We start from the raw sequence: 115343 nt of genomic DNA, 5'->3' as shown, positions 1-115343 counted from the left end.
GAGCAAAGGCTCCAAGAGCACCCCTTATCGCAGTATTATACGAAACGTTACTATTCGGATATTTTATTTGAAGGCGTCACCATAAAAGAAAGTGAGGGATAAGATGGAAAGTCTGGACGCAATTATCCAATCGATTGCTCCACTGTCTCTTTTAAAGCAAGCACAAGGGCAGGAAAAATGTGATCAATTAGCCAAGCCTTTGGGGGCACTTGGCAAACTCGAAACCCTTTATGCACGGCTCTATGCCATGTTTGATGGGACGATTGATTTGGAAAAAAAGGTGGTGATGGTTTATGTCGCAGATAATGGGATTACCGAGGAAAACATTTCCTTTAATCCCGTAGAAACCACCGCCATTGTGGCTAGAAATATGCTGGAGGGCAAAACAGGTCTGTGGGCTATTTCTCGTCATGCCGGATCAGATGTCTGCGTGGTGGATATTGGCTGTCTGGAGGATCTTGGGGCTATTTCTTCTGACAAGATTAGAAATGGCACGAGAAATAGTGCCAAAGAGCCTGCTTTGACCAAAGAAGAAGCAGTAGCTGCCATTCTCCTTGGCTATCAAAAGACAGTAGATTTGATTGAAAAAGGCTACACTCTTTTTGGGACAGGAGAGATGGGCATTGGCAATACCACGACCTCGGCTATGGTGATTAGTGCTGCCCTTGGCTGTTCGGCAAAGGAAGTGACAGGCTACGGCGCAGGCTTAACCGATGAGATGAAGGCACATAAAGCACAGGTGGTCGAGATTTGTGTGAACAAGCACGCTCCCTACGAAGGGATACTAGACATCGCTGCCAAGGTCGGAGGGTTAGATATGCTGGGGATGGCAGGAACCCACTTGGCTTGTGCTAGCTATCAACTGCCTTGTGTGGTGGATGGGCTGATTTCGATGACAGGGCTTCTCATTGCAAGTAGGCTCTGCCCTGCGGTGTTAGATTATAGCTTTGCTTCTCATGCGTCAACTGAACCCGGTTATCACATCTTGCAAGAAGAGTTGGGTCTATCCCCCTTATTGAGCTTAGATATGCGCTTGGGAGAAGGCTCGGGCTGTCCTTTGGCTTTCTTTTTACTGGAAAATGCCACCTATACCATAGAACACATGCCGACCTTTAGAGAAGGCCAGCTCAGTCAGGACAATTATATCGATATTAGACCCTTAAAAACACAAAGAGAAAAATGAGAGGAGAAAAAATGCAGCTTTATACGAAAACAGGTGACAAAGGTTTGACAAAATTAGTCGGTGGACAAAGTGTGGCTAAGGATGCAGATCGGGTCAATGCTTATGGCACTATTGATGAGCTCAATTCATGGCTAGGTTATACTATCAGCCGCATGGAAGAAGGCGATGAACTGATTTCAGAGTTGCTTCAGTTGCAACATTATCTTTTTGACTGTGGTTCAGATCTATCCACGCCGCACGGGGTCTATCCTTATAAGGTGGATGACAAGCTAGTGAAGTGGATTGAGGAGCGGATTGACACGTATGCGGATATTCCGCCTGCTCTTGAGACCTTTATTCTACCGGGGGGCGATGAGATTGCTTCGATGCTTCATGTGGCAAGAACCATTGCTAGACGTGCTGAGCGTCACATTGTAGCGACCATGTGGACGGCTGAAATCAATAATGACGTCTTGATTTTTGTGAACCGTTTATCCGATTACTTTTTTGCACTAGCACGGGTTATGAATTACCGAAAAAAGAGAACAGACGTGGCTTACGAACGTGGCTCAAAGGTCTTTCACAACAACATCACCAAAGCAGATGTGGAGCGCTGGGCGCGTGAACGTGAGGAAAAAGAGAAAGGCTAATTTTTCAAACAATAGCAAAGAGGCTGGGACATAAGTACCCAACCTCTATTTTTTTCTAACTGCTTTTGTTTATCCAACAAAGGCATTGATTTCTGCTTCAATATTGGCGATTTTTTCTTTCGCTTCTGCTAGGGTGTTGCCTGTCGTTGCGATGTAGAATTTGATTTTTGGTTCTGTTCCAGAAGGACGAACGGCAAACCAAGATCCATCGGTGAGGGTGTATTTGAGAACATCGCTTGGTGGTGTGGTGAGGTCGTAGCTGTCGCCGTCTTGTTTGACAGCCTTTTGTTCTGCAAAGTCTTCAAAGAGGGCGATAGGAGTGTGGTTAAATGCACGAGGTGCATTGTCACGGAATTTTGCCATGATGGCTTTGATTTGTGCACTACCATCGATACCTGAAAGCTCTAGAGAGATGGTTTTTTCTGCGAAGTAGCCGTACTCTTTGTAGATGTCATCGATACCATCTGCCAAAGTCATACCCTTAGAGCGGTAGTAGGCAGCGATTTCTGCAAGGAGGAGAACCGCTTGGATAGCATCTTTATCACGGACAAATGGCTTGATGAGGTAGCCAAAGCTTTCTTCAAATCCAAAGAGATAGGTGTGGTTGCCCGTTTCTTCAAATTCCTGAATCTTCTCAGCGATGAATTTAAAGCCAGTGAGGACGTTAAACATGGTTGCGCCGTAGCTTTCTGCAATCTTGGTTACTAACTCTGTTGACACGATAGATTTGCAGAGGGCAGCGTTTTCTGGGAGGGTGCCTGCTTGCTTGTGGGCTTCTAGGATGTATTTGGCAAGGAGGGCACCGATTTGGTTTCCAGATAAGTTGAGGTAAGAGCCATCTTCTTGGCGAATTTCTACCCCAACACGGTCTGCATCTGGGTCAGTAGCAAGAAGCACGTCTGCACCACGTTCTTTACCTAGTTCTTCTGCAAGAGCAAAGGCAGCTTGGCTTTCTGGATTTGGTGATTTGACGGTCGTGAAGTCTGGATCAGGTGTGGCTTGGCTTTCGACCACCTGTACAGCTTCAAAGCCTGCTTGGGCAAGGGCACGTCTAGTGAGCATTTCGCCAGTTCCGTGTAGTGGGGTATAAACGATGGTCATGTCTTTACCAAACTCAGCGATCAAGTCAGGATTGATATTGACCGATTTGACTTCTTTGAGATACTCTTTATCGATATTTTCACCCAAAATCTCAATCAAGCCTGATTTTTTAGCCTCTTCAAAATCAGCCAAAGAAAGGCTAAATGGATCAGAAATGGCACGGATATAATCGGTCAAAGCAGCAGCATCTTGTGGTGGCATTTGTCCCCCATCTTCGCCGTAGACCTTGTAACCGTTAAATGGTGCAGGATTGTGGCTAGCGGTGATCATAATTCCAGCAATAGCGTGGAGATGACGCACAGCAAAAGAAAGTTCTGGAGTTGGACGAAGGGCTTCAAAGAGATAAGCCTTGATCCCGTGGTGTGCTAGAACACGCGCAGCATCTTGGGCAAATTCTGGAGAGAAGTGACGCGAATCATAAGCGATAGCGACACCACGTTTTTTAGCTTCTTCTCCCTTTTGTTCGATGAGTTTAGCTAGTCCTTCTGTCGCTTGTCTGACCACATAGATGTTAATACGGTTGGTCCCAGCGCCGATGTAGCCACGCATCCCAGCCGTTCCAAACTCAAGATTGGTGTAAAAGGCATCTTCCTTGGTCTTTTCATCCATCGCGAGCAGTTCTTCGCGAAGATAATCCGGTAAATCAGAGACAGCTAACCAGTTTTGGTAGGTTTCTTGATAAGTCATAAGCAACAACTCCTTGTCTGAAAAAAATATCTTGAAAGTTCGGATTTGAGAAATCTTGAACTTTCTTAACCGCTTTCATTATATCATATTTTGAAAAAATAATCATGGAAAACCATGATTATTCTGTCAATTATTTTTACGAACGGATTTTCCTTAACCGTGGCACCATGATGGCAGTCACGAGAGCCGCGATGACCATCTCGGTGGTCGAGTTGAGTGTGAGGACAGCTGCCAGTAATTTCTGGATGTCGCCTGCATAGACCTTAGCAAAAAAGATGAAGATCCCTGTCAGAACAAATATCGTATTGGTCAAAGAGCCAATAGCACCTGCAAGCAAAAGTCCGAAGCGATTACTCACAAGACGATGAATAAAATAAGGAAAGACCCCAATCAAAATTCGTGGCAAGAGGGCAATCAAAAGGGAATAAACGTTCCCCCCAGGAGCAAAAGGCGAAAAGAGGTAGCTGGCAGGACCGATGACAATGGAGTTGGTCATCAGACTAAGGATGCCCATCCATCCTCCTAAGATAGCTCCAATGCGAGGCCCATAGAGGATAGAGGCGATGATGACAGGGATGTGAACCAAGGTGGGTCTAATCGGTAGAGGGTATAGTGTAAAAATCGTCGTGGTCAAGACTTGAATGACCACCATGATGGCAAGGAAAATAGCGAGTAGAGAGACAGTTGTTGCTTTTTTTCTAGGCATGAAGGATCTCCTCAATGGTTTCTAAAATCGTATCAATATCTGCTAAAGCCCCTCTTCCCTTGATACCACAGGCGAGCAGGCTGTTTTTAGGTGAAATCTCAGTAAAGCCAGCCTCTTTGAGCCGTTTGATATTGTCTTGGGTAATGGGATTGTTGAGCATTTCAGTGTTCATGGCTGGGGCAAAGAGTTTTGGCGTATGGCTAGGAAGAGCCAGAGCTGTTGCGGTTAGCATATTGTTTGAAAAGCCGTGAGCCAAGTGGGCGATAGTATTGGCAGAAGCAGGGGCTAGGACGAAGAGATCGGCTTCTTGTGCCAATTGGATATGGTTAATCTGATCCGCCAACTTTTCTTCCATCACGTCTAGGCTGACTGGATTTTTAGACAGGACTTGTAGGGTCAAGGGCGTGATGAAGCGAGTGGCAGCCTCGGTCATGATGACATGAACAGTGTAGCCACGTTTTTTGAGCTGACTGGTCAGATCGGCTGCCTTGTAGGCAGAGATACTGCCAGAAACACCGAGTAGGATGGTTTTGGTCATGAGTTTTTTACCCTTTCATAGATGGCTTTTGCGATATTCCTTTTTCCAGAAGCACTGGTCACGGTCGTCTGATCCACCAGATAAGCCAAGTGCGCCTCACCCGAGATGGTTGTGAGGTCATTGGCGACGATGAGGTCAGCCTGTGTATCGTCAAGGCTCTTTCTGGCTGTTTGGATGAGGTCTTGTTTTGATACATCAACCAGGAGTTTAAAGCCAATCAGCTGAATAGCTGGGTTCCATTCTTTGACATGACGGATGAGCTTGGGCGTTTTCTCAAGGATGAGGACCTGATAGTCTGCTTTAGAGGAGATTTTTCCTTGAACATTGGTCTTTGCGAGCAGTTGCTCAGGCTGGCTGTTTTTTATCTCCTCAAAATCCGTCATGTAAACAGGCCGATAATCTGAGACTGCCATGCTGTGGATGAGGACATCGTGTTTTGGAACTTCCTCTTTTAAGGCGGCTTCTAGGTCAGCCACACTCGTCACCTCTTTTATCCGAAGAAGGGGATGAGCGTTAGGACGTTTGCTGTTTGGACTGGTGATGAGCGTCACCTCATCTTTTCCCTCTAAAAAAAGTTGGGCAATAGCTGCCCCTAGCTGTCCTGTTGCATGGTTGGTGATGGAGCGCACGCGGTCAATGGTTTCGCTGGTGCCTCCAGATGTGATTAGTATTTTCATGATAACATTATACCATATGGGATGGGGTTTCCGAGTAAAAAAGCCAAATTTTTCAGTCAAAGAATGGCGAAAAGGAGGCAATGAAAAGGGTTTAAATCTTCTATTAGAATTTTTTTCTTTTCTGTGCTAGAATAGAGTAGGCAGTCTTTGACGAAAAGATTGAACAAGAGATTTGAAAGGATACCTCGTGGCGCAGTTTCTTGAGCCTTTAGCACAATACCCGATTTCTTTATTTGATAGCAGGGAGCTTTCAGACGAGATCCGACAGGATCCTTTTACTTGGACGGATGTTTTTTTAGCACGGATTAATCAGTCTCCCGATCAGATTTTTCTGCATATTTGGCCGATGGAAAAGACGGTTATCCTCGGTATGTTGGATCGTCAAGTGCCTGATTTAAAGGCAGGGATGCAGGCTATTTTGGAGCGTGGCTATAAGCCTCTTGTGCGCAATATCGGTGGTCTTGCGGTCGTAGCAGATAGTGGGGTGCTGAATTTTTCCTTTATCCTCCCAGATAAGGAAAAACGCTTGAGCATCAAAGCTGTCTATATGCTGATGGTGGACTTTATCCGGCTACTATTTGCTGAAACAGGCTTAAGCATAGAGGCTTTTGAGATTGAGCGGTCTTACTGCCCTGGGACCTATGATTTGAGCATTGCTGGTAAAAAATTTGCAGGGATTGCCCAAAGGCGGGTCAAATACGGAATTGCAGTGTCCATTTATCTCAGTGTGTCTGGCGATCAAGCCCTTAGAGGAGAGATGATTCGTGATTTTTACGTCAAGGGAAAGGCGAATCAGCAAGACACTATTCACTATCCAGACGTGGATCCAGCTTGTATGGCCAACTTATCAGACTTGCTTGGACTTCAGCTATCTGTCGAGGATGTGGTGGAACAAATCCAATTTTGTCTCAGTGAGTGGCTATCTAATCCCCCTCAAATCTTTGCTGTCGATGAAACCTTATTAGAGACCTTTGATCGCTATGATCATGCAACGCAACAGCGTCATAGCCATTTACATCCTTAGTTAAAGAAGGTGATTTTGATGAAACCAGCTTACCGTCCTTTATTTGACCCCCTAACCTTGCCAAATGGGGCACGGTTATCCAATCGCTTTGTCCTATCTCCCATGGTGACCAATTCCTCAACCAGAGAAGGCTTGGTGACACAGGCAGATATCGCTTATGCCAAAAGGAGGTCTATGAGTGCGCCCTTACAAATCACTGGGGCAGCTTATGTGGATGATTTTGGTCAGTTGTTTGAATTTGGCTTTAGTGTGACCAGTGATGCGACCATAGATGGCTTAAAACAGCTAGCTAGCGCCATGAAAGCCAGTGGTCAAAAGGCTGTTTTACAGCTAACCCATGCTGGTCGTTTTTCCACCCATAGCCTCATGCGGCACGGCTATACCTATGGTCCTAGTCCTATGCGACTCAATACGCCTATTCCCCACGAGGTCAAGGAACTCTCAGTTGAACAGATCAAGGCAATCGTAGAGGCCTATAAGGCTGCCACAAGGCGAGCGATTCAAGCAGGCTTTGATGGGGTAGAAGTGTCCTCTGCTCAAAGACTGCTCATCCAAACCTTCTTTTCCACTTTTTCCAATCAACGTGAAGATCAGTATGGCATAGCCAGTCTGGAAAATCGCTCTAGGATTGGTTTAGAAGTCTTAAAGGCAGTGCAAGAAGTCATCGATGAAGAAGCCCCGAGCGACTTTATCTTTGGATTTCGTGGCACGCCCGAAGAAACGAGAGGCAATCAAATTGGTTACCAGATTGAAGAATTTAACCAATTTATGGATTGGGCCTTAGAAATCGCTCGCTTGGACTATTTAGCCATTGCCAGCTGGGGACTGGATGTCTTTCGCAATACCGTGCGTGCCGAAGGGCCTTTCCATGGTCTTTTGGTCAATCAGGTGGTTTACGACCATTTCAAAGGACGTTTGCCCATCATGGCAACTGGTGGGATAAATTCGGCTGAAAAAGCCATGGAAGCCTTAGTCCATGCGGATTTTGTTGGTCTTTCCACGCCTTTTGTGGTCGATCCCGAATTGGTGACGAAGATTGAAAACGATCAAGAAGACAGCATTCAGCTCAAGATTCAGCCCCAAGATTTGGAGGGTTTGGCCATTCCTCATGCGGCCTTTAAGGATTTGGTGCCTCTGATGGATCTGGGCAAGGTCCTACCTGATGAAGTGCGGGAGCTGTTTAAACGCTTAGAAGTCAACTATAAGGAGTAAGCATGAAGAACAGTCTATTGGATTATGGCTTAAAGGATGAAGGCAAGGATGCGAGAGCGGCCCTATCAGATACTCTGCGACTAGCCCAGCAGGCTGAAAACCTCGGTTTTCACCGTTTTTGGGTGGCAGAACACCATCATGTGCATGCGCTGACCATCAGTAGTCCAGAGCTGGTCATGATGTATTTGCTGGGGCAGACCGAGCGTATTCGCATTGGTTCGGGTGGCATTATGGCGCTTCATTACAGCAGTTACAAGATCGCTGAATGGCTGAAAACCCTAGAACTTCTCTATCCTAACCGCTTAGATTTGGGGATTGGCAATTCCTTGGGGACCAAGGAGGTTCATGCAGCGCTAAAGAGCATCCATCAAGAAGACCAGTATAAACAAGTGTTGAGCGAGATTAAGGCTTACTTGAGCGACCAAGCAGACCTTCCTGCCTATCCGCAGGTGGCAACGCTTCCCAGCATGTGGACCTTGAGCATTAGCGAGGAGACAGCAAAACTCGCTGGACGACTAGGACTGGGCTATACCTTTGGAATCTTTCCTTATGTCAATAAAGACCATCTGGCTGTGGGCACAAGGGCTGCCAAAGCCTATTATGACGCTTTCCTACCTAGCCCTCTGATGAAAGAACCAAGCCTGATGCTAGCTGTCTTTGTGGTCGTCGCAGAAACTGATGCCATGGCACAGGAGTTAGCCACAACGTTGGATTTATGGTCCCTAGGCAATCAAGCCTTCAATGAATTTGAGGCTTTTCCAAGTCTTGAAACAGCCAAGCACTATCCTTTGACCACGGAGCAAAAAGACACCATAAAGAGCAACCGCACGCGGATATTAGTGGGAAGTCCCGACACCATCAAGGCAAAGCTAGATCCGATGATAGCGAGCTTTGAGGCAAAAGAAGTCCTCTTTATCCCCTTAGTAGCAGGGATTGAGAACCGCTTGAGAGCTGTCCAGCTTTTGTCAGACCTCTATCCGAATGAAGAAGCATAAAACAAACTAGAAAAGAGAAGAAAACAGATGAAAAAAATCGCAAATTTCCTATTGATTGAAAAAAATGAAGAGGTTTACACCCTCAGCATGACACCAGAGTTGCAAGACGACATTGGAACCGTGGGCTATGCCGAGTTTACGACCCAAGAGGTGGTTGCAGTTGATGATGCGCTTTTAAATGTCGAAGCTTCAAAAACCGTTATGGGAATCCTATCTCCCCTTGCTGGTCGTATCTTGGAAAAAAATGAAGCGGTTGAGATGACACCAAGCCTTCTCAACTCTGAAAAGGCAGCTGAAAACTGGATTGTCAAATTGGTTGATGTGGACCACTCAGCTTTCCTTGCCCTCGAAGATGCCTAAGGACAAAGACCAACTCCTAGAGGAGATGATTGCTCTCTTAAAAGAAGAAGGGGGAAGCATGGATGAAAAGGGGCTATCGCTAGAAGAGATATGGCGAGGCTTGATTAATCAGCGTCCAGCAGCGGACGTTTCCTTAGCCTATTTGGAAAGGGAAGATGCGTTTTTGCAACTTCATCACAGGGAGCAAGGCCAAGCTGGTTTGGAGCTTTGCCAACCGACACGGTTTTCGCATGTCTTTCTTTATGAAGGAGACATCTGCCGTCTCAAGGTGGATGGGATTGTCAATGCGGCCAATAGTGGCATGCTTGGCTGTTTTACGCCCAACCACGCTTGTATTGATAATCAAATCCATACCTATGCAGGAGTGCGGCTGCGTTTCGCCTGCCAGGAGCAAATGCTGGCTCAAGGGCGAAAAGAAGCAGTCGGTCAGGCTAAAATCACGCCTGCCTATCACCTGCCAGCTGCTTATGTCCTGCACACGGTAGGCCCCTTTATCCCAGAAGGACAACCTCCCTCCCCCTTGCGCCAAGATTTGCTCAAGCGGTCCTACCTGTCGTGTTTGAATTTGGCGAGAGAAAAGGGGTTATCGACTCTAGCCTTTTGCGCGATTTCGACCGGACAGTTTGGCTTTCCCAAAGATTTGGCGGCGAGGATTGCAGTGGAGACCGTGACGACGTGGCTTCAGCAAGAAGAATATCCTCTAACCGTCATCTTCACCCTTTTTTCAGAAGAGGATACACGTTATTACACAGAACGTTTAACCTAAAGCCAATACGTCGCTATTTCCCATCGAAAATTTTGCTAACGCAAATCGCGACTTTGTATCTTATGAAAGGAGGTAGCTATGTGGCGTACCTTATCAACTTCTGAAAGCTCTCAAGCTAGAACATTGGCGGGCTTGGTCAAAGAAGCCGATGCGATTGTTGTTGGCATCGGTGCTGGCATGTCGTCAGCTGACGGTTTTACCTATATCGGACCACGATTTGAAGAGGCTTTTCCTGACTTTATCGAAAAGTACAGGCTTCTTGACATGCTTCAAGCCAGTCTTTATGATTTTGAGGATTGGGAGGAGTACTGGGCTTTTCAAAGCCGCTTTGTTGCTCTCAACTATCTGGATCAGCCAGTAGGGCAGTCTTATCTCAATCTGTTGACTCTTCTGGGTGACAAGCCCTACCATATCATCACCACCAATGCTGATAACGCCTTTTGGGTAGCAGACTACAATCCAGACAAGGTCTTTCACATTCAAGGTGAATATGGTCTCTTTCAGTGTAGCCAGCATTGCCACCAACAGACCTATCAAGATCATGAGCTACTAAGACAGATGATCCGTGAACAAAAGGACATGAAAATCCCTAGCGACCTCATCCCTTATTGCCCAAAATGCGGAGAGCCTCTTGAGATCAATAAACGCACGGTAGAAAAAGGGATGGTGGAAGATAGTGATTTTTGGGCGCAAGAGAACCGCTATCAGGCTTTTTTGAAAACCCATGAAACAGGCAAGGTCATCTATCTGGAGATTGGTGTCGGACACACCACGCCTCAACTGATTAAACATCCGTTTTGGAAGAGGGTCCAAGAAAATGAGAACAGCCTTTTTGTCACCCTCAATCATAAACACTACCGCATCCCACCAGCTATTCGGGAGCGCAGCATTACCCTCACCCAAGACATCCAAAGCCTCATCAAAGAGGCCAGCCACATGGTATAAAGGAGCCGCTTATGTACCTTATCGAACCCATTCGTGATGGCAAATACATCAAAGATGGTGCTGTCACCCTAGCCCTTCAAGTTTATGTGCAAAATCATTTGTTTTTAGACGATGACATCCTCTTTCCTTATATCTGTGATCCGACAGTGCAGATTGGAAAATTCCAAAATGCTGTCGTTGAGATGAATCAGGATTATGTCAAGGAACACGATATCCTCTTGGTCAGACGCGATACAGGAGGGGGTGCCATTTATATTGATAATGGTGCGGCCAATATCTGTTACCTCATGAAAGATACAGGTCTGTTTGGCGATTATAAACGTGCTTATGAGCCTGCTATCAAGGCCTTAAAAGAGCTAGGTGTCACTCAAGTGGAACAAGCTGGGCGCAATGACTTGGTCATCGAAGGAAGAAAAGTTTCTGGGGCAGCCCAAACCATTAGCAATGGTCGAGTTTATGGCGGCTACTCCCTCCTTTTGGATGTGGATTATGACCGGATGGAGAAGATTTTAAAACCCAATCGCAAGAAAATTGAATCCAAGGGCATCCAGTCTGTGAGAAGTCGGGTGGGAACTATCCGTGAGTATCTGGATCCTGAGTACCAAGACCTCACCGTAGAGGAATTTAAGGATCTGATGCTCTGTAAGTTGCTAGGTGTCGAGGACTTGTCAGAGGCCAAGCGCTATCAGTTGACGGAGGAAGACTGGGCAGCCATTGATGATTTGGTGGCTAAAAAATACAAGAACTGGGAGTGGAATTATGGGAATGCTCCCCAGTATGCTTATCACAGGGATGGTAGGTTTAAGGCAGGTACCATTGATATTCACCTAGACGTGGTTAAAAGCCGAATCGCCAAGTGCCGCATCTACGGGGATTTCTTCGGTAAGGGCGATATCAAAGATGTGGAAGAAGCCCTCATCGGCACCCGCATGGAAGAAGAGGATATCAAAGCTGTGTTAGAAGCGCTTGATTTGACCACTTATTTTGGTCCAGTGACAGCAGATGAATTAGTGGTCCTCATCTTTAGTTAACGTGTTCAAGTAACGAGTATCTTAGGATACTCGATTTTTTTATGACCAAATAAGAACTACTTTCATAAATGTAAGCGTTCCAACAGAAACCAAAGCCCTTGTTAAAAACTACTTTCTCTATTTAAAAATCTATTGAAAATAAATTCTTACCGTGTTAGAATAAGCATTGTAAAGGCTTACATTGTAGAAAGGAGAGCTTATGGAATCTTTATATAGACGTTTAGTGGTATCTTGTCAGGCTTTACCGCACGAACCCCTTCACAGTTCTTATATCATGTCTCGTATGGCGGTTGCAGCACAAGAAGGTGGTGCGGCTGGGATCAGAGCCAATTCCGTTGAGGACATCAAAGCCATCAAGGAAGCGGTTGATCTTCCGATCATTGGGATCATCAAAAAGGATTATGATGATTCAGATGTTTACATCACCTCTACCATGGCTGAAGTGGATGCTTTGATGAGCGTCAAACCAGACATCATCGCCATGGACGCAACCAGCTCACTTCGTCCCGGAGGCTTGACCTTAGACGAGTTTTTCCGTCAAGTGAAGGAAAAATATCCTGAGCAATTGTTTATGGCAGATTGTTCGACGGTGGAGGAGTGTCTGCATGCAGATAGGTTAGGCTTTGACTACATCGGAACGACCTTGGTTGGCTACACCAAACAAAGTCAAGGTCTCAAGATTGAAGCGGATGATTTTGCCTTTATCCGAGAGGTCTTGGAAAAGATTAGCCATCCCATGATTGCAGAAGGCAATATTGACACTCCAGAAAAGGTCAAGCGTGTGCTTGAGCTAGGTGCTTACAGCGTGGTGGTGGGCTCCATCATCACCAGACCACAGGTCATCACAAAAAGATTTGTTGATGCTATTACAGATATGACGCAGTAAAAGGAGTCGATGATGACAAGAGACTTGAGTAAATACGAAGGCATTATTCCTGCTTTTTATGCCTGTTATGATGAGGCAGGTGAGATTAGCCCAGAAGCGGTGCGAAACTTAACCCAATACTTTATGGATAAAGGGGTTAAGGGTTTGTATGTCAATGGGTCATCTGGTGAGTGTATCTATTTGAGTGTCGCAGATAGAAAGCTGGTCCTAGAAGAGGTCATGAAAGTGGCTAAGGGCAAACTCACCATCATTGCCCATGTGGCTTGTAACAATACCAAAGAGAGTGTGGAGCTGGCTAAACATGCAGAAGAACTGGGTGTGGATGCTATTGCAGCCATTCCTCCCATCTATTTCCGCTTACCAGAATATGCCATTGCCAACTACTGGAATGCCATGAGTGAGGCAGCGCCAAACACAGATTTTGTAATTTACAACATTCCACAGCTATCTGGGACCACTCTTACCCTTCCCCTCTATGCCAAGATGCGGGAGAATCCTAGAGTGATTGGTGTGAAAAACTCTTCTATGCCTGTTCAAGATATTCAGCAGTTCGTTGCAGAAGGTGGCGAGGACTACATCGTCTTTAACGGTCCAGATGAGCAGTTCATCAGTGGCCGTGTCATGGGGGCAAAAGCTGGTATTGGTGGGACTTACGGCGCGATGCCGGATCTCTTCCTAAAGCTGGATGAATTGGTGAAAGAAGATAAGCTAAAAGAAGCCAAAGACCTTCAGTATGCTGTGAATAGCATCATCTACAAATTGGTCAGTGGACACGGCAACATGTATGGCATGATCAAAGAAGTGCTTCGCTTAAACGAAGATTTGGATATCGGTTCTGTTCGTTTGCCACTTGAACCCCTTGCAGCAGAAGATTTGGCCATTGCCAAAGAAGCGGCTGAGATGATTCAAGCAGCCCGTGCAAAATTTTTAGGATAAGGTAGGACCAGACGATGATTGTTGCACACATTAAAGATTTAACACGCTACAAACACTTATCTGACCCTTTAAAACAAGCCATTGATTTTTTGCAAAATCTTGATTTTAGTCAGGTCGAGGCAGGTCCGCTTGATATTCCTGCCAAAGATGTCAGTGGCTCTTGCATGAACTATGAGCCAAAAGGCAAACTAGGTGATTTTTTTGAAAATCACGAGCGTTTTATTGACATTCATCTGACCCTTAGCGGTCGTGAAAAAATGGCCACCACGAGCTTAGAAAAAGCCACGATCACAAAACCTTATCAAGTGGACGATGACATCACCCTTTATACAGGAGAAGTCGAAGAAGTGGTGACCCTTTTTCCGGGGAATTGCTTGATTGTTTTCCCAGAAGATTTGCATCAACCCGGTGTAACGGATAAAGACCAGTGGGTGAAAAAAGTGGTTTTAAAAGTTGCTGTGGATGAGCAAGCAACCAATTAAAAAGAGAAGGACCGACATTATGGATACGACAACAAAAAAACTTCCTTGGTACAAGGAACTCACTCGAGATGAGTGGAAATCGTTTTTTGCTGCCTTTATGGGCTATTTCTTGGACGGGTTTGACTTTAATATGGCAAACCTCCTCCTCATTCCCATCGCCAAAGAATTTGGGATTCCGCTCTTATTAGCTTCCACCATGGTATCGGCTGCTTACCTGTCGAGATGGTTTGGAGGAATGCTTTTTGGAGCGATTGGTGACCGGTTTGGTCGCCGTGTCTCTATGACTGCCTCTATCCTTTGTTATGCTGGAGGGACTGTGATATGTGCTTTTGCTCCAGCGTTTGGGGTACTCTTTGCAGCCCGTCTCTTTATCGGACTTGGGATGGCAGGAGAGTATAGCTCTTCAACCACCTACATCATGGAAACTTGGCCAAAACACATGAGAAACAAGGCTGTGGGTTTCGTTGTAGCTGGTTTCTCTCTAGGAGGTGCGGTGACTGCCCAAGTCTATAAACTCGTGACTTATTTGGTACACGGCACACCTTATGAAGCACATGCTTGGCGGATTTTCTTCTTCATTGGGATTATTCCAATCTTCTTTGCGCTTTGGATGAGACGCTCTATCTCAGAAGCTTCCGACTATGAGGAAATGAGACGTCAACAAGAAAAATTGGCCAAAGAACAATCTGGCTATGAGCCACCAAAAGACATGTTTAGCGTTCTCTTTAGAAGAAGCGCAACTGCCACCATCCTTAATACCATTAGCTCTATTTTGACGGTGGCACTTCTTGTTTGTGTCTTTATCTGGGCACCTAAGTTGAACTTCTGGCAATTAGCTATTTCTTGGATTTTGATTTTTGCCAATATCCTTTCCTTTACCCGCCAATTCATGAAAAAACGTTGGCCGATTGGCTTAGGCATTCTTGTCATGCTTCTTATTGCCAACCTCAACAGTGGACCGATGCAAGCGCTCTTTCCGACTTATGTCCAAGGTGTCCTTGGTTTTAGCACCGCTCAAACAGCCAACATCACATCTGTTTTCTGGTTTGGGCAAGTTATTGGCTGTGTGGCGGTTGGATTTGTCGGTGATAAGCTTGGAATGAGAAAAGCTGCTTGGGTGGGACTTTGCTTCTCACTTCTTGCTATGGCGCCTGTCTTTATGATTGATAAAGACATGATGGCCAATAAAATGTGGTATTTGACCTTTGTGTTGTTCCTCCTTGCTTATGAGTGCTTCTACGCTTTTGTGGCGCTTATTCCACGTATCGTTGGGAACTATTTCCCAACCTCAGCGCGTAATGCAGGAATTGGTTTTCTCGTTAATGCGGGTAGCTTGGGACAAGCCCTTTCTCCAGTCTTGGCTCTTAGCTTATCTGAGAAAGTCTTTAAACCGCTAGGCTTGGGACTTGGTTGGACCATGTTTTCCATTATGTGTTTGATGACCATTCTCCTTATCCTTTCATTTGCGACCAACTTACCTGCACAGTTGCAAAAATTGATTCATCCAGAAGAGCTCCGTGAGCAAGATATGTTGGATGAAGACAGGACCAGCGTAGCTGATCAGGTCAAATTGGAAGCCTAAATCATAAACAAAATAGATTATCCTAGAATGTGGGCTCTATAATATCTGTAGTGGATAAAATCCAGCACAGATGTTATGGGGCTTTTTGAGTACAAAAACATGTGCTCCCTTCTAATGAGTAGTTTCGTCACTTTTCATTAGAAAGGATCACAGTCAGGGAAGTGAACTGCACCTTATCAGAACAGTTTAGTATGACAAAATCCAATCTCAAATAGATGATTCGTCTGATGGATAGGTATGTGATAGCTATTGTTCAAAAGGGTAAAAACAGCTATTATCCTCCAGAACTGAAGCAAGAGATAATAGATAAGGTCCTGATCGATGGTCAATTTCAGAAACAAACAGCCTTAAATTATGCTATAGCGACTAGCTCAAGGCGATAAGGAGATAGAATTAAAGATGCAGATTCAAGAGATTTATGATGAACACAAGGGAAACTATGGCTATCGTCTGTGACAGAGTTTGCTTTAGCAGGAGGAAAACTCTACTTATCCTCTGTGTTAAATGATTTTATATAGTAAGATGATTGACTTCACCTTATCTCGTTCATCCATTTGGGGGTCAGTACAATTTTTTAGTAAGGTTTTTAAGTTACTAGACAGAATAAGTCTCTAGCCAATCTCTTTCTTTCATGTTATAATGAGGGGATAACAAACAAAGGGGAATTTCACTTATGACCATGACGCTTTACTATGCACCAGGTACATGTGCTCTTGCTTGCTGGATTTCACTAGAGTGGGCAAAGGCAGATTACACGGTGGAAAAAGTCGATATGCACTCTGAGAGCTACCGCAAGATCAATCCACTAGGCTTGGTCCCTGCGATCGAAATTGGGGCTAAACGCCCTATGACACAGGCTAACGCCATTTTGCAATACATCGTGGCACGTTTTCCTGAAAGCGACCTTGGCGCAGGTAGCGATCTCTTAGATGATTTTGAGTTCAATGAAACCATGTCCTTCCTCACAGGTGATTTCCACCCTGCCTTTTGGCCTTTCTTTGTCCCAGCACGCTACACAACGTCTAAGAAGCAATCTGACTTAGAAGCGGTGAAAACAGCGGCTTATGAACGCATTGATCGGGTCATGCTGCATCTGGATAGCTTGATTGGTGAGACCAACCATGTTTTTAAGGACAAGCGCACCGTTGCAGACGCCTATGCCTTTGTCATGGCGACTTGGACCAACTACACACCAAAGAAATGGACAGAGTACCCAAATGTCGCTCGCTTTATGGCTGCCATGCAGGAAGATCCAGCCGTCAAAAAAGTCCTAGAAGCCTCAAAAGCCTAGAGAAAAAGCAGGAGATCCTGCTTTTTTTGTTGGAAATTTTGTTATAATAGAGTAAGGTAAGGAGGGAAGATGAAACCACCGTTTACGATTACAAATAGGATGCTGAATCAAGTCGTTGAGATTTCTAAAATAGTGGGACAGCTCGAATTACAGGTCGAACGTCAGTTAACGTTAAGAAAAGAAAATCGGATTCGCTCGATTCAGTCTTCGCTAGCTATTGAAAAAAATAGTCTATCTATCGAACAAGTGACCGCTATCATTGATGGGAAAAGAGTCCTAGGACCTCTAAGAGAGATTCAAGAAGTGAAAAATGCCTATGCGGTTTATGAAGAGATTTTATCCTTTCATCCTTATTCTCAAAAGGATTTTCTAAAAGCACATGCTTTGCTCACCAAGGACATCGTGTCTTATTCTGGTCAGTATCGACCGAAAGATGTTGGCATTTATGATGAGAGAGGGAATTTAGTTCACATGGGAGCTAGACCGCCATTCATTCACCAGCTGATGTCTGAGCTCTTTGACTGGGGACAAAAAGATGATACACCAGAACTGATTAAAAGTTGTGTTTTTCATTATGAGATTGAGACCATTCATCCTTTTGAGGATGGCAATGGTCGTATAGGGCGATTATGGCAAACTGTTATTTTAGCCCATTGGCATCCGATTTTTGCTTGGATTCCTGTCGAAACCCTTATTCACGAACATCAGCAAGGTTATTATGATAGTTTAGCGATAGCAGATCGGCAAAATAATTCATCCGTCTTTATCGAGTTTATGTTAGACCTCATCTTAAAAACTCTTATCGCTTATCAAGCGAGCGATAAATATAGCGATAAATTGATTGATAAATGGCAAGATAATCGTTCCCCTTTAAGTCAAGCAGAACAGCATTTATATGACCTGTTACATCAATACTTTAAAGACCATAATAGTGTTACAACAGCGATTGCAGCTCAGTTGTCGGGCAAATCCGTATCAACTGTCAGAAAATATTTGGCGAAAATGGTTGATTTGGATTTCCTAGAAGCTCGAGGAAGCAATAAAAATAGAGTGTTTGTCTTAAAGGAAGAAAATAGACGTGACTAGAGGTCGCTGAGCCCTCAAGTCTGTTTGATCTATTTTGGAGACAAGTTAATGTAAAAATGATTGGGAACAAAGACTAAACTGATGAACACACTTGATAAAATCTACATCATCGAAGACGACGAGACCATCGTGTCTTTGCTACGCAAGCATTTTCACGATCGGTATGAGGTGTTTTCGGTACAAAATTTTAGGGCCATCAAACAAGAGGTGGAAGAAATCGCTCCAGATGTTATCCTCATGGACATCAATCTCCCTTATTTTAATGGCTTTTACTGGACGACCGAGATTAGAAAGAGCCTGACCACCCCCATTCTTTTTATCTCCAGCAATAATGACGACATGTCCACCATCATGGCGCTGGATATGGGAGGGGATGATTTGGTCACCAAGCCTTTTTCCATCCATGTACTAGAGGCCAAAATTACTGCACTGCTCAGACGCAGCAAGAGTTTTTCTGCCCCAGCTGGACAAACCTTTCAAGATTATTCGCTGAGTCTGGATGGGGTCTTGACACATGGTGAGGATAAGCTCCATCTGACACCGACCGAATCACGGCTATTGAGCCAGCTCATGCAGTCTGCCCCACAAGTGGTGACCAAGGAACAACTGCTTGACCTCTTGTGGGAGGGAGGCGACTTTATCGACCAAAACACGCTCCACGTCTATATCACAAGGCTGCGGAAAAAACTGGCCCAGATTGGCTTTTCTCACCTGCACACGGTGCGGGGCGTGGGGTATGTGCTCAAATGAAATGGCTAGGACTATATGTACGTCAGTATGGGCTTTGGTACGCCTTATATCTGGGAGTGACGGGCTTGTTTTACCTGACTTTCTTTCTAGAGCGTTTGCCCCTATCTGCTTTTGGACCCTCTCTTGTCTTTGTCTTGACCCTTGTTCTTATGGTTTTTTGTGGGCATTTTTTCCTCTTTTATCGAAAAATGAAGCGCATCACCGCCCATCAACTGGAGCTTATCGAGGATTTCAATGCCCCAATCGATCAGGCTTATCGAACCTTCCTAGAAACCTTGATTCAGCAACAAAAAGATGCTCAATATCAGCTCAACCACGAGAGCTATCGGATGAATCAACTCATCAAAATCTGGTCACATCAGATGAAGGTTCCCCTTGCGACCCTGTCCTTGATGGAGGAAACTCAGCAAATCACCACCAAAGACATGCGCGAGCAGTTGCTAAGGATGGAGCATTATCTGGATAACCTCCTCAACTACCTCAAGTTCAGCCAGCAAGCCAAGGATTTTCGCTTTGTACCCGTGGATGTCAGACAGATTTTACTGGATCTGATTAAAAAATACCGCCTGCTCTGTGTGTATAAGGATTTGTCAGTGGATATGAGGGGGGAAGCTGTCTTCCTGTCGGACAAGAAATGGCTGACCTTTGCTTTGACCCAGATTTTGGACAATGCTATTAAGTACAACAAAACAGGCGGCAAGATTACCATTACCCTAGAGGACAATCAGCTCCATATCGCTGATACTGGGATTGGGATTTTACCTGAGGATATTCCTCGCCTCTTTGATGAAGGTTTTACCGGTTACAACGGCAGAGAGCATCAAAAAGCCACTGGACTGGGGCTCTACTTGAGTAAGCATATTTTGGATGAGCTGGGACTGGTGATTACGGTTCAAAGTCAAGTTGAAAAAGGCACCTGTGTCACCATAAAGGAGACCAAACATAATTGGCCAATGGATTGAAGCAGCAGTAGAAGAGTATGTGGCAATCTTACAGGTCAAGATCGTCCAAGAGGGGCGCTATGCTATTTATGATGCTTTACCAAGCCATGGGCTTTATCTTTCCAGAACTCTGGGATGCGCACAAATCCCTCTCTTAAACTGAGAGGGATTTGTGGTATGGTTTATTTAACATAAATTTATTTCTGTAAACAAAATCAAATAAGCAAAGAAAATGCCTATAACTGATCCAGAGCATTTTTTTGCTCATCATCAACGATATGGGTATAAAGGTCAGTGACTTGGGTGCTAGCATGTCCTAGCTGATGGCTGACGAGGACTTGGGACTTGGTGGCATCATAAAGTCTAGTCGCCAATGTATGGCGCAGTTTATGAGGAGTGACTCGGATTTTAAAAGACTCGGAATACTTGGCGACCATCTTTTCAACACTGGAGGCCTCCATGCGATTGGCTTTGCCCCGATAGAGCGTTAAAAAGAGGGCGAGCTGGGTCTTATCGACCTGATACCGCTGGTCACGGATAGCCAGATATTGATGGAGATAGGGCTTAGCAAAGCTAGCAATAGGAACCACATCACGTTTGCCCCCTTTACGGATAACCTCAACGACCATCATATTGAGATTGAGATCGCGCACATCAAGATGAATGGCTTCGGACAAGCGAATACCAGATGCCAAGAGAAGGGCTACGAGAGCCAAATCACGCTCCTTGTTTTTATTGAAGGAGGAGAGGGCACGATTAGATAGCTGGGTCGGATAGACGTGATCAATATGGTCTAAAAAACCTTGGGTTTCTTCTCCTAAAAAGAGCTTCTGCTTGATATTTTCAGCTCTGGCAGCTAAGGTTTCACGTTTCTTTTTGGTTGCTACCTTTTTCATGACATTGCGGTAGAAGTAGGGTTCACCTGTTTCATTCTCCACCTCCTCGGTCAGATAAGCGTAAAGACTAGAAAGGGCAGACAAGGTACGGTTGATGGTGGTTTGTGAGACCCCTTGTTTGGTCGTATTACTGTTCAAGAGCGGACGTTCGCGCAGATAAAGGATAAAGGCCTCCAAATCTTTTTTGGAGAGTTGCTCCAAAATCTCCAAAGGAAGATCAGCCAAGGTTTGCCCTTGGTAAAGCCCAGTGTCTTGTAACCAAGTGAAAAACCGTTGGTACTCTTTGAGGTATTCGTAAAGCGTGATTAGGCTATAAGGAACAGATAATTTGGATTGATAGTAGTCTAAGACATACCATGGCATGATTTGTTTGAGTTGATCGATTTTTTCTAGTAATAATTCCCGTCTCATGACAATTTCCTTTCTAAAGAGTAGTCTATCATATCTCAAAACATTTTTCAAGAAAATTACAGTTTTTCGGAAAGATGTATGTGCGAAAAATAAGAAGAGGCTTTCTCCTCTTATTTTGTTAGTCTTAGTCTTATCGTCTGGATGATGATTATTTCCGTTTCTTCTTGGCCTTTTTCATTTTATTGGCCATGCGTTTCATGGATTGCTTCATGGCGAATTCACCGATTTTACCTTTGAGGCCGCCACCAAACATCTGGCTCATATCTGGCATACCAGCCCCACCTAGACTAGAGAGATCTGGCATGCCATTAGCTCCCATCATGCCTTCGAGGGCTGACATGTCCATATTTTTAGGCATTTGATTAGGATTTAGCCCCATTTGTTTCATCATCTTGTTCATATCGCCTGACATCACGCCCTGCATCATGCTCTTTGCTTGATTGAAATCCTTGATAAATTTATTAACTTCGATAAAGGTATTTCCAGAACCTGCTGCAATCCGTCGTCTGCGACTTGGGGTCAGAAGATCTGGATTTTCGCGTTCTTCAGGAGTCATAGAATAGACAATAGCGCGTTTTTTGGCAATATCTTTCTCATCAACCTTGAAATTAGCGAGGGCTGGATTGCTAGCCATACCCGGGAGCATTTTGAGCAGGTCTTCCATAGGCCCCATGTTTTGCACCTGGTCTAGTTGTTCGAGGAAGTCGTTGAAATCAAAGGTATTTTCTCGCATCTTTTCAGCCATTTCAAGGGAACGCTTCTCATCGTACTCTTGGCTGGCTTTTTCAATCAAGGTTAGGAGATCCCCCATTCCCAAAATACGGCTGGCCATTCGGTCTGGGTGGAAAGTCTCAATATCGGTGATTTTCTCCCCTGTTCCAGTGAATTTGATGGGTTTTCCAGTCATCTCACGAATAGAGAGTGCCGCACCACCGCGGGTATCTCCATCAATTTTGGTGAGCACCACTCCTGTGATGTCCAGTTGCTGATTGAAGGAATCTGCGACATTAGCAGCTTCTTGACCAATCATGCTATCCACCACGAGAAGAATTTCATTTGGTTTTGCAAAGGCCTTGATGTCTTTTAGTTCCTGCATCAAGGTTTCATCGATTTGCAAACGTCCTGCTGTATCAATGATGACGTAGTCATTGCGATTAGCTTTAGCTTGCTCTAACCCTTGCTTGACGATGTCAAGCGCAGGAACTTGTGTTCCCAACTCAAAGACGGGTACATCGATTTGCTGACCAATGGTCTTTAACTGGTCGATAGCGGCTGGACGGTAGATGTCAGCGGCGATCAAGAGAGGGCGAGCCTGCTCTTCCTTGATGAGTTTATTGGCCAACTTCCCTGCAAAGGTGGTCTTTCCCGCCCCTTGAAGACCGACCATCATGATAATGGTTGGAATCTTAGGAGATTTCTCAATCTCAGCAGTTTCTGAACCCAAGATTTGGGTCAATTCCTCATTGACAATCTTAATGATCTGTTGCGAAGCATCCAAGGTCTCGATAATCTCGTGTCCGATTGCCTGCTCTCTGATGCGTTTGATAAAGGTCTTGACCACAGGAAGAGCCACGTCTGCTTCAAGTAAGGCAAGTCGAATCTCTTTGGTCACCTCTTGGACATCACTCTCGGTGAGTTTGCCTTTTCGTCTGAGATTTTTAAAAACGGTTTGCAAACGCTGGGTTAAATTTTCAAATGCCATAAGTTCTCCTCTATTCTCGGTTATCGATCCCACTTAGGATTGTAATCTGTTCTTGTAAATAGTCATCATCAGGATAACGCTTTAGCAAATCCTCAAAAATCTGGGAACGAACGATATAATCTGAATACATGTGTAGTTTGCGTTCATAATCTTCTAAGATTTTTTCTGTACGCTTGATGTTGTCATAGACAGCTTGTCGGCTGACTTGGTATTCTTCAGCAATCTCAGCCAGACTATAATCATCTGCATAGTAGAGTTCGATATAGTTCATCTGCTTATCGGTCAAAAGAGCCGCATAGAACTCAAACAAGGCGTTCATCCGATTGGTTTTTTCAATTTCCATTCCTTTATTCTACCATAAAATTAAAAAAAACGATACAAGCAGGTCACTGTACCCCAACTAATGGGACACAAGAAAAACAACGTCATTATGCTAGTACTAAAATTCGCCAGTTCTTTTCAGTTCCATGTCTTTGACTATTTCGCATTAGACGAACTTCACGTCTCACCTAGGAGTTTTCGAGATAAAACTCAAAACGCTCTCCCGCATACTCACTTCTCACATACTCAAAACAAGTACCGTCCTCCAAAAAAGAGGTCTGACTAAGAGACAAAATCGCAGCCTTTGGGGCTAGTTTGAGGTAGCCTGCCACCTCATCGCTAGCTAGCTTCGCCGAGATGGTCTGCTGACTCTTGCTGATGGTATAGCCTTTATCTGTCAAAGCCTTAAAAAAATGTTCAGTGATTTCATTTTGATCAAGACTTTTGGCAATTTTTTCAGGAATACTAGCAATCTCAAAAACTAAGGGCAAGTCATCCGCATAGCGAACCCGCTCCATGCGAATAATATAAGATTGGGGAGAAATACCTAGATGTTTGACCTCTTGTTCGTTGGGGAGACTCCTCTTGTAGGAAATCAAGCGACTGGAAGGGGTTTTTCCTTGTGCTTTGACAATTTCGGTGAAACTCGTCGTCCCTTTCATCCGCTCACGCACACGGTGGCTCGTCACATAAGTGCCGCTACCGACCCGTCTTTCCAAAATCCCCTCATCTACCAAAACACTGATAGCCTGACGTAGGGTCATCCGACTGACTTGAAATTCTTCTGATAAATCTCGCTCACTCGGCAAACGCTGACCAATCTTCCAGATGCCTTGGTCGATCTCTGCCTTAATCTGATCGCGAATTTTGATATAAGCTGGTAGCATGCTTTCTCCTTAAAGCCTTTTCTTTTATGGTAGCAAATTTAAAGCGATATTGCAAAATTTACTAAGCCTTTTGCTGTTTAATTTTGCAAAATATGATAGAATAGAGAGTATGACGACTAATGCTTTATGGAAAAAGGAGATTGATATGTCTGAGACGACACCTCAAGTAGCTGAACACCAAAAGATTATCGTACTCGACTACGGTAGCCAGTACAACCAACTGATTACCCGTCGGATTCGTGAGTTTGGTGTTTTTTCAGAATTGATGGATCACACCATTTCGGCTGACCAAGTTAGGAAAATCAACCCCATCGGGATTATCTTATCTGGTGGTCCTAATTCGGTTTATGAAGATGGGGCATTTAACATTGACCCTGAGATTTTAGAGATGGGGATTCCAGTGCTAGGAATCTGCTACGGGATGCAGCTCATCACCCAAACACTGGGCGGCGAGGTTGTTCCAGCTAGTGACGCTGGAAACCGTGAATACGGTCAGTCCATGCTTCACCAAACAGGGACTTCTGATTTGTTCAAGGAAACACCAAAAGATCAGCTGGTCTTGATGAGCCACGGTGATGCTGTGACCAAGATTCCAGACCACTTCATCCGCACGGGTGAATCGCTTGATTGCCCTTATGCAGCGATCGAAAATCCTGAGAAGAAAATCTACGGCATCCAGTTCCACCCAGAGGTGCGCCATTCGGTGTATGGTAATGATATTCTTCATAACTTTGCCTTTGACATCTGTGGTGCCAAAGGCGACTGGTCTATGGATAATTTCATTGAAATGGAAATCCAAAAAATCCGTGAAACCGTTGGGAATAAAAAGGTTCTCCTCGGTCTTTCAGGTGGGGTGGATTCGTCTGTTGTTGGCGTTCTCTTGCAGCGGGCTATCGGCGATCAGCTCATCTGTATCTTTGTTGACCATGGGCTTCTTCGCAAAGGCGAAGCCGATCAAGTCATGGAGATGCTAGGTGGCAAGTTTGGCCTCCATATCATTAAAGTCGATGCCAGCAAGCGCTTCCTCGATAAACTAGAGGGCGTGACGGACCCTGAGCAAAAACGAAAGATTATCGGTAACGAATTTGTCTACGTCTTTGATGATGAAGCTAGCAAGCTCACTGATGTTGCCTTTCTCGCTCAAGGAACCCTCTACACCGACATTATCGAATCTGGAACCAAAACAGCCCAAACTATCAAGTCTCACCACAACGTCGGTGGACTTCCAGAGGACATGCAGTTTGAACTCATTGAGCCACTCAACACCCTCTTTAAAGATGAGGTGCGCGCTCTTGGTACTGCTCTTGGCATGCCTGATGACATCGTTTGGCGCCAACCCTTCCCAGGACCAGGACTTGGTATCCGTGTGATGGGTGAAATCACCGAAGAAAAGCTCAAAACCGTCCGCGAATCGGATGCGATTTTGCGTGAAGAAATCAAAAAAGCAGGACTTGAACGTGACGTGTGGCAATATTTCACCGTTAACACCGGCGTGCGTTCCGTTGGGGTCATGGGGGATGGCAGAACCTATGACTACACCATCGCCATTCGTGCCATCACATCTATTGACGGCATGACCGCTGACTTTGCCAAACTCCCTTGGGAAGTCCTCCAAAAGATTTCAACCCGCATCGTTAACGAAGTCGATCACGTCAACCGCATCGTCTATGACATCACCAGCAAACCACCTGCAACAGTAGAGTGGGAGTAAAATAGTCCACTGGACTGTTTTAGCTGAAACATCACTGAAAAACCGCATGAAATCAAGTGTTTCAGCGGTTTTCTTTTATTAACTGCGTTGAGGACTCCTTTTTTCGTTCAACAGACTACGCTAGTCAAACTTCAAAAAGAAGTGCTAATAATAAGGTCGTTTTCATAGCCACATGCCTCAATCGATTTTAGCCGATACTCGTCTAATAGAGATATAAACAATCAACACTGATCATGACAAAAACGACAACTTGTGACAAAAAGAACTTGGGGGATAACAGTTTGATGACCTTTAAACAAAAAGCCACCAAAAGAAAAAAGTTATGGTATAATAGGATTTCCTACGAGATAGAGATTAAAAAAATAGAAAGAAGAACATCATGAAAAAATTAACCACTATCGCCTTGACTGGTCTAGCTTCCTTAGCGCTCTTAAGTGCTTGTGGCTCAACTAGTCAGTCCACTCCAAAAGAAACACAGACAAGCAGTTCTACGACTGCTACTTCCAAGGAGGAGACGACAAGTGTTGACAAGACCAAGTATGAAACAGTGATGAACGACATCAATACCAAGCTCAATCCTGACGGGGATCAAGGATTTAAAACTTCAATTATCCATGTGGACGACAAAGATGATGCCAAGGGGCACGATGAAATCCGCCTCACTCTAACAGGAGAGGCTAAAACCAAGATGGCTGAGCTCGTCAAAGCGGTTGAGGATGGAACAGCTAATGACGATCAAAAAAATACCTTAACCCTGCTTCGTCTCTCTATTTCAGAAATCGCTAAGGATTTACCCGATGAAACAACGGTCATTAATTTGGGCTACGAGGAAAACAACAAGACCTTTAAATCTCTTGCCAAGTCATCCAAGACCAAAGACATCATCCCAACAGGAGAAATGATCCTAGATGGTGAAGACGAATAAATTTAAAAATCGACAAAGGCGAATAGCTTTTGTCGGTTTTTTTAGATACAATAAGCAGCTTGATTACAACTCTCTAGCAATCACCTCTGACAAGCGTTCATAGCCTGCTGGGCTAAGGTGTAGCCCATCGGTCGTATAGTTGCTCGCTAACTGACCACTGCTATCCGTTAGTGCGGTGTAGGCATCAATAAACTCTGTGCCACAAAGGACCTGCAAGGCTTGATTGAGCTCTTGAATGGTTTGATTGTTACGGATTTTAACCTTAGCACGGTGTTCCTCACGTTCACTGACAGGGAGAACAGATAAGATAAAAATGGGAATAAAGGGAAATTCTGACTTGATTTTCTCTATAATATTGGACAATCGCTCAATAATGGACGCATTGCTATATCCTCTACCGATATCGTTGGTTCCTATTAAAATAAATAGTTTACTCGGTTCTAATGACAAGATGTGATCCGTAAGATGTTGGAGCAGCCAGACACTGTCTGTTCCTGCAATCCCACGATTAACCAAGGGCAATTGTCTGCCGAGATATTTTTTAAGCGGATAAAAATCCGTAATCGAATCTCCAACAAAGAGGAGACAGTCTTTTGGTTCCTTATGATTTTTCTCTTTAAATTCCGCTAAACGCTTTTGTTGATAAGCCTCCAACTCCGGACTTCCCGTTTCAATCATAACAACTTCCTTTCATAAGATATGAGAGCGTTAAACGAACAAAAGGAAATTAGGAAAGCTGACGAAGAACCTAAAAATTCTAGGAAGCTTTATCTATTTCCTGCAGTTCGTAGCTCGAGTTCAATTTCATAAGATACAAAGGGCGTTAAAAAATCCGTAAGAAAATAGGGAATCTTCCTAGAAGCATTAGCTTCTAGGAAGATGAGTCTTTTTCCTTAGGATTTTAGCCCGTGTTCAGTTTCATAAGCTACAAAGTACATTCAAACTTTTTCAGTTCGTTGTTTGTCTGCACTTGTTATCTTTTCTTTTCGATAGGGGCTAGGGCTGCGGAGAGTTTTTTGACACCGACGCTTTCAAAGGAAATGGTCACTTCTTGCTGGTCACCACTGCCATTCACGGCAATCACTTGTCCCTCTCCCCATTTGCGGTGAAGGGCGGTATCTCCTACCTGCCAACTGGCCGTAGCTGTTTTTCCTGTTGCGGGATTTTGACCACTTAGGCGCTGTTTGCGTAGGCGAAGCGCTTCTTGTAGGCTGACTCCCTGTTTAAATCCAGATGACTGGGAGCTAGAGGACGCAAAGCTCACATTAACGGGTCTGGCAAGCCCTTCGTAATCAAGGAGGGTTTCTGAGATTTCTCTAATAAAGCGAGAGGGGCGATTGTAGTCCGTGCGACCAAACAAGGTTCTGCGGTTGGCGTTGGTCAGATAGAGCTTTTGCTCGGCACGAGTAATCCCTACATAAGCCAAGCGTCGCTCTTCTTCCAATTCTTCTGGGACTTCACTGGCTCTTGAAAGAGGAAAAATACCTTCTTCCAGACCAATGACAAAGACAATCGGAAACTCCAATCCTTTGGCAGCGTGAAGGGTCATGAGAGTGACCTCAGATGCTTCTGACGTGGTATCGTCTGTATCTGCAATCAGTGCCAAATCATTCAAGAAACGGCTCAAACGCTCACTTCCTACTTCTTCCTCGCTAGGGCTATTTTGCCGATCAAAATTCTTGGTCACGGAGAGAAATTCTTCGATATTTTCGATGCGGTTTTGACTCTCAAGGGTGTTTTGCAATTCCAGAGCACTCAGGTAGCCCGTTTCTTTGAGGAGGCGTTCTACTATTTCTGTAATGGTCAAATCATCGAGCTGCTCTCTGAGGTTGAGCAAAAAATTCCCCAAATCAAATACAGCTTGGGCAGCCTTACCTTTGATGGGAGATAGGATAATATTGGCAGAAGCCTCCAAAAGACTCATCTCTCGTTCGTTAGCAAAAGTACGAATTTTCTCCAAGGTACCTGGCCCCACGCCACGCTTAGGCTCGTTAATGATGCGCTCATAACTGATATTATCACTGGTGTTTGCCACCACATTCAAGTAAGCGATGACATCACGGATTTCCTTACGGTTGTAGAATTTGGTTCCGCCGACCATGGTGTAGGGAATGGTCGCCTTTAAAAAGGCTTCTTCAATGGTCCGAGACTGGGCATTGGTGCGGTAGAGAACGGCAAAATCTTGGTAGCGATATTTGGTTTCATGCGTCAGGGCTTGGATCTGATTGGCTACATAAAAGGCTTCGTCTTGCTCATCATTGCCTTGATAATAGACAATTTTCGCCCCTTCTTCGTTTTGTGTCCAGAGATTTTTAGGACGGCGTTCTTGATTGTTTTGGATAACTTCGTTAGCAGCTTGAAGGATGGTCTTGGTCGAGCGATAATTTTCCTCCAGCAAGACGACTTTGGCTTCTGGATAGTCTGCTTCAAAATTGAGGATATTTTGCATATCTGCCCCACGCCAGCCATAGATGGACTGATCGGCATCTCCGACTACACAGATGTTTTTAAAGCGTTTGGCAAGAAGCTTAACCAACTGATACTGGGCTTGATTGGTGTCTTGGTACTCATCTACATGAATATACTGGTAACGTTGCTGATAGTAGGATAAAACCTCGGGTTTTTGGTCAAATAAACGCAGTGTCACCATGATGAGGTCATCAAAATCAAGGGATTCACTGTTTCTGAGCTCTGTCTGATAGGCCTTGTAACACTTGGCAACGACCTGACGATAGACATCACTTGCCTGTGCTTCATAGGTGTCCTCATCGATGAGGTCATTTTTGGCATTGGAGATGGTTGCTAAAATGCCTCGTTCACTCCAATTCTTGGGATCGAGATTGAGCGTTTTTAAAATCCGCTTCATAAGGGTGCGCTGTTCCCCGGGATCGATAATGGTGAAATTGCGATTATAGCCAATCTGATCACCATCTTTTCGCAAAATGCGCACACACATACTGTGAAAGGTGGCAATCAAGCTGTCTTGGGTTGCCGGATTGAGCGCAAAAGCTCTTTCTTTCATCTCTCTTGCCGCCTTATTGGTAAAGGTGATAGCAAGGATATTCCACGGGTTAACGCCTTTTTCATCAATGAGATAAGCGATTCGATGGGTCAAAACACGGGTCTTACCAGATCCTGCTCCTGCCATGATGAGAAGAGGACCTTGCGTGGTTTTGACTGCCTCTTTTTGCTTATCATTCATACCGGTTAATAAAGGATTCATGCTGTCCTTTCTTTTCTTGTTTTAGCTTAGACTTGAAAAAGAGCTTGGGACAAAAGGAGTTCCAAACTCTTTTTTCAGAAGGATTTTCCCTCTTTTATTTAATCAATTCATAAATGGCTTCTGCATAGATAGCAGCGGCGCGGTAAAGATCATCTAGCGCCATAAATTCATTGGCTTGGTGCATAGTATTGATAGAGTCTGGGAACATAGCACCAAAGGCAACGCCACGCTCTAGGAGACGACCAAAGGTTCCACCACCGATGACTTGTTCATGACCTTTTAGACCTGTTTGTTTTTCATAGACAGATAAGAGGGTCTCAACCAATTCATCATCCATTGGCACGTAGTGTGGTGTGTGGTGAGAGTCGGAAATAGTGATGGCTTTTGGTCCAGCAATCTTGCTGAGTTCTTCCTTGATTTTTAGCTCATCAGTTCCTTTTGGATAGCGGAAGTTCAGGGCGATGGTGTTGTCACTAGAGTTTTCATCAAAACGAAAGACACCAGCGTTCATGCTAAGAGGTCCCATCTTGTCATCAGTGTAAGCAACACCGAGTTTTTCTCCTGCAAAATCATTGTGGAGGCTAGCTGTCACCTCAATATAAGCCTTAGCAGGTCCATAGAAATCAAATTGGCTGAGGAAAAGACCAAGAAGCGTTGCCCCATTAACCCCTTCTTCTGGTGTAGAACCATGGGCAGATTTTCCGTAGATAGTCACTTCTAATTTGCCATCATTTTCCACAACTTGACCAGTCACCTTGTGGCTCGCCACAAAGTTAGCAAGGAGGTCAGAGACTTCTTGGGCAGATACAGAGCCTGAAATAACGGCTGTGGCAGACTCAGGTACCATGTTTTCACGCAGACCACCATTGAAACTGTGAAGAACAACTAAACCTTCATTTTTTCCGTCAAAATGGAGGTACTCAGTGATGTTTCCTTTTTCACCATTGATGATAGGGAAATCCGCATCTGGTGAGAAACCAAAATCAGGATTTTTCAAGCCATTGTGGGCAAAATAGTAGTCCATATCACCCCAGCCGGACTCTTCGTCCGTTCCGACCACGAAACGCACCTTGCGAGAGACTGGAAGTCCTAATTCTTTGATAATCTTAAGCCCGTAGTAGCAAGCCATAGTTGGTCCCTTGTCATCAGATGAGCCACGCGCATAGAGGCGACCATCTTTGATGACAGGTTTATAAGGGTCAGTCTCCCAACCACTACCAGCTGGCACCACATCCAAATGAGCAAAGATACCAAGCACTTCATCGCCCTCACCGTATTCAAAATCGCCAGCATAGTTGTCGATGTTGCGAGTCTTATAACCATCACGCTCAGCCATCGCTAGGAAATGATGAAGCGCCTTAACCGGTCCAGGTCCAAAAGGATGTTCCTTGTCGGCTTTGCTGTCATCACGTTCTGAATTAATCTCCAAAAGGCTGATCAAGTCCGCCATAAAATCGTCTTTGCGTTTTTCAAATTCCGCCTTAAAATCTACTGTCATCTCTGATGCCTCCTCTAAAATAATCTTTTGCAGGGCTTTCACCTGTTTACAATTCCTCTTTATTGTACCATATTCATCCAAAAAATGCTGAAAAAAAGAGAAGACAGAAGCATTTATCCTCTGCTCTCTTCTCTTTCTTGATCTATTTGCTTGAGTTTTTCTTGTGTGGCTTCTGCGACTTTTTTTGGTAAGCCAAGAGCGGTCAATTCCTCGAGACTGGCGGCTCTTATCTTAGCTAAACTCTTAAAGTGTTTCATCAATTTTTGTTTACGCTTTGGTCCTAAGCCTTCAATATCATCAAGCTGGGAGGAGAAGGAATTTTTCGAGCGCACTTGACGGTGGAAGGTAATGGCAAATCGATGCACCTCGTCTTGAATCCGGTGAAGGAGGAAAAACTCCTGTGACTGGCGCTTGAGAGGAACGACCGATAAAGGATCCCCGTAAAGGAGATCGTGGGTTTCATGGCGGTCATTTTTTTGCAGACCAGCAACAGGAATGCTCAAGCCCAAGTCCTTTAAGACTTCTTTGGCGCTATTGACCTGTCCTTGTCCCCCATCAATGATGATCAAATCTGGGAGAGGGAGCCCTTCTTTTTTCACCCGACTATAACGCCGCTTGATGACTTCGCGCATGCTGGCGTAATCATCTGGTCCCTCTACAGTCTTAATCTTGTACTTGCGGTATTCTTTTTTCTGTGGTTTTCCGTCAATAAAGACCACCATAGCAGAGACAGGACTGGTTCCCATGATATTAGAGTTGTCAAAAGCCTCGATCCGGTGAAGAGCTGGGAGCCCCATGATTTGACCGAGCTGCTCAATAGCCCCCTTAGTCTTTTGAAAATCACGTTCCAAAAGAGCAAATTTTTGCTCCAAACTAACCCGAGCGTTTTTAGTAGCTAGACTGACTAGTTGCTTCTTCTCTCCACGTTTGGGAACGATGACCTTACTGCCTTTGACCAGAGCGCTGACAGCTGTTTCATCGATTCCTTTTGGAATAAAGATTTCTTGTGGTTTGAAATGGGCTTCTTCTTGATAAAATTGTCCGATATAGGTCAAGAAATCTTCTTCGGGATCATTGTAGTAGGGAAAGAGATTGACATCACGCTGAATGAGTTTTCCTTGTCTGATGAAAAAGACCTGCACACACATCCAGCCCTTTTCAACCGCAAAGCCAAAAATATCACGGTCCATCATGTCTTGGTGCATGACCCGTTGTTTGGTTCTAAGGGTCTGGATATTAGTGAGCAAATCGCGGTATTCTGCCGCACGCTCAAATGCCATATCCGCTGCGGCTTCTTCCATCTTCTTTTTCAAATCATGGACAATCTGGTCATCCTGACCATTGAGGAAATGCTTGACATCCTCAATCATCTCTTCATAAAAACCAGGTGGATTGTGACAAATAGTATGGGCACAGCACTGCCCCATGTGGTAGTAAAAACAAACCTTGTTGGCTGGATTGGTGCATTTTTTGAAAGGAAAAATCCGGTCCAGCAGGCGCTTGATCTCGGTCGCTGCCCCGCTATCAGGATAGGGACCAAAATAAATGCCATCATGTTTTTTGACTTGACGGGTAATCAAGAGCCGCGGATAGGTTTCCTTAGTAATCTTGATAAAAGGATAGGACTTGTCGTCTTTGAGTCGGATATTATACTTAGGTTGGTGTTCTTGGATAAGATTAATTTCAAGAAGCAGCGCTTCGATGTTAGATTCGGTCACGATATACTCAAAATCCACAATCTCAGACACCAAGGCTTCGGTCTTGGTATCGTGGCTCCCTCTAAAGTAACTCCGCACCCGATTTTTCAAATTTTTTGCCTTGCCGACATAGATGATGGTGCCGTGTTTATCCTTATGAAGATAACATCCAGGCTGCGTGGGTAATAAGGCCAATTTATCTTTAATCAGTTGGTTCATGCTAATATTTTAACAAAAAAACAAACCATCCAACAAGCAAAAAGTTTCTGTTGTCAGATGGTTGTTTTTGGAGGTAAAGGGTTAGAGGGCGAGGAGTTTTAAGATGGCCTCTCGGTAAGTGAGGAGCTTGTTTTTATCTGCCTTATCCTCGCTGGTGAGCTGAATTTCGCCCACAATTTGGGCTGGACGGTGGTTGAGGATATAAATCTTGTCACTGAGAGCCAAAGCCTCCTCAATACTGTGGGTAATGAGAAGGGTGGTCAATCCCAGCTGTTTGTGAACGTCTAGATACCAGTCATGGAGTTCTAACTTGGTCAGCTCATCAAGGGCGCTAAAAGCCTCATCTAAGAGAAAGAGCGAATGTCCAAAGAGATACGTGCGAAGTAAGGCCACGCGCTGCCTCATTCCACCGCTTAACTCATGCGGATATTTGTCTGCGATACTTTCAAGCTGAAAGGTCTTTAAGATATCATGCGCCTCTTGGCTAGCTTTTTCTTTATGAACTCGTCTTATCAAGAGGGGTAACATGACATTTCCAATCACGGTTTTGTGTTCTAAAAGCAGGTCTTTTTGTAGCATATAGCTGACCTCGCCTTTTGGATTTTGCTTTTGGTCAATCCAGATACTGCCGTCTTGTCCCTCTAAAATCCCTGCAATCAGGTTAAAGAGGGTGCTTTTGCCAATTCCGCTTGGACCAAGGAGGGAGACGATCTCTCCTTTTTCAACCTCCAGGGTCAAATCCTTTAAAATCGCTTCTGTGCCGTAAGCGTAGCTTACATGATCTAATCGTAATGCTATCATTTATCTGTCAAAAAATCGTTGGTAAATCCTTTATCGGTCAAGTCTGTTTTCAAAACGCCGTGCTCCTTATCCCACTTGTAAAAAGCGTTCCAGCGTTTGGCATCGATGTAGCCCCACTTGTCCTTGTCGCTAGCGTATGCTTTTGAGAGGTAGTGCTGAGACTCGTGGACGAAATCTTTTTTCTTCTCCAACTCTGGAGCATTTTTAATCAAGATGTCCGCTGCCTCATCGGGATGGTCCATAGCGTACTGGTAGCCTTTTTTAATCGCCTTGACCACTTTTTTAGCTTGTTCTTTATTGTTTTTGAGGTAATCGTTATTGGCAATGATCACAGGCGAGTAATAGTCAAAATCTTTCACAAAGTCTCTCATGTAGAAGAAATTGGTATCCACCCCTTCAGACTTAGCCAAAAGCCCGTCCCAACCATAGTAAATCCAAGCCGCATCAAAAACCTTGTTAGCGATAGGCGTGATGGAGTTGGAGTCATTGTTTGGCACTTTTTCGACCTTGTTAAAGTCGCCACCATCTGAATCCACTAGGGTCTTTAGCATAGCGAGTTCTGTTGGGTCATTCCAAGTACCGTATTTATGACCATCTAGGGCTTTGGGGCTTTTGATGTCATCTTCTTTTCTTGAGATGATTCCAGACGTGTTGTGTTCCACAATGGCTGCTACGGCTGTGATGCCTGCGCCTTTTTCTAATTTTTTAGCCATATAGTCTTGAAAATAGACCGCAAAAGGGGCTTTTCCATTAATCACCAAGTCTGATGAGCTATCCTCTGGTGGGAGCTTGATGTCCACATCTACTCCTGCGTCTTTAAAGTAGCCCTTGTCCTTAGCGACATATAGGCCTGTATGATTGGTATTTGGAGTCCAGTCAAGGATAATCTCCACCTTTTTATTGTCTGCTTTTTTCTGGCTAGATTGACTAGCAGAATGGCTACAAGCCGCAAGTCCGATGAAACTGGCAGCTAAAAGTCCGATTCCTAGCATTTTGGTGCGCTTTTTCATATTTCACTCTCCTTTTTCTTTTTGGCTAAGGCTTGAGCAAGCTGTTGCTAAAGCTCTTGTTCTATCTACCGAGGATTATGCGTCCGACCTAACACCTCTTATCTGTTTTTAATGGGTGGCATCTGCATTCCTTTTTCTAAAATGTTTAATGTTTCCACTTGATGACATATCTTTCACTGATGTCCACCAGTTTCATTCCCAAGAGACTAATCAGGGAAATGAGGATAATAATGGCAAACATGGTATCGTACTCAAAGAGCTTTTTTGACTGGATCATATAGACCCCAAGCCCTTCAAAACCACCGAGCCACTCCGATACCACCGTTGTAATAAAGGCATAAGAGACACTGACACGCAGACCAGCGTAAAAGTAAGGGAGGCTTGAAGGAATCTTCAAATGCCAGAGGATTTGAAAACGACTGGCCTTCATCAACTCAAAGAGCGTCAGCATATCCTTGTCACAATGCCGAAAGCCATCTAGAATACTGACCAAAATGGGAAAGGTCACCGTTAGGATAATCAACACAATCTTTGGCAGCATCCCATATCCCAGCCACAAGACCAGGATAGGGGCGATGGCAATGGTGGGGATGGTCTGGATAACCACCATGGCAGGGTAAATCATATCATAGAGCCATGAAAAACGATCCATCACCGCAGCCAGCACAATGGCAAGAAGAACGCCCAAACCAAGCCCCAAGAGCGCCACCTTGATGGTCGCAAGCCCGTGATAGAAGAGCATATCCCTATCTCTGACAAAAGCTTCTAAAATCTCAAAGGGAGAGGGCAGGATAAACTTAGGTAGCGCGTGCAAAAAGCCCATCCCCTGCCAAAAACCAAGAAATAAAACAAATCCAATCAAGCCGATATGCCGTCTGATGCCTTGTCTCCATCCATTCATTTGCTTCTCCTTTCTCTTTAAAATCTAGGACGAGCGAACTAAAAAAAGACACTCCTCCCATGGAAGAGTGTCTTCATTCTTTGAATGAAACGAATTCCCTACGCTGGCATTACCCAGATCAGGTGCGGTCGAAGCTTACGCTTCCTCTCAGACTGTACACAGACTCCCATTACATTTTCAATGATAGCGCAATCATTCTGAAAAGTCAACTGATTGATTTACCAATTAAGAATTTGTTCTTCGCTCAATCAAACGGTAATAGGTTCTGCTCGTCAGACGATAGATGATAAAGTAAATCAGAGAAATCACGATAACCGTGATACCAGACACCCAATATACGAGGGCAGTATCCGTCACGCCAAAACCTTTTAGCATAGAACTAAGGATAGGGAGTGCCACCATAAAGTGAATAACGGCTAACACCAAAGGCATAAAGAAGAGCATGAGTACTTGCGAATTGATGGAGGACTTGATGTCTGATAGGCTCATTCCTACCTGCTGTAAGATATGATAGGATTTTTTATCCTCTTGTCCTTCGGAGAGTTGCTTATAGTAGATGATCATGGCTGCACCAAGGATAAAATTGATTCCTAGAATCACCCCAATAAAGAGAAGCTCTCCAAAGAAACCAAAGGCATCATCGAGATAATCTTCTCTCGTCTCGATGCTTAGCGTTTCATCCTTGACGCTAGCTTTTAGTTTATTTTGATCGGTTTTGGAAAGGTCAGCCATGGTAGTGTAGGTTGTGTTTAAAAGAGGCTGCTTGGTACTGGTTTGATAACGCTCTTTCATGGCTTGAAAGACGTGGTCGTCTTTAACCACGATGAGGGCGCTATCGATAAAGGCAACCAGATTGTTCACATTTTTCACTTGAGAGGGTTGTTCCACTACTTGGTAGGAAGTCCCAAACCAGTTGAGCTGATTAAGGTTGTGTTTAGGCGCATAGATGGCGATTTCATTGTCACCTAAATCATGCTTCAGATGGTTGCCCAAAGCCTTGAAGTCATCCTCAAGCACCACTGTTGCCACAGCAAAATTACCCGAGGATTTGGCAGCGTTTAGGCTGTCTTGGTTGATACTCCAGTCTTTTTGGAAATGAGGCAGTTGATACATTTCGCTCTGATAGGTCGTAAAAGCGTCTTTAGACACGCTATGATAGACCTGCTCGTCAAAGAGAGCGAGTGCTTCTGCTCTAGACGTTTTATCCACTTCTACCACTGTATTTTTGGGGTAGTATTGCTGCGCTAGATGGTTGACATTGGTATAGAGCACAGTGGTGGACGCTAGTGTCACAAAGGACATCGTAGCCAAGATAGTGATGGTAGCAAGTCCTGCTGCGTGCTGTTTCATGCGAAAGAGCATCTGTGAGATGACCATGAAATGCTTGGGTTGATAATAATAGCGCTTGTTTTTGCGGCGCATTTTCAGATACCAAGTAGTAAAACTGATATAAAAGAGGTAAGTCCCAAGAATCACCAAGATAACCGCCAAAAAGAACTTATAGACAACGAGGATATCAATCTTATTGCGATAAAGGATTGAAATGGTATAACCCGCTCCCAAAAAGAGAATACTAAGGAGAGCAAGAAAGCTATTGCCACGCGGCTCTTTTTCACCAGTTTCTTTTGCCCGCAACAACTGAAGTCCAGATGAGCGCAAGATACGAATAACCGTCACGCCTTCTAAGCCAAGGAAAATCAAGGAAAAAATCCCGATATTTGTGAGATACGCTAAGGGCGAAAGGGCAAAGGCAAGGCTCTTAACTTTAATCACATTGACAAAGATAAGGTATAAAAAGTTAGCCAAAACCGTTCCTAAAACACTCCCCAAGATAAGGGTGAGGATAAAGAGAAAGGTAAGCTCTAAGGTCACAACGAGGAGCAACTGCCCCTTATTCATACCAAGGATATGATAAAGACCAAAGGCACGACTGCGTTGCCGCATCAAAAATTGATAGCTATAAAGGGCGAGAATAGCGGTAAAAATCATCATGACCCAAACACCCAGACCTAGCGCTAGATTGACACTACCAGAAGTGGAGTTGGCTGTTGGTTCCATTAGGATGAGTAATAAACTGAGGAGCATGATAAAACTCGTGACCGACACAAGGATAAAAGGAATAAACTGACCAAGAGATTGCTTGATATTTTGAAAAGCTAGTTTCAAATAAAACATCCTACTCACCTCCTAGGATAACCGACATGCTAAGGGAGATGTCCCGACTGAAATCTTGCTGACTACGCTCTCCCTTATGCAATTGGTGGAAGATCTGACCGTCTTTGATAAAGAGGACACGGCTCGCGTGACTAGCGGCATTGGCTGAGTGGGTTACCATGAGAATGGTCTGTCCTTTTTGGTTAATGGTTTCAAATAGCTGGAGTAAGCGCTCTGAGTTGCTATAATCTAGAGCAGCTGTCGGCTCATCTGCAAGGAGGAGCTGAGGGCTGGTCATCAGACTTCTGGCGATGGCGACCCGCTGCTTTTGCCCACCAGATAGCTCAAAAGGACGCTTATTGAGCAAGTCTTTGATGGATAACAAAGGAGCCAGTTGTTGAAGGCGATGTTCCATCTCCTTGGGACTGCGTTTGGACAAGACCATGGGGAGATAGATATTATCTCTGACGGATAGGGTATCTAGCAAATTAAAGTCTTGAAAGACAAACCCCAAGTGGTCTAGGCGAAATTGGGCTAGACGACTATCCTTGATTTGCGTGATGTCTTGGCTATTAAGATAGACCGAGCCGTTGGTTGGTTTTTCAAGGGTCGCAAGGATATTGAGTAGCGTGGTCTTCCCTGAACCGGACTCTCCCATGATAGCGATAAACTCACCCTCATGCACGGTGAAAGAAACATCCTTCAAGGCTCTGGTCTCTTCTTTAGAAAAGCGAGTACGGTAAATTTTTTGTAATTGGTTAATTTCTAATAACATGCTAAACTCCTTTGATTATTCATTGTGGTTAAGGTAGGCCCTAGCCTCCTCAAGGGGATGATTGCTGATATGTTCTGGTTGGATAGGGGTATTGAAATAAGAGTTTCCCTCACGATCTTTTAAGCTAGCAACAGTGAGATTAAGCCTTGTGCCATCATAGAGCAAAAAAGTACGATTAACAGATGTGTAACCAGCACTGACTTTTCCCCAAAAACTAACGTGAGGTAAACCTTTAAAGGATAAGGCTGTGATTTCCCCTGAACTTGCGGTTTGTTTATCGAGTAAAATTGCAACAGGAACAGACTTCTTGCCTTGCTTTGCTAAACGGATAGACGGTTCTGCTGAGAAACGCCCGTCTTTCAAAATCCAGTCCTGCTCTTTTCCTCTTTGATCGATGGATTTTAGTAGAGAGCCGTCTGGCAAAAGGCTAGACACCGATAGAATCATAGGTGTCAGATTGCCTCCCCTATTTCCCCTCAAATCCAGAATAACAGCTTTGTAAGATTCACTGAGTAGGGCTGTATTCACCTTGTTTGCATAGGTTTCTTCTTGTTTCTGATCTAAATCTAGCATTTCCGGCAGGTGTATATAGAGTAAATCATCGTCTAAACGCTTGATAACAGGAAGTTGCTCCGCTTCTTTTATCGTTTCTTGTTTTGCACTATCTAAAAAGGAATGCTCGCTCCCTCCAATCTTAGCTGCTTGCTCTATAAGAGGGTAAGTATCTTGGATTGTTTTAGACTTCTTCAGTTCACGAAGAATAACGGAACGTTCTCGATTCCAATTCTCTTGATGACTTCTTAGCCCTTCACGATCAATGAGCTGAATCGCTTCTGTTGCATAACGTTGGGGCGAAGGGGGAATCAGCCAAAACCCAAATCGTGGACCCAGCCAGTAAAGTAAACCACTGAGCAAGATAAGAGCAAGACCAAAAATTTTCAGCCAACGTTTCATTTGTCAAACCTCCTTTTGTTCTAATGTTTTGATACATCTAGTATAACACTTCAAGTGGCCCTCTAACCTTACAACTTGAGACGGATTTCTTACAATTTTGTAAGGTTAGAACAGACAAAGGCTGACATTTTTGTTATAATCATAGCCGAAAACAAAGGAGACACATATGACTAAACAAGCAAAAACATCTATCGGCAAGGTCTTTGGTAATGTGACCAAGGTGCTGGGTTTACTCGATACGGTCGAAATCGTCGGTAAAGTCACAGATAGTGCCATGCCCATCGTTACTAAAGCCCTAGATCGCCACCACGAACACCAAAAAAGTCTCGTACGACTCGATGATGTCACTCATCTAGAGCGACATACAGCTCAGGCTTATCTGGAAGAGCAAGGCTTTGTCGTCAGCCAAGTCCTTGCTAAGCCGAGTCTCAAATGGCATACCGCTAAAATCGATGAAGTCGTTGGCATGAGTCCAAAGCCTAGTAAATTGCCTAAAGGGGCACTTGTGAAGCTCTATTATGTCGATGAGGCTCTGGTTACTGCTAGTCAAAAGCTCACACAGGTGCCAGATTTGATAGGAACAGACCTTTTTCGAGCAGAGCAAGTTCTCGAAGAGCAAGGTTTTCGCCTAGTGCGAGAGTTGCTCCCTGCCAAAGCCAGCTATCATGACAAGCGCCCTTTTAGCGTTCTTAGCATGACTCCAAGACCCAACCGTATTCAGACCAGTCTAGCTAAAGGCAGCATCATCAAACTCGGCTACATCGATAACGAAACCCTTGAAAAAAGCCGACAGCTAGCCAAACATAAGGGGCTTGATGTAACCAAGCTATCTAAACAAGCAAAAGATTGGCTCAAGAATAAACAGTAAAAAAGAGGGGCTTCCCTCTTTTTCTTATGCTTCTAAATATGGTTCTAAGTCTTCCAAAGCACGTTTGGCGATAGCTTCATAGCGCTCTTTTTTATCACGAATGCGTGGACCATCCAACTCTTTGATAATACCAAAGTTGACATTCATGGGTTGGAAATGCTTGCTTTCGGTATGGGTAATATAGTAAGGCAAACTACCGATAGCCGTCGTACGTGGAAAGACCACTTCTTGTTCTTCTTTAAAGAGGCGAGCGGCATTAATACCAGCCACCAAACCACTAGCTGCCGACTCCACATAGCCCTCAACACCTGTCATCTGACCGGCAAAAAAGAGATTAGCTTGCTTCTTAGATTGGAAGGTCTGGGTTAAAAGATTAGGCGAATCCATATAAGAATTGCAATGCATAACCCCGTAACGAACAAACTCCGCATTTTCTAAGCCTGGAATCATAGAAAAGACTCGTTTTTGCTCTCCCCACTTGAGGTGAGTTTGAAAACCAACAATATTGTACAGACTCCCTGCAGCATTATCTTGGCGCAACTGCACCACAGCGTAAGGGGTCTTGTAGTCGCCATCACGCGGTCCCTTATAGTCGTCTGGATACTCTAGCCCAACTGGTTTCATCGGTCCATAAAGCATGGTCTTGACCCCACGCTTGGCCATGACCTCAATGGGCATACAGCCCTCAAAATATTTTTCCTTCTCAAAACTATTGAGCGGTGCTTCTTCAGCATTGATCAAAGCTTCTTGAAAAGCGAGAAACTCCTCTTTGGTCATAGGACAGTTGAGATAAGCTGCCTCCCCTTTGTCATAGCGCGATTTGAGATAGACCTTGTCCATATTGATGCTAGCCACATCCACAATCGGTGCTGCCGCATCATAGAAATAAAAACCATCTCCCTCGTTAAGGGCATGAATTTTTTCTGCCAAGGCATCACTGGTCAAAGGACCAGTCGCAATAATGGTAATGGCGTCTTCTGGTAGCTCTGTGATCTCTTCACGCACCACCTCAATCAAAGGATGATTAGTGATGGTTTGCGTCACAAAATCAGAAAAACCGTCACGGTCAACTGCCAAAGCCCCTCCAGCTGGAACACGGGTGCTTTCAGCTGCCTGCATAATAACCGAATCCAAACGGCGCATCTCTTCCTTTAAAAGCCCGACAGCATTGGTTAGCGCATCCCCACGTAACGAATTGGAACACACTAACTCCGCAAAACCATCCGTCTTATGTTGCGGGGTTGGTTTCACCCCACGCATCTCATAGAGGCGAACAGGAATACCACGCTTGGCGATTTGATAAGCCGCCTCACTACCAGCTAGCCCTGCTCCAATAACATTGATATAATTTTTCACAGTCTTCTCCTTGTTTTTATCGTCCTTTCATTATATCATAAAACCTAAAAAAACGGGAAAACAAGCTCTTTTCTCATTGTGCTGCTGGTTTAGAAAGTAAAATCATAAAAAAATCTTGTAAGCGATTAAAAAATATGATATGATAAATGAGGTAAAAATATTTGATTTTCAAAGGAGTTTTTATGAAAAAACGTCATATTGTCCTCACTTTGGGGATGGCTACTTTACTCGCTGCTTGTTCTAGCCAAGGTTCTAAAAGCAGCTCGTCTGATGCAACAGTCTGGGATAAGATCGAGAAAAAAGGCGAACTCGTTGTCGCAACACCAACCACTTATCGTCCAACTTCTTACTATGATGACAATAAAAAATTGGTCGGCTATGAAGTGGACATGATGAAAGCCATCGGTGAGAAACTAAAAGTCAAAGTCAAATTTGTCGAAACAGGATTTGACCAAGCCTTTTCTTCTGTTGACAGTGGTCGTGTTGATGTGTCTCTTAACAACCTTGACATCACACCAGAACGCCAAGAAAAATATAACATCTCTACGCCTTATAAGTACGGAGTCGGGGGCGCTATTGTCCGTGGTGACGGGACTTCTGGCATTGAGAAAAAAGACCTTAGCGATTGGAAGGGCAAAAAAGCTGCGGGTGCAGCTGGCACTAACTTTATGAAGATCGCTAAAAAACAAGGGGCTGAACTGGTGACTTATGATAATGTTGACGGTGACGTTTACCTTAACGATGTGGCAAATGGTCGTACTGACTTCATTCCAAACGACTATGTCGCTCAAAAACTCTTCGTTGATGCGATGAAGGAAAAAAATCCTAATCTCAATGTTAAGATGAGCGATGTCCTCTACAACCCAAGCGAAAACGGTATCATCATGAGCAAGAAAGACAAATCTCTTGTGAAGAAAATCGATGCTGCTATTGATGAGATGAAAAAAGACGGTAGCCTTAAAAAACTCTCTGAAAAATACTACAACGGTCTTGATTTGACCAAACCATTTGAATCAAACGAAAAAATCCCTGTGATCGACATCTCAGACGTCAAAGACGCAGGATAAGCCTTAACCACAACAAAGGGCCTATGGCCCTTTTTCACTAAACCATTATGAAAATGAATAGGAAAATATCATGAAAACAAAAACTATCATCACCCTCTTAGGAGCTAGTCTCCTACTAAGCGCTTGTTCTAGCCAATCTAAGACGAGCCAATCAACAACGACCCTAGACAGCATCCAAAAGAAAGGCGAACTCTTAGTCGCAACCCCGACCACCTACCGTCCAACTTCCTACTACGATGACAAACACGAACTGGTCGGCTACGAAGTGGACATGATGAAAGCCATTGCCGAAAAACTCAAGGTTAAGGTCAAGTTTGTTAAACTCGGCTTCACCGAATCTTTCTCAGCCCTTGATAGCGGGCGCGTGGATGTGTCACTCAACAACTTTGACATCAGCAAGGAATACCAAGACAAATATAACGTCTCAACCCCTTACAAATACGGAGTAGGGGCGGAAATCGTCCGTGCAGACGGTACTTCTCACATTGAGAAAAAAGACCTCAGCGACTGGAAAGGCAAAAAAGCCGCGGGTGCTTCTGGGCGTAGCTATATGAAGATTGCTAAAAAACAAGGGGCTGAGCTAGTCATCTATGACAATGTTGATGGCGACGTTTACCTCAACGACGTCGCAGATGGCAGAACCGATTTTATCCCTAACGACTATATCGCGCAGAAACTCTTTATCGATAGTGTCAAAAAGAAAAATCCTAATCTCAATGTCAAGATGGGAGATGTTTACTACAACCCAACGAAAAATGGCATCCTCATGAGCAAAAAGGATAGCTCTTTGGTCAAAGAAATCGATAAGGCGATTGACGAGATGAAAAAAGACGGCAGCCTTAAAAAACTCTCTGAAAAATACTACCAAGGTAATGATGTGACTAAACCATTTGAAGCGCCAGATGGTGGGAAAATTCCTGTCATTGATTACAGTGACGTCAAAGATGCAGGATAGACGTGTGAATACCGGATAATCAAAAAGAGAAAATCCAATGGATTTTCTCTTTTTCGATGCCTTTATCTCTCTTCTAAGCGATAATAGTCAATTGTCAATTTTCCTGGTCCTTGAACCAAGCCAGAGTAGGTGCCCCAATCTGTTGCTTGAGCTTGCTGTAAGATGGTAAAGCCAGCTCCTTTAAGACGCTTTATTTGAGCATCCACATCCGCCACTTCAAGATGAAGCGTCGCAAGGGTTTCTTTGGAATGTTCCTCAGAAACAGGTAGAAGCATCACTCCGAAATCATCCAGTGTCCACTGGGAAAAGGTCTCATCAGCATAATCGGCTGCGGTTTCAAATAAGACTTCAAAATCTTGGTTAGCCTTTGGTAGATCTGCAACAATAAGCGTTATCTGATTGAGCTTCATTTCTTTTTCTCCTACAATTTTCCTAAAATGCTGTCCCAAGCGGCATCATAACCGACTCTCGTTTCAGATGAGAAGATGATAAAATCATCTGCCGGATCAAAATTCAGAGCTTTTTTAATCATCGCCTCATGCTTATTCCATTTGCCACGCGGAATCTTATCAGCTTTTGTCGCAACAATAATCGTCGGAATCTCATAATATTTGAGAAACTCATACATCTGAACATCTTCTTTTGATGGGGCGTGTCTAAGATCAACGAGGCTAACGACAGCTTCTAGGTTATCTCTATGGACCAAGTATTCCTCAATCATCTTGCCCCACTTGGCACGCTCGGTCTTTGAGACCTTGGCATAGCCGTAGCCAGGAACATCGACAAAACGAATTTTTCCATCAATATTGTAGAAATTTAATAATTGCGTTTTTCCTGGTTTTCCAGAGGTTCTGGCCAAGTTTTTACGCCCTAAAAGGGTATTGATAAAACTTGATTTTCCCACATTGGACCGCCCAGCTAAAGCAATCTCAGGCAAATCATCATCTGGATAATGCGAACGATTGGCTGCACTGAGCTGCAAATCGGCATTGTGGGTATTTAAGACTTGTTCTTCCATCCGAAGTCCCCCTTGCTAGGCGGTTTCTAAGATTGGCTCTGCCAACCCTTCGACAGCCTCTTTGGTGATAATGACCTTGGTCACATCTTCCTTACTTGGCACTTCAAACATGACGTCTAGCATGATCTCCTCGATAATAGAACGTAGTCCCCTAGCTCCTGTTTTTCTCTCAATCGCCTTTTCAGCAATCGCTTTTAGAGCATCGGCTTCAAAGTCCAACTCCACCCCATCGTAAGACAGCAAGGTTTGGTATTGTTTGACCAAGGCATTGCGAGGCTCGGTCAAAATGCGCACCAAATCTTCTACCGTTAATTGCTCAAGGGCTGCCAAAACTGGGAGACGCCCGATAAATTCAGGAATAATCCCAAATTTTTGAATATCTTCGGAGATGATTTCCTGCATATAAGAAGCATCATCATCAATCTTACGGTTATTTTGCCCAAAACCAATCACCTTTTCTCCCAAGCGCTGTTTGACGATGTCTTCAATCCCATCAAAGGCTCCACCAACGATAAAGAGAATGTTTTTGGTATTGATTTGAATCATTTCTTGATGCGGGTGCTTTCTGCCACCTTGTGGTGGGACGTTGGCAACCGTTCCTTCGACAATCTTAAGAAGCGCCTGTTGCACCCCTTCACCAGAAACATCACGCGTAATGGAGACATTCTCGCCTTTCTTGGCGATTTTATCAATTTCATCGATATAAATGATGCCACGCTCTGCTCGCTCGATGTTGTAATCAGCTGCTTGGATGAGCTTGAGGAGGATATTTTCGACATCTTCACCCACATATCCCGCTTCTGTCAGAGCGGTTGCATCCGCCATGGCAAAAGGCACATTAAGACTTTTAGCTAGGGTCTGTGCTAAAAAGGTTTTTCCTGAGCCGGTCGGACCGATCATGAGGATATTAGATTTTTGCAAATCCACATCCTTGTCCTCTCTGCTTTCAGCAAAGCTAATGCGTTTGTAATGGTTGTAAACAGCGACTGCTAATGCACGCTTGGCACGGTCTTGTCCAATCACATAATGGTTAAGAATGTGCAGCAATTCCTTTGGTTTTGGTACTTCGGTCAAATCCGCCAAGACCTCCTCAGCTAGTTCTTCACGGATGATTTCTTGGGATAATTCCACACATTCATTACAGATAAAGACGCCATTTCCTGCAATGATTTTTTGAACTTCTTCTTGACTTTTACCGCAAAATGAGCAGTAAACATTGTCTTGTGTTCTATTTCCAGTCATTTTTCGTTATTCTCCTTAAAATAAGGTGCCATAAAAGGCATGGATAGTATTCACTAAATTGGTAAAGGCATTGAGCAAAAAGATGACACCTAAACCATGGCGATTTTTACGAAAGGCAGGGATAGCAGCAAGCACGCAGATGACGCAAAGGGCTGCGGTAAAAACTCCAAAAATACTGCGTTGCATGCTTATCTCCTCCTAAAGCGATTGACGGTGAAATCATAGGCGTTTTTCTTATCTTTGGGATAAACCACCTCATCGATCAAGTCAAATAAGGACCAGTCTAACGCTGGAAAGACGGTATCACCTGCAACTTCTGCATCCACTATGGTCTGAAGGAGTTCATCATAATAAGGCTCAAAGGCTTGAAAAACCTGACTGCCTCCTGTGATATAGAGGGTCTTTTCCTGCTGTTGATACCAAGAAAGAACCTGCTCAATGCTATGAAAAACCTTGACACCTTCCATCTCAAAATCCTTGTCCCGTGTCAAAATTAGAATCTCACGCTGTGTCAACAAACGACGGTTCATGCCGTCAAAGGTCACGCGTCCCATCAAAATAGCTTGATTTAAAGTGGTTTCTTTGAAATGAGCCAACTCCTTTGGCAGATGCCAAGGCAGGCGACCATCTTTTCCGATCACCTGATTCTTATCTTGCGCCCAGATGGCAACGATTTTTTTGGTCATGCCCTGTCCTCTTTCTTCCTAGATGGCTAGGTCAAACTTGAGTTGGGGTTTGACCGGCTCATAATCAACTAATTCAAAATCCTCTGGCTTGATGTCAAAAAAGTTAGTGCTATCAGGCACATTGAGCAACAAGCGCGGCTGACAATCAGACGGAGTACGACTCAACAGCTCTTTTGCTTGTTCAAATTGGTTGTCATAAATGTGGAGATTATTGACAAAGTAAAAGAACTTGCCCACCTGCCAACCAAAATGCTTGGCAATCATCATCTGAAGCGCCACATACTGCATGGCATTGATATGGTGCGCCACCAGCATATCGTTGCTACGCTGGGTTAGGGTCGCATCTAGGTAAATGGTGTCGCCGATTTTTCTCACATCAAACATGGTTTGAAAGGCACAAGGCAACAAGCCTTCTGTCCGCTCAAAAGCGTCATAATCCCAAAGGGAGATGACATTTCGACGATTCCACGGATTTTCCTCCAACTGTTTGAGGAGCTTATCGATAATGGCATGGTTTTTCACAACCGCTCCATAACGCTCACCAATGGTTCCAGTTTCTCCCACTTCCCAGTCGTTCCAGTAGCTAACCCCGTACTTCTCATTGAGTACAGAAAGGCTGTTGCTCTGGTCTTGGTAAATCCAAAAAATCTCCTTGATGGCAGACTTGATAGGAATAGGACGAAGTGTGGTGATGGGAAACTCTCCTTTTGCCAAATCATAGACGGCAAAACTCCCTGTGATATACTTGGAATGAGCGGTTTTTCCATCCTTGTACTTAGGACGAGCCTGCTGACTCATGACCCCTTCTTCCATAATCATTTGAATGTTTTGTTTGAAAATCTCATCTGCTTTTGTCATAATGCCCTCAATTTGTGTTACTTCTAGCTATTTTACCGAAAATAGACAAAAAAAGCTACTAAAAAACGTGTCTTGGCATTTTAGAAAGTACATGACGGATTTGTAAATCAAAAAACGCTCCTAGAAGCGTTTCAAGTGCTTATATTCTCTTGGTTTTCCTTGCTATAAGGGGGAAAAAATCACTAAGTCAGTGTTTTAGAAAGCGCTTATCAACGTGCGCTTGTGCGGTTTTTAGACACCTTGATGGGAGCTGCCAAGGCGTGTGACGTTTTTTGTGAGGCGATTTTTAGTTTTTATGCTAAAATAAGAACGATAAGAATGAGGAGACTTATTTATGACAATGATTGGAATTGATAAAATTGGCTTTGCAACGCCAAAATATAAACTTGATTTAACGGATTTGGCTCTGGCTAGACAGACCGACCCAGAAAAATACCACTCGGGACTGTTGCTTGATGAGATTAGTATCGCGCCTATTAGCGAAGACATCGTCACTCTAGCTGCTTCTAGTGCCAAGGATATCTTGACCAAAGATGATCGTGAAAGCATTGATATGGTCATTGTTGCCACCGAAACAGGGATTGACCAAAGTAAGGCAGCGGCAGTTTATGTGCATCATTTGCTGGATATCCAGCCCTTTGCCCGCTCATTTGAGGTCAAGGAAGCCTGTTATAGTGCGACAGCTGCCCTTCACTATGCCAAACTGCATATTGAAAAATCCCCTGAGTCCAAGGTTCTCGTCATTGCCAGTGACATCGCTAAATACGGGATTGCTTCTGCGGGCGAGCCAACTCAAGGCGCTGGTAGCGTTGCTATGCTCATCACAAGTCATCCACGTATTCTCGCTTTTAACGATGACAATGTCGCACAAACCCGTGACATCATGGATTTTTGGCGACCAAACTATTCTGACGTTCCTATGGTGGATGGTCTCTACTCGACCAAGCAATACCTTGACTCGCTCAAAACGACCTGGAAGGAATATCAAAAACGAACAGGCCTGACTTTAGAGGACTTTGCTGCCTTTTGTTTCCATATTCCCTTCCCTAAACTAGCCCTCAAGGGTCTAAACAAGATTATGGATCGCTCGTTGACACCTGAGAAAAAAGAGGCCTTGAGCCTTGCTTTTGACGACTCCATTCGTTACAGCAAGCAGGTCGGCAACATCTATACTGGCTCGCTTTACTTAAGTTTTCTTTCTCTCCTAGAAACGAGTTCTACCCTCAAAGCAGGGGATCGCATTGGCTTTTTCAGCTATGGCAGTGGTGCTGTTTGTGAAATCTTCAGTGGACAATTAGTGGACGGTTATAAAGACATGCTTTTGGCCAACCGTCAAGAAAATCTTGATAAACGTACAGCCTTGAGCGTTGAGGAATACGAAACCCTCTTCTACGAAAAGCCTCAATTCGATGATAAGGGAGATGCGGCCTTCTCCTCTTATGATAAAAATGCCTTCTACCTCTCTGGCATGACAAACCACCAACGCCAGTACAAAAACACTGAGGAAGACGCATGAGCTTAAAAGGATTTGCAAAAAAAGCACCCAAAGATCGTCAAGATATGCTGGCTGACAGCTATCTGACACCAGATAGCCAAAGCATTTTGAAAAACCAAGAAACCTTAGCACTTGAGCTTGCGGATAACATGGTTGAGCAGGTCGTTACTACCCACGCCCTTCCCTTTGCTGTGATTTCAGATGTGGAGGTGGATGGCACAAACTACCAAGTCCCTATGGTGACCGAGGAACCCTCTGTTGTGGCAGCTGCTCAGTTTGCTAGCCAAATCATCAAACGTTCTGGCGGCTTTGCCACACAAGTTCACGATAGGCAGATGATTGGTCAAGTAGCCCTCTATGATGTCCCAGATTTCAAGCAAGCGACGGCTGCCATTCAAGAGGCAGCCACTCACCTTTTAGAACTCGCCAATCAAGCCTATCCCTCTATCGTCAAAAGGGGAGGCGGTGCTCGCTCTCTTTGGGTCAAAAAAGCTGGGATCCATCCCTCTTTTCTCATCGTTTATGTGGCTATTGACACCAAAGAAGCCATGGGAGCCAACATGATCAACACCATGATGGAAGCCTTGAAAGCCCCTCTGGAAGCCTTGAGCGCAGGACAAGCGCTGATGGGGATTTTGTCCAATTATGCCACACAGTCTTTGGTCACGGCTAACTGTGACATCCCTTATCGCCTGCTAAGCCGAGAAAAAGGGCAAGGAGAGATAATCGCTAGGCGCATTGTCTTAGCTGATGAGCTTGCTAAGGTAGATCCTCACCGCGCAGCAACCCACAATAAAGGAATTTTCAATGGTATCGATGCTATGGTCATGGCGACAGGAAATGATACCAGAGCCATTGAGGCGGCTGGGCATAGCTATGCTTGTCATAGTGGAAGCTATCAAGGATTGACCCAGTGGGAACTTGATGCAGACAAGCAAGTCTTGCGTGGCAGCCTAACCCTACCCATGCCGATTGCAACCAAAGGGGGCTCTATTGGCATCAATCCCAGCGTTCGTCTGGCTTTTGATCTCTTGGGAGAACCTGACGCAAAAACCTTAGCCAGCATCATCGTTTCCGTTGGGCTTGCTCAAAATTTTGCTGCTCTTCGGGCCTTGGTGACAACCGGCATCCAAGCAGGGCACATGAAACTGCAAGCCAAGTCTCTCGCCCTTCTTGCTGGCGCTAAAGATGAGGAAGTTCCTGCTTTGGTGTCGCTTCTCACTCAAAATAAGCCGATGAATCTTGAAAAGGCTAAAGAGGGGCTCAGGCAATTAAGAAAATCTATCTAAAACAAACCCATCCTTATTTAGGATGGGTTATTGTTATTATTACGGTTGATGGTTTGGCGCTCTAAAATATTTTGTTGGATAAGGCTTACGACCTCATCGTTGGTAGGTAAGTCCGAGTGCTGAGCGTCTTCACCAGTAACGGTGACTTCGGTATATTTCTTTGCCTGTCCTTGATAGATATACTTTCCTGCAGATACGCTGGCATCTGGGACCAGCTCGTCAGAATCATAGGTAATGGTCCCTGCTACCGAGTACATGATAAGGCTGGTGGGAATGGTCTTTCTATCTGCGATAAAGTCCGCTAACATCTCTGACTTGTTATTGATATTGGTTTCGTTGAAGTTATAGGGCGTTCCGATGGTCATGAGCTTTTTGAGGTCAATGTCATAATCTGCTAAATAATTTTCAATAAAGGCGGTATAGATGAGCCCACCGTTGGAGTGAGCCACCCCTTTAAAATTATTAAAATTATAGCGATTTTGTAGCGCCTCAAAGGCTTGGTTGACCATCTGAGCTTGTTTTTTGATATTGTTATAGCCATCTTTATTGTTTTCAAAGCCAATCACAATCACAGGCTCATTATCATTGGTAGCAATGCGTCCATTGTAGGTGATAGTCCCATTGTTCCAGACCTTGACCTTGAGGAGGCTATGCTTAACCCCTCGTCTATTTTGATTGAGTTTATTCACCAGACCATCAAAACGATTTTCCGTAGCAGAGCTCCCCGGTATCATGATAATGGGAGAAAGTCTTGAGTTATAAAATTTATCAACCGCCTTAATATTATCCTTGGTCCAGTAATAAGACGGAATGGCTAGTCCAACTAAACCGCAGATGACCAGCGCAAATAACCATTTCATCCCTTTAGTCATGGGCTTCTCCTTTCTCATCTAGTTCTTCTAGGCAAGCATGAAGATAATTATTGTACTTGATAAATGGCAGATAAAGCAAGACGTCTAAGATAAAGAGCAACAGACCAAATCCTAGAGCTCTAAGACTCCCACCTGTACCGATAAAGGCATAAAGGACACTGGGTGTCCCGTTTGGAACGGGATAGACACTAGGAGGAATGAGACCGAGTTTTAAGCCCGCAGCAGCTAGAAGAACATTAATCAGTGGAATAAAGACAAAAGGAATCAAGAACAAGACGTTAAAAAAGAGAGGAATCCCCACCATAAAAGCGACGCTATGGTTGAAAAGGGTTGGAAAAAGGCTGGCTGCTGCCACCTTACGATCCTTGGGATTTCTAGCGTGGAGAATGGTGGCGACCAAGCAAGCCAAGGTTGCTCCTAAACCTGAAAAGCTACCATAAGCCGTATAAAGGGTGGTATCTGTGAACAAGTAAGGAATATCACGAATAGAATCTGATTCCAAAGCGGCTTTGAGGTTGGCTAGGGCGTAGTTATCAGTGATAAAGGGAACTTCGTTAAAGGGATTGCTATTGCCAAGCCAAGCTGAAAGACTCTTGAAGGTTGTGTTTAAAAGCACATTGATCACATTGTGCCGATGGATCAAAAGACTGGTAAAGAAATTGTTAACCGCACTGAGAATATTGAAAGCTGAAAGCAAATAAAAGACAAGATTAAGCCCGATAGCGATCAAAAAGGTATAAATCACAGGACGGATGGTTCTTGGCTGGTAGATATAGTGCTGATCTCTTAGCCGGTCATCTGCTTTATGACTACTAAGACGAAATACCTGTCCCACAAGATAACCCATAACAATGGCGAAAAACAGATTGATATTGACTGGAAGATTGATACGAGTGAGATTACCATCATTTAAAAAGCCATCAAAAAGAGTTCTAGAGCTGATAATCAAGGAAAAAATCAAGGCTGTCACCCCTGCTGTGGTCGTACTTCTCCCGTAAGTTCCCACCGTATAACGCGCTGCAAAATAAGTGGCCAAGGGAGCGGTTAAACCAGCTAATAAGGCTGTAAAATTCGTCAGTAGCCGGCCTGTTTGGGTGAAAAAGGGAAACCAGCGACCAACCCCAAACAACTGGTTGAGATAAGCATAATCTGAAAACAACATTTCAGAAAGACTTAGGGTAATGGTGGCACACAGGAAAAATGGAAAAAGAGAGACCAAAGTGGCTTGTGTCACTTGAATCAATCGCATTCGTCGCATACTTAGTAAAGCAGCCAGTAAATGATGTTTCATGACGGACCTTTCTAACGTTACTATTGCCTTTGATTTTAGCATAGATTTGTGAAAAAGACAACTCAATCTATTTTGCAGAAATATATTTATGTAAAATAAGAGCATCACTTTATCCGAGCATAAAAAAGCTACTTGGCACACTTGTGCAAGTTTAAGTCCTGTGGCTTATGCCTTTTCTAGGAACTCCAGTTTTCAATCGCCTAGTAATGGCTAGGATTGTCCCCTCAACGAAAATAAAAAAGAGCGGTATTCACCGCTCTGCTTTGATTTATTTGGTCTTATTGCGATAAAAGACAAGGTTTAAAAAAATAGATAAGACTGTCGCAATCACGATTCCATTGGTCAAAAACATCTGAAGACCATCTGGCAGGCTAGAAAAGAGGGAGGTCCCACTAAAGCCAACCCCTGCTGCGACAGAAACCGCTGCAATGATAAAATCATGCTCATTTTTCTTGAAATCCACTTCATTAAGAATAGACATCCCTTGAAGGGCCACCATCCCAAACATGACCAGCATTCCACCACCTAGTACAGGACTTGGAATCATCTGCGCTAGCGCACCAAACTTTGGAAAGAGACCAAGAATGATTAAAAAGGCAGCTGCATAATAAATTGGACGGCGGGTCTTGATCCCAGAGAGTTTCACCAAGCCTACATTTTGAGAAAAGCCGGTATAAGGGAAGGTATTAAAAATACCACCAAGAAGAACCGCAAGCCCTTCTGCTCGGTAGCCGTTACCTAGGCGTTTGCTGGTAATCGGGTCATCTGTGATTTCAGACAGGGCATAATACACTCCTGTTGACTCCACCAAGGATACCGTCGCGATGATACACATCATCAAACTAGAGGTCCACTCAAATTTTGGCACACCAAAATAGAAAGGAACTGGAATATGAACCATCTTGGCTTGTAAGACAGGGGTCACATCGACAAGGCCCATGCCGGCTGCAACAAAGGTTCCCACCACAAGCCCAATCAAGATAGAAATTGACTTGACAAATCCCTTGGTAAAGGCGTTAATGGCGAGGATAATAGCTACGGTCAAAAGAGCCAAAATCATGCTTTGAAAGGTCGGTTTGTCCACGTTATTGCCCATATTTCCAATAGCAACTGGAATCAAGGTCAATCCAATGGTGGTAATCACCGAACCTGTCACGAGTTTTGGAAAGAAGCGAGCAATCTTAGAGAAAATCGGTGCCACAAGGATGACGTATAGACCAGAGACAATCAAAGCGCCAAACATGGTGCCACTGTCAAACTGTTTCCCGATAATAGACAAAGGCGCAACCGATTGAAAGGCGACCCCCAATACAACAGGGAGCCCAATCCCTAGATGTTTGGACATGTGAACCTGCAAGAGCGTTGCCACCCCACACATGAAAATATCGGTAGAAATCAAGTAAGTCAGCTGCTCAGACGAGTAGCCTAGTGCACTAGCAATGAGGATAGGCACAAGGATAGAGCCTGAATACATGGCTAGCAAGTGCTGCAAGCCCAAAACTGCGGACTGGGAATGAGAATGTTCGTTTTGTGTCATTATGCATCTGCCTCCAAGAATTGTACCTTACCATCAACAAATTGTCCTAGTCTAGCCAGTGACACGACCCGAATGCCCTTAGCTTCTAAGAGTTTTCGACCGTCTTGGAAAGATTTTTCAATGACAATCCCAACACCTTCAACCTTGGCACCTGCTTGTTCGATGATGTCAATCAAGCCCTTGGCTGCCTGACCATTGGCTAGGAAGTCATCGATGATTAAGACCTTATCATCGGATGACAAAAACTTGCTAGCGATAGACACGGTACTGGTCACCTGCTTGGTAAAGGAATAGACCTCAGCGGTCAAGATACCTTCTGTCATGGTAATATTTTTAGACTTTTTGGCAAAAATCATGGGAACACCCAAAACTTCTGCGGTATAGAGAGCTGGCGCGATACCAGAGGCCTCAATCGTCACGACCTTGGTAATGCCTGCCTCTTGAAAGACATCTTTGAAAACCTGTGCCATAGCTTTCATCAACTGAGTATCCACCTGATGTGTTAAGAAACTATCCACCTTGAGGATGTTTTCTCCCAAGACTTGACCCCTATCTAGGATATGTTGCTCCAATACTTTCATCTGTTTTCTTCACCTCTTATAAAGAATCGCCATTCCAAATAGAATTTTTCACAATGACATAATCCACGTGACGCAGACTAGCAATGTCCTTGCCTCCTGCGTAGGAGATAGAGCTTTGTAAGTCTTCTTTCATTTCTTGCAGGGTATCTGCCAGATGCCCCTTGGTGGCAAGGAGGATTTTCTTGCCTTCAACATTTTTATGCTCCCCTTTTTGGTATTCAGAAGCAGAACCAAAGTATTCCTTATAGGTCTCGCCATCTACTTCTACTACTGTCCCTGGGCTTTCGATATGACCAGCAAAGAGGGAACCAATCATAACCATACTCGCACCAAAACGGATAGACTTGGCGATGTCACCGTGAGTTCTGATTCCACCGTCTGCGATGATTGGTTTTCTTGCGGCCTTAGCACACCAGCGTAGAGCTGCTAGCTGCCAACCGCCAGTTCCAAATCCTGTCTTAACCTTAGTGATGCAAACCTTACCCGGACCGATGCCCACCTTTGTTGCGTCAGCTCCGGCATTTTCAAGTTCTCTCACAGCTTCTGGTGTGCCGACATTTCCTGCGATGACAAAGGTTTTCGGCAATTCTTTCTTAATATGGCGAATCATCTCAATCACGCTATCAGAGTGACCATGAGCGATATCAATGGTGATAAACTCAGGAGCATCTTCCTTGAGGGAGGTCACAAAATCATACTCATAGTCTTTGACCCCAACAGAAATCGACGCTATCAAACCTTGCTGGTGCATGCGTTGGATAAAATCCTTGCGAGTGGTTTCTTCAAAACGGTGCATGATGTAAAAGTAGCCATCCTTAGCCAACTGCTCGGCGATGTTTTCATCAATGATGGTTTGCATATTGGCTGGAATGACGGGGAGTTTGAAGGTATAACCGCCAAATTCAACACTGGTATCTACCTCCGAACGGCTCTTGACGATACACTTGTTAGGAATTAACTGAATATCTTCGTAATCAAAAATGGGAAATTCATTTAACACGGTGTGTCTCCTTTTAAATAACTAATGTTTATAGTCCTATTTTAAACCATTATCCATGATTTGTCAATTTTACAAATCACGATAGAAAAAACGTTCGCTTTTATTCTTAACAAAAAAGAACCCCTTGTCCGAAAACAAGGGGTGAAAGGCACCACTCTCGTGATGTGCTTGACTGGTTCACACAATCAAGCAACGTCCGCTCCTGCGTTAATGACGTCCTCATGCTAGACAAGGTTTGTCGAAACAAACCTACATCGACTCATCGCATATAACTATTATAACACAATCACAGCAAAGGTGCAATCGTTTTGACCAATAATCCTATCACACGCGTGCCTAAACTTTCTTCCCTTAAGCTGTCAAGTGTGACCTCACGACAGGATTTGAGAGTATCTTCAAAATCAGCTTCAATCTGGCGAATCGCAGGCACTTGATACATATACACCCCGCACTCAAAATGATGATAAAGACTGCGGTAATCAAGGTTAATCGTGCCGACAACAGCCTTCATGCGATCGCTGACAAAGACCTTGGCATGGACAAAACCGGGGGTGTATTCGTAGATTTTGACCCCTGCTTTCAACAAGGCTGGATAATAGGTCTTAGCAAGAGCGTAAGGGACAGGCTTATCCGGAATCCCTGGCATGATGATTTTCACATCAACTCCACGTTCAGCAGCAAACTGAAGCGCATGTTCCAACTCACTGTCTAAAATCAAGTATGGCGTCATGATGTGCACATACTCCTGCGCTTGGTTTAAGATATCTACATAAACGTTTTCTCCGACCTTATCACTATCCAGCGGCGAATCGCCATACGGAATCACATAACCTTGACCGGCAATCTGAGGCGTTTGCGACTTGTTGAGGTAGTCGGTGAAGTCCAGCTCTCTTTCCGTGATGGACCACATTTGTAAGAACAAAATGGTAAAGACATCTACGGCTTGACCTTCTAGCATAATAGCAACATCCTTCCAGTGCCCAAAGCGGTCAATATAGTTGATATACTCATCTGCAAGATTGACCCCACCTGTAAAGGCGACTTTGCCGTCAATCACCACAATCTTTCTGTGATCACGGTAGTTGTAATAGGTCGAAATAAAGGGTGAAATGGGAGAAAAGGCTTTGGCTTTGATGCCAATATCAGCCAGACGCTTGGCGTAGTCAAACGAAAGCGTGGAAAATTCATTCATGCCATCATAAAGCACCCGCACCTCGACGCCTTCTCTGACCTTTTGCTCCAAAATCGTGAGAATCTCTCCCCACATGACCCCTTCTGCAATGATAAAGTATTCGAGAAAAATGAAATGCTTGGCTTTTTTGAGCTGTTCTTTTAGAGCTTCAAACTTCTCTTCACCACTCTTAAAATAGGTGACCTTAGTGCCTTTATAGACAGGGAAATGATCCCTCGTGCGCTGGAAGTAACGAACCAAATTATAGGTGGTGGAGTGACCACGCTTCAGCTCATCGACCACCTGCTGATTTTCAACGAGGTAGGGTCTGCTCACATCTGTTAGATAGGCTAAGCGATTTTTCAAACTGCGATAGCCCCAATCAAACTTGGTATAAGCGAGGAACAAGACGCCACCTAATGGCGCTATCATAATCAAAATCAGCCAAGTAATTCGAGAGAGGGCATCCATCTCACTATTGACCAAATAAAGCACCGCCAAGACTTCCAAGAGAATCTCAATCGCTCTGAAATACACTTCGTACTGACTAAACCAATAAAAGCTAGCCAGCAACATCAAGACTTGTAGCAAAAGAAGCAAAGAAATGATTGTGGTTCGACTAAAAATACCCCGTAAAAAGCTCTTTTTCCCTTTATGAAGAAGACGTGTGATTTGTGTTTTTGTTGTGTTGGATTGCTGTGTGTTGTCCACCATTCCTTTCCTTTCTCGTGACATAAAATTTCTGTGTTAGAAGAGCCCGATTGCTTGTCCTTGTGGGGTGACATCCATATTAAGGGCGGCTGGTTTTTTAGGCAGACCTGGCATGGTTAAGACATCACCTGTTAGGGCAACCACAAACCCTGCCCCTAGTTTTGGAATCAATTCTCGAATGGTGATGGTAAAGTCTTCTGGCGCACCTAGTAAGTTTGGATCATCTGAGAGGCTGTACTGGGTCTTGGCCACACAAACCGGCAGCCTATCCCAACCGTTTGCCTGTAAGAGTGCCAGTTGTTTCTTTGCTTTTTCACTAAATTGAATTCCATTTGCCCCGTAGATGCGTGTGGCGATGGCAGTGAGTTTTTCTTCAAGACTAGCTGAGGCTGCATAGAGAGCTTGGAAGTGGCTTTCTTGCTCCAAAGCTGATAGCACCGCTTTTGCCAAGTCTTCTCCGCCTTCTGCTCCTTTTTCCCAAACTCTGGTTAGGGCTACTGGCACACCTTTTTCCTGACAAAGTTTGGTCAAAAGTGCCACTTCTTGGTCGGTATCCGTGATAAAGTGATTGAGCGCCACCACAACTGGCACACCATACTGGTGCATATTATCGATATGACGGTTGAGGTTGGCAAAGCCTTTTTCCAATGCGACTAAATCTTCGGTGGATAGCTGGTCTTTTTTCAAGCCACCGTGCATCTTGAGCGCACGAATCGTGGCAACAATCACAATAGCATCTGGACTTTTGGGCAGATTTGGCACCTTGATGTCAAGGAATTTCTCAGCCCCTAGGTCAGCACCAAAGCCCGCTTCGGTAATCACATAGTCGGCTAGCCCAAGAGCCATCTTGGTCGCTAAGACCGAATTACAACCGTGGGCAATATTGGCAAAAGGTCCGCCGTGAACCAAGGCTGGTGTACCGTAAATGGTTTGCACCAAATTGGGCTTCAAGGCGTCTTTTAAGAGGAGAGCGAGCGCACCTTCGACCTGTAAGTCGCTGACATAAACAGGCTCACGATCGACATTATAAGCCACAACGATAGAAGCCAAGCGCTTTTTGAGGTCTTCCAAATCCGTCGCCAGACACAAAATGGCCATAATCTCACTAGCAACTGTGATGTCAAAACCATCCTCACGTGGCAGACTATTGAGCGGTCCGCCTAGTCCCACGATAACCTGACGCAACGCGCGGTCATTGAGATCAACCACCCGCTTCCAGATGACCCGTCTAGTATCAATCTTTAGCTCATTACCCTGTTGCAAATGGTTATCCAAAAGGGCAGAAAGGGCGTTATTAGCACTTGTGATGGCGTGCATATCACCGGTAAAGTGCAGATTGATGTCCTCCATCGGTAGCACCTGCGCATAACCGCCACCTGCAGCTCCTCCCTTGATCCCCATTACAGGACCAAGGGACGGTTCTCTGAGTGCTACCATGGTTTGTTTGCCTAAACGATTGAGCGCATCCGCAAGACCGATGGTCACGGTGGACTTGCCCTCACCAGCTGGTGTCGGGTTGATAGCTGTCACAAGAACTAGTTTTCCCAAGTCTTTTTCCTGACTCTTTGCCACTACCTCATAACTGAGCTTTGCCTTATAATGTCCGTATAACTCCAAGTCTTGTGCGCTTAGACCGACCTTTTCACCGATGTCAAGAATGGGGTTTAAGGTCACACTTTGTGCAATTTCGATATCTGATGCCATGTCTAGGGCCTCCTTGTGGATTGATTAGGATTATTATACCACAAAATCAGAACAAAACGAATGAAAATCACCTGAAAAATCTTACTTTAAAATTAAAAAACGATTTTTTTATTTAAAAACAAGGATTACGTTCGTTAAACAAGCAATTCTACTCTTCTAACAAAAAAGTCATCTTGTTGCCTAACAAGAAAACTCCTTTTATTATAGCACGAAAAGACGCCACCAAGCTAGTCAGAAAACACACTTGATGGCATCTTTTTTTAAGTCACCAAAGCAGATAAGGTATGGTCAAAGAGGTGTTCTTTTTTGTCACGATCTAGGTCCATGTAGTAAGCGTAAAAAATATCCATCACCAAAAGCACTGGAAACTGAGGAGAGATGTGGTTTCCTTGAGAAAGATTTTTCTTTACTGCTACCAAAACCAGCTCATCACAAATCTCTCTTAGACTTTGACGATTGGCTGAGGTCACTAGAATGGTCTTAGCGCCTTTTTCTTTGGCTTTTTTCATGGCATCTCTAATCAAGCGATTGTCCCCAGACACAGAAATTCCAATCAAAAGACTATCTTTGTCTAACATGATATGGTTGACCCGCATCATGTGGTCATCTGTAATCGCCTCACAGACCATGCCAAGTCGCATGAAGCGAAACTTCATTTCTTGAGCCACCAAGCCTGAGCTGCCTTGCCCATAAAAATAGACACGCCTCGCTTGATTGAGGAGCTGACTAACTCTTAAAAACTGATCCTCATCAATCAGACTAAAGGTCTTATCCAAGAGGTCACTATAATTAGACAAAACATTTTTGGTCAAATCCTTCACCAATCGGTGCGGGGTTTGATGTGAAGCCTGAAAGTTATAGATAAACTGCCTGTAACCATTAAACCCACACTTTTTGGCAAAGCGTGTCAAGGACGGGACAGAAACGTAGAGGATACTAGCGACTGAACGGGCAGACAAATCATGTTTGATCGCTTCATCAGATAAAAAATACTTGGCAATTTTCTTCTCCAGATAAGTCAGATTACTATAAACCGACTCAATGATAGGAAAGATGCTTTTTTCTAGGGCCATAACAGCTCCTTTTCTTTTTCTTACTCTAAAAGGAAAATTTCATTTAGAAACCGCTTTTATTCTTATTCTACCATTTTTTTCTTATTTTTTCTATTTTTTGATATAAAAAAACGCAAAAGCGGTATAATCAGCATTAACACCACCTCTCCCCAACTTCTTACCGACCTTTGGACAAGGTCTTTTTTTGTTGACGTCAACAAAAAAACTCCCCAAAAAAGTTAGACAAAAAATCTAACGATTGAGGGCAGTTCAAATTAGTAAGGTTTCTTGAAAAAGTATTAACCTATTTTATTGTTCTTTCAATAGCTATTAAAAGTGTCTGACAACAAAGCTAATGGCAATAGATGTACTGTCATTGATAGAAATAATTTGACTAGCAAGACTAAAAACTCCTAGAAAAATGCCACTTACCAGAACAGAAAAGATAAACCATTGTGTTTTCATCATGATAGTGTTTTGCCTTTCTTGAAGAAAATTATCTTTAACGAATAATTAAGGAATTTCCATAAGCTGCTAAAAAGAAAGCAAAATAAATGAGTTGATATTTAAATTGGACACGATTGAATAGCATATGATTCTCACTTCCGATACATCTTAAACTGCAAATAGAGGTCATTATAGACGCCGAGCCAGTGTTGGCCGAGGTTATTATAGACTTCGAGGTGATCGATGGTCTTTTGGTCAGGATAAAAGGCTTTGTCGTCTCTGACTTCTTTTGGTAGGAGCGCCTTTGCCTTGGTATTTGGTGTGGCATAGCCGATGTACTCGGCATTTTGCGCAGCATTTTCAGGTCTTAGAAGGAAGTTGAGAAAGGCGTAGGCTTCTTTTTGGTGTTTGACAGTCTTTGGGATGACCAGATTGTCAAACCAGAGGTTGGAGCCTTCGCTTGGCACGACGTAGTGCAGGTGTTCGTTGGCTTCCAGCATTTCTCTAGCTTCGCCTGAGAAGGTGACACCAATGGCGGCGTCGCCTTGGATCATGTAGCCTTTTAGCTCGTCACCGACGATGGCTTTGACGTTGGGGGTGAGCTGGGTCAGCTTGGCTTTTGCCTCTTCTAGCTGCGCCATCTTGGTACTATTAACACTATAGCCAAGACTATCTAGCCCCACTCCCATAATCTCACGAGCCCCATCAACGAGGAGGATATTATTACGGTAAGCGTCTGACCAGAGGTCATTCCAGTGCTCTGGCGCTTTTTCGACCAGCTCGTCATTATAGACGATACCGACTGTCCCCCAGAAATAAGGGATCGAATAGTCATTGTGCGGGTCAAAGGGCTTGTCTAAGAACTCTTTGCCGATATTTTCCATGCCCTTAATCTTGGACTTGTCCAGCTTAACGAGGAGATTTTCCTTTTTCATCTTATCAATCATGTAGTCACTTGGTACAAGGATGTCATAGGTAGTCCCACCTTGCTTGACCTTGGTGTACATGGCTTCGTTGGAGTCAAAGGTCTCGTACTGGACTTTGATGCCTGTTTCTTTGGTGAATTTTTTGAGCAAATCGGGGTCGATATAGTCTCCCCAGTTGTAGATGATGAGCTTGTCTGAAGGACCTGACTCTCTCGTCATGACAAAGGTCAGACCGGCAAGGAGACCAACGATGGCGATGACTCCTAGTAAGAAAGAATAGAGTTTACGCATGCTTGTCCTCCTTGTCCTGTGAGATAAAGTAATAGCCGATAACCAGCAGGATACTAAAGAGAAAGACGACGGTAGAAAGGGCATTAATCTCTAGCGAGATGCCCCGTCTAGCTCTGGAGTAAATCTCAACCGAGAGGGTCGAAAAACTATTTCCCGTGACAAAGAAGGTCACCGCAAAGTCATCTAGCGAATAGGTAAAGGCCATAAAGTAGCCAGCAATGACAGCTGGGGTCAGATACGGTAGCATGACCTCTTTTAGCATCTGAAAGCGAGTCGCACCGAGGTCATAGGCGGCGTTAATCATGTCCTGATTCATCTCTTTGAGCCTTGGCAGTACCATCAAAACTACGATGGGAATAGAAAAAGCGATGTGGCTAAGGAGAACAGAAACAAAGCCTAGCTGAAATCCTAGAGCTGTAAAGAGGATGAGAAAGCTCGCTCCGATCATCACGTCTGGTGCGACGATAAGGACGTTATTCAGGGAAAGCAGACCATTTTGCCACTTCTGCTGGCTCTGATGGATGTAAATGGCACCAAAAGTCCCGATAAAGGTAGCAATCAGACTCGATAAAAAGGCAAGAAGAAAGGTCTCGACCAAAATGAGGATGAGGTGTTTATCTCCAAAGAGTGTCCCGTAATGCTCAAACGTCCAGCCGGTAAATTGATTCATGTCGCCACCTTTATTAAAGGAATAAACAATCAAATAAAGGATGGGCAGATAGAGAATCAAAAAGACGATGAGTAAGTAAAGATTAGCAAATTTTTTCATTTCCGACGCTCCTTTGTCACCCACATGGTGGCTAGCATAGCTAGGATGAGAATCACCCCAATAGTTGCCCCCATGCCCTTATTTTGAGTGGTTAAAAAATGTTGTTCGATGGCGGTTCCTAGTGTAATCACACGGTTCCCACCAATTAAGCGAGTCAACATAAAGAGACTAAGGCTCGGAATAAAGACTGACTGAATCCCACTTCTCACGCCGTTGAGAGAGAGGGGAAAAATCACCCTTTTAAAGGTCTGGTAATCATTTGCCCCAAGGTCACGACTGGCATTGACCAGATTGGCGTCAATATCGTCTAGTGCGTTAAAAATCGGTAAAATCATAAAGGGCAACTCGATATAGCTAGCGACAAAGATAAAGGAGAAATCCGTAAACAAAATCTGCTGCGGCCCCACTCCGATAAAGCTGAGGAAGGCATTGATCCCCCCGTGCTGGCTAAAAATCCCCATAAAAGCATAAGCCTTGAGCAAGAGGTTGATCCAAGTCGGTAGGATAATCAGCATGAGCCAGAGCTGCTTGTGCTTTAGCCTTGTGAGGAAAAAAGCGGTCGGATAGCTGATGAGTAAGGTCACCAGCGTAATAATCCCTGCATAAAGGATAGAGTTAAAACTCATGCGCAGGTAGGTCCAGCTGCTAAAGAAGGTCTGGTAGTTCGCTAAGGTCACATGCCCCTCTAGGTCAAAAAAGGACTGATAGATGATGAGCAGGACTGGCGCAATGATGAAAAGCAAGAGCCAAAGCAGATAAGGGAGCGAAAAAAGGTTAGCCGTTTTCTTCATTTCTCTCCTCCTCGATGGCATGGATGAGACCATCCTCAACTTCTTCGACTTCGACGTACTCTTCAATCCGAGCGTCAAATTCTTCTTCGGTTTCATTGAGACGCATGATATGGATGTCTTCTGGGGTAAAGTCTAGACCGATAATCTCGCCTTCAATAGCCTTTCTGGTTGAGTGAATCATCCATTCATTACCAAAATCGTCATAGGCGATGATCTCATAGTGGACCCCACGAAAGAGCTGGGTATCGACCTTGACTTGGAGTTTGCCTTCTTCTGGGAGGGTGATTTGCAAATCTTCTGGACGGATAACGACCTCGACAGGCTCATGTGGCTTCATCCCACCGTCCACGGCTTCAAAGCGCTTGCCATTAAATTCGACCAAGTAGTCCTCAATCATGGTCCCTTTCAAAATATTGGACTCCCCGATAAAGGTCGCAACAAAATGGTTGATGGGTTCGTCATAAATGTCAACAGGGGTACCAGATTGGACAATCTCTCCTTCATTCATGACAAAAATCCAGTCACTCATGGCAAGCGCCTCTTCTTGGTCATGCGTGACAAAGACAAAGGTAATGCCGAGGCGCTGTTGGAGCTCACGCAGTTCGTACTGCATGTCAGTTCTGAGTTTCAAATCAAGAGCGGATAAAGGTTCGTCAAGAAGGACGACTTTGGGTTCGTTGATGATGGCTCTTGCAATCGCCACCCGCTGGCGTTGTCCGCCAGATAATTTTTGGATGGCTCGCTTTTCATAGCCATCTAGGCGCATCATCTTGAGGACCTCTTTGACCCGTCGTTCGATTTCTGTTTTTTCTACTTTTTTGAGAGATAGAGGAAAAGCGACGTTTTCAAAAACGGTCATGTGCGGAAAAAGAGCGTAATTCTGAAAAACAGTGTGGACATCGCGTTTATTGATGGGAACGTCGTTGATCCGCTTGCCGTCTAGGTAAACATCTCCAGACGTTGCATCTAAGAGTCCTGCGATGATGTTGAGGATGGTTGATTTTCCTGATCCTGATGCGCCAAGAAGGGTGTAGAATTTCCCTTCTTCTAATTCAAAGTTGATGTCTTTTAAGACTTGTGTGCCACTGTCTTCAAACGTTTTTGTGACGTGTTTAAATTCAATAATAGGTTGAGGCAAGGCAGTTCTCTTTCTTTTTCGTTACTCCAAGGCTTCACCGATGATGCGCACCTCAGGTTCTAGGGTGACACCAGAGTGAAGGCGAACTTTCTCAATCACAGCGGCGATTAAATTTTCATAATCTTGGGCTGTTCCTTGATCAACATTTATCATAAACCCAGCATGTTTCTGGCTGACCTCAACACCACCGATACGGTAGCCTTTGAGACCTGCTTCCATGATGAGTTGACCAGCAAAATAACCGTGTGGGCGCTTGAAGACAGAGCCACAGGAAGGGTACTCTAGGGGCTGTTTCAAGGCTCTCAGGTAGTTTAAGCGATTCATCTCCTGCTGGATGAGATGATAGTCGCCAGGGCTAAGGGCAAATTTGGCAGAAATCACAATGGCACCGCTGTCTTGGATAAATGAGCTTCGGTAGCCAAAACGCAAATCTTCTGTTTCAAGGGTCTTAATCTGACCATCACGGGTCAAGATTTGAGCCGACACCAAAACATGGGCAATCTCGCCACCATAAGCTCCTGCATTCATAAAGACAGCGCCACCAACGCTACCTGGAATCCCACAGGCAAACTCAAAGCCCGTCAAACTGTGATAGAGAGCGACTTTGGTGGTCTCTATCAGGCTAGCCCCTGCTTCTGCTTCAATGGTATAGCCATTGACTGTGATGTTATCGAGGCGATCAAACAGAATGACAAAGCCTCTAATTCCCCCATCTCGGACGATGAGATTACTAGCATTTCCTAGGACAATCCAAGGGATATTGTATTCGTTTGCAAAAACAACCAAACGGATGAGTTCTGCCTTATTTTTAGGAAAGGCGAGATAGTCCGCAGGACCTCCGACCTTGGTATAGGTGTAGTCTTTTAGGGGAGCGTCAAAGCGAATCTCAATATCAGTGAGTTCTTGCTTGATTTGCTCATGGATTTGTGTCATTTTGGTTCTCTTTCTTATCATTTCGTTATAATACTAATCAAACTAGTCACGCACTTTTGGGGCGGACTCGTCCTTTATTATATCAAAATGTTGGGCATTTGACGAGATGAATCCGTATTTTTTCATATCCGCTTGTAGTTTTGCCAAGTCTAACTGAGACAAGACTTGCCCTGTTTTGGGGTGTTTGAGCTGTTTTGAGGCAATTTCAACCAAGGGAACCAAGACAAAGGCACGCTCTAGGAGGTAAGGATGGGGGATGGTGAGTTCCTCTTTTTCGATTAGCTCCTCACCGTAGAGTAAAAGGTCAATATCAATGGTTCTAGGACCCCAGTGTTCGATGCGTTTGCGGTCCAAGTCCGCTTCAATGGTCTGTGTTTCAAGAAGCAGCGCTTCTGGTGAAAGGCTTGTTTCTAAGAGGCAAACGAGATTGAGGAAGTCCGATTGATCTTCCTTGCCCCAAGCCTTGGTCTCATAGACCGACGAGATGGCTAGGAGCTGGCTGTGGGAGAGCTTGTTTAAGCGCTCCAGCGCCCTCGTCAAGTAGCTTTCGCGATCTCCGATGTTTCCCCCTAATCCTAAGTAAACATGTGTCATCTGCTTCTCTCCAATCGAATGCCCACCTGATCGTAATGCCCAGCAATAGGTGGATTTTCCTTAAAAATCGATAGCTCAATCGCAAGAATGGAAGGAAACTGGGCAAACAACCGCTCGATAATGGCTCCAGCTAATCGCTCCAAGAGGAGGTAGCGGCTCTCCTCCATTTCCTGTCTCATGCTCTCAAAAACCTGTCCGTAATGGACTGTGTCTGTCAAGTCATCCGACTGACTGGCTGCGGTCAGATCCAGCGATAAGACGAGGTCACAGACAAAGATCTGCCCCAATTTTTGCTCCTCGGCAAAAGCCCCATGATAGCCGTAAAACCGACAGCCTTTTAAGATAATCTGATCCATCAGCACACCTCGTTCCATAGCTTAGCGATTGGCTGATTTGCCTCGACATCATGGACCCGTACCAAGCGACAACCTTTTGAAAAGGCATAGCTGGATAGTGCTGCGGTCATGGTGTCACGCTCTAAAGGTTTGGTGCCACCTCCAAGCAGATGATCCACCACCCGTTTTCTGGAGATGCCAAACAAAACAGGATAGCCAAGACACGTTAGCTGATCTAGGTCTTTGAGCAGGGCGATATTATCATCGACGCCCTTAGCAAAGCCAAAACCAGGGTCTAACCAGATATTTTCTTTTTTGACTCCTGCGTCTAGAGCGGCTTGCGTGCGATCTAAGAGAAACTGCTTGACCTCTTGCACCACATCTTGATAACCTTCTTCTGCTTGATTGTGCATGAGGATGATAGGCACTTCTTTTTGGGCAGCAAGCGCAAGCATACCGCCATCATAAAGGCCAGACCAGACATCATTTAGAATGTCCGCTCCTGCTTCAAGGGCAGCCGCTGCTGTTGTTGTCTTGTAGGTATCCACACTGACCCAGCAGTCAAACCTAGCTTTGATGGCTTCGATGATAGGAAGGATACGAGACATCTCTTCTTCTGCTGTGACAAAGGTGGCACCGGGACGGGTGGATTCGCCTCCGACATCGATAATGCGAGCGCCTTTGTTTAGCATGGATTCAACTTGACGAAGAGCGTGATCCACAGCTTGGTAGTTGCCGCCGTCTGAAAAGGAATCAGGGGTAACGTTTAAAATTCCCATGATCCCGTAGCTATTAGCGAGTTCTTGTGAAAATGCCTTCATGCTTTACTCCTTGATCAGTTGAATAACTTCTTGCCGCTTCTCTTTATCCTCTTTAAAAACACCGCGTGTGACTAAGGTAACGGTCTTACTTCCCGGCTTTTTGATGCCTCTGATGGTCATACACATGTGTTCAGCTTCGACCATGACCAAGACACCTGCTGGGCTGAGGGCTTGCTCTAGACTGTCTGCGATTTGCGTCGTCAATCGTTCCTGTAATTGAGGGCGTTTGCTGGCGATTTCAACCGCCCTTGCCAATTTACTAAGACCCGTGACCTGACCATTGGGCAGGTAAGCCACATGAGCCTTGCCATAAAAAGGCAACAAGTGGTGCTCACAAGTGGATGAAAAGGAAATGTCTTTGACCAAGACCAGCTCCTTGTGGTTTTCTTCAAAAATAGCGCTAAAGGCACTGGCAGGGTCTTGATTCAGACCGGAAAAGACTTCTTCGTACATCCGCGCCACACGATCAGGAGTTTCTTTTAACCCTTCACGGTCTGGATCTTCGCCGATCGCTTTTAATAATTGGACAATAGCGGTTTTAATATCTGGTGTGTTCATGCTTCTTTCGTTCTAATCGTTTTTTTGTGCCATCAGATAAGTTCTGACTTGGGAAATAAAATAAAGGGAGCCTGTCACCAAGTAAGTGACATTCTCGTCTGTCGCATCATCTAACCAAGCTCGCCAATCGCTGATAGCTGGATAATGAGGCGCATAATCTTTTGGTTGCATGGCTTTTGGATAGTCAAAGCTGGTGACTTCTACTTGACCAAGGGCTTCTAAATCCTCAAGCATGCCCTCAACGGGTTTGGTTGAAAGGGCAGCAAACAGAATCTTGAGCGTTTCTTTGACCCTGCCTTCTTTCTTGAGATCTTGGATGACTGCAACGAGCGCCTCGACACTCTCACGGTTATGAGCGCCGTCAATCATGAGATTGGGTCTGATCCATTCGGTTCTCCCTGCCCAGACAGCTGTTTTAAGCCCTTCTTGGATAATGGTTTTGCTCACTTGCGGGTAATCTTTTTTTAAGAGCCAAGCTGTGATGACAGCTAGACTGGCATTGGACTGTTGGTGCTTACCTGGCATGGGCGAGGTAAAGGGACCTAGCAGCTGTCCATTTTCTAAACGAAGAGAAAATGAAGAATTCGGCTCCTCAAGGAGTTGAACTGTCTTTCCTAGGGCAAAGGTCGGACAAGCGAGCTCTTTTGCCCTTGTTTCAAAAACGCTAGCCACATCTGCGCGCGTGGTCGCATAGATAAAGGGTTCACCACCTGTTAAGACGCCTGCTTTTTGCGCTGCAATATCCGCATAACTCTCACCCAACAAATCCTGATGATCCAAACCAATAGAGGGGCAGACCACTGCCAAGGCGTGAAAAACATTGGTCGAATCATAGCGTCCGCCAAGCCCAGCTTCAATGACAGCGAGATCAACCTTCTTATCACGTCCAAAATAAAGGAACATGATGAGAGTGATGATCTCAAACTCCGTAGCCGCCTCGTAAGGCGTTTCAAGAGGAAGGCGCTCCACCACAGGCTTAACCTCAGCAACTAGTTGCACCAAATCAGCTTGAGGTATCATCTCCCCATCAATACTGATGCGCTCTCTAAAATCCATCAAATAAGGCGAGGTAAAGGTCCCCACACGATAACCAGCATGGGTAAAGATATGCTGCAAATCATTGGTCGTTGACCCTTTACCGTTGGTGCCGACCACATGAATGGCTCTTAGCTGATCTTGTGGATTTGAAAACTGCTCAAGGAGCCACTTCATCCGTTCAATCCCTGGTTTAATCCCAAATTTTAGCTGGGCGTGAATCCAGTCTAAGGCTTCTTGATAGGTCACTCTACTACCACTCCTTTCTGGTCAACCGAAAGCACCACCGTTTCGCCCTCTAAGTCTAGGCTTTTAATGGCAGTTTGAATACTCAATGCTCTTTCTTTAGGCGCTAATACCATGACCGTTGGGCCCGCACCAGAGAGATAGGTAGCATAGGCTCCCAATCCTTTTGCGGTTTCTTTAATGGGGAGAAATTCCTTAACCAAAGGCCTACGGTAGTGTTCGTGGAAACGGTCCGCTTCCATGGCAAGACCTGCTGTCTTTAAATCACCTGTCAATAGCCCTGCAATCGCTAGATTGGCAATGCTGCTAGCTGTCACCGCTTCAGAATAGGAAAGCTGGCTAGGAAGCGCCCCACGACTGTCCTTGGTCTTAAGCTCATAAGGAGGGATAAAGGCAATAAAGCTGGCCCCTTCAAAAGGAACCGTGATGCTACTGACCTCTTCCTCCACGATGGACGCAATAACCAAATTTCCCATTAAAGCAGGCGCAACATTATCTGGATGTCCCTCAATTTGAGTGGCTATAGTCAATTTTTCTTGGACAGAGAGGTTTAGATGAGCCAACTGATTGGCTAGCTCAATCCCTGCAACGATGACAGAACTAGACGATCCTAGCCCTCTTGCAAGCGGAATATCACTCACCATCTTGATCTGATGCGGAGGTAAATCGGGTGCCACTTTTGTAGCGACTGCGATGAGGAGATTGCGCTCATCACTAGGGATACCTGCTCCTAGCTCATGCTCCACCTGCCACGACGCAGCAGGCTCAAGCACCTCTATCTGTAAATACTTGGATAAGGCGATGCCAACAGAGTCAAAGCCCGGTCCTAGATTGGCTGATGTTGCTGGTACGCTGATTTTCATTCCTTTTCTCCAATCACTTTGAAAACATTGAGTGGTTTGGCTGTTGTCAAGCGAGAAAGTGCTCGCTCAAGTCCAACCTTTTGAATGGGCTGCGTGATAATAGCAGTATGTGTCTTGTTTTGGGTGACTTGAGCAACAGGAAGTGCCAGCTGGTCAAACCAGATAAGGTCTTTATTTTCCATAGAAAGGTAGTAAGAGGCCACCACATCTTCTGGATTTGCCTTAGAAAGCTGGGGTAGTTGAGGTTGAAAGACTGGAAGGCTCTCGCCTCTTTTTAGGGCACGACTGATGGTCACAATATCTGATAAAACAGACACCGCTGTTGGCAGCTGACCTGCTCCAGGCCCAGTATAGCCGACACGATCAAGGCCAAAACTCTCCACGACCAAACCGTTGGTGACCCCATTAACATTGGCAAGGGGATGATTGCTTGCAATCAAACTAGGGGCAACCTCAAGATGATAGCCAGAAGCAAGACGACTGGCTTCACCGACGAGCTTGATGACGTAGCCAAGATCACGAGCAAGGGCGACATCCATTGACGTAATGTTTGTAATCCCTTGATAGCTGACCTCTTCACTCGTACCTGGGTAGCCAATAGAAAAGCGTCCTAAGATGGCGAGTTTATAGGCCGCATCCAGACCACTCACATCATTGGTCGGATCGCTTTCAGCATAACCTAGCTCTTTTGCCTTTGCCAGTGCTTCCTCATAAGACCAGCCCGCTTCGTCCATCTGGGTCAGCATGAAATTCGTCGTTCCATTTAAAATCCCTAGAATACGCTGGATGTCATCCACCATCAAGGATTGCGAAAGGTTGCGTAGGATAGGAATGCCACCTGCCACTGCTGCTTCATAGAGTAGGGCTGTTTTGTTCTCTTTTGCCAATTGCGCAAGAGCCAGTCCTTTTTCAGCTATTAAATCTTTATTAGCTGTGACAACGGATTTTCCCGCCATTAAGGCCTCTTGAATCAGGCTATGAGCAGGTTCTAGACCTCCGATGAGTTCGACAACGATAGCAATCTCTGGATTGGTGAAAATATCCTTTGGATCCGTTACAAAGGCATAAGGATAGTCTTGTGATAGGTTTTTAGCCCGTTCTTCATTTCGCACCAAAACCTTAGCAATCACGATTTCTTCTCCCAAGAGCGCCTCTAAGCGTTCCTTATTTTCTAAAAGGAGCTTTGGAAGTCCTTTTGCAACCGTTCCAAATCCCAATAAGGCGAGTTGTACCATCATCTGCACCTCCTTAACATGATACTGCTTCCATTATAACAAAAATTCGGTCAAATAGCGGATTACAACACAAAAAAACGCTGGATTTCAACGTTTTTTTACTGATTTCTGAAACGGATCACGTCGATTTTCCCAAAAAAGCCGAATGAGGGTGTTGGTGGCAAGACTAATCCTTGCGCGTTTCTCTGTGGGTAAACTGGACATGGTGGCAATGAGTTGGCTGATTTTGCTCGTCGGATGGGTCTGAAAGTCATTGAGACTGGTGATGCCAGCTTCTTGTAAGGTATCAAAGAGGGTATCGACATACTGTTTTAACTCGGTAGGCCCCAGCTCTTTTAAGAGCTCGTCAAAGGTTTTTTCGAGCTGTCTGCTGACGGCGGTGCCTTGTGACAGATACACAAAGCCTGTTCCTTCCACCTTCCAGTTAAAGACATCATGCTGTTCCAAACCACTCTTGTTACTGTCCACGATGAGAGGGGCTATATCACTTGAGAGCATGATCCCTACAATGGAATCTTTTGGACGAATGACCAAAAGATGGGGTTTGATCTTGCGGTAATCCGAAGAAGCAAGGACAGATGTGTGTAAGCCAGGAGCATCAAAAACAGCAACGAGAGAAATCAACTCCTGCTCTCTTGCTCCCACAAAGCTGCTGGCATAGGTCGCAAGATTCCCCCCTTTTGAATGCCCTGACACCACCAAAGGTTGGGGATGGTCGTATAGCCATGCTTTTAGAAAGGCGACCGCTCGACGCTGCGCTGGAATCTCACGCATATAACTCATGTTAAAGTCTTCTCGCCAACCAATCAGGCTATCATCTGTCCCTCGAAAGACCAGCTGACGGTAGCTAAGACTAGGCAGCTCCCAAACAAGGGCTGCGAACTGCTTGTCAAAATCAGCATCCACCTCATTCACATAAGACAGCAAAGTCAAGTCCTTGAACCGCTCTGCTGCAAGTACTGCCTCAAAAAGCGCTAAACGATTCTTGGTCACGAGAAAATCCATCGACACCTGCTGAGGCAACATCTTTAGACTAGCTAGGGGGTAAGACGTTTTAAAGCTGAGTCCCTCTCCTAAAGGCAAGTAAGCCAATTCGTTTAGCACTAAGATATCTAGCACGCTCAAGGGCAGATCTGCAAAACTTATCTTTGCGACCTGTTTGACGTAGTCCAAAATATTGGTCATCTTTACTTATTTTCTTGGTCAAAAAGGGAACGGTATTCCCCGTAACCTTGCTCTTCTAGCTCCTCATAAGGAATAAAGCGAAGAGCAGCTGAATTGATACAGTAACGAAGACCACCTTCACTAAGCGGGCCATCATTAAAGACGTGACCGAGGTGAGAGCCTGCTTCACGGCTTCTGACCTCAATACGACGCATGTTATGAGAGAGATCCTCATGATTGGTCACCATACGGTTAGTGATCGGTTTGGTAAAAGCAGGCCAGCCGCAGCCTGAATTATACTTATTGAGGGATGAAAAGAGAGGCTCGCCACTCACCACATCCACATAGATCCCTTTTTCAAAATGCTTGTCATACTTCCCTGTAAAGGCATGTTCTGTTGCTGCATTTTGTGTGACTTCATAAGCTAAAAAACCGATGCGCTCTCGCAATTCTTCTTTGGTTTCTGTCATAGCTCTTTCTCCTTTATCTAGTCTTCTGCAATGATTTTACCATCATGCTTGATAACATAGTCTTGAACAATTTCCCCATTTTCAAAAATGATACCATGGAGAACACCTCCATAAACCGCACCGCCATCCATCCCCACCTTCTTATCTTCTTGCCAGAGATGAGGGGTTCCGATCGGTTCTTTCAAGAGGTGATGGACTGGAGTATGCCCAAAGACAATAGTCTTTCCAGTGTGATTGACCCCTTCATGAAAGGGTTGTCTGATCCAAACTTTTTGATAGTCCGTCGTTTCTCTCCAATCCTCTAGACTTAAATCAAGACCTGCGTGGACAAAGATGGTCTGCGGTGTTTCAATATGATAGGGAAGCGAGCGCATAAATGCAACCAAGTCCGCACATTCTTTGCGAATGCGCTCTTTTTCCCTCAGATTATCTACCGGTGTTTCCAAAGGCTGTTTCAAAAGAGAGTTGATGGTGGTATCACCACCATTAATCTGATAGTGGCAGTAGGGTCTTGCGGTATAGCCCTTGTCTTCAAACCACGTGAGAAACATGTATTCATGATTGCCCATGAGGCACTGAGCTTTGCCATCATCCACTAAGCTCTTAACCAACTCAAGGACGGCCCTGCTATCATCCCCACGGTCTATCAAGTCCCCTAGAAAAATCAAGGGCATCTCCCCATCCCAGTAAGTCAAGACTTCCTCTAGCATTTGGATTTTTCCGTGGACATCTCCTATGACAAAATATCGTTCCATCCTAGACCTCCCTTTGTTCGATAGCGAATTATTTGGCGTCGTCATCCATACTCAAGACGCTGAGGAAAGCCTCTTGTGGTACCTCAACCGAACCGATGGATTTCATCCGTTTCTTCCCTGCTTTTTGCTTTTCAAGGAGTTTACGCTTACGCGATACATCCCCACCATAACATTTAGCCAAGACATTCTTACGCAGCGCCTTGATATCTGTTCTTGCTACAATTTTATGTCCGATGGCAGCTTGGATAGGCACCTCAAACTGCTGACGTGGAATGATTTTCTTCAACTTTTCAACGATGACCTTCCCACGCTCATAAGCAAAATCCTTATGCACGATAAAGCTAAGGGCATCGACCTTATCTCCATTTAGCAAAATATCCATCTTAACGAGTTTTGAGATACGATATTCTGAGATTTCGTAGTCAAAGCTAGCATAGCCTCTAGTGGAGGACTTGAGCTTATCAAAGAAATCAAAGACAATCTCAGCAAGAGGAATCTGGTAGATGACGTTGACCCGATTGTCATCGATGTATTCCATGGTCACAAAGTCCCCACGTTTTCTTTGGGCAAGCTCCATCACTGCACCAACAAATTCCTGTGGCACCATGATTTGCGCCTTGACATAAGGTTCTTCGATGCTCTCAACCTTGGTTGGGTCAGGAAACTCACTGGGGTTAGACACTTCTAGTTGGGAACCATCGGTGGTATTGACGTGATAGACCACCGATGGTGCCGTCATAATGAGGTCAATGTTGAACTCACGCTCCAAACGTTCTTGAACCACATCCATGTGAAGTAGCCCCAAGAAACCACAACGAAAACCAAAACCCAAGGCTTGTGAAGTTTCTGGCTCAAACTGAAGGCTGGCATCATTGAGTTGCAGTTTTTCTAAAGCCTCACGCAGATCATTGTATTTATTGGACTCAATAGGATAAATCCCTGCAAACACCATGGGATTCATCTGTTTATAGCCAGCTAAGGGTTCAGTCGCAGGATTATCTGCAAGAGTGATGGTATCCCCTACACGAGTGTCGGCTACGGTCTTGATAGAGGCAGCGATATAGCCAACATCTCCCGTTGCTAGAAAATCTCGACCAATGGCTTTTGGTGTGAAAATCCCAACTTCTGTGACATCAAAGGTCTTACCATTTGACATCATCTGAATCTTGTCACCCGGTTTCACCATCCCATCCATGACACGTACCTGCAGGATAACCCCACGATAACTGTCATAAACTGAGTCGAAAATCAAGGCCTTGAGAGGGGCTTCAACATCTCCAGACGGCGCTGGAACCTTCTCAACAATCTGCTCTAGAATCTCCTCGATCCCGATACCTGCCTTAGCTGAAGCAAGGACAGCCTCACTGGCATCAAGACCGATGACATCCTCTACCTCATGACGAACTCGTTCAGGATCTGCGGCAGGTAGATCAATTTTATTGATAACTGGTAGGATTTCAAGATCATTATCAAGAGCCAGATAGACATTAGCCAACGTCTGCGCCTCAATCCCTTGGGCCGCATCCACCACCAAGATCGCCCCTTCACAGGCCGCCAAACTGCGCGATACCTCATAGGTAAAGTCCACATGTCCAGGCGTGTCAATCAAGTGAAAAATATAAGTTTCTCCGTCTTTTGCCGTGTAATTGAGCTCAATAGCATTGAGCTTGATGGTAATCCCACGTTCTCGCTCCAAATCCATGCTATCTAACAACTGATCTTGCATCTCACGGCTTGAGACCGTCTCGGTTTTCTCCAAAATCCGGTCAGCTAGAGTGGATTTCCCATGGTCAATATGCGCAATGATAGAAAAATTCCGAATGCGCTCTTGTCTTTCTTTTAATTCTTGTACGTTCATGTCGTTTCCTTACTATTTCGGTCAATACTTCTATTATAGCAAAAAAACTAAAAAACAGAACAAAAAAATCAACCAAAACACGAGGTTCTGATTGATTTTGTTTTATTTTGTCCCAACGCTGAGGCGGTTGAGGGCACGTTCGAGGGCGATTTTAGCCCGCTTCATTTCATCAACTTGATTAGCAGCCTGTGCTTCTTTTAGCTGACGTTCTGCTCTGGCTTTTGCTCGCTCAGCCCTACTGGTGTCAATGTCACGGTCACGCTCGGCTGAATTGGCGATAATGGTAACGGTATTATCTTTCACTTCGATAATACCGCCATTGACTGCAATCCAATCGACATGCTCATCCTCTGCCTTATCCCTAATCTTCATTTCATGAATGACCAAGGGAGCAATCATGTTGACGTGACCAGGCAAAATCCCCATCTCACCGTCTGGTGTCTTGATAGAGATATAGTAAGCCTTGCGGTTACACTTAATCCCGTCTGGTGTGACAATTTGAATGGTCATTTCTGCCATAGTGCTACCTCACTAATAGCCCATTTTCTTGGCTTTTTCAATCACATCTTCAATCGGACCGACACTTCTAAAGGCATCTTCTGGAAGATGGTCATAACGTCCTTCCAAGATTTCCTTAAAGCCACGAACAGTTTCTGCAACAGGAACATAAGAACCTGGTTGTCCTGTAAATTGTTCTGCAACGTTGAAGTTTTGAGAAAGGAAGAACTGAATACGACGAGCACGACCTACCAAGGTTTTTTCCTCATCAGACAATTCATCCATCCCTAAGATGGCAATGATATCCTGCAATTCACGGTAACGTTGCAAGACATGTTGCACCTCTGTTGCAACCGCATAGTGCTCTTCACCGACAATCTCAGGAGCAAGTGCTCGTGAGCTAGAAGCAAGTGGGTCAACGGCTGGGTAAATCCCCATCTGTGTTAACTTACGCTCCAAGTTGGTCGTTGAATCCAAGTGGGCAAAAGCTGTCGCTGGTGCTGGGTCGGTATAGTCATCCGCAGGCACATAGATGGCTTGGATGGAAGTGATAGACCCTTTCTTGGTTGAGGTGATCCGCTCTTGGAGTTGTCCCATTTCCGTTGCAAGAGTTGGTTGATAACCAACGGCTGACGGCATCCGACCAAGAAGGGCAGATACTTCTGACCCTGCTTGGGTGAAACGGAAAATGTTGTCAATGAAGAGAAGCACATCCTGACCTTCCTCATCACGGAAGTACTCGGCAATGGTCAATCCTGTTAAGGCAACCCGCATCCGTGCTCCAGGTGGCTCATTCATCTGACCAAAGACCATGGCGGTCTTTGCGATAACGCCAGACTCCTTCATTTCCCAGTAGAGGTCATTTCCTTCACGGGTGCGCTCTCCAACCCCTGTAAAGACGGAGATTCCCCCGTGTTCTTGAGCGATATTGTGGATCAATTCTTGGATGAGAACGGTTTTTCCAACCCCCGCACCTCCAAAGAGTCCGACCTTTCCTCCCTTTAGATAAGGCGCAAGAAGGTCAATGACCTTAATCCCTGTCTCTAAAATCTCAGAAGCGGTGGAAAGTTCATCAAAAGCAGGCGCTTTTTTATGAATAGGGTCACGTTCCACATCTTTTCCAATAGGTGCTTCAAGGTCAATGGTATCTCCCAAGACGTTGAAGACCCGTCCCAAGGTCTCATTTCCCACAGGAACACTGATGGGACGACCAGTATCTAATACCTCTAAGCCGCGCGTCAAACCATCAGTTGACTCCATAGCGATAGTCCGTACAAGACCGTCACCTAGTTCAAGCGCGACTTCAAGCACGACTTTTTGTTTTTTTTCTGCATCTTTATAGACAATCAATGCATTATTAATCTCAGGGATGGTCTCGCCTGCAGCAAATGCCACATCGACAACGGGACCGACTACCTGAGCAATTCTGCCTAAGCTCATGTCTTTCTCCTTCTTATCCCTTTTTATTTTCTACTCTAGCGCATTGGCACCGGCTACGATTTCAGTGATTTCTTGTGTAATGGCAGCTTGGCGTGCTCTATTGTATTGGATGGTCAAATCATTGATGACATTGGTGGCATTATCTGTTGCCGTTTGCATGGCTGTCATCCCAGCTGCATGCTCAGCTGTTTTGGCATCCACAATTGCCCCATAAATCAAACTTTCAGCATATTGAGGAAGCAACTGCTCTAGGATGACTTCACGATTAGGCTCTAGCTCAAATCCTGCTTCCATATCATCACTCGCTTCTTCTGCGACCAAATCAGAAAGAGGAAGCATTTGTTGTACCCTGACCTGGCTGGTCAAACTATTGACATGGTGATTGTAGCAGACATAGAGCTGGTCGATGAGCTCCGCTTGATACATATCAATGGATTTTGAGATAATTCGTCCAACATCCTCAAAACTAGGCTGATCTGCCAAACCACGCAATTCAAAAGCAACATTCATGCCTCTAGACTTGAAGAAATCTGCACCAATGCCACCGATGGCGATAATGGTATAATCTTCTTGACCATCTTCATGGTGTTCTTTGATGATTTCCATGACCGCCTTTAAAATCTTGGCATTATAACCACCGACCAAGCCCTTGTCTGAGGTAATCACGATATACCCTGTTGTTTTCACCGGACGTGAAGCAAGCATGGGATTGGTTGCTCCAGAGGTGGCGGTTAACTCACTCTTTAAGAGGTCCGTTGTGATCTGGCGAACCTTAGAAGCATAGACTTGATAAGCCTTGGCTGCTTGCTCGGATTTGACCAATTTAGCAGACTGCACCATCCGCATGGCGCTAGTGATTTTACTCGTTTTCTCTGTTGAGATGATTTTATCTTTGATTTCACTAAGAGATCCTACCATGATTAGTCCCTCCTATTGAAATGTGGATTGGTCTTTAAATTCTTGAATAGCTTTATCTAAAACAGCTTCATCAGGAAGATCTTTCGTTTCACGAATGGTTGCAAGGATATCCTCGTGTTTCAAATCAAAATAATCATACAAGGCTGTTTCAAATGCAGAAATATCCTCAACAGGAACACTGTCCAAGAAGCCGTGGGTAAGCGCGTATAGAATCAAGACTTCTTTTTCGACTGGGAGAGGTTGATGAAGGGGTTGTTTCAAGACTTCAATGGTTCTGCGACCGCGATTGAGTTTGGCTTGAGTCGCTGCATCAAGGTCAGAACCAAACTGCGTAAAGGCCTCCAACTCACGATAAGAAGCCAGATCTAGCCGAAGGGTACCAGATACTTTTTTCATGGCCTTAATCTGCGCTGCTCCCCCGACCCGAGATACAGAAGAACCTGCATCAATCGCTGGACGAATCCCTGCGTTAAAGAGGTTTTCCTGCAAGAAGATCTGACCATCTGTGATGGAAATCACGTTAGTAGCGATATAAGCCGAGATATCTCCTGCTTGGGTCTCGATGAAAGGCATAGCCGTGATAGAGCCTCCCCCCAAAGCCTTAGAAAGCTTGGCCGAACGCTCAAGCAAGCGACTATGAAGATAGAAGACATCCCCTGGATAAGCCTCACGACCTGGCGGACGACGAAGTAAGAGAGAAAGCTCACGATAAGCTACCGCTTGCTTAGAGAGGTCATCATAGACAATCAAAGCATCCTTACCATTATACATAAACTCCTCTGCCATCGCTACCCCAGCATAAGGAGCGATATAAAGCAAAGGAGATGGCTGTGAGGCAGAAGCCGTCACAACAATCGTATAATCTAGAGCACCATATTTTCTAAGGGTTTCCACCTGCGTTCTCACAGTGGATTCTTTTTGTCCAATCGCCACATAGATACAAATGACACCTTTTCCTTTTTGGTTGATGATGGTATCAATGGCAATGGCTGTTTTCCCTGTTTGACGGTCTCCGATAACCAACTCACGTTGCCCACGTCCAATCGGAACAAGCGCATCAATAGCCTTAATCCCAGTTTGGAGTGGCTCATTGACAGACTCACGCTCCATAACACCAGGTGCTGGTGCTTCAACGGGTCTGGTTTTTGTCGTATGGATCTCTCCTAGACCATCCACAGGCTGTCCAAGAGGGTTCACAACCCGTCCGATAAGAGCGTCCCCAACAGGAACTTCCATGATTTTTCCAGTGCGTTTCACCATATCGCCTTCACGAATGGTGGTAAAATCACCCAAAATAATGATCCCGACATCACTTGATTCCAAGTTTTGTGCCATACCATAGACACCGTTTTGGAACTCAAGCAACTCGCCACTCATGACATTGTCCAAGCCACGAGCACGAGCAATCCCGTCACCGACATAAGTGATGACACCTGTTTCTGTGACATCAAATTTTGGCTGAAAATTCTCGATTTGCTTTTTAATTAAAGCGCTAATTTCTTGTGTATTAATGGCCAAACGTCACACCACTTTCTATTTAAAATTCATTTTCAACTCTTGCAATTGACGACGAATACTGGTATCGATAATCTGGTTGTTTGCCGTAATGACAAAACCACCGATGATTTGTTCGTCAATATCTTCAATGAGTCTGCGCACCTGAATGCCTAACTTTTGCTCAACTAAGTGTTTGATTCGCTCTGCTTGTTGAGTGGATAAAGCCACAGCAGTTTTGACTGTCACGTCCACTTGTTTGCTTTTCTTATCCAAGATAGCCAGAGTTTTTGTTAAGATCGGCTCGAGATAGCTGCTACGTCCATTATAAGAGATAGTTGACAAGAAATTCTTCATATAAGGTGAGCTCTCTTCACCAAGCGTTGCAACCAAGTCTTGTTTATCTTTTTGTGTCAAAGCGATGCTAGTCAGTGCTTGGTCTAACTGCGTATCCTTAAACACGCTCAAAAGCTCTTCTAGCTCTTTTGAAATGACTGAAACTTGATCTTGTTCAACGGCTACTTCTGCCAAACTCTTAGCATATTGAGCGATGAGGGCTTGTTCTTTTCGATTCATTAGGCTTCTCCTAACTGATCAAGATACTCATCAATCAGCTGGCTTTGCGCTTGTTTATCTAACTGTTTTGAAAGAATTTTTTCTGCTAAGAGCACGCTTAAATCAGCGACCTCACCCTTGACACTAGCTAGAGCTTCTGCCTTGCTTTGGGCAATGTCTTGATGTGCTCTTTCTTTCAAACGACTGGCTTCATCTTTTGCTTCTGCGATGATTTTTTGACCCTTGGACTGCCCAGTTTCCTTAGCAGTATCAATGATCTGGCTCGCTTCTTCTTTGGCATGACTCAGCTCTACTTCACGTTTTTTAGCAAGCTCATCTGCTTTGAGACGAGAAAGCTCAGCACGATCAATATCGTTTGAAATCTTTTCCTCACGAGCCTTAAAAATTCCTGTGATTTGTTCCCAAGCAAAACGCTTGATGAGAAACATCAGCAAAAGAACAGAACCTGCTGTGATGATGATATTTCCTAAGGTTGTTGCATTAATCAACATTGACATAGTTTCTTTCTCCTTTCCTATTCTTCGTGGTTAACCTTATTACCAATGTAAGTAGAGGCTAGAATGATAAAGACATACGCCTGAATTCCTGAAATAAACATGGAAAAGACTGTCCAAAGCATATTAAGAAGAAAAGCAAGAGGAGCAACTGCTACATGGATGTGAGACAGTTGTAAAATTAAAGACGTCACGACTTCTCCGACATAGATATTACCGTAAAGCCGTAGGGCTAGGGAAGCCATGTTTGAGAATTCTTCTAAGATATTCATCGGCAACATAGCAGGATAGGGCGTCAAAAACTCTTTGAAATAAGCTTTAACACCATTCTTTCTGATTCCTTCGACATGTGAGATGAGGGTAATCATCAAAGAAAGGGTAATATCTACACCAAAATTAGACGTTGGTGATGTCCAAAAATTATACTCCTTATTCTCCAGCTTAATCATCAAACCAATATTATTGGCGACAAGTAGAAAGAAGAAAAGGACAAAGAAGAAGAGACTGTAATTTTTTGTATATTTTCCTAAATTGGAATGAATAGTTGACTGCACAAATTCGTAAAACCACTCTAAGACATTTTGTTTTCCTGAGGGTTTTATCGCCATTTTTCGACTTGCCCAATAGACAAAGCTAAAAACAAGAAGAACCGTAATCAAAGACATGGCTAAAATGGTAAGGTCAAAGGTTATTCCAAATAGGTTTACGGTTGGATTTTCAACAGTTTCCAACATTCTCCCTCCTTACTAAATCCTGTCTGAGACTTTATTTTCCAACGAAGAAAGTAAAGGCAAAGAGGACGAAGAAAGTTCCTTCGATAAAGGCAACACCAAGAAACATGAGTGAACGCAGTTTGTCAAACATTTCAGGTTGGCGAGCTGACGCTTTAGCGATATTTGATACCAAAATTCCCTCACCGATGCTGACACCGAGCACGGCAAGACCAAGGGCCAAAATTGCAAAATTCATAACGAATCTCCTTTAAAAATAAAATGTTTTACTCTAATAGTCTAGACCTATTTTTTTAAAATGTCAACGAAAAAAGATAATCTAAAGTCCCTTTCTTGAGGGATTTTTGACCTTTTTTGACGGAATGTCTAATTTCTTTTTTCTTCTTTATATTTGCTCTAAAAAAGAGAGGTTCCCCTCTCTTTTTAATGCTTATTTTTCATTTGGTTCTGACAATTGCCAGATGTCACGCGCATACTCTGTGATGGTATCATCAGATGTGAAGCGATCAGATGTGGCGATATTAGAAAGGCTCATTTGCATCCAGCGTTTCTTGTCACGATAAAGCGCATCAATTCTCTCTTGTGCTGCAACATAAGAGCTAAAGTCTTCTAACAAGAAATACTCATCATTATGGGTGATCAAGGCTTCATAGATTTCCATGCCTTCGCTTCTTGATTTTGGTAGGGTACCATTGATAAAGGTATCAACCACGCGCATGATGGTTGGATTAGACTCATAAAGACCCCGTGAATAGTAATCGTGAGCATTGTAGTGAGCATAGACTTGATCCTTATCCATACCAAAGATAACGATATTGTCATCTCCGACCTCGTCCTTGATTTCGATATTAGCGCCGTCTAGTGTTGCAAGCGTAATGGCTCCTGTCATCATGAACTTCATATTAGAGGTTCCAGACGCTTCCTTAGACGCTAGAGAAATCTGTTCGGACACATCTGCTGCTGGGATAATCAGCTCAGCTAGGCTAACGTTATAGTTTTCTAGGAAAACAACCTTGAGCTTGCCATTTAGGCTTTCGTCATGATTGATGAGCTCAGCCATGTCATTGATGAGTTTGATAACAGATTTGGCAAAGTGATAACCAGGAGCCGCCTTGGCACCAAAGATAAAGACACGTGGCACCATATCAAGATCTGGATTGTCTTTTAAATCCCAGTAGAGCTTGATGATATGAAGCAGGTTGAGCAACTGACGCTTGTAAGCGTGGAGACGCTTGACTTGCACATCAAAGATAGCATCGGTTGACACTTCAATGCCCGTTGTTTCCTTGATGTGATGCGCCAATTTCGCCTTAGCGGCTTGCTTGACTTGGTAGAATTTATCCAAGACCCCCTCATCATCCAAATGCTCTAGCAAGTGACGTAATTCGTGAACGTCCTTGCGCCAGCCTGTTCCGATGGTTTCATCAATGGCACGTGACAACTCAGGCGCAGCAATTTGCGTCCAACGCCGTTGCACGATACCGTTGGTTTTATTGTTGAATTTCTCTGGATAAAGCGTATAGAAATCACGCAGAGTATCAGCCTTTAAGAGATCCGTATGCAGTTTTGCCACCCCATTGACTGAATGCCCACCAATGATCGCCAAATGCGCCATGTGAACTTGGTTATCTTTGATAATCCGTGTGTGCTCAATGACTTCAGGTGCCACACCTTTTTCAGCCATTTCCACCACAAAACGGTGGTCAATCTCTAGGATAATCTGATAAACCCGTGGGAGGACATGCTGGAAGAGTTCAACATTCCATTTTTCCAAGGCTTCTGAAAGGATGGTATGGTTGGTGTAAGACATGGTCTTAACCGTCGCATTCCAAGCTGTCTCCCACTCAAGACCATAATCGTCAATCAAAAGGCGCATGAACTCAGCTGGAGCAACCGCTGGATGGGTATCGTTGATGTGGACGGCTACTTTTTCATAGATGCGCTCAAGAGGCAGACCTTGTTTGAGGTAGGACTTGATAATGGTTTGAAGTCCAGCACTGGTCATAAAATATTCTTGGATTAAGCGTAGTTGTTGCCCTTCGTAGTTGGAGTCATCTGGGTAAAGGACTGCCGTAATGTCTTGGATCCTACGACGATCGCTCAAGGTTGGGTAGTTGAGCTCGTATTCTTCTGGGATTTCCACGTCCCAAAGACGTAGGTTATTAACCACCTTATTTTGATAGCCGATTTGTGGGATGTCGTAAGGAACTGCTCTTAGGACCAAAGCATTCTCATAAACAGGACGAATCTTGCCATCTTCCTTACTCAAATAAACATTACCAAAGAGTTTGACATCCACCATGTTGTGCTCTTTTTTGACTTCCCAAACGTTCCCGTTTGAGCCAAACCAAGAGTCGGCAAGTTCCACCTGATAGCCATCAACGATACGCTGTTTAAAAAGACCGTATTTGTAGCGCAGACCGTTACCAAACCCTAGATAACCAGTCGTTGCAAGAGAGTCCATAAAGGCAGCAGCTAGACGACCCAAACCGCCATTTCCAAGCGCCATGTCATGTTCAGACTCCTTGACCGCTTCAAAGTCAAGCCCAAGGTCGTCAAAGGCTTCCTTGACCGTTTCTAAAATGCCCAAATTCAAAAGGTTAGTTTCTAACATCCGACCAGGCAAAAACTCGATAGAGAAATAGTAAACCACTTTTTCTTTATCTTCTGAGATTTTCTCATTACGCTCAATCCAGTCGGTGGTATAGTATTTCCGAAGAACCTTAGCTAGCGTGGTAAAGAGTTCTGCTGGGACAGCGTCCTCAAGGCGAATCATCTTTTCCTCGTAGAGTTTTTCCTTAAAATCTTTGATAAATTGTTCTTTGGTTAATGTACTCGTTGACATGATACTCCTTCTTTTAGTCTAATAAATCTTGATAAAGTCCTTCATACCCAAGACTCGCTGTATCCCACGAAAAATCTCTCGTCATGGCCTGCTCTTGTAGAGAAGCCCAAATCTCAGGCTCATCATGATAAAGCGCAAGCGCGCGGTCTAGGGTTTCCACTAACCAGTAGCCTGAGAAATGATTAAAGCCAAAACCTGTTCCAGTGCCTTCATATTGGTTGTACGGCTCAACCGTGTCTTTTAAGCCACCAACCTCATGAACTAGAGGCAGACTACCATAGCGCATGGCAATCATCTGAGATAAGCCACATGGTTCAAAGGCACTCGGCATAAGGAAAATGTCACTTGCCCCGTAAATTTGTTGGGCAAAGCCTAAGTCAAAGGTAATATGGGCAGAGAGCTTGTCTGGATAGGCTTTAGCGAACCACTTGAAGGCTTCTTCAAAGTCGTGATAACCTGTTCCAAGTAAGACGATTTGCAAATCACGTTGAAGGATTTGGTGGAGTTCTTGAACCACTAAGTCAAAGCCTTTTTGATCCGTCAAACGAGACACCACTCCAATAAGAGGCACGTCTGCTCTCACAGGCAGACCTAGCTGCTCTTGTAGTTGCTTCTTGTCAAAGGCTTTGCCAGACAAGTCCTTGACAGAAAAATGCGCTGGCAAATGACGGTCACTTTCTGGGTCAAACAGTTCTGTATCAATCCCATTGATAAGACCAGACAACTTATAGGCAATCATATTGATAATGCCTTCTAATCCCTTACCAAAGGCTGGTGTTTTGATTTCTTCGGCATAACTTGGTGAAACGGTAGTCACTCGGTCTGCGTAGAAAAGGCCTGCCTTCATCCAGTTGAGACCATCATGGAAACGCAAGGTCCCGTCTAGGTAACGCTCGCTTCCTACCCCAAACAAATCCCAGAGCATACTTGGGTCAAACTGACCTTGAAACTCAATATTATGAATGGTAAAGACAGTCTTGATGTTCCTGTAAGCCTCGATCCAGTGGTATTTTTCACGCAAGAGATAAGGCATCATAGCCGTGTGATAATCATGCACATGGAGAATATCTGGTATAAAGCCGATTTTTTCCATGGCTTCAAGCGCTGCCAATTGGAAGAAAGCAAAGCGTTCCCCATCATCCCAAGACCCGTAAACCTGACCACGGAAGAAATACTCTTGGTTATCAATGAAGTAAAAGGTCACGCCGTCTCTTTTTGCTTTTTTAATGCCAACGTACTTCCTACGCCAACCCACATAGGTCTCAAAAGACAAGACGTCCTCTATCTCCTGATCAAATTTTTGATCAATGCTATCATAGTAAGGTAAAATCACGGCCACTTCCTGACCGTGCTGAACAAGAGATTTGGGGAGTGCCCCGATGACATCCCCAAGACCCCCTGTCTTGACAAAAGGAACTCCTTCTGCCGCGACACTTAAAATTTTCATGCAATGATATCCTCTGTTACTTTCGTTCCTTTTTTGATCACAAGCGGTGCTTCTGGGCGACCCTTGATGGTCACGCCATCTGCAATCTCGACACCCTTGTCAATAATCGCATACTCAACAACAGCTCCTTTTCCAACCTTAACACGAGGGAAGATAATACTGTGTTTAAGGCTACTATCACTCTCTACTCTGACATTACGAGATAAAATAGAGCGCTCAACCTGTCCTTCAATGATACTACCAGATGCAAATTGAGAAACAGCAACCTGAGAATGTGCGGCATAGTAAGTTGGCTCTTCGTTTTTCACCTTGGTATAAACTTTTTGGTTTGGACTAAAGAGAGAATAGAATTTTTGAGAGTCCAACATATCCATATTCGCTTGATAGTAGCTAGGAACAGAATAGATATTAGAGAGATAGCCAGTATATTCGTAAGCAAAAGCACCAACCTTAGAAGCCAAGTTTCTCAAAACATAGCGAAGTTTTTGAGGATGCTCTTTTTCCAACTCTTTTTCTAATTCTTCAATCAACCAGTTGGTATCCACGATAAAAATATCGGTGGACATGTTGTAGGTTTCTTCTTCAGATTGACTGCTAAACAACTGGCATCCGGTCACATGATCGGTCTCATCCACGCTTAAAATGGCATTGACTTCTGAGATTTGCTCTTTTGGTAGTTTCTTATACACCACTGTCATTGGTGAGTGGGTAGTATTGTGAAGGTGGAAGACCTGATTGAGATCGATATTAATCAAAATATCACAGTTCATGGCTACCGTTTGGTCACTACCAGACCGTCTGAGATAGGTGAGCAGCTGCTCATAGTATTCGCGACCAACGGTACTGCTTTCAACACTGGTGTTATAGATACCGAGATAGTAGTGGCTAAGAAGAGTAGAAAGTCCCCACTCACGACCGCTTCTAATATGGTCAAAAACAGAAGCAACATTGTCTTGTTGGAAGATACCATAGATGCTTCTAATCCCAGCATTGGCTAGGCTAGATAGCGGAAAGTCAATCAAACGGTATTTTCCACCAAAAGGAAGGGTGGCAAGTGGCCTGTGATCGGTCAAATACGACATGTCATGAAAGCCTACGGTATTGCCCAAAATGGCTGAGTATTTATCAATCTTCATCTACTGGTACCCCCACTACTTCATTATATCCAACAACTTGTACTTCCTCGGTGCCATCGATTTCCACACCTTCTGAAATAACTGCACCTTCACCGATGATAGCTCGTTTAATCTTAGCGCCACTACCGATAATGGCTCCACTCATAATCACAGAGTCTTCCACCACTGCACCTTTTCTAATTTGTGCTTCGGTAGAAAGAATGGAGTGCTTGACCGTTCCATCTACAAAGCAACCATCCACAACAAGAGAGTCAGAGACACTGGCATCCTCACCAAAGAAGTTAGATGGTGAAATGTGGTTGCGTGAGTAGATTTTCCACTGGCGATCCCTACTATCTAGCGCATTGTTGGGATCGATATATTCCATATTAGCTTCCCAGAGCGACTCGATGGTACCGACGTCCTTCCAGTAACCGCTAAATTCATAAGCATAGACACTCTCACCAGACTCGAGGTAGGTTGGGATAACATTTTTACCAAAGTCGGACATGTCAATGCCACCTTTTTCTGCGGCGACCAACATATTTCTGAGACGTTGCCAGTCAAAGATATAAATTCCCATAGAAGCCTTGGTGGATTTTGGCTCAGCTGGTTTTTCTTCAAATTCGACAATCCGATTGTTGGCATCGGTATTCATGATACCAAAACGGCTGGCTTCTTTGAGAGGGACATCTAAGACCGCAACCGTCAAACTAGCATTGTTATCCTTGTGGGATTGGAGCATATCATCGTAGTCCATCTTGTAGATGTGATCCCCAGATAAGATTAAGACATACTCTGGATTGATGTGGTCGATATAGTCGATATTTTGGAAGATCGCATGGCTAGTACCTTCAAACCAACGATTTCCCTCACTGGCTGAGTAAGGTTGAAGAATGGAAACCCCTGTATTCACCCCATCTAGTCCCCAACTCGATCCATTTCCGATATGGTTGTTGAGAGCAAGCGGTTGGTACTGGGTGATGACCCCAACGTTTTGAATCCCAGAGTTGGCACAGTTAGAGAGGGCGAAATCGATAATGCGATAGCGTCCACCAAATTGAACCGCTGGTTTGGCGATGCTTTGGGTTAATTTTCCAAGTCGGGTTCCTTGTCCACCGGCAAGGATTAAGGCTAACATATCATGTTTCATCTGCTGCTCCTTTTTTCTTTTTTGTGATGGTGTTAGGGGTCAAAGGTTCCTTTAACTTCCAAATGCTGGCCCCCAAGGCAGGAAGGGTAAAGGTTAGCGTGTGTTGGTAAGACTTCCACATCTCTTCTTTGGTCTTTGTGACGGGGTTTCCTTTCACCCACGTCCCACCAAAATCAATACTTTCTGTATTCAGCACCTCTTCATAGCGACCGGCTAGAGGGACACCGATAGTGAAGTGTCGTCGTTCGACAGGTGTCATGTTAAAGATACAAATCAGCTCTTCACCTGCCTTATTTCTGCGAATGAGCGAAAGCACGGTCTCAGAACGATTATCCGCATCAATAATCTCTAGTCCCTCAAACGAGTCATCGATTTCCCAAAGAGCAGGATGCTCCTTATAAAAGTCATTGAGATGACTGGTGAAGTCCTGCATCTTTTGATTGAGCTCGTCGGCTTCTTTGAGATTGTCCCACTCCAGTTCGTGGTCGTATTTCCATTCTAAAAATTGACCAAACTCACTGCCCATAAAGAGCAGTTTCTTTCCTGGATGGCAGATCTGATAGGTGTAGAGGTTACGTAGTCCTGCAAATTGATTGTAGCGATCTCCCCACATCTTGTGCATGAGGCTCTTTTTGCCATGAACCACTTCATCATGAGAGAAAGGCAGGATAAAGTGTTCGTTAAAGGCATACATAAAGCTAAAGGTCACCAGATCAAAGTCATACTGCCGATAAACTGGATCTTCTTCGTAGAAACGCAAGATATCATTCATCCACCCCATGTTCCACTTATAGTCAAAGCCCAAGCCCCCTGCATACAGGCTCTTTGTGATGGCAATGTCTGCTGTCGCTTCTTCAGCAATCATCATGACACTAGGATGATAGTGCTTGATGACACCATTTAGCTTGCGAAGAAAATGGTAGCCCTCCAAATTATGGTTGTTTCCATACTGGTTAGGGGTCCAATCTCCCTCGTCGTAGTCGAGATACAGCATATTAGACACCGCATCCACTCGGATTCCGTCTAAATGAAAGTTCTCAATCCAGTAGAGAGCGCTTGAGATGAGAAAGGACTGCACTTCGTTTTTCCCAAGATCAAAATTCAGCGCCCCCCATCGTCTATTTTCCGCACGATTGGGGTCTTGATACTCATAGGTCGGTGTCCCGTCATAATAGGCAAGGGCATCATCATTTCGTGTAAAATGTCCGGGCACCCAATCCACGATTACTCCAATATGATTGAGATGACAAGCCTCGACAAAATCTTGAAAATCCTCGATGCTACCATAGGTCGGCTCAAGGGCAAAATAGCTCATGAGCTGATAGCCCCAGCTCATCCCAAGAGGATGCGCCATCAGCGGCATAAACTCCACATGCGTGTAGTTCATCTTGATTAGATAGGGCAAAAGATCTGTCTTTAGCTCCTTAAAGGTATAATCCTTTTTCCAAGAGCTAGCATGCACTTCGTAGATATTGACCGGCCGCTCCTTAAAGCCCAGCTGGTCTCTTTGTGCCATCCAAGCCTGATCTTTCCACTGCCTATGAAGCGTATGGGGAATCTTGGCTCCCGTACTAGGTCTCGCCTCTAGGATCGTCGCCATAGGGTCTATCTTTTCCACCCATTCACCATTTGGACGCTGGATGAGAAACTTATAAATCTGCCCAGGCTCGGCTTGGGTCACTCCTTGCCAAACACCAGCTTGGCTCCGCTCTAGGGAAAGAGGCTTTTCGTACCACTGAGTAAAATCTCCAATGACACGCACCGCTCTAGCATGCGGAGCATAGACCGAGAACTCATACTTACCATACTCCCCATCTGGAGCTTCGTGGACACCCAAAACGTCCTGCAAGTGAAACTGTTCTCCTGTTTGAAAGATCCGCAGTTCTTCTCTCACCAACCGGTCACCTCCTTTTTTTATTTTGTGAATTGTCAGATATTTTTCTGTAAAAAAAGAAACCGTTAAAAAGAACAAAAAGAAGTCCATCTTTAATGAACTTCTTTCTTTTTTCAAGGAACCATCTTATAAAGGAAAACCCTTTCAATTCCTCTTTATTATATCACGTTATTCTAATTTTGTCATGTGTAATTGGAGATTTTTTTCACTGTTTTGTAAATTGATTTCATATTGCTCATCTTTTTTGACCTGCCAAATGAGCTGAGAATCAGTAACCGCTATCATTTGCAGAGATTGGTCCAATTCAGCGAAAGTAAAATCAGAAAAAAGTCTGCCGGAAGTTTTTAGTTTTATAGCCGTCTTAATGGTTTCGATCATCTTTTTATTTTGGCTCACTAAGTTCCAGTCCACTTGATTGACGGTATCTGGAGCATTATAGGAGTTCATCGCCCGCTCTCTATCGTCTGGTGTGACTTCACCATTTTCTCCTGTTGGGTAAACTTTGGTACGTCCAAATTCTTGCCCTAATTGCATAAAGACCATTCCTGGCATCATGAGATTGATGCGGTTGGCAATGATAATGCGTTCTTGATGGGTTTCTTTGCTATCATCTGGATGGAGAACCCAGAGCAAATCATTGAGATTGTAGTTGTCGTGCGCTTCAATGTAGTTAAGTAACTGACTAGGAGTCAGATAAGGCGCAAAATGTCTGCTTCCTTGTAAACAATCCGCTAGAGCGTAGCCGAGAGCCTCTCCAGAAACAAAGCCACGTTTGAAGTCGCCGTAAACTTCTGCTCCCTTAACACTATTTCGTTCATCATCATTGAAAAAACCAATCCCAGGAAGCTGATCGGCATTCCCTTTTTTAGCCTTATCACCAGGGGCTAGCACCTCTCCCATATCCCAACCTTCACCGTAGAGGAGGATGCGTGGGTCGATGTCATCTACCGCTTGACGAATGGCTCTCATGGTCGTGACATCATGAAGTCCCATTAGATCAAATCTAAAACCGTCAATGCCATATTCTTCGATCCAAAAGCGGATGGAATCCACCATGTACTTGCGCATCATCTCTTTTTCGCTGGCGGTTTCATTGCCACAACCAGAGCCATCATAGAAACTACCGTCTGCCTTCATCCGGTAATAATAATCTGGAACAGTTAGTTGGAAAGGCGATTTTCGTGAAGAATAGGTATGGTTATAAACCACATCCATGATGACCCCAATTCCTGCTTCATGATAGGCTTGGATCATCTGCTTGAGTTCTAAAATCCGAATTTCTGGCTGATGGGCATTTGTCGTTAGACTTGCATCTGGAACATTATAGTTCTCAGGATCATAGCCCCAGTTATACTGGTAATTGCCATCCTTGTCAAAGACATGGTGATGATCAAAAATCGGCTGCAACTGGATATAGTTGACCCCTAACTCCTTGATATAGTCCAAAGTAGTCGCATCACCGAGAGCATTGGTGGTCTTTTGAGCTGCTCCTAGAAACGTTCCACGAAGCTCTGGAGCAACCCCCGATGAATCAGAAATCGACAAATCTCTGACATGTAGCTCCATGATAACCGCTTGATTCGGATTTCCCAGACGCCAAGTGGCTTTTTCATCTTGGTGCACCTCAAAATCAAGAGGGACCCTGCGCTCTTTTGAGAGGACAACAGAGCGCTTCTCATCAGCTGTCGCTGCAATCGCATACGGGTCAGGAGAAATCCTTGTTTCCCCGTCCTTATCTCTTAGGCGAAAGGCATAGACCTTACCATCATAGTCGCCTGAAAGAGATGCTTCCCACAAACCAATCGTATTTTGCTGATGGTTAGACGAAGCCCTCGTTCCCCTTGTCATCTCAAATACAGCTGAGATTGGTGCTTGCTCATCAGGCGTGTCATATAAGAGCAAGTCCACTTGATGCGCTGTCGGTGCCCAAAGGCGAAAAGTCGTTTGATCTTCTTGATAGCGAAAACCTAACCAACCAGAAAAGCCCCATTTTTGATCAAAATCCTGTGCTTGCGTCGCCATATCAAAGGCATTTTCATCACGCTCTCGGTAATAAGGACTGGTCAAGGCTGCTTGTTTGGAGTAGTAGAGGGTATCATCTCCCTGCACCAGCCAAATCTGCGTCTCCTCTTCTCCGTAAGCGAGATTCACCGTGATATCTCTGGTTTTTTGAGAAAAATCATAATTGGTCACAAGAAAATAAACCTGTGGTTGAAAATCATCAAACACATACTCCAGCTCCGCCTTCATGCCAAAGGCTTCTTTTTCTTGAAATTGATTGGCAAAGCCATCTCTATCCACTTGCCACTGCCAAATCAAATCTTTTTCTTCTCGCTTATCTGCTCGGTGATAATGTAAGACTACCTTATGCTTCATCAGAAGCCTCCTCATATTGTTCTAAATCTTCTACTTCGTTAGCAAATTTTTCAGCCAAGGCCTTGAGTTCTGCCTCATCCAGACTAATCGCCTCGTCAGCAATCTCATCGGTATTAGCGAAAAATTCGATATGATTTTTTAGGTTTTCAAGATGAATAGGCGCATCACCACCATATTCACCATCTAGGTTAATCATCATCCGCTGGTCACTCAGAGGCGTAATAGTTAGCTCATTTGTTTTGATATATTCAATCCGTCTATCATCAATATGCTTGCCCCCTTGAATCATCAATCGAATCAAATGAACAATCTCAATCATATTGGCTGTTTTAACTAAAATCAAGGTGAACATGCCATCATCGAGCTTGGCATCAGGCGCTAGCTGCTCAAAGCCACCAACAGAATTGGTCAGCGCCACAAAAATCATGGACACATCGCCTTCAAACTCCCCGTGGTCATGGCGAATTTTCACCGGCACATTGCTCACCCTTGGCAGCAACTCCACTCCCTTAGCCAGATAAGCCAAATAACCAAAGGTCGTTTTGAGTTGGCTAGGCACGCTATAAGTCAGCTCAGTCAGGCTTCCTGCTGCTGCAATATTGATGAAATAGCTATCCTCATAGGCTTTTCCAATATCCATGTGAATGGTCTGGTGTTTTCCAATCAAGTGAGCTGCTTCTAAAGGATTGCCTCTTGGAACTTTGAGGGCTCTTGCAAAATCATTGGTCGTTCCTGTTGGGATGATGGCAAGGCGCGGCCGGTGTTTTAAGGGGGCAATACCATTCACCACTTCATTGATGGTGCCATCTCCTCCTGCTGCCACAATCAACTCAAAACCAGCTTGACCAGCTCGTCTGGCTTCGTTTTTTGCTGAATCCTTTTCTGGTGTTGTTTGAAAAGCAGACGTCTCGTAGCCAAACCCTTCCAAGATATCTAAAATATCTGCAATGTTTTTCTTGATGATTTCTTGACCAGAGGTCGGGTTGTAGATGACTCTAGCCTTTTTCTTTCTTCTTTTCATGTCAATGCCTCCAACCAGTCTTCATCTTTGATAGCAATGCCAAGTTCCTGCGCTTTTGTGAGCTTGCTTCCTGCGTCTTGTCCTGCTACCACCAAATCCGTCTTTTTCGACACACTGCCTGTGACTTTGGCGCCAAGCGCTTCTAACTTGCTCTTTGCTTCTTGCCTGCTCAGGCGCTCTAACTTACCTGTTAAAACGACGGTTAAACCAGATAGACTGCCTTGACTACTTGGGATTTGTCCTAAATAGCGGTCGTTAACCCCTGCTTTTTTTAGCTCTTCAAGTACCTGTTTTGCTCCTTCTCGTTCAAAATAAGTCTTCAAACTAAAGGCAACAGCCGCACCCAAACCATCAATGGCTGCAATCGCTTCTGGACTAGCCTCAAGTACAGCATCCATACTACCAAAGGTCATCAATAACTGCTTGGAAACCTTAGCCCCCACATGTCTAATCCCAAGACCAAATAAAAGGCGCTCTGCCGAATTTTCCTTTGAGGCTTGGATAGCTTGGTAAAATTTTTCTGCCGACTTCTCCTTAATACCAGCAAGCGTCAGAAAATCCGCTACATCCAAGGTATATAAATCCGCCACATCTCGCACCAAACCTGCCTGATATAGCTTCTCAATAACAGACGGACCCAGCCCAACAATATTCATGGCATCTCGACTGACAAAATGAGCGAGACGTTCCTTAATCTGGCTTGGGCAAATTGGATTGATACAGCGCAGAGCCACCTCATCCTCATAGTGAATGAGCTCCTCCCCACAAGACGGACAAAGACTTGGAATCTCAAGTGGCACTTGATCTTGACGCTTCGCCATCACCACTTCCAAAACCGCTGGAATAATGTCACCTGCCTTATAGACAATGACCGTATCCCCTAGTCTAATATCCTTTTGGGCGATATAGTCCACATTATGCAAGGTAGCCCTGCTCACCTTGGTCCCTGCTAGTTGAACGGGTTTTAGGTTAGCCGTTGGCGTGACGACACCTGTTCGCCCAACTGTCCAGTCCACGCTTTCGATATTAGTTTCTTTTTCCTCAGCTGGAAACTTATAAGCCACCGCCCAGCGTGGTGCTTTCACCGTAAAGCCTAGCTCTTCTTGCATAGCAAGGCTATTCACCTTGATGACTATGCCATCGATTTCGTAAGGGAGTTCCTCACGTTTTTGTCCCATTTCTTGGATAAAAGCCCAAACGTCATCCATATTTTTTGCCAAGAGACGATGCGGATTGACGGCAAATCCCAGCCTTTCCAAATGTTGCAGGGTTGCTTCTTGGGTCTCTTCGTTTGGCTCCCCTGCTTCTTGGTAGAAAAAGGTCGCAAGCCCTCTTTCACGCACCACACGTGTATCTAGTTGGCGAAGGGTTCCTGCTGCGGCATTTCTTGGGTTGGCAAATTCCGTTTCTCCACGTTCTTGCCGCTGCTGGTTAAGGCGCAAAAAAGCGTCCTTAGGCAGATAAGCCTCGCCACGAACGGTCAGATTGAAGGGGGCTTCTAAAATCTGAGGAATATCTGCAATGCGTTTGATATTTTCAGTGATATCCTCACCTGTCACCCCATCCCCACGTGTCGCACCGACCATGAGCCTACCTTCTTGATAGGTCAGGGACAGGGACAGACCATCAATTTTTAACTCAACCAGATAAGTCGCATCTGGATAGACGTTTCTCACTCGCTTATCAAAATCATCTAATTCTTCGCGTGAAAAGGCATCTTGCAAGCTATAAAGAGGATAGCGGTGCTGGTATTTCTCAAAACCAGATAGAATTTGATCCCCCACCCTTTGTGTTGGGCTGTTTGGTAAAATGGCATCTGGATGCGCTTTTTCTAGCGCCACTAACTCGCGGTAGAGACGGTCGTATTCTTGGTCGGAGACCAAGGGTTGATCTGCTGTGTAATAGGCCTCAGAATAGCGATTGAGCTTTTCAACTAAGGCAGTCATGTTATCCATCATCTTTGTTATTTTCCTATTTGTTGTATTCATTCGTCCTTTCTATTTTACCAAAAAGTCCTTTTTTCGACTAGAAAGAGATGTTTTGAAAACCCTTTCTTTACCGGTACAAAAAATCAAACTCCCTCTCAGACGTTTGACTCTTTCTCAAAGACAATCACTCCATCACAAACCCTCTCCATCAAGTCCTCATCATGAGAAATTAACAAAATCAATCGTCCTGCTTGCTTGAGTTGTCGCAAGCCTTCCGCTAAAGCCAGCATGTGCTTTAAATCTAGACCGCTAGAGGGCTCATCGAGCACCAAAATTGGCTTTTCCGACAAAAAGCTAGCTGCAAGCAAGACCCTTTGCTGCTCTCCTTGAGACAAGCTCTGAGGATGGCGCGTGAGCAAATGCGTCAGGTTGAGCGCTGAAATCATCTCCGTATCTAAAGACGCTTTTTTTTGCCCTAGAGTTAATTCTTTTTCCACCGTTTCACAAAAGAGCTGTAACTGAACATTCTGCATGACGTAGGCACTTAAAAAAAGGCGCTCTTTCGCTTTTTTTAGCTGATTTTGCCACACAATTCTTGCCTTTTTATCCTCCAAAAGACCAACCAAATAGCGGGCAAACGTCGATTTGCCAGCACCATTTGGTCCCGTGATGCCAATAATCTGGTGAGAAGAAAGAAATAGATAATCCACATAAGACAAAACCTCTCGTCCTGCTTTAACCGTTAGCTGCTCAATACTCAAGTCTGGCTCTAGTGTTCGTAGCTCTGGCGACAAGGCAGGCTCCCTTTCAACCAAAGGTCTTAACCCCATGCTTGCCAGCTCGTTGTCATCCAAAGCTAGAAAATCCTTGGCAGCCCAGACTTGTGTTTTTCGGTCCGCTTCAAAATACAAGTACCGATCCCCTATTCCAGTCAAATAAGACAGACGGTGCTCTGCAACGATCAAGGTCTTTCCCTCTTCTTTCAAAGTCTGCAAGATATTCGCCAGCGCTCGGATATGTTCCTTATCAAGATTAGCCGTCGGCTCATCTAAAACAATCACTGGACTTCCCTGCATGTAGGCGGTGGCTATGACAACCAACTGTTTTTGACCGCCCGACAAGCTCACCATCTCTCTTTTTAACAGGGCTTGAAGGGACGGCATTAGTCGCAATAATTGTGACAAACGCTGGTCAATCGCTTGAGACGATAAGCCTTGATTTTCACATGGAAAAACCAATTCCTGCAAGACTTGGTCATGGAAAAATTGCGTTTCTGGATTTTGAAACACGCTCGCCACCTGTTTGGAGAGGCTTTCTATGGTTTCTTCCCTCGTATTTTTGCCAAATACACTCAACTCCCCCCTTAAATGCCCCGTCTCGTATTCTGGAATCAAGCCATTAATCAATTTTAAAAAGGTGGATTTTCCCGAACCAGACGAGCCACAGCACACTACGCATTCCCCAGACAAAAGTGACAACTCCTCCATTTGACAATAAGAATGCTCATCATTCGGGTAAGAAAAGGCTAAACCTCTTGCTACAACCGGTTGTGCAGCAAAAGAAAGGTCAGACACCATAAACCAACACTCCAATCTAACCACGTCCACTTGGACACGATATACTCCTTGGGGCTTTCCCCAATAACCAAACCCTTGGTCAAACTCGCCACAGTTAGGTCACTCGCCCTACGCAACAAGGAAAACATGAGCGGAATCAAATACAGCGTCAACATTTTCCATGGGATAAACAGAATTTGTCTCAAAAAAATGCCTCTCACGCGTAGATTGTCACGCAACTGAAAGGCATCGTCTTTGATGGTGGGAAGAAAACGAAATACCACACCCAAGGTCAATAAGAAAGCTTCTGGGAAATGCCATTTTCTCAAAGCATGGATGAGTTCATAGGTTGACGTGGTTTTCATTAGAAAGTGTCCTGCCATCAAGGGAGCCCAGATGAGCATCATGATAAAAGCCATCCGACTAAGACCAACTGGTAAAGCAGAACTATCCTTCATCCACCAGAATAAAGCAAAACCCAAAACGCTCACCAAGGTCATCAGATAACGCTTATGACTAAAGGCTAAAACGGCAATGCTTCCAATCACATACCATCTCGCATGGTCGCTTAAAACCATACTATAACTCAACCCCACCACCAAGACAAAAAGAAGTTTGCTCCTGGCATCTAATCTCATGAAAGAAAACCAGATGGCTTCATATAGCGCTCCACGACGCGTAAGCCAATCACACCACTAATGAGCGCTGCTGCAATGATCGTAAAAGATAACCAAAGCACATTTCCGAGATTAAAATCAAGCATCACCCGAGTGACATAAGCAGCTGATTTTCCTCTAGCGTAGAGGCTTTCCATATAAGCATCTCGCATAAACCACATGAGAAAAATAGGCCCAAGATTTCCAAAAGAAAACACAACAAAACTAAGCAGGTTAGTCACTGTCTTTTTGTAACCACCTTGTTTCGCCACAAGGTCCGCCAGCACACCAAACAGAAGGCTTGGGACAAAGGAAGCTGTCAAATAACCAGACAAAGAGAAAAATCCAGCCATAACAGCCCCCACCAAAGTAATGGCGCCAAACTTAGGCACCTTAGAAACCAGCACCATATAGACAGGCCCCGCCAAAAGGGCAGCAAAGGCTGGCGCATACTTCATATTGCCCGAGTGATCCACCAAAAAGCCAAGCAGAGTTCCTAACCCCACACAAACAAAATAGAGGGCAGCAAAAGCACCCGTCACCATAATATCCTTAACCGATAAGGCTTTCATACTATCTCCTTTTTTCATATTATCCCCCTTATTATACCATGATTTTAGGTCAAGGTAAATGTGAAAATGAAAGGAGGTGGTTTGGGTTAGTTTTTTTCATCAGCGCAAGGCTATCCTAGGTATTTTCTAATTATTTTTTCCCAATTTCCTTTTTTGAAAAACGATCAACCTCTTCATTCCAGTCGTTTCCATTGTGCCCTTTTACCCATTCCACTTCTAAAACCAGCTCTTTTTTCCATATAACTGATAATTCTTGATAATCTGCAGAGATTAAAATAGTACCAGATCCAAACCTCTTGCTGGACTTTCTGACGGAATTTTTCTTTTCCGAAACGAGATTTTCTCTTTCTCATCAACCGATAAAAGGTGATTAAACCACGATAATCTGTGACGATACAAACTCTCAAACAATCGCAAATGTTTAGTTTTTTAATCGCTTTCAACTCCGTCAGAACAGCACGAAGCTCTGATACCACAGGAGAATGTAGCCACTCTTTTTCAGGAGTCACATAACCTCGTCCTTTACGAACAATTGTTCGATCATCATCTAAGACGATAAAGGCTGAAACGATCTTGCGGTGATTGTTGTGATTAAAAGACCCATCGGTAAATAATAGTCTGAAGCTGTCATCACATATCTACCTTAAACAAAAAAGACACTCTTTCGAGTGTCCTTTTCAATCATCAAGATGATTATTTGAGAGTTACAGAAGCACCAGCTTCTTCCAATTTAGCTTTGATTTCTTCAGCTTCAGCTGCAGCAACACCTTCTTTGATAAGACCAGGTGCACCGTCAACGAGTGCTTTAGCTTCTTTAAGTCCAAGACCAGTGATTTCACGAACCACTTTGATAACGCCGACTTTCTTGTCACCTGCAGATGTCAATTCGATATCGAATGAATCTTTAGCAGCAGCGTCGTCAGCACCACCTGCAGCAGCAACTGCAACAGGAGCAGCAGCTGTTACACCAAATTCTTCCTCGATAGCTTTAACAAGGTCGTTAAGTTCAAGGATTGTAGCTTCTTTAATTTCAGCAATAATGTTTTCAATGTTCAATGCCATTGTCAATTTCCTCCAATATAATATGTTTTAAATAAGATAGGGTTTAGGCAGCTAAATACATTAAGCTGCGTCTTCTTTTTCTGCCACTGCTTTGACCGCGTATGCAACATTGCGTACTGGTGCTTGAAGCACTGAAAGAAGCATTGAAAGAAGACCTTCGCGGTTTGGTAGGGTCGCAAGTGCAACGATTTCTTCTTTAGAAGAAACAGCACCTTCGATTGCACCACCTTTGATTTCAAGGGCTTCAGCAGTTTTTGAGAAGTCGTTAAGAATCTTCGCTGGAGCGATAACATCTTCGTTAGAAAAAGCAACTGCAGTTGGTCCGACAAAGATGTCTGTCAAACCTTCAAGACCAGCTTGTTCAGCAGCACGACGAAGAATAGAGTTTTTGATGACTTTAAATTCAACGCCACTTTCACGAAGATTACGACGAAGAACAGTATCTTGCTCAACAGTCAATCCACGAGAATCAACGACAACGATTGATGCAGCAGCTTTCATTTTCTCAGCAACTACTTCAACCAATTCTGCTTTTTTAGCAATACTTGCTTGACTCATTTTCTGTTTACCTCCGTTATTATTTTGGCTGGGCACAAAAAAACGCGCCCAAACCCAGACACGAAAGTACAATCCGTTATATCAAACGTTTTGTGCCTCGGTAGGATTTACGAGCTAAAGGCTCACCTACTGTCTTAGGTCAGTTTTATTTCAAAACCTCTAATAGAATATCATACCTGATCCTGCTTGTCAAATATTTTTTTGATTTTTTTCGTTTTTTTCTTTATTTCCCTCTTAGAAAAACTCGAAAAAGCCTGCCATATCAAGATTTTTAGGAATCTAAAAAAATATGGTCAATTTTGGTCAAAAATCTTGCTTTTCTCTTTTTTGTGTGTTATAATAGTCAAAGAAGGTCAGATAAAACATCTTACCTTCGACACATTACTGATTTATTTTAGAAACAAAAACATTAAGAAACTATTAAAGGAGATTTTATATGAACAATAATTTTGATCGTTTTGGTAATATGGATGACATTTTCAACCAACTCATGGGCAACATGAGAGGATATAGCACAGAAAATCGTCGTTACCTCATTAATGGACGTGAAATCACGCCTGAAGAATTCGAATACTATCGTCAAACTGGACGTTTGCCTCAAAGCGCTCAAGCACAAGAGCAAGCAGCTACTCCAAAACAAGGCGCAATTAAAAATGATGGTGTTCTTGCAAAACTCGGACGAAACCTCACTGAAGAAGCCCGTCAAAACATGCTCGATCCTGTCATCGGACGTAACAAAGAAATCCAAGAAACAGCTGAAATCCTAGCCCGTCGTACCAAGAACAATCCGGTCTTGGTCGGTGACGCTGGGGTTGGTAAGACAGCGGTCGTTGAAGGACTAGCTCAAGCCATCGTTAACGGGGATGTCCCTGCTGCCATCAAGAACAAAGAACTCATCAGTATTGATATTTCTGGTCTTGAAGCAGGAACACAATACCGTGGTAGCTTTGAAGAAAACGTGCAAAACCTTGTCAATGAAGTTAAGGAAGCTGGTAACATCATCCTCTTCTTTGATGAAATCCATCAAATCCTTGGCGCTGGAGCAACAGGTGAAAATGGCTCAAAAGGTCTTGCTGATATCCTCAAACCTGCCCTTTCTCGTGGAGAATTGACCGTTATCGGAGCAACCACTCAAGACGAGTACCGCAACACTATTTTGAAGAACGCTGCCTTGGCACGTCGTTTCAACGAAGTTAAGGTCAATGCTCCTTCTGCTGAGGATACCTTCCATATCTTGCAAGGGATCCGCGCCCTTTACGAGCAACACCACAACATCGTTCTTCCTGATGATGTTTTGAAGGCTGCGGTAGATTACTCTATCCAGTACATTCCTCAACGTAGCCTCCCTGATAAGGCCATCGACCTTGTGGACGTGACTGCAGCTCACTTGGCAGCCCAACACCCTGCTACTGATGTCAATAGTTTAGAAAAAGCGATCGCAGAGCAAAAGGCTAAACAAGAAGAATACGCAGAAAACCAAGATTATGAAAAAGCCCTTCATGCTAAGACACGCATCGAAGATCTCGAAAAACAATTGGCTAACCACACCGAAGAACAAAAAGTGACCGCTACAGTCAATGACGTGGCAGAGTCTGTGGAGCGCATCACTGGTATCCCTGTTTCACAAATGGGAACGAGCGACATCGAACGCTTAAAAGATATGAATGCCCGCTTGAAGAACAAGGTCATCGGTCAAGACGAAGCCGTTGAAGCCGTTTCTCGTGCTATCCGCCGTAACCGTGCTGGCTTTGATGATGGCAATCGCCCAATCGGTAGCTTCCTCTTTGTCGGCCCAACTGGTGTTGGTAAGACTGAGCTAGCCAAACAACTAGCCGTTGACCTCTTTGGTACTAAAGAATCCATCATCCGTCTGGACATGTCTGAGTACTCTGATCGTGTCGCTGTCTCAAAACTCATCGGAACAACGGCTGGTTATGTCGGTTATGATGACAATAACAACACCCTCACTGAGCGTGTGCGTCGCAATCCTTACTCTATCATCCTCCTTGATGAGATTGAAAAGGCTGACCCACAAGTCATCACCCTACTCCTTCAAGTTCTAGATGATGGTCGTTTGACCGATGGTCAAGGAAACACAGTCAACTTCAAGAACACCGTCATCATCGCGACTTCAAATGCTGGTTTTGGTTACGAAACCTTCACAGGCGATGAGAAGAAAGACGAAGACATCATGAAGAAGATTGCACCGTTCTTCCGTCCTGAGTTCCTCAACCGTTTCAACGCTATTATCGAGTTCTCTCACCTTGGTAAGAAAGAATTGAAAGAAATCGTCGAGCTCATGCTGGCTGATGTCAATATCACACTCGCTAAGAAGGATATCGACCTTGCAGTTAGTGATGCGGCTAAGGAATACCTCATCGAAGAAGGTTATGATGAAGCCATGGGTGTGCGTCCACTACGTCGTGTCATTGAGCAACAAATCCGTGACAAGGTCACTGACTTCTATCTCGATCATATCGATGCGAAACACCTCTATGCCAATATGAAAGATGGTGAATTGGTCATCACTGAACGTGAGAACGATAAAAAAGACTAATACCAAAAGAGGCTGAAAAACGTAGTCAGCCTCTTTTTATTTCTCGCTGTTATTTTAAATCTCGTGAAGTTATTCCCTACTAGGCTCTTTTCGGAGGTGATTGGAAAACAAATTCCTTGTCTAGATGGACTAAAATCGTTGATTTAATAGGCTTTTATGTTGACTGTTCTTCTTGAAAATAGCAATTTTATCTCTTTTTCTGCCAAAATTTGACAAAAAGTAAGAAACAACGTCGTTCATTAGAACACCAAAGCCCTCAACTACTAGCACTAGTCGAGGGCTTTTTTGACGTTCTTTTCAGATTACCAGGTGCTTTTAGGCTGGCAATACTGATTTATTTTTTGCCATCCAACCATTTGCAGATGACATGCAAAATCATGCCTGCAATGACTTCTGCTATAGTGACACTATAACTATCGTCTTGTCCTTTTAGAGGTCTGTTGGCCTTGCTAGTCTCCCCTACTTTCTTTTTTTATAGCCATCAACATTTCCCTTGCTGATAAAGTGGACAAACACGCCGAAAAAAACACCAGAAAGACTGTAAATCAAGACACTCTTCCAACTCAAAAACTCATGCAAATAAGGTCTGCCGCTCAAGAGAGGTTGAATGAGCCACATGGTTAGACCAAAAGAGAATCCTGCTTTCAAACCAACATGATGGATCTGCTTCTTCTCTTTTTCGGACAAGTCTTCGTAGTCCACCTTGGTCAAATCCACGTCAGTAGCCTTGGTCATGATATAAAGAGATAAACCAATCAAAACAAACATGAGAAAGGCGGGGTAGCCATAAGCAACGATAACCGGATAGCGACTGGCAAATAAAATAGAAATGAAATTTCCAATGAGTAAAATCCACACCAGATAAATCAAAGCCACATTCCCAATCCGATCTGCTTCTCGTCTTTTTTGCTCGTCTAAGGGTCCTGTAATACCGTAGAAACGTTTGATGATTTTTTCTGTCCATGTTTCTTTTTTCATCTGTCTTTCCTCCTCTATGGTGTCCAAAAAAGGCTATTGAGATCCGTTTCTAACTCTCTGGCTAGATTTAGACATAACTCTAGTGTCGGGTTGTACTTGTCGTTTTCGATCCGATTGATGGTTTGTCTAGCAACCCCGACTCGCTTTGCCAGCTCTAGCTGCGATAGCCCCATGCGCATGCGATAATCACTGACTCGATTCATCCCTCACCTCCTAAAATTGTCTCATATAAGTGACGTCCTTATAGGATAAGTTTAGTCCTTTTCTTATGATATGTCAACTATAAATGACATATTTTTTGAAAATGCTCTCCTTTCTACACACAAAAAAGAGAAAACCAAAATTGGTCTTCTCTTTTCATTTTACATGATACGTATCTTACTAGATATCATCTTTACGACTGTTCTTTTTCTTACCAAGAACGCCTAATGCTGATAGGGCAACTCCTAGGCCGAGTAAAGAGAGACGTCCGTCTTCTTTTACGCCTGTTTGCGGAAGTGCTGCTGCTTTGGCTGATTGAGAAGCAGAGGTACTCATCACAGATTGGGACATACTTGGTTTCAAGTGAGCACGGCTCATGCTTTCACTGAGAGAAACAGAAACAGAGATAGATAAAGACTGGCTTGTGCTTGCTGACCTTGATAAAGAATCTTGCTGAGATACAAAGGCAGATCTAGAAAGACTGGTGCTGACACTTTCTGACAGATGAGCTGATTCACGTTTAGAGATAGACTCGCTAAGTGACATAGATGTAGAAACTGACGCACTTGTGCTCATGCTGATAGATAGAGAGCGACGAGCTGATTCAGAAGCTAAGGCTGAATGACTCTTACTCATACTTTCTGAGACGAATCTTGAATCGCGTTGTGACACCGACTGGCTCAAGCTACGGCTCTCTAACTCTTGGGAAAGAGAACGGCTTTGGCTGATGCTTAAACTTTCGGATTGACGGTCTGAAGCCTGTCTAGACGCTGATTCACTCAGACTAATGCTTTCTGAAGCTATGCTTGAAGCACGTTTCGATGCGGATTCGCTTTCGCTTAGGCTTTCAGACAGGTGAGCTGAATCACGTTTAGAACTTGATTCGCTAAGGCTGACACTTTCAGAAGCGAAATGAGAATTTTGCTTAGAGGTTGAAGTGCTTAGGCTCATCTCTTGTGACAATTCAGACGCCGAGCGACTCAAACTTGCTGATGCAGTAGATCTAGAGAGGCTTTCGCTCTCGGAACGTTCTGACATAGAGCGGCTCTCGCTTGCTGAAGACATCGATCTACTCATGCTCTCACTTTCTGATTGCTCTGATGCAGAACGGCTGAGGCTGCGAGATGCGACAGATTTGCTGATACTTTCGCTTTCTGAAACCTCAGAAAGGGAACGACTCTCACTTGCAGATGCGTTTGACCTAGAAATGCTTTCGCTAGCTTCAGAATTTGATTTAGAGATACTTTCACTTTGTGAAACATTTGATCTCGAAATACTTTCGCTGGCTGATGAGTTCGACTTACTGATACTGTCGCTTTCGCTGGCTTGAGATTCAGAACGGCTGAGACTGATAGAGGCAGCTGATCTTGATAGGCTCTCACTTTCTGACAGAGCTGAAGTTGAGCGACTCATGCTAACAGATTCAGCTGACTTACTGATGCTGTCACTTTCTGAAGCACGGGATTCAGACTTGCTCATAGAATCTAGACTCTTCGATTCACTATCGCTGAGACTTTCTGATTGGTAAGTCGAATCACGTCTAGAACCTGACTCACTTAGACTAACGCTTTCAGAAGCAAAATGAGAATTTTGCTTAGAGGTTGAAGTGCTTTGACTCATCTCTTGAGAAAGTAGAGAAGCTGAACGACTCAGACTTTCTGAAGCATTTGATTGGCTAAGGCTCTCACTTGCAGATGCGTTTGATTTAGAAATGCTTTCGCTAGCTTCAGAATTTGATTTAGAGATACTTTCGCTTTGTGAAGCATTTGATCTCGAAATACTTTCTCTAGCTGATGAGTTCGACTTACTGATACTGTCGCTTTCGCTGGCTTGAGATTCAGAACGACTGAGGCTCTCTGAAGCACGTGATTCAGAACGGCTAACAGAATCTAGGCTCTTTGATTCGCTCTCGCTTAGACTTTCTGACTGATAAGTCGAATCGCGTCTAGACCCTGACTCGCTTAGACTTGCTTTTTCTGAGGCAAGAGAATTGCTGCAACTTTCGCTAAGTGAAATCTGGATAGACGTTTGAAGCGATCTTGATAGAGATGCGGATTCACTATCGCTGAGACTTTCAGAAAGTAACTTAGAATCACGCTTAGACATTGACTCAGATACAGAAACACTATCGCTTAGGCTTGCAGACGCCACTAACGAATCACGATTTGAGATGGAAAGGGATAATGAGTCGCTTTCACTCAGGCTAAGAGAAAGGAGATTAGACTGACGTTTTGAAGTCGAATCACTCTCGCTCATGCTTTCTGAAGCATAGACAGAATTACGTTTAGAACCTGACTCGCTTAGACTTGCTTTTTCTGAGGCAAGAGAATTGCTGCAACTTTCGCTGAGTGAAATCTGGATAGACGTTTGAAGCGACGCTGACAAGGAAGCCGAATCGCTCTCGCTTGCGCTCACTGAAGCAATGATCGAGTTGCGTTCAGAAATAGAGCGGCTCAAACTATCATTTTCAGAAACAAGAGAGGCTGATCTGCTCATACTGTCTTCGGCTTTAGAATCACTCGTGCTAAGACTTTCAGAGAGTTTAGAATTGCGGATGCTTTCGCTTTCTGATGCCTTAGATTCGCTGATGCTGAGGCTCTCAGATGCTTTAGAATCTCGAATACTCAAACTTTCTGACGCCTTGGACTCACTAACACTAAGACTTTCTGAAACTTTAGAATCCCGAATGCTCTCACTTTCTGACGCTTTAGATGCACTGATGCTAGTGCTTTCAGAGCTCTTTGATTCACTTGTACTGATGCTTTCTGAACTTCTAGATTCACTTTCACTTGTGCTGATGGAAGCGTTCGTTGAATCGCGTTTAGAGTTTGAAAGGCTCATGCTTTCGCTAGCTGATGAGTTTGACTTACTAATACTGTCGCTTTCTGATGCAAGTGATTGGCTACGGCTCTCGCTCACTGACGTATTCGTAGATTCTAACTTAGATGTAGATTCTGACGCTGATGTGCTGTCGCTGAGGCTAGTTGACTCATTGATCGAATCACGTTTCGATGCGGATTCTGATGCAGAGGTGCTGTCACTCATGCTCGTTGAAGCAATTGTGGATTCACGCTGAGACGCTGACTCAGATGTTGACGTACTATCGCTAAGACTGGTTGACTCATTGATCGAATCACGTTTTGAGGCGGATTCTGATGCAGATGTGCTATCACTCAAGCTGGTTGAAGCAATCGTTGATTCACGCTGAGACGCCGATTCGCTGAGACTTAGACTCTCTGAAGCGTTTGTTGATTCACGTTTGGACGTAGATTCTGATACGGACGTACTATCGCTGAGACTGGTTGACTCATTGATCGAATCACGTTTTGAGGCGGATTCTGATGCAGATGTGCTATCACTCAAGCTGGTTGAAGCAATCGTTGATTCACGCTGAGACGCCGATTCGCTGAAACTTAGACTCTCTGAAGCGTTTGTTGATTCACGTTTGGACGTAGATTCTGACGCTGACGTACTATCGCTAAGACTGGTTGACTCATTGATGGAATCACGTTTTGATGCGGATTCTGATGCAGATGTGCTATCACTCAAGCTGGTTGAAGCAATCGTTGATTCACGTTTGGACGTAGATTCGCTAATGCTGAGGTTCTCTGATACAAGTGACCGACTGCGACTCTCGCTGATCGACGTATTCGTTGATTCTAGCTTAGAAGTAGATTCAGATGCTGATGTACTATCGCTGAGGCTGGTTGATTCATTGATCGAATCACGTTTCGATGCGGATTCTGAAGCAGATGTGCTGTCGCTCATGCTCGTTGAAGCAATTGTGGATTCACGCTTAGATGCAGACTCGCTGAGACTTAGACTTTCTGAAACGATTGAAGCTGACCGGCTTTCGTTCGCAGATGAAATTGATTTCGATATGCTTTCACTTTCGGATGAATTCGACTTGGAAATACTATCACTTTGTGAAGCATTAGATCTCGAAATGCTTTCGCTAGCTGATGAGTTAGACTTACTAATGCTGTCGCTTTCTGATACAAGTGATTGGCTACGGCTCTCGCTCACTGACGTATTCGTAGATTCTAACTTAGACGTAGATTCTGACGCTGACGTACTATCACTAAGACTGGTTGACTCATTGATGGAATCACGTTTTGATGCGGATTCTGATGCAGAGGTGCTATCACTCAAGCTCGTTGAAGCTATCGTGGACTCACGTCTTGAAGCGGATTCGCTTGTACTGATACTTTCTGATGTATTAGTGGATTCGCGTTTAGACGTAGACTCGGACGCTGACGTGCTGTCGCTGAGACTTGTTGACTCATTGATGAAATCACGTTTCGATGCGGATTCTGATGCAGAGGTGCTATCACTCAAGCTGGTTGAAGCAATCGTTGATTCACGTCTTGATGCTGACTCACTTGTACTGATGCTTTCTGATGCATTCGTGGATTCACGTTTGGACGTAGATTCGCTAATGCTGAGGTTCTCTGATACAAGTGACCGACTGCGACTCTCGCTGATCGACGTATTCGTTGATTCTAGCTTAGAAGTAGATTCAGATGCTGATGTACTATCGCTGAGGCTGGTTGATTCATTGATCGAATCACGTTTCGATGCGGATTCTGAAGCAGATGTGCTGTCGCTCATGCTCGTTGAAGCAATTGTGGATTCACGCTTAGATGCCGATTCAGATGTTGACGTGCTGTCGCTGAGGCTAGTTGACTCATTGATAAAATCACGTTTTGATGCTGATTCTGAAGCTGATGTGCTATCGCTCATGCTCGTTGAAGCGATTGTGGATTCACGCTTAGATGCAGACTCAGATGTTGACGTACTATCGCTGAGGCTGGTTGATTCATTAATTGAATCACGTTTTGATGCTGATTCCGAAGCAGATGTGCTGTCGCTCATGCTCGTTGAAGCGATCGTGGACTCACGCTTAGATGCAGACTCAGATGTTGACGTACTATCGCTGAGGCTGGTTGATTCATTAATTGAATCACGTTTTGATGCTGATTCAGAGGCAGAGGTGCTGTCACTCATGCTCGTTGAAGCGATTGTGGATTCACGCTTAGATGCAGACTCAGATGTTGACGTACTATCGCTGAGGCTGGTTGATTCATTAATTGAATCACGTTTTGATGCTGATTCAGAGGCAGAGGTGCTGTCACTCATGCTGGTTGAAGCGATTGTGGATTCACGCTTAGATGCAGACTCAGATGTTGACGTACTATCGCTGAGGCTGGTTGATTCATTAATTGAATCACGTTTTGATGCAGATTCAGAGGCAGAGGTGCTGTCACTCATGCTCGTTGAAGCGATTGTGGATTCACGCTTAGATGCGGATTCACTTGTACTGATGCTTTCTGAGGCGTTTGTTGATTCACGTTTGGACGTAGATTCTGATACGGACGTACTATCGCTGAGGCTGGTTGATTCATTAATTGAATCACGTTTTGATGCAGATTCAGAGGCAGAGGTGCTGTCACTCATGCTCGTTGAAGCGATTGTGGATTCACGCTTAGAAGCCGATTCAGATGTTGACGTGCTATCACTTAGACTGGTTGATTCATTGATCGAATCACGTTTTGATGCAGATTCAGAGGCAGAGGTGCTGTCACTCATGCTCGTTGAAGCGATTGTGGATTCACGCTTAGATGCGGATTCACTTGTACTGATGCTTTCTGAGGCGTTTGTTGATTCACGTTTGGACGTAGATTCTGATACGGACGTACTATCGCTGAGACTGGTTGACTCATTGATCGAATCACGTTTCGATGCTGATTCCGAAGCAGATGTACTGTCGCTCATGCTCGTTGAAGCAATCGTTGATTCACGCTTAGATGCAGACTCGCTGAGACTTAGACTTTCTGAAACGATTGAAGCTGACCGGCTTTCGTTCGCAGATGAAATTGATTTCGATATGCTTTCACTTTCGGATGAATTCGACTTGGAAATACTATCACTTTGTGAAGAGTTTGATTTCGAAATACTTTCGCTAGCCGATGAGTTCGACTTGCTGATGCTATCGCTTTCTGATACAAGTGACCGACTGCGACTCTCGCTGATCGACGTATTCGTTGATTCTAGCTTAGAAGTAGATTCAGACGCTGACGTACTATCGCTGAGGCTAGTTGACTCATTGATCGAATCACGTTTTGATGCGGATTCTGAGGCAGATGTGCTGTCGCTCATGCTCGTTGAAGCGATCGTAGACTCACGTCTTGAAGCGGATTCGCTTGTACTGATACTTTCTGATATATTAGTGGATTCGCGTTTAGACGTAGACTCGGACGCTGACGTGCTGTCGCTGAGGCTAGTTGACTCATTGATCGAATCACGTTTTGATGCGGATTCTGAAGCAGATGTACTGTCGCTCATGCTCGTTGAAGCAATCGTAGACTCACGTCTTGAAGCGGATTCGCTTGTACTGATACTTTCTGATATATTAGTGGATTCGCGTTTAGACGTAGACTCGGACGCTGACGTGCTGTCGCTGAGGCTAGTTGACTCATTGATGAAATCACGTTTTGAGGCTGATTCTGATGCAGAGGTGCTGTCACTCAAGCTCGTTGAAGTAAGCGTGGATTCACGTTTAGACGTGGATTCACTGATGCTGAGGCTCTCTGATACAAGAGATTGGCTACGGCTCTCACTGGCAGATGAATTTGATTTTGAAATGCTTTCACTTGCGGATGAGTTGGATTTCGAAATGCTCTCGCTTTGTGAAGCAAGCGAACGACTGATACTGTCTGTCTGCGTGGAATTCGACTTAGAAATACTTTCGCTTGCGGATGAGTTAGATTTCGAAATGCTCTCACTTTGCGAAGCAAGTGAACGGCTAATGCTGTCTGTCTGCGTGGAATTCGACTTAGAAATGCTTTCACTTACTGATGAGTTGGATTTCGAAATGCTCTCGCTTTGTGAAGCAAGCGAACGACTGATACTGTCTGTCTGCGTGGAATTCGACTTAGAAATACTTTCGCTTGCGGATGAGTTAGATTTCGAAATGCTCTCACTTTGCGAAGCAAGTGAACGGCTAATGCTGTCTGTCTGCGTGGAATTCGACTTAGAAATACTTTCGCTTGCGGATGAGTTAGATTTCGAAATACTCTCACTTTGCGAAGCAAGTGATCGACTAATGCTTTCGGTTTGCGTCGAATTTGATTTAGAAATGCTTTCACTTCGTGAGGCAAGCGAACGGCTGATACTTTCACTTGCGGATGAGTTGGAGCGGCTGATGCTCAAACTTTCTGACGTTCTCGAGTTAGATTTGCTGATGCTTTCTGAAGCGTCGGTAGAATCCTTCTTAGAAAGAGACTGACTCAAGCTAAGACTTTCGCTCGAATTAGACTTACTGATACTTTCGCTTCTTGAAGCAAGCGAGCGACTAATGCTGTCATTTTGTGATGAGTTCGAACGACTGATACTTTCACTTTGTGAGGAATTCGAACGGCTAATACTTTCGCTTGCGGATGAGTTGGAGCGGCTGATGCTCAAACTTTCTGACGTTCTGGAGTTGGCCTTGCTGGTTGCTTCGGATGCACGAGAATTTTGTTCGGATGTTGAAATACTGATAGAGGTTGAGGTGCTTTGACTCCTACTCAAAGAATCTTTCACATCTTGTGTGCGGTCGTGGAAGGTGTAGGTAACAGTTTGTACACCATTTTTAAACTCAACAGTTTGACCAGAACGGTAACCATCCGCTGTATCAACGTTGGTGCGTTTAAATTCATAACGATTACCATAATCTACCCCATTGATAGTCAACTTTTCAGATGACATAGCATTTTGACTAGGCGTCAAATCAATAGTTTCCCCAGCTGGTTGGGCGTAGAATTTTTCATCCTTCAAGGTTGCACCAGTTTGGTCATCGATATACCTAACCTTGATAAAGGCACCATTGGCGGTATAATCCATCGATTCCAACTGGAACTGTTGCAAGTTGCTGGCACCACCCGTTGAGGCGTTGATGTTGAGAGTCAGATATTTTGATTTCGTTTGATCTCCAGAAAAGTTTCCTGCTTGGGTTAACCAAGTCTGTACCATATTGGCATTCTTAGGTGTAAAGGTCTGACCATTATAGGTAATGGTTAACTTTTTAGTATCCGCCTTATATGTAATTTCATAATCTTTTAGACCAGTATTAGAGGTGCTTGGATTGGAGGTCAATTTAACAGCTGGAGCATCTTGACTGTTCACTCCATAAGGCTGAGCCTTACCTGTATTATCTACATAAAAGAAGGCTCCAAAAGCGGTATTTTCATTAGTGAATGGATCTGCTGCCGAATTTGCATCTGCAGTATTCGGATAAGTATCTAGTTTAAAGCCAAAACTTCCTTTGAAGGCTGCCCCAGTCGCACCTAGACCAGAACCTTGCGCTCCTACGGCTCCGATGTCACCCGTAGAAAAGACAAGGGCAATCCCGTCTCCTCCACTCCATCTTACTTTATCCCCTAAGTTAATCTTTCCTTTGAGGGTAAAGTCCTTGGTCATATCAACCTTGGTATTGAGGGTGTAGGAACCTTTTTTATTTCCTTGGTTAGGTGTTAGGGTAACAGTGCCGTCACTTCCCATGGTTGCATCTGCATAGGTTTTAAAGAAACCATCTTGGGTATCCTTGGTCACATGTACCTTGATGTCCTCTTGGGTCATCGTAGCATTGCCCAAATCATATTGGGCATAGTTAGGGCGAGTATCTCCAATAATCCTAAACCCTGTTCCGGTTGGGATGGGTTGTCCTTCGTTTTCAGGACGAGGAAGGGCATTGCTCTTGCGTCCACTACGCGCCACAGAAGTGCTGGTCGTTGGGGTTGCCTGCGCCACAGCATAGGTGGCTGTTTCCAACAGCGCTTTGTTCTCAGTGTTGGTAAGCGGCGCTACGACAGACGCGTCCAAAGCGACACGAGAGCTAGCAGAAGCTTCACTGGTCGCAGATAGAGATGGTGTTTCAGAGCTACTCAAAAGAGAGGTCTCTTTTGCTGGAGTCTGGCTAAGACTATCCGAAAGGCTTGGACTCTTTTCTGAGTTGCTCAAGCTCGTTGAGGTCTTATCCGCCAAAGACTGGCTAAGAGATAGACTTTCGCTTTGACTAACAGAAAGCGATAGACTCTCACTTGCTGTGCTTTCAGATTGAGAAGTGGTTGTGCTGGTGCTTTCTGAGATAGAGGTCTCAGCCGTTTCTTTCTCCTCACGCTTGAGGGTGACTTGATCCTTCCCTGCAAGGGTGACTTGATCACCAGTTTGCGCTTGCTCGCTTTCTTGGATCTCTTCAGCATGCACGAGATTTTGCTGGGCGACGACGCCAGCGCCTAGAGCTCCCATCGAGAGCAGAGCTTTCATGTAAGCGCTATGCCCTTCTAGAGCCTCTAGGCTTTCTTCATTCACTGTGACACGATCCGAGGCGTTCTTGCCACCAAGTACTCGCATGAGCCCAAGTTGTGACATGACCGTTCGCACCCAATTTTTACCTGATTTGTGAAGTTTGACCCGACTTTTGCGGTCAATTTCTTCAAAATCTTTATTAAAACGTTTACGCTTCATGCTCATCCCTTTTCTTTTTTTATTTTTGATAGACCTATCGGTCTATACAGTTGTTTTTATTCTACACTTTATTCCTAAATAACTCAATAGGAAAGGTTTAATTTGACGAAAAAATTCGGAAATTGATAGAAATTTCTCACGAACTTTATCTGATATTTGTTTTTTGCGCCATTTTTTAACCCAAATAGGCTCGGTAAGCCTCCTCCGTCACCAAATCACTAGCTGTTTCTTGCGCTGTTACCAAGCGCTCAAAATACGACCGGTCCCTCAAGCAAGTCTCGATACAGGCAACCATGCTTTGCGCGTCATCTCTTGCAAAAACTTGCTCTTTAGAGAGGTACTGAGGTTGATGAAGGGTTTCTCTAAATCCTAAATTCAAATGGCGATGTTCAAAGCTAGCCCGCAGGGCAGATAAGATTTCGCCGTGGTGGTTGATATCCAGATAAAAGGCGGTTTGCTTTAAGAGTTGTCTGGCTTTTGCTACTGAGATATTTGGATACAGGCGAACATTTTTATAGCGAGAGTAGCTTAGGAGCTTTGGGGACATCTCGGTTAAGGCACCAATATGGAAGGTCAGTTCTGGCAAGCCTTCGACCAGTCTATCCAACTGTTCAATCTCATCAGAGTTGGTGAGAATGAGCGCCTCATGGTTCCAAGTGACCTCTCTTTGGAAAGGATAGAGGAAGCCGAGGTAATGGACTTTTTCCTTCTCTTTTTCGCTTAGCAAGGGCATCATCTTCGTATAAGTGGCCTTACTTTGAACTAACACGTTCGCTTTTTCACCGATTTTCTCAAACAAATAGCGCATATTGCCAGGAATACTGTCTGTGATGTCCTCCTGCCAGAAGAGATAGTGGCTGGCTCCTCCTATACCCAATGCCACAAAAAACGGAGTGGATAAGGAATTGTAACAAATCTTATCAAGGACAAAACCAGCTTTTTCCAAATAATAGCGAATAAAGCCAACCTTGTCTGAAAAGAGCTGATCTTTTTCTCCCTCACTCAGTAAAATCGCGCCTGTTCGGTGGTTTTCGCTGATGACTTCTCTGCCGAGACGATCGTAATAGCTGGTTTTCAAAGCGACTTCCTCTGCATCATAAACAGTCTGAGCAAAGCGCTGTCCCTTATCATTGTAGCGATCGGTAAAGACCACGCGCTTTCCTGCTTCATCTAACCAGTCCACCTGCTTAATCAACCGGTCATGTGTGGGGCTAGAAAAAACAATTCTAGCGCGCTTGTAGTGATAGTCATAGACTTCACCTTCTGTATTATTGCCCCTAATTTCCCACAATTTTGGCACGGTTAATTCATTAAAATAAAGGGGGCGTCCGTCGTCTTTAGGGTCATAACCGGTGAAAAATTGATAGGGCGACGTCACATCATCAGGTAGAAAACCGTCGTCCTCTAGAACCACCGTTGGTGCCTTGTACCCTGATTTTAGAAGGGAAAAATGCAAATCCCAGCTTTTTTGATGGTAGCGTTCAAATAAATTGATCATGCTTCTCCTCCTATTAGCTCTCTCCAGCGTTCGATGAGTTCTTCTGTGAGATAAGGGCTTGCAATCGCATAGGAAGCCTCAAAAACAGGGGTGAGGTCTTCTTTTTCAAAGAAAGTCACCACGCTGTCTTTAAAATCTCTCACAATCTCACGTTCATCCTTGCCTTCTTTATGTTCGATTAAAAAACCGTTTTTACCTTCCTGCACAAAGGTTGGATTGCCGTAAGGCACATCAAAACCAATAATCGGTAAACCAGATCCAACCGCTTCTAACAAGGTTAGACCAAAACCTTCACTGGTTGACCCTGCTAGATAGAGCTGGTATTGCTGATAGATGTCCTCCAAATGATGGTGCCCCATCAAGCGGATGTACTCGCTAGCCTCATGTTTTTTG

At 44.4% G+C, this 115343-nt stretch carries 103 protein-coding genes, 1 riboswitch and 1 other annotated feature (2 of these 105 cut by a window edge); of the genes, 26 read left to right on the top strand and 77 right to left on the bottom strand.

The window, feature by feature from the left end; all coding sequences use genetic code 11:
- The 3 genes in view from ACZ49W_RS04430 to ACZ49W_RS04420 are tightly spaced (at most 11 nt apart) and all read left to right on the top strand, a layout consistent with a single transcriptional unit that may run on beyond the window.
- Positions 1–102, top strand: the 3' portion of a protein-coding gene (locus ACZ49W_RS04430; protein WP_464814124.1) for a GHMP family kinase ATP-binding protein. It extends 756 nt beyond the left edge of the window; only the last 102 of its 858 coding nucleotides appear in the window; its start codon lies beyond the left edge, outside the window; its stop codon occupies positions 100–102.
- Position 103: 1 nt separating this feature from the next.
- On the top strand, positions 104–1183 hold the full coding sequence (cobT, locus tag ACZ49W_RS04425) for a nicotinate-nucleotide--dimethylbenzimidazole phosphoribosyltransferase (RefSeq protein ID WP_464814123.1): 1080 nt from the start codon (positions 104–106) through the stop codon (positions 1181–1183).
- An 11-nt stretch (positions 1184–1194) separates the two neighbouring features.
- Positions 1195–1812, top strand: a complete 618-nt coding sequence (locus ACZ49W_RS04420; protein ID WP_464814122.1) for a cob(I)yrinic acid a,c-diamide adenosyltransferase — start codon at positions 1195–1197, stop codon at positions 1810–1812.
- A 69-nt stretch (positions 1813–1881) separates the two neighbouring features.
- Here the strand turns inward: ACZ49W_RS04420 and ACZ49W_RS04415 are convergent, their stop codons facing one another.
- The 4 genes from ACZ49W_RS04415 to ACZ49W_RS04400 form a co-directional block, all read right to left on the bottom strand.
- Entirely contained in the window at positions 1882–3600 is a 1719-nt protein-coding gene (locus ACZ49W_RS04415; protein ID WP_464814121.1) for a phospho-sugar mutase, read from the bottom strand.
- A 136-nt stretch (positions 3601–3736) separates the two neighbouring features.
- The gene (locus tag ACZ49W_RS04410; protein WP_464814120.1) at positions 3737–4306 is read right to left on the bottom strand and encodes an ECF transporter S component; all 570 of its coding nucleotides are present in this window, start codon (positions 4304–4306) and stop codon (positions 3737–3739) included.
- Positions 4299–4844 (bottom strand): phosphopantothenoylcysteine decarboxylase, encoded by a 546-nt coding sequence (coaC, locus tag ACZ49W_RS04405; protein ID WP_464814119.1) that lies wholly within the window; start codon positions 4842–4844, stop codon positions 4299–4301. The genes ACZ49W_RS04410 and coaC overlap by 8 nt, the downstream gene beginning before the upstream one ends.
- The gene (locus ACZ49W_RS04400; RefSeq protein ID WP_464814118.1) at positions 4841–5521 is read right to left on the bottom strand and encodes a phosphopantothenate--cysteine ligase; all 681 of its coding nucleotides are present in this window, start codon (positions 5519–5521) and stop codon (positions 4841–4843) included. The genes coaC and ACZ49W_RS04400 overlap by 4 nt, the downstream gene beginning before the upstream one ends.
- Positions 5522–5708: 187 nt before the next feature.
- Here ACZ49W_RS04400 and ACZ49W_RS04395 point away from each other — a divergent pair, with 187 nt between their 5' ends.
- The 15 genes from ACZ49W_RS04395 to ACZ49W_RS04325 all read left to right on the top strand — a co-directional run bounded on the left by ACZ49W_RS04395 (position 5709) and on the right by ACZ49W_RS04325 (position 19829).
- Entirely contained in the window at positions 5709–6545 is an 837-nt protein-coding gene (locus ACZ49W_RS04395; protein WP_464814956.1) for a lipoate--protein ligase family protein, read from the top strand.
- Between the two features lie 18 nt (positions 6546–6563).
- Positions 6564–7757, top strand: a complete 1194-nt coding sequence (locus ACZ49W_RS04390) for an NADH-dependent flavin oxidoreductase (protein WP_464814117.1) — start codon at positions 6564–6566, stop codon at positions 7755–7757.
- A 2-nt stretch (positions 7758–7759) separates the two neighbouring features.
- A complete protein-coding gene (locus ACZ49W_RS04385) occupies positions 7760–8752 on the top strand; it encodes an MsnO8 family LLM class oxidoreductase (RefSeq protein ID WP_464814116.1) in 993 nt (330 codons plus the stop codon).
- A gap of 27 nt (positions 8753–8779) precedes the next feature.
- Positions 8780–9112, top strand: coding sequence for a glycine cleavage system H family protein (locus ACZ49W_RS04380; protein ID WP_464814115.1), 333 nt, complete (start codon positions 8780–8782; stop codon positions 9110–9112).
- Positions 9105–9878, top strand: a complete 774-nt coding sequence (locus ACZ49W_RS04375; protein ID WP_464814114.1) for a protein-ADP-ribose hydrolase — start codon at positions 9105–9107, stop codon at positions 9876–9878. The genes ACZ49W_RS04380 and ACZ49W_RS04375 overlap by 8 nt, the downstream gene beginning before the upstream one ends.
- Positions 9879–9956: 78 nt before the next feature.
- Complete coding sequence (locus ACZ49W_RS04370) at positions 9957–10823, top strand: SIR2 family NAD-dependent protein deacylase (protein ID WP_464814113.1); 867 nt, start codon at positions 9957–9959, stop codon at positions 10821–10823.
- Between the two features lie 11 nt (positions 10824–10834).
- Complete coding sequence (locus ACZ49W_RS04365; protein ID WP_464814112.1) at positions 10835–11854, top strand: lipoate--protein ligase; 1020 nt, start codon at positions 10835–10837, stop codon at positions 11852–11854.
- 199 nt (positions 11855–12053) lie between these two features.
- Complete coding sequence (locus tag ACZ49W_RS04360) at positions 12054–12740, top strand: N-acetylmannosamine-6-phosphate 2-epimerase (RefSeq protein ID WP_464814111.1); 687 nt, start codon at positions 12054–12056, stop codon at positions 12738–12740.
- 12 nt (positions 12741–12752) lie between these two features.
- A complete protein-coding gene (locus ACZ49W_RS04355) occupies positions 12753–13676 on the top strand; it encodes a dihydrodipicolinate synthase family protein (RefSeq protein WP_464814110.1) in 924 nt (307 codons plus the stop codon).
- A gap of 14 nt (positions 13677–13690) precedes the next feature.
- Positions 13691–14158 carry a NanQ anomerase/TabA/YiaL family protein gene (locus tag ACZ49W_RS04350; protein WP_464814109.1) on the top strand — a complete coding sequence of 156 codons (468 nt, stop codon included), beginning with the start codon at positions 13691–13693 and terminating at the stop codon, positions 14156–14158.
- 19 nt (positions 14159–14177) lie between these two features.
- The gene (locus ACZ49W_RS04345; RefSeq protein ID WP_464814108.1) at positions 14178–15740 is read left to right on the top strand and encodes an MFS transporter; all 1563 of its coding nucleotides are present in this window, start codon (positions 14178–14180) and stop codon (positions 15738–15740) included.
- A gap of 673 nt (positions 15741–16413) precedes the next feature.
- Entirely contained in the window at positions 16414–17031 is a 618-nt protein-coding gene (locus tag ACZ49W_RS04340; protein WP_464814107.1) for a glutathione S-transferase family protein, read from the top strand.
- Positions 17032–17100: 69 nt separating this feature from the next.
- The gene (locus tag ACZ49W_RS04335; RefSeq protein ID WP_464814106.1) at positions 17101–18117 is read left to right on the top strand and encodes a Fic family protein; all 1017 of its coding nucleotides are present in this window, start codon (positions 17101–17103) and stop codon (positions 18115–18117) included.
- A gap of 81 nt (positions 18118–18198) precedes the next feature.
- Complete coding sequence (locus tag ACZ49W_RS04330) at positions 18199–18867, top strand: response regulator transcription factor (RefSeq protein ID WP_464814105.1); 669 nt, start codon at positions 18199–18201, stop codon at positions 18865–18867.
- Positions 18864–19829 (top strand): sensor histidine kinase, encoded by a 966-nt coding sequence (locus ACZ49W_RS04325; RefSeq protein WP_464814104.1) that lies wholly within the window; start codon positions 18864–18866, stop codon positions 19827–19829. Before ACZ49W_RS04330 ends, ACZ49W_RS04325 begins: the two co-directional genes overlap by 4 nt.
- Before the next feature lie 215 nt (positions 19830–20044).
- Here the strand turns inward: ACZ49W_RS04325 and xerS are convergent, their stop codons facing one another.
- The 4 genes from xerS to ACZ49W_RS04305 all read right to left on the bottom strand — a co-directional run bounded on the left by xerS (position 20045) and on the right by ACZ49W_RS04305 (position 24025).
- On the bottom strand, positions 20045–21115 hold the full coding sequence (xerS, locus tag ACZ49W_RS04320) for a tyrosine recombinase XerS (protein ID WP_464814103.1): 1071 nt from the start codon (positions 21113–21115) through the stop codon (positions 20045–20047).
- 148 nt (positions 21116–21263) lie between these two features.
- Positions 21264–22817 carry a signal recognition particle protein gene (ffh, locus tag ACZ49W_RS04315; protein ID WP_464814102.1) on the bottom strand — a complete coding sequence of 518 codons (1554 nt, stop codon included), beginning with the start codon at positions 22815–22817 and terminating at the stop codon, positions 21264–21266.
- 10 nt (positions 22818–22827) lie between these two features.
- On the bottom strand, positions 22828–23160 hold the full coding sequence (locus ACZ49W_RS04310; protein WP_464814101.1) for a putative DNA-binding protein: 333 nt from the start codon (positions 23158–23160) through the stop codon (positions 22828–22830).
- A 166-nt stretch (positions 23161–23326) separates the two neighbouring features.
- On the bottom strand, positions 23327–24025 hold the full coding sequence (locus ACZ49W_RS04305; protein WP_464814100.1) for a GntR family transcriptional regulator: 699 nt from the start codon (positions 24023–24025) through the stop codon (positions 23327–23329).
- Between the two features lie 145 nt (positions 24026–24170).
- On the opposite strand from ACZ49W_RS04305, the gene guaA reads away from it, so the two are divergent.
- Complete coding sequence (guaA, locus tag ACZ49W_RS04300; protein WP_464814099.1) at positions 24171–25736, top strand: glutamine-hydrolyzing GMP synthase; 1566 nt, start codon at positions 24171–24173, stop codon at positions 25734–25736.
- 379 nt (positions 25737–26115) lie between these two features.
- Entirely contained in the window at positions 26116–26661 is a 546-nt protein-coding gene (locus ACZ49W_RS04295) for a hypothetical protein (RefSeq protein ID WP_464814098.1), read from the top strand.
- A gap of 63 nt (positions 26662–26724) precedes the next feature.
- On the opposite strand, the gene ACZ49W_RS04290 is transcribed toward ACZ49W_RS04295, so the two are convergent.
- The 10 genes from ACZ49W_RS04290 to ACZ49W_RS04245 form a co-directional block, all read right to left on the bottom strand.
- Positions 26725–27339, bottom strand: coding sequence for an SGNH/GDSL hydrolase family protein (locus ACZ49W_RS04290; RefSeq protein ID WP_464814097.1), 615 nt, complete (start codon positions 27337–27339; stop codon positions 26725–26727).
- 295 nt (positions 27340–27634) lie between these two features.
- On the bottom strand, positions 27635–29884 hold the full coding sequence (pcrA, locus tag ACZ49W_RS04285) for a DNA helicase PcrA (protein ID WP_464814096.1): 2250 nt from the start codon (positions 29882–29884) through the stop codon (positions 27635–27637).
- 94 nt (positions 29885–29978) lie between these two features.
- Complete coding sequence (gene pepV / locus ACZ49W_RS04280) at positions 29979–31382, bottom strand: dipeptidase PepV (protein ID WP_464814095.1); 1404 nt, start codon at positions 31380–31382, stop codon at positions 29979–29981.
- A 113-nt stretch (positions 31383–31495) separates the two neighbouring features.
- The gene (uvrC, locus tag ACZ49W_RS04275) at positions 31496–33298 is read right to left on the bottom strand and encodes an excinuclease ABC subunit UvrC (protein WP_464814094.1); all 1803 of its coding nucleotides are present in this window, start codon (positions 33296–33298) and stop codon (positions 31496–31498) included.
- An 81-nt stretch (positions 33299–33379) separates the two neighbouring features.
- Positions 33380–34099, bottom strand: a complete 720-nt coding sequence (locus tag ACZ49W_RS04270; protein WP_464814093.1) for an ABC transporter ATP-binding protein — start codon at positions 34097–34099, stop codon at positions 33380–33382.
- Complete coding sequence (locus tag ACZ49W_RS04265; RefSeq protein ID WP_464814092.1) at positions 34096–35109, bottom strand: ABC transporter substrate-binding protein; 1014 nt, start codon at positions 35107–35109, stop codon at positions 34096–34098. The genes ACZ49W_RS04270 and ACZ49W_RS04265 overlap by 4 nt, the downstream gene beginning before the upstream one ends.
- A 145-nt stretch (positions 35110–35254) precedes the next feature.
- Positions 35255–36010 (bottom strand): ABC transporter permease, encoded by a 756-nt coding sequence (locus ACZ49W_RS04260; protein ID WP_464814091.1) that lies wholly within the window; start codon positions 36008–36010, stop codon positions 35255–35257.
- 77 nt (positions 36011–36087) lie between these two features.
- A riboswitch (TPP riboswitch) is annotated at positions 36088–36190 on the bottom strand.
- Positions 36191–36235: 45 nt separating this feature from the next.
- Positions 36236–38185: an ABC transporter permease gene (locus ACZ49W_RS04255; RefSeq protein WP_464814090.1), complete on the bottom strand. Its 1950-nt coding sequence runs from the start codon at positions 38183–38185 to the stop codon at positions 36236–36238.
- A gap of 1 nt (position 38186) precedes the next feature.
- Positions 38187–38939, bottom strand: a complete 753-nt coding sequence (locus tag ACZ49W_RS04250; RefSeq protein WP_464814089.1) for an ABC transporter ATP-binding protein — start codon at positions 38937–38939, stop codon at positions 38187–38189.
- 15 nt (positions 38940–38954) lie between these two features.
- Positions 38955–39893, bottom strand: a complete 939-nt coding sequence (locus tag ACZ49W_RS04245; protein WP_464814088.1) for a S41 family peptidase — start codon at positions 39891–39893, stop codon at positions 38955–38957.
- A gap of 166 nt (positions 39894–40059) precedes the next feature.
- Here ACZ49W_RS04245 and ACZ49W_RS04240 point away from each other — a divergent pair, with 166 nt between their 5' ends.
- Positions 40060–40761, top strand: a complete 702-nt coding sequence (locus ACZ49W_RS04240; RefSeq protein WP_464814087.1) for a PASTA domain-containing protein — start codon at positions 40060–40062, stop codon at positions 40759–40761.
- 24 nt (positions 40762–40785) lie between these two features.
- Here ACZ49W_RS04240 and trmFO read toward each other — a convergent pair whose 3' ends face one another.
- On the bottom strand, positions 40786–42117 hold the full coding sequence (trmFO, locus tag ACZ49W_RS04235) for a methylenetetrahydrofolate--tRNA-(uracil(54)-C(5))-methyltransferase (FADH(2)-oxidizing) TrmFO (protein WP_464814086.1): 1332 nt from the start codon (positions 42115–42117) through the stop codon (positions 40786–40788).
- Between the two features lie 182 nt (positions 42118–42299).
- On the opposite strand from trmFO, the gene ACZ49W_RS04230 reads away from it, so the two are divergent.
- Positions 42300–43184 (top strand): transporter substrate-binding domain-containing protein, encoded by an 885-nt coding sequence (locus ACZ49W_RS04230; RefSeq protein WP_464814085.1) that lies wholly within the window; start codon positions 42300–42302, stop codon positions 43182–43184.
- Positions 43185–43254: 70 nt separating this feature from the next.
- Positions 43255–44139, top strand: coding sequence for a transporter substrate-binding domain-containing protein (locus ACZ49W_RS04225; protein ID WP_464814084.1), 885 nt, complete (start codon positions 43255–43257; stop codon positions 44137–44139).
- 62 nt (positions 44140–44201) lie between these two features.
- Here ACZ49W_RS04225 and ACZ49W_RS04220 read toward each other — a convergent pair whose 3' ends face one another.
- From ACZ49W_RS04220 to ACZ49W_RS04195, 6 genes are read right to left on the bottom strand one after another with little or no spacing between them, the layout of a single operon-like run.
- Positions 44202–44549 carry a VOC family protein gene (locus tag ACZ49W_RS04220; RefSeq protein WP_464814083.1) on the bottom strand — a complete coding sequence of 116 codons (348 nt, stop codon included), beginning with the start codon at positions 44547–44549 and terminating at the stop codon, positions 44202–44204.
- Between the two features lie 11 nt (positions 44550–44560).
- Positions 44561–45157, bottom strand: a complete 597-nt coding sequence (yihA, locus tag ACZ49W_RS04215; protein ID WP_464814082.1) for a ribosome biogenesis GTP-binding protein YihA/YsxC — start codon at positions 45155–45157, stop codon at positions 44561–44563.
- Positions 45158–45172: 15 nt separating this feature from the next.
- On the bottom strand, positions 45173–46399 hold the full coding sequence (gene clpX, locus ACZ49W_RS04210; protein WP_464814081.1) for an ATP-dependent Clp protease ATP-binding subunit ClpX: 1227 nt from the start codon (positions 46397–46399) through the stop codon (positions 45173–45175).
- 15 nt (positions 46400–46414) lie between these two features.
- Entirely contained in the window at positions 46415–46585 is a 171-nt protein-coding gene (locus ACZ49W_RS04205) for a hypothetical protein (protein ID WP_464814080.1), read from the bottom strand.
- A 2-nt stretch (positions 46586–46587) separates the two neighbouring features.
- On the bottom strand, positions 46588–47085 hold the full coding sequence (locus ACZ49W_RS04200) for a dihydrofolate reductase (protein ID WP_464814079.1): 498 nt from the start codon (positions 47083–47085) through the stop codon (positions 46588–46590).
- Positions 47086–47103: 18 nt separating this feature from the next.
- A complete protein-coding gene (locus ACZ49W_RS04195; RefSeq protein WP_464814078.1) occupies positions 47104–47943 on the bottom strand; it encodes a thymidylate synthase in 840 nt (279 codons plus the stop codon).
- 340 nt (positions 47944–48283) lie between these two features.
- Here ACZ49W_RS04195 and ACZ49W_RS04190 point away from each other — a divergent pair, with 340 nt between their 5' ends.
- Both ACZ49W_RS04190 and ACZ49W_RS04185 read left to right on the top strand, forming a co-directional pair.
- Positions 48284–49459, top strand: a complete 1176-nt coding sequence (locus tag ACZ49W_RS04190; RefSeq protein WP_464814955.1) for a hydroxymethylglutaryl-CoA synthase — start codon at positions 48284–48286, stop codon at positions 49457–49459.
- Complete coding sequence (locus ACZ49W_RS04185) at positions 49456–50727, top strand: hydroxymethylglutaryl-CoA reductase, degradative (protein WP_464814077.1); 1272 nt, start codon at positions 49456–49458, stop codon at positions 50725–50727. Before ACZ49W_RS04190 ends, ACZ49W_RS04185 begins: the two co-directional genes overlap by 4 nt.
- Positions 50728–50744: 17 nt before the next feature.
- Here ACZ49W_RS04185 and ACZ49W_RS04180 read toward each other — a convergent pair whose 3' ends face one another.
- The 47 genes from ACZ49W_RS04180 to rplJ all read right to left on the bottom strand — a co-directional run bounded on the left by ACZ49W_RS04180 (position 50745) and on the right by rplJ (position 100209).
- Positions 50745–51599, bottom strand: a complete 855-nt coding sequence (locus tag ACZ49W_RS04180; RefSeq protein ID WP_464814076.1) for an alpha/beta hydrolase — start codon at positions 51597–51599, stop codon at positions 50745–50747.
- Positions 51592–52890: a PTS transporter subunit EIIC gene (locus tag ACZ49W_RS04175; protein ID WP_464814075.1), complete on the bottom strand. Its 1299-nt coding sequence runs from the start codon at positions 52888–52890 to the stop codon at positions 51592–51594. Before ACZ49W_RS04175 ends, ACZ49W_RS04180 begins: the two co-directional genes overlap by 8 nt.
- A gap of 268 nt (positions 52891–53158) precedes the next feature.
- Positions 53159–54427, bottom strand: a complete 1269-nt coding sequence (locus ACZ49W_RS04170; protein WP_464814074.1) for a nucleobase:cation symporter-2 family protein — start codon at positions 54425–54427, stop codon at positions 53159–53161.
- A complete protein-coding gene (locus ACZ49W_RS04165) occupies positions 54427–55008 on the bottom strand; it encodes a xanthine phosphoribosyltransferase (RefSeq protein ID WP_464814073.1) in 582 nt (193 codons plus the stop codon). The genes ACZ49W_RS04170 and ACZ49W_RS04165 overlap by 1 nt, the downstream gene beginning before the upstream one ends.
- Positions 55009–55024: 16 nt before the next feature.
- Entirely contained in the window at positions 55025–56008 is a 984-nt protein-coding gene (gene guaC / locus ACZ49W_RS04160; RefSeq protein ID WP_464814072.1) for a GMP reductase, read from the bottom strand.
- A gap of 286 nt (positions 56009–56294) precedes the next feature.
- Complete coding sequence (gene cls / locus ACZ49W_RS04155) at positions 56295–57893, bottom strand: cardiolipin synthase (RefSeq protein ID WP_464814954.1); 1599 nt, start codon at positions 57891–57893, stop codon at positions 56295–56297.
- 33 nt (positions 57894–57926) lie between these two features.
- Positions 57927–59594, bottom strand: a complete 1668-nt coding sequence (locus ACZ49W_RS04150) for a formate--tetrahydrofolate ligase (protein WP_464814071.1) — start codon at positions 59592–59594, stop codon at positions 57927–57929.
- Positions 59595–59854: 260 nt separating this feature from the next.
- Entirely contained in the window at positions 59855–60667 is an 813-nt protein-coding gene (locus tag ACZ49W_RS04145) for a MurR/RpiR family transcriptional regulator (protein WP_464814070.1), read from the bottom strand.
- Between the two features lie 309 nt (positions 60668–60976).
- Positions 60977–61114 carry a hypothetical protein gene (locus ACZ49W_RS04140; RefSeq protein ID WP_464814069.1) on the bottom strand — a complete coding sequence of 46 codons (138 nt, stop codon included), beginning with the start codon at positions 61112–61114 and terminating at the stop codon, positions 60977–60979.
- A 131-nt stretch (positions 61115–61245) separates the two neighbouring features.
- Complete coding sequence (locus ACZ49W_RS04135) at positions 61246–62310, bottom strand: ABC transporter substrate-binding protein (RefSeq protein ID WP_464814068.1); 1065 nt, start codon at positions 62308–62310, stop codon at positions 61246–61248.
- The gene (locus tag ACZ49W_RS04130; RefSeq protein ID WP_464814067.1) at positions 62303–63079 is read right to left on the bottom strand and encodes an ABC transporter permease; all 777 of its coding nucleotides are present in this window, start codon (positions 63077–63079) and stop codon (positions 62303–62305) included. The genes ACZ49W_RS04135 and ACZ49W_RS04130 overlap by 8 nt, the downstream gene beginning before the upstream one ends.
- On the bottom strand, positions 63076–63870 hold the full coding sequence (locus ACZ49W_RS04125; RefSeq protein WP_464814066.1) for an ABC transporter permease: 795 nt from the start codon (positions 63868–63870) through the stop codon (positions 63076–63078). The genes ACZ49W_RS04130 and ACZ49W_RS04125 overlap by 4 nt, the downstream gene beginning before the upstream one ends.
- Positions 63854–65008: an ABC transporter ATP-binding protein gene (locus tag ACZ49W_RS04120; protein ID WP_464814065.1), complete on the bottom strand. Its 1155-nt coding sequence runs from the start codon at positions 65006–65008 to the stop codon at positions 63854–63856. Before ACZ49W_RS04120 ends, ACZ49W_RS04125 begins: the two co-directional genes overlap by 17 nt.
- A gap of 21 nt (positions 65009–65029) precedes the next feature.
- The gene (gene murB, locus ACZ49W_RS04115) at positions 65030–65941 is read right to left on the bottom strand and encodes a UDP-N-acetylmuramate dehydrogenase (RefSeq protein ID WP_464814064.1); all 912 of its coding nucleotides are present in this window, start codon (positions 65939–65941) and stop codon (positions 65030–65032) included.
- 42 nt (positions 65942–65983) lie between these two features.
- Positions 65984–66535: a 2-amino-4-hydroxy-6-hydroxymethyldihydropteridine diphosphokinase gene (gene folK / locus ACZ49W_RS04110; protein ID WP_464814063.1), complete on the bottom strand. Its 552-nt coding sequence runs from the start codon at positions 66533–66535 to the stop codon at positions 65984–65986.
- Complete coding sequence (gene folB / locus ACZ49W_RS04105) at positions 66532–66891, bottom strand: dihydroneopterin aldolase (protein WP_464814062.1); 360 nt, start codon at positions 66889–66891, stop codon at positions 66532–66534. Before folB ends, folK begins: the two co-directional genes overlap by 4 nt.
- Complete coding sequence (gene folP, locus ACZ49W_RS04100) at positions 66891–67691, bottom strand: dihydropteroate synthase (protein WP_464814061.1); 801 nt, start codon at positions 67689–67691, stop codon at positions 66891–66893. Before folP ends, folB begins: the two co-directional genes overlap by 1 nt.
- Positions 67692–67694: 3 nt before the next feature.
- Positions 67695–68249 carry a GTP cyclohydrolase I FolE gene (gene folE / locus ACZ49W_RS04095; protein ID WP_464814060.1) on the bottom strand — a complete coding sequence of 185 codons (555 nt, stop codon included), beginning with the start codon at positions 68247–68249 and terminating at the stop codon, positions 67695–67697.
- 12 nt (positions 68250–68261) lie between these two features.
- Positions 68262–69533 carry a bifunctional folylpolyglutamate synthase/dihydrofolate synthase gene (locus ACZ49W_RS04090; RefSeq protein ID WP_464814059.1) on the bottom strand — a complete coding sequence of 424 codons (1272 nt, stop codon included), beginning with the start codon at positions 69531–69533 and terminating at the stop codon, positions 68262–68264.
- Positions 69530–70393 carry a homoserine kinase gene (gene thrB, locus ACZ49W_RS04085; RefSeq protein ID WP_464814058.1) on the bottom strand — a complete coding sequence of 288 codons (864 nt, stop codon included), beginning with the start codon at positions 70391–70393 and terminating at the stop codon, positions 69530–69532. The genes ACZ49W_RS04090 and thrB overlap by 4 nt, the downstream gene beginning before the upstream one ends.
- Entirely contained in the window at positions 70390–71631 is a 1242-nt protein-coding gene (locus ACZ49W_RS04080; protein ID WP_464814057.1) for a homoserine dehydrogenase, read from the bottom strand. The genes thrB and ACZ49W_RS04080 overlap by 4 nt, the downstream gene beginning before the upstream one ends.
- An 84-nt stretch (positions 71632–71715) precedes the next feature.
- A complete protein-coding gene (locus ACZ49W_RS04075; RefSeq protein ID WP_464814056.1) occupies positions 71716–72813 on the bottom strand; it encodes an Mbeg1-like protein in 1098 nt (365 codons plus the stop codon).
- Positions 72814–72815: 2 nt separating this feature from the next.
- Complete coding sequence (gene msrB / locus ACZ49W_RS04070) at positions 72816–73262, bottom strand: peptide-methionine (R)-S-oxide reductase MsrB (RefSeq protein WP_464814055.1); 447 nt, start codon at positions 73260–73262, stop codon at positions 72816–72818.
- A 17-nt stretch (positions 73263–73279) separates the two neighbouring features.
- The gene (locus ACZ49W_RS04065; RefSeq protein WP_464814054.1) at positions 73280–74017 is read right to left on the bottom strand and encodes a metallophosphoesterase; all 738 of its coding nucleotides are present in this window, start codon (positions 74015–74017) and stop codon (positions 73280–73282) included.
- Between the two features lie 28 nt (positions 74018–74045).
- Positions 74046–75875, bottom strand: coding sequence for a translation elongation factor 4 (gene lepA / locus ACZ49W_RS04060; protein WP_464814053.1), 1830 nt, complete (start codon positions 75873–75875; stop codon positions 74046–74048).
- A 102-nt stretch (positions 75876–75977) separates the two neighbouring features.
- Positions 75978–76394, bottom strand: coding sequence for a F0F1 ATP synthase subunit epsilon (locus ACZ49W_RS04055; RefSeq protein WP_464814052.1), 417 nt, complete (start codon positions 76392–76394; stop codon positions 75978–75980).
- 12 nt (positions 76395–76406) lie between these two features.
- The gene (gene atpD / locus ACZ49W_RS04050; protein ID WP_464814051.1) at positions 76407–77813 is read right to left on the bottom strand and encodes a F0F1 ATP synthase subunit beta; all 1407 of its coding nucleotides are present in this window, start codon (positions 77811–77813) and stop codon (positions 76407–76409) included.
- Between the two features lie 30 nt (positions 77814–77843).
- Entirely contained in the window at positions 77844–78731 is an 888-nt protein-coding gene (locus tag ACZ49W_RS04045) for a F0F1 ATP synthase subunit gamma (RefSeq protein ID WP_464814050.1), read from the bottom strand.
- Positions 78732–78743: 12 nt separating this feature from the next.
- Positions 78744–80249: a F0F1 ATP synthase subunit alpha gene (gene atpA, locus ACZ49W_RS04040; protein WP_464814049.1), complete on the bottom strand. Its 1506-nt coding sequence runs from the start codon at positions 80247–80249 to the stop codon at positions 78744–78746.
- A 15-nt stretch (positions 80250–80264) separates the two neighbouring features.
- Complete coding sequence (locus ACZ49W_RS04035; RefSeq protein WP_464814048.1) at positions 80265–80801, bottom strand: F0F1 ATP synthase subunit delta; 537 nt, start codon at positions 80799–80801, stop codon at positions 80265–80267.
- Positions 80801–81298 carry a F0F1 ATP synthase subunit B gene (atpF, locus tag ACZ49W_RS04030; RefSeq protein ID WP_464814047.1) on the bottom strand — a complete coding sequence of 166 codons (498 nt, stop codon included), beginning with the start codon at positions 81296–81298 and terminating at the stop codon, positions 80801–80803. The genes ACZ49W_RS04035 and atpF overlap by 1 nt, the downstream gene beginning before the upstream one ends.
- Positions 81299–81315: 17 nt before the next feature.
- Positions 81316–82026, bottom strand: coding sequence for a F0F1 ATP synthase subunit A (gene atpB, locus ACZ49W_RS04025; protein WP_464814953.1), 711 nt, complete (start codon positions 82024–82026; stop codon positions 81316–81318).
- A 34-nt stretch (positions 82027–82060) separates the two neighbouring features.
- On the bottom strand, positions 82061–82264 hold the full coding sequence (locus tag ACZ49W_RS04020; RefSeq protein WP_464814046.1) for a F0F1 ATP synthase subunit C: 204 nt from the start codon (positions 82262–82264) through the stop codon (positions 82061–82063).
- Positions 82265–82456: 192 nt separating this feature from the next.
- Positions 82457–84871 (bottom strand): glycogen/starch/alpha-glucan phosphorylase, encoded by a 2415-nt coding sequence (locus ACZ49W_RS04015; protein WP_464814045.1) that lies wholly within the window; start codon positions 84869–84871, stop codon positions 82457–82459.
- 13 nt (positions 84872–84884) lie between these two features.
- Positions 84885–86318 carry a glycogen synthase GlgA gene (gene glgA, locus ACZ49W_RS04010; protein WP_464814044.1) on the bottom strand — a complete coding sequence of 478 codons (1434 nt, stop codon included), beginning with the start codon at positions 86316–86318 and terminating at the stop codon, positions 84885–84887.
- Positions 86315–87454, bottom strand: a complete 1140-nt coding sequence (gene glgD, locus ACZ49W_RS04005) for a glucose-1-phosphate adenylyltransferase subunit GlgD (RefSeq protein ID WP_464814043.1) — start codon at positions 87452–87454, stop codon at positions 86315–86317. Before glgD ends, glgA begins: the two co-directional genes overlap by 4 nt.
- Positions 87444–88586, bottom strand: a complete 1143-nt coding sequence (locus ACZ49W_RS04000) for a glucose-1-phosphate adenylyltransferase (protein WP_464814042.1) — start codon at positions 88584–88586, stop codon at positions 87444–87446. Before ACZ49W_RS04000 ends, glgD begins: the two co-directional genes overlap by 11 nt.
- Positions 88576–90483: a 1,4-alpha-glucan branching protein GlgB gene (gene glgB, locus ACZ49W_RS03995; RefSeq protein ID WP_464814041.1), complete on the bottom strand. Its 1908-nt coding sequence runs from the start codon at positions 90481–90483 to the stop codon at positions 88576–88578. The genes ACZ49W_RS04000 and glgB overlap by 11 nt, the downstream gene beginning before the upstream one ends.
- 165 nt (positions 90484–90648) lie before the next feature.
- On the bottom strand, positions 90649–92856 hold the full coding sequence (pulA, locus tag ACZ49W_RS03990; protein ID WP_464814040.1) for a type I pullulanase: 2208 nt from the start codon (positions 92854–92856) through the stop codon (positions 90649–90651).
- A complete protein-coding gene (locus ACZ49W_RS03985) occupies positions 92846–93877 on the bottom strand; it encodes a diacylglycerol kinase (protein WP_464814039.1) in 1032 nt (343 codons plus the stop codon). The genes pulA and ACZ49W_RS03985 overlap by 11 nt, the downstream gene beginning before the upstream one ends.
- The gene (gene ligA, locus ACZ49W_RS03980; RefSeq protein ID WP_464814038.1) at positions 93874–95835 is read right to left on the bottom strand and encodes an NAD-dependent DNA ligase LigA; all 1962 of its coding nucleotides are present in this window, start codon (positions 95833–95835) and stop codon (positions 93874–93876) included. Before ligA ends, ACZ49W_RS03985 begins: the two co-directional genes overlap by 4 nt.
- A gap of 125 nt (positions 95836–95960) precedes the next feature.
- On the bottom strand, positions 95961–97292 hold the full coding sequence (locus ACZ49W_RS03975) for an ATP-binding cassette domain-containing protein (protein WP_464814952.1): 1332 nt from the start codon (positions 97290–97292) through the stop codon (positions 95961–95963).
- A gap of 50 nt (positions 97293–97342) precedes the next feature.
- Positions 97343–97999: an energy-coupling factor transporter transmembrane component T gene (locus ACZ49W_RS03970; RefSeq protein WP_464814037.1), complete on the bottom strand. Its 657-nt coding sequence runs from the start codon at positions 97997–97999 to the stop codon at positions 97343–97345.
- Positions 97996–98589, bottom strand: a complete 594-nt coding sequence (locus ACZ49W_RS03965; protein WP_464814951.1) for an MptD family putative ECF transporter S component — start codon at positions 98587–98589, stop codon at positions 97996–97998. The genes ACZ49W_RS03970 and ACZ49W_RS03965 overlap by 4 nt, the downstream gene beginning before the upstream one ends.
- 173 nt (positions 98590–98762) lie before the next feature.
- A complete protein-coding gene (locus ACZ49W_RS03960; protein ID WP_464814036.1) occupies positions 98763–99098 on the bottom strand; it encodes a hypothetical protein in 336 nt (111 codons plus the stop codon).
- A gap of 184 nt (positions 99099–99282) precedes the next feature.
- Positions 99283–99651 carry a 50S ribosomal protein L7/L12 gene (rplL, locus tag ACZ49W_RS03955; protein ID WP_464814035.1) on the bottom strand — a complete coding sequence of 123 codons (369 nt, stop codon included), beginning with the start codon at positions 99649–99651 and terminating at the stop codon, positions 99283–99285.
- A gap of 60 nt (positions 99652–99711) precedes the next feature.
- Complete coding sequence (rplJ, locus tag ACZ49W_RS03950; RefSeq protein WP_464814034.1) at positions 99712–100209, bottom strand: 50S ribosomal protein L10; 498 nt, start codon at positions 100207–100209, stop codon at positions 99712–99714.
- 27 nt (positions 100210–100236) lie between these two features.
- Positions 100237–100366, bottom strand: a sequence feature (ribosomal protein L10 leader region).
- A 279-nt stretch (positions 100367–100645) separates the two neighbouring features.
- Between rplJ and ACZ49W_RS03945 the strand changes: the two genes are divergently transcribed.
- Positions 100646–102766, top strand: coding sequence for an AAA family ATPase (locus tag ACZ49W_RS03945; RefSeq protein ID WP_464814033.1), 2121 nt, complete (start codon positions 100646–100648; stop codon positions 102764–102766).
- A 459-nt stretch (positions 102767–103225) separates the two neighbouring features.
- Here the strand turns inward: ACZ49W_RS03945 and ACZ49W_RS03940 are convergent, their stop codons facing one another.
- The 5 genes from ACZ49W_RS03940 to gtfA form a co-directional block, all read right to left on the bottom strand.
- Positions 103226–103744, bottom strand: coding sequence for a DUF3278 domain-containing protein (locus ACZ49W_RS03940; RefSeq protein ID WP_464814032.1), 519 nt, complete (start codon positions 103742–103744; stop codon positions 103226–103228).
- A 14-nt stretch (positions 103745–103758) separates the two neighbouring features.
- Entirely contained in the window at positions 103759–103947 is a 189-nt protein-coding gene (locus ACZ49W_RS03935; RefSeq protein ID WP_464814031.1) for a helix-turn-helix transcriptional regulator, read from the bottom strand.
- Positions 103948–104125: 178 nt separating this feature from the next.
- Positions 104126–113452, bottom strand: coding sequence for a lectin-like domain-containing protein (locus tag ACZ49W_RS03930; protein ID WP_464814030.1), 9327 nt, complete (start codon positions 113450–113452; stop codon positions 104126–104128).
- Positions 113453–113627: 175 nt separating this feature from the next.
- A complete protein-coding gene (gene gtfB, locus ACZ49W_RS03925; RefSeq protein WP_464814029.1) occupies positions 113628–114950 on the bottom strand; it encodes an accessory Sec system glycosylation chaperone GtfB in 1323 nt (440 codons plus the stop codon).
- A protein-coding gene (gtfA, locus tag ACZ49W_RS03920) for an accessory Sec system glycosyltransferase GtfA (RefSeq protein WP_464814028.1) crosses the window boundary here: on the bottom strand, positions 114947–115343 show its end. The gene runs 1106 nt beyond the window's last position; the window shows 397 of its 1503 coding nt (coding positions 1107–1503); its start codon lies off the right edge, out of view — the gene reads right to left on this strand; the stop codon is at positions 114947–114949. The genes gtfB and gtfA overlap by 4 nt, the downstream gene beginning before the upstream one ends.

The sequence above is a fragment of the Streptococcus sp. STR1/CE/0325 genome, from assembly GCF_055386095.1.
The sequence above is the reverse complement of the archived record's forward strand: the minus strand, read 5'-3'. Positions and strand labels throughout refer to the sequence as shown.

Coding starts and splice junctions, on each gene's coding strand:
- cobT (WP_464814123.1), top strand. CDS start 104: ATGGAAAGTCTGGACGCAATTATCCAATCGATTGCTCCACTGTCTCTT.
- ACZ49W_RS04420 (WP_464814122.1), top strand. CDS start 1,195: ATGCAGCTTTATACGAAAACAGGTGACAAAGGTTTGACAAAATTAGTC.
- ACZ49W_RS04415 (WP_464814121.1), bottom strand. CDS start 3,600: ATGACTTATCAAGAAACCTACCAAAACTGGTTAGCTGTCTCTGATTTA.
- ACZ49W_RS04410 (WP_464814120.1), bottom strand. CDS start 4,306: ATGCCTAGAAAAAAAGCAACAACTGTCTCTCTACTCGCTATTTTCCTT.
- coaC (WP_464814119.1), bottom strand. CDS start 4,844: ATGACCAAAACCATCCTACTCGGTGTTTCTGGCAGTATCTCTGCCTAC.
- ACZ49W_RS04400 (WP_464814118.1), bottom strand. CDS start 5,521: ATGAAAATACTAATCACATCTGGAGGCACCAGCGAAACCATTGACCGC.
- ACZ49W_RS04390 (WP_464814117.1), top strand. CDS start 6,564: ATGAAACCAGCTTACCGTCCTTTATTTGACCCCCTAACCTTGCCAAAT.
- ACZ49W_RS04385 (WP_464814116.1), top strand. CDS start 7,760: ATGAAGAACAGTCTATTGGATTATGGCTTAAAGGATGAAGGCAAGGAT.
- ACZ49W_RS04380 (WP_464814115.1), top strand. CDS start 8,780: ATGAAAAAAATCGCAAATTTCCTATTGATTGAAAAAAATGAAGAGGTT.
- ACZ49W_RS04375 (WP_464814114.1), top strand. CDS start 9,105: ATGCCTAAGGACAAAGACCAACTCCTAGAGGAGATGATTGCTCTCTTA.
- ACZ49W_RS04370 (WP_464814113.1), top strand. CDS start 9,957: ATGTGGCGTACCTTATCAACTTCTGAAAGCTCTCAAGCTAGAACATTG.
- ACZ49W_RS04365 (WP_464814112.1), top strand. CDS start 10,835: ATGTACCTTATCGAACCCATTCGTGATGGCAAATACATCAAAGATGGT.
- ACZ49W_RS04360 (WP_464814111.1), top strand. CDS start 12,054: ATGGAATCTTTATATAGACGTTTAGTGGTATCTTGTCAGGCTTTACCG.
- ACZ49W_RS04355 (WP_464814110.1), top strand. CDS start 12,753: ATGACAAGAGACTTGAGTAAATACGAAGGCATTATTCCTGCTTTTTAT.
- ACZ49W_RS04350 (WP_464814109.1), top strand. CDS start 13,691: ATGATTGTTGCACACATTAAAGATTTAACACGCTACAAACACTTATCT.
- ACZ49W_RS04345 (WP_464814108.1), top strand. CDS start 14,178: ATGGATACGACAACAAAAAAACTTCCTTGGTACAAGGAACTCACTCGA.
- ACZ49W_RS04340 (WP_464814107.1), top strand. CDS start 16,414: ATGACCATGACGCTTTACTATGCACCAGGTACATGTGCTCTTGCTTGC.
- ACZ49W_RS04335 (WP_464814106.1), top strand. CDS start 17,101: ATGAAACCACCGTTTACGATTACAAATAGGATGCTGAATCAAGTCGTT.
- ACZ49W_RS04330 (WP_464814105.1), top strand. CDS start 18,199: ATGAACACACTTGATAAAATCTACATCATCGAAGACGACGAGACCATC.
- ACZ49W_RS04325 (WP_464814104.1), top strand. CDS start 18,864: ATGAAATGGCTAGGACTATATGTACGTCAGTATGGGCTTTGGTACGCC.
- xerS (WP_464814103.1), bottom strand. CDS start 21,115: ATGAGACGGGAATTATTACTAGAAAAAATCGATCAACTCAAACAAATC.
- ffh (WP_464814102.1), bottom strand. CDS start 22,817: ATGGCATTTGAAAATTTAACCCAGCGTTTGCAAACCGTTTTTAAAAAT.
- ACZ49W_RS04310 (WP_464814101.1), bottom strand. CDS start 23,160: ATGGAAATTGAAAAAACCAATCGGATGAACGCCTTGTTTGAGTTCTAT.
- ACZ49W_RS04305 (WP_464814100.1), bottom strand. CDS start 24,025: ATGCTACCAGCTTATATCAAAATTCGCGATCAGATTAAGGCAGAGATC.
- guaA (WP_464814099.1), top strand. CDS start 24,171: ATGTCTGAGACGACACCTCAAGTAGCTGAACACCAAAAGATTATCGTA.
- ACZ49W_RS04295 (WP_464814098.1), top strand. CDS start 26,116: ATGAAAAAATTAACCACTATCGCCTTGACTGGTCTAGCTTCCTTAGCG.
- ACZ49W_RS04290 (WP_464814097.1), bottom strand. CDS start 27,339: ATGATTGAAACGGGAAGTCCGGAGTTGGAGGCTTATCAACAAAAGCGT.
- pcrA (WP_464814096.1), bottom strand. CDS start 29,884: ATGAATCCTTTATTAACCGGTATGAATGATAAGCAAAAAGAGGCAGTC.
- pepV (WP_464814095.1), bottom strand. CDS start 31,382: ATGACAGTAGATTTTAAGGCGGAATTTGAAAAACGCAAAGACGATTTT.
- uvrC (WP_464814094.1), bottom strand. CDS start 33,298: ATGAACCAACTGATTAAAGATAAATTGGCCTTATTACCCACGCAGCCT.
- ACZ49W_RS04270 (WP_464814093.1), bottom strand. CDS start 34,099: ATGATAGCATTACGATTAGATCATGTAAGCTACGCTTACGGCACAGAA.
- ACZ49W_RS04265 (WP_464814092.1), bottom strand. CDS start 35,109: ATGAAAAAGCGCACCAAAATGCTAGGAATCGGACTTTTAGCTGCCAGT.
- ACZ49W_RS04260 (WP_464814091.1), bottom strand. CDS start 36,010: ATGAATGGATGGAGACAAGGCATCAGACGGCATATCGGCTTGATTGGA.
- ACZ49W_RS04255 (WP_464814090.1), bottom strand. CDS start 38,185: ATGTTTTATTTGAAACTAGCTTTTCAAAATATCAAGCAATCTCTTGGT.
- ACZ49W_RS04250 (WP_464814089.1), bottom strand. CDS start 38,939: ATGTTATTAGAAATTAACCAATTACAAAAAATTTACCGTACTCGCTTT.
- ACZ49W_RS04245 (WP_464814088.1), bottom strand. CDS start 39,893: ATGAAACGTTGGCTGAAAATTTTTGGTCTTGCTCTTATCTTGCTCAGT.
- ACZ49W_RS04240 (WP_464814087.1), top strand. CDS start 40,060: ATGACTAAACAAGCAAAAACATCTATCGGCAAGGTCTTTGGTAATGTG.
- ACZ49W_RS04230 (WP_464814085.1), top strand. CDS start 42,300: ATGAAAAAACGTCATATTGTCCTCACTTTGGGGATGGCTACTTTACTC.
- ACZ49W_RS04225 (WP_464814084.1), top strand. CDS start 43,255: ATGAAAACAAAAACTATCATCACCCTCTTAGGAGCTAGTCTCCTACTA.
- ACZ49W_RS04220 (WP_464814083.1), bottom strand. CDS start 44,549: ATGAAGCTCAATCAGATAACGCTTATTGTTGCAGATCTACCAAAGGCT.
- yihA (WP_464814082.1), bottom strand. CDS start 45,157: ATGGAAGAACAAGTCTTAAATACCCACAATGCCGATTTGCAGCTCAGT.
- clpX (WP_464814081.1), bottom strand. CDS start 46,399: ATGACTGGAAATAGAACACAAGACAATGTTTACTGCTCATTTTGCGGT.
- ACZ49W_RS04205 (WP_464814080.1), bottom strand. CDS start 46,585: ATGCAACGCAGTATTTTTGGAGTTTTTACCGCAGCCCTTTGCGTCATC.
- ACZ49W_RS04200 (WP_464814079.1), bottom strand. CDS start 47,085: ATGACCAAAAAAATCGTTGCCATCTGGGCGCAAGATAAGAATCAGGTG.
- ACZ49W_RS04195 (WP_464814078.1), bottom strand. CDS start 47,943: ATGACAAAAGCAGATGAGATTTTCAAACAAAACATTCAAATGATTATG.
- ACZ49W_RS04190 (WP_464814955.1), top strand. CDS start 48,284: ATGATTGGAATTGATAAAATTGGCTTTGCAACGCCAAAATATAAACTT.
- ACZ49W_RS04185 (WP_464814077.1), top strand. CDS start 49,456: ATGAGCTTAAAAGGATTTGCAAAAAAAGCACCCAAAGATCGTCAAGAT.
- ACZ49W_RS04180 (WP_464814076.1), bottom strand. CDS start 51,599: ATGACTAAAGGGATGAAATGGTTATTTGCGCTGGTCATCTGCGGTTTA.
- ACZ49W_RS04175 (WP_464814075.1), bottom strand. CDS start 52,890: ATGAAACATCATTTACTGGCTGCTTTACTAAGTATGCGACGAATGCGA.
- ACZ49W_RS04170 (WP_464814074.1), bottom strand. CDS start 54,427: ATGACACAAAACGAACATTCTCATTCCCAGTCCGCAGTTTTGGGCTTG.
- ACZ49W_RS04165 (WP_464814073.1), bottom strand. CDS start 55,008: ATGAAAGTATTGGAGCAACATATCCTAGATAGGGGTCAAGTCTTGGGA.
- cls (WP_464814954.1), bottom strand. CDS start 57,893: ATGGTGGACAACACACAGCAATCCAACACAACAAAAACACAAATCACA.
- ACZ49W_RS04150 (WP_464814071.1), bottom strand. CDS start 59,594: ATGGCATCAGATATCGAAATTGCACAAAGTGTGACCTTAAACCCCATT.
- ACZ49W_RS04145 (WP_464814070.1), bottom strand. CDS start 60,667: ATGGCCCTAGAAAAAAGCATCTTTCCTATCATTGAGTCGGTTTATAGT.
- ACZ49W_RS04140 (WP_464814069.1), bottom strand. CDS start 61,114: ATGATGAAAACACAATGGTTTATCTTTTCTGTTCTGGTAAGTGGCATT.
- ACZ49W_RS04135 (WP_464814068.1), bottom strand. CDS start 62,310: ATGCGTAAACTCTATTCTTTCTTACTAGGAGTCATCGCCATCGTTGGT.
- ACZ49W_RS04130 (WP_464814067.1), bottom strand. CDS start 63,079: ATGAAAAAATTTGCTAATCTTTACTTACTCATCGTCTTTTTGATTCTC.
- ACZ49W_RS04125 (WP_464814066.1), bottom strand. CDS start 63,870: ATGAAGAAAACGGCTAACCTTTTTTCGCTCCCTTATCTGCTTTGGCTC.
- murB (WP_464814064.1), bottom strand. CDS start 65,941: ATGACACAAATCCATGAGCAAATCAAGCAAGAACTCACTGATATTGAG.
- folK (WP_464814063.1), bottom strand. CDS start 66,535: ATGACACATGTTTACTTAGGATTAGGGGGAAACATCGGAGATCGCGAA.
- folB (WP_464814062.1), bottom strand. CDS start 66,891: ATGGATCAGATTATCTTAAAAGGCTGTCGGTTTTACGGCTATCATGGG.
- folP (WP_464814061.1), bottom strand. CDS start 67,691: ATGAAGGCATTTTCACAAGAACTCGCTAATAGCTACGGGATCATGGGA.
- folE (WP_464814060.1), bottom strand. CDS start 68,249: ATGAACACACCAGATATTAAAACCGCTATTGTCCAATTATTAAAAGCG.
- thrB (WP_464814058.1), bottom strand. CDS start 70,393: ATGAAAATCAGCGTACCAGCAACATCAGCCAATCTAGGACCGGGCTTT.
- ACZ49W_RS04080 (WP_464814057.1), bottom strand. CDS start 71,631: ATGATGGTACAACTCGCCTTATTGGGATTTGGAACGGTTGCAAAAGGA.
- ACZ49W_RS04075 (WP_464814056.1), bottom strand. CDS start 72,813: ATGACCAATATTTTGGACTACGTCAAACAGGTCGCAAAGATAAGTTTT.
- msrB (WP_464814055.1), bottom strand. CDS start 73,262: ATGACAGAAACCAAAGAAGAATTGCGAGAGCGCATCGGTTTTTTAGCT.
- ACZ49W_RS04065 (WP_464814054.1), bottom strand. CDS start 74,017: ATGGAACGATATTTTGTCATAGGAGATGTCCACGGAAAAATCCAAATG.
- lepA (WP_464814053.1), bottom strand. CDS start 75,875: ATGAACGTACAAGAATTAAAAGAAAGACAAGAGCGCATTCGGAATTTT.
- ACZ49W_RS04055 (WP_464814052.1), bottom strand. CDS start 76,394: ATGGCAGAAATGACCATTCAAATTGTCACACCAGACGGGATTAAGTGT.
- atpD (WP_464814051.1), bottom strand. CDS start 77,813: ATGAGCTTAGGCAGAATTGCTCAGGTAGTCGGTCCCGTTGTCGATGTG.
- ACZ49W_RS04045 (WP_464814050.1), bottom strand. CDS start 78,731: ATGGTAGGATCTCTTAGTGAAATCAAAGATAAAATCATCTCAACAGAG.
- ACZ49W_RS04035 (WP_464814048.1), bottom strand. CDS start 80,801: ATGAATCGAAAAGAACAAGCCCTCATCGCTCAATATGCTAAGAGTTTG.
- atpF (WP_464814047.1), bottom strand. CDS start 81,298: ATGTCAATGTTGATTAATGCAACAACCTTAGGAAATATCATCATCACA.
- ACZ49W_RS04020 (WP_464814046.1), bottom strand. CDS start 82,264: ATGAATTTTGCAATTTTGGCCCTTGGTCTTGCCGTGCTCGGTGTCAGC.
- ACZ49W_RS04015 (WP_464814045.1), bottom strand. CDS start 84,871: ATGTCAACGAGTACATTAACCAAAGAACAATTTATCAAAGATTTTAAG.
- glgA (WP_464814044.1), bottom strand. CDS start 86,318: ATGAAAATTTTAAGTGTCGCGGCAGAAGGAGTTCCTTTTGTCAAGACA.
- glgD (WP_464814043.1), bottom strand. CDS start 87,454: ATGAAGATTGATAAATACTCAGCCATTTTGGGCAATACCGTAGGCTTT.
- ACZ49W_RS04000 (WP_464814042.1), bottom strand. CDS start 88,586: ATGAAACATGATATGTTAGCCTTAATCCTTGCCGGTGGACAAGGAACC.
- pulA (WP_464814040.1), bottom strand. CDS start 92,856: ATGAAGCATAAGGTAGTCTTACATTATCACCGAGCAGATAAGCGAGAA.
- ACZ49W_RS03985 (WP_464814039.1), bottom strand. CDS start 93,877: ATGAAAAGAAGAAAGAAAAAGGCTAGAGTCATCTACAACCCGACCTCT.
- ligA (WP_464814038.1), bottom strand. CDS start 95,835: ATGATGGATAACATGACTGCCTTAGTTGAAAAGCTCAATCGCTATTCT.
- ACZ49W_RS03975 (WP_464814952.1), bottom strand. CDS start 97,292: ATGGAGGAGTTGTCACTTTTGTCTGGGGAATGCGTAGTGTGCTGTGGC.
- ACZ49W_RS03970 (WP_464814037.1), bottom strand. CDS start 97,999: ATGAGATTAGATGCCAGGAGCAAACTTCTTTTTGTCTTGGTGGTGGGG.
- ACZ49W_RS03965 (WP_464814951.1), bottom strand. CDS start 98,589: ATGAAAGCCTTATCGGTTAAGGATATTATGGTGACGGGTGCTTTTGCT.
- rplL (WP_464814035.1), bottom strand. CDS start 99,651: ATGGCATTGAACATTGAAAACATTATTGCTGAAATTAAAGAAGCTACA.
- rplJ (WP_464814034.1), bottom strand. CDS start 100,209: ATGAGTCAAGCAAGTATTGCTAAAAAAGCAGAATTGGTTGAAGTAGTT.
- ACZ49W_RS03945 (WP_464814033.1), top strand. CDS start 100,646: ATGAACAATAATTTTGATCGTTTTGGTAATATGGATGACATTTTCAAC.
- ACZ49W_RS03940 (WP_464814032.1), bottom strand. CDS start 103,744: ATGAAAAAAGAAACATGGACAGAAAAAATCATCAAACGTTTCTACGGT.
- ACZ49W_RS03935 (WP_464814031.1), bottom strand. CDS start 103,947: ATGAATCGAGTCAGTGATTATCGCATGCGCATGGGGCTATCGCAGCTA.
- ACZ49W_RS03930 (WP_464814030.1), bottom strand. CDS start 113,452: ATGAAGCGTAAACGTTTTAATAAAGATTTTGAAGAAATTGACCGCAAA.
- gtfB (WP_464814029.1), bottom strand. CDS start 114,950: ATGATCAATTTATTTGAACGCTACCATCAAAAAAGCTGGGATTTGCAT.